The following is a 115,343-nucleotide window of genomic DNA, read 5'->3' as shown; positions in this document are numbered from 1 at the left end:
CTACTCTGGATGTTAGCAAGGCGCATTTGGAACCTGTGATAGCTAACAATTGCAAATACTTTATTAAACTGAACTAATATTTAGGTTGCAAATATTTCCAAACAATTATTGCTTTGGCAGCGTTAAGCCTGTATGACATTTAAAGCATTAATATTCGTTGGCGTTACCATTGGTGTAGTATCTTTTTTCGGAATCAGGAAACTGGTTAATGATAACCGAAGAATTGAGGCCTAACTTACTCTAATTCCCTTAGCAGCGCAGAAGCCATGGAAAAACTCATCAATATCTTAAAACAGCAATTGTTGGCGCATCATGTTACCGATATTATTCAGGTTGGGGAAAGAGAATTAAATCTTGTGGTTACTACTCGCGAGGATGTTAAATCCATTAAAAGAATGGCAGAGTTGATTCATGATGATAGTGAGGTGCAAATAAAAGGCATTAAAATCAACTTTGTTGACCAATACGGCGCAAATTTCGAGCAACTATAGCCAAAGACCTCTTTTTACTTAACAAAATGCAAGGCACAAAGAAAGCCAACTTACCGAGTAAAATTTGCCCCGTTTGTAACCGACCTTTTTTTTGGCGAAAAAAATGGGAACGAGATTGGGCAAATGTAATTTACTGCAGTAAAAAGTGTAGTGGTAACGCTCAAAAAATCAAAATCACATCATAAAATAAGTAACAATTACCACGATTTTTTGATTTTATGGCTCATTTGCCTAGTTTTGTGGCGTTGAAAAGATTGATTCACATATTGCTTCTTTGCTTTTACTTGTTTTCTACTACAGAATTACAAGAAATTGCCAGGCTTCCGGTATTGTTTCAACATTTCTTCGAACACAAGGGAATAGATAATAATATAACCTTTCTGTCTTATGTCGAAAGTCATTACAATGGTGTGCCACATACCGATAATGATGAAGAACGAGACAATCAATTACCTTTCAAAACGCATAGCCTTTGTGCAGCCAATGTGTTAAGTCCGGCTTTGCCACCATCTTTTGGCTTAACCCTTAAAAAAGAATATCAGCTTTTACGAGAGCAAAAAGTAATCTTAAATAACGATGCGGTTGTTTATTCGGCTTATGCCGGAAAAATCTGGCAACCGCCCAAAGCATTAATCCTTTCTTAAATTTCAGCGGAAACGCTACGAACTTTTTATTAGAAACGATTAAGTCTTAATTTTTCATGTTAAATCGAATTATTGAGTTTTCCATCAGGAATAAACTCATTATCGGGCTATTTACTTTTAGTCTGATTATTTATGGTTGTTTCGAATTATCGAAATTACCCATTGATGCTGTGCCAGACATCACAAACAATCAGGTACAAATTATTACAACGGCTCCCTCTTATGGGGCAACCGATATCGAACGATTGGTTACATTTCCTGTAGAACAAGCCAACAGCAATATTGCAGGGATAAAGGAAATCAGAAGTTACAGTCGTTTCGGTTTATCATTAGTAACCCTCGTTTTTAACGATGATGTTGATGTTTATTGGGCTCGTCAACAAGTGGCTGAAAGGCTATTGGTTGTGCAAGAGCAGATTCCACAAGGTATTGGTAAGCCAGAAATGGGGCCTATTTCAACGGGATTGGGTGAGGTTTATCAATATGCTGTAAAACCTAAAAAAGGTTACGAACATCGTTACAATATTACAGAACTCCGTACCATTCAAGATTGGATTGTAAGGCGACAGCTTTTAGGTGTTAAAGGTGTTGCGGAGGTAAGTAGTTTTGGCGGTAAGCTAAAGCAATATCAGGTAACGGTTAATCCGAATAAGCTTTTAGCGCACAAAGTAACCATTAGCGATATTTTTAATGCGCTGGAAAGCAACAATCAAAATACCGGAGGTGCTTATATTGAGAAGCAGGCAACAGTACAATACATCCGAACGGAGGGTTTGATTGGCAATAAAGAAGATATTGAAAATATTGTTGTTAAGAATAATCCTGAAGGTACACCTTTGCTTATCCGCGATGTTGCTAATGTAGAAATTGGTTTTGCAACCCGATATGGCGCATTAACTTTTAATAATGAAGGAGAAGTTTCCGGAGCAATTGTGATGATGCTAAAAGGCGCCAATAGTAATGTGGTAGTTAAAGATATCAAAACCAAGATCAAACAAATCAGCGAAACTTTGCCTGAAGGAGTAGAAATTATACCATTCTTAGATCGAACAAGCATGGTTAATAATGCCATTAGTACAGTTGAAACCAACCTTTTAGAAGGTGCTTTAATCGTAGTATTTGTATTGGTTGTTTTCCTTGGGAACTTAAGAGCAGGTTTAATTGTAGCTTCGGTTATTCCACTATCTATGCTTTTTGCCATCATTATGATGAATATTTTTGGCGTAAGTGGAAACCTGATGAGTTTAGGCGCATTGGATTTTGGCTTAATTGTAGATGGTGCGGTCATCATTGTCGAGGCAGTCATGCATCAGCTTGCGCACAGCAAAAAATTCGGTAGTATATCTGTTCTTAAGCAAAATGAGATGGATTCGGAGGTGAAAAGTGCCTCATCAAAAATGATGAATAGTGCAGTTTTCGGACAGATTATTATCCTCATTGTGTATTTGCCAATTTTCAGTTTACAAGGGATAGAGGGGAAAATGTTTAAGCCAATGGCGCAAACGGTGGCTTTTGCTTTATTGGGTGCTTTCATCTTATCGCTAACATATATCCCAATGATAAGCAGCGTTTTGTTGAGTAAAAAAATCAAAACCAAAGCTAATCTCGCCGATAAGGGAATGGAGAAAATCGAAAACAGGTACAGCATCTGGCTAAATAAGATTTTAGCTTTTCCTAAAACGGTGATTACTACTGTTGTGGTGCTGTTTACAATTGCCGTTTTTATCTTAACTAATTTGGGTGGCGAATTTATTCCATCTATCGAAGAGGGTGACTATGCCGTAGAAACGCGGGTTTTATCAGGCAGTAATCTAAATACATCAATAGAAAATATTCAGAAAGTTGCAGGGATTTTGAAATCGCGTTTCCCCGAAGTAAAAAATATCGTTACTAAAATTGGAAGCAGTGAAGTACCAACAGAACCTTTGCCGATGGATATGGGCGATATGATTATCAACCTAAAACCTAAAAAAGAATGGACAACAGCCGATAATTTTAAGGATTTAACGGAGAAAATGGGTAAAGCTGCCAGTGAAGTTCCTGGTGTTACCACCAGTTTTCAGTTCCCGGTACAAATGAGATTTAATGAATTAATGACAGGTGCGAGGCAAGATGTCGTTTGTAAAATCTACGGTGAAGATTTTGATACGCTTGCACATTATTCAAAACAAGTTGGTAATCTTTTGAGGGATGTTGATGGCACAGCCGATATTTATGTCGAGCAGATTTCGGGAACGCCGCAAATTGTAATTCAATATAATAGGGCAGTTATTGCACAATACGGTTTAAATATTTCTGATATCAACAGAAATGTTAATACGGCTTTCGCCGGACAAAGCACGGGGTTGGTTTTTGAAGGCGAGAAACGTTTTGATTTGGTTGTAAAACTTCAAAACGACCAGCGAAGAAGTATACAAGATGTGCAGCGTTTGCTAATTCCAACACCAAAAGGTAACCAAGTTCCATTGAGCCAGCTAGCGCAGGTATCTTTGGTTAACAGTCCTAGTCAAATTCAAAGGGAAGATACTAAACGCCGTATTTTGGTAGGTTTTAATGTTAACGGTCGCGATGTGGAGAGTATCGTAAACGAATTACAAGAGAAGGTTAAGCAGAAAATCAAACTGCCAACGGGTTACACGATAAGCTATGGCGGTTCTTTTCAAAACTTAAACGAAGCTAAATCGCGTTTATCTATCGCAGTTCCGGTATCACTTGTTCTAATTTTCCTATTGCTTTATTTCGCTTTCGGTTCAATAAAGTATGGCTTATTAATCTATACCGCCATTCCATTATCAGCAATCGGCGGAATTTTCTTATTGGCATTAAGAGGAATGCCTTTCAGTATCAGTGCAGGTGTTGGTTTTATCGCTTTATTCGGAATTGCCGTACTCAATGGGATTGTGCTGGTCGCTGAATTCAATAACATCAAAAAATCAGGAGAAAAGGATATGAAAAAAGTGGTTCTAAAAGGTACGAAAACACGTTTGCGACCAGTTTTAATGACGGCATTTGTGGCTTCATTGGGCTTTTTGCCAATGGCACTTAGTAATGGAGCAGGAGCAGCGGTGCAAAGACCTTTGGCAACAGTTGTTATCGGGGGCTTAATTATTGCCACGTTCCTTACCCTTTTTGTGTTGCCGATATTATATGTAGCTTTTGAAAAGGGCATTAGAATTAGCAAAAAGAGCATTCAGGTTTCATCGATAATTGCCATTTGTTTGGGCTCTTTATCAGCCCATTCGCAACAATCAATTACATTGCCACAGGCTCTGGATAGTCTTTATCAACATAATCTAAGCTTAAAGAGCAGCCGATTAAGGGCTACCCATAGTCAGGCGCTAAGTAAAACGGCAACCACAATTGCACCTTTAAGCCTTAATGGCGAGTACGGGAAATATAATAGTGATTTTACCGATAATAAAATTAGTGTTATCCAAGGATTTAATTTGCCAAGCGTTTATGCCAGACAAAAGGATAAATTATTGTCTGAATGGAAGAGCACTGTTTTACAACAAGATTTAAACAAGGTTGAATTAACCCGTTTATGTTCGCGAATTTTTTATGATTTACTGGTGCTTAAGGAAGTTCAAAAAACGTACAAACAAGCGGACAGTAATTACAGCAAATTGCAGCAATTGGCAACGTTGCGACTAAAAAGTGGTGAAAGCAATTTGTTAGAAAAAGCTAATGCAGATAATCAATTGATGCAAATTTCGACCAAACTTAAGCAGCTTAGTATCGAAGAAAATTTATTACAGCAGCAGTTTTCATTCTTGTTAAATTCAAACAATATTTTTTCGCCAAAGGCGGATGATTTGAAATCAGCTTTAAAATTTTCTGATACACTTACACTTAAAAATCACCCGGAAATTAAGCTTCGCTTGCAAGATGAGCAAACGGCTAGCGTGGCTACCAAGGTGGAGCAATCGAAACTTCTACCCGAAATAAATCTCGGTTACAACTCCACAACTTTACAGGATGGGATAAAATACGGGACAGATAATCGCTTCCAATCGGTGCAAGTTGGCTTAAGTATTCCATTGCTAGGAGGTGCACAACGCAATCGGGTAAAATCGGCAAAGGTTTACGAAGAATTTGCAAAGGCAGAAACCGATTTGAAAAGTAAACAGCTATCAAGCCATTTAAAAGCCACATATCAGCAATATCAGCAACAATTGCTTTTGATTGATGAATTGGAAAACAAAGGCTTAAAAACAGCGGCTGATATCAATAAAACTTTAGCCAGTCAGTTAAGAAATGGTGCAATTAACTATTTGGAATACACTTTACTGAATAATGAAACCATTAGCATCAAGGAGAAATATTTTGATGCAATTAAGCAACTGAACACAACAATTATTGAATTAAATTATCTCTTAGCACAATAAAATGAAATTCCAAAAATACATAGTAATGCTAGCCATTTGTGCTACATATGCCTGTACAAATAAGCCCGAAAACGAAGAAGTAAAGAAACCGATTTCTGAAGATGAAGTTAGTTTAACAGCCGCACAATTTGCAAATATTAAGCTTGAGGTGGCTGAGCCTAGATGGGGCGAAACCAGCGAGGTTTTAAAATTACAGGGTAAGATTGATGTACCGCCTCAAAACCTGATTTCGATTAGTGTGCCATTGGGTGGATATTTAAAACATACCAAGCTATTGCCCGGAATGCATGTTTCAAAAGGGCAGGTAATTGCCGTCATGGAAGACCCTCAGTACATTCAGTTGCAGCAAGATTTTTTAAGCATTACGAATAAACTTTATTATGCTGAAAAAGAATTAACGCGACAAAAAGACCTGAATGTAAATAAGGCAAATAGCGATAAAACCTTACAAGGTGCTGAAATTGAGTATAAAAACTTAAAGGTAGAGCACAATGCCTTGCTCGAAAAACTAAAGTTGATAAACCTCAGCGGCAGTGCTTTAAATAATGGGAAAATATCGAAATCTATCAATTTATATTCTCCAATTGATGGTTACGTAAGCAAAGTGAATGTAAATATTGGAAAATACGTTACGCCTTCCGACGTGCTTTTCGAACTCATTAACCCAACAGATATTCATTTAAACCTTACTGTTTTTGAAAAAGACCTAAATAAAATTAGCATGGGGCAGCGTGTTATCACGTATAATAATGTTAAACCAGATGTTAAGTATGAGGCGGAAGTGATTTTAATCGGTCATAATGTTGAAGATGGCGGAAGTAGTGAAGTTCATTGCCACTTTGAAAAATATGATAAAAGCCTTGTTCCGGGAATGTATATGAATGCAGAACTAAAGTTTAAGAATCAAAAAGTACAGTTATTGCCTGAAGAATCTGTTGTTAGCTTCGAAAATAAGGATTTTGTTTTTGAGCAATTGGCAAAAGATAAATATAAAATGATTTCAGTTACAACAGGCGAGGCGGCTGATGGTAAAATATCAGTTCATAATGATTTAACGGGTAAAAAAATAGTGTCGAAAGGCGCTTATTCTTTATTAATGAAGCTAAAAAATACTAGCGACGAAGAATAATTGTCTTAATTAAAAGAATGCTTTCTAATCTTATTTTAATGTTTGAGTTGAATAAGCTTAGAAAGCATTTAATTTTTTACATTTTCTGTATATTCAGGTGAAATATCTGATATTCAAATGATAAAAGCATTATTTTAATAACAATTATGTGATTTTTTGTCATAATGAGCCATTTCTGCACTATATTTGTAATCTCTAATGATGCAAAGGTTAAGGAATAGGTTCTTGAAGAGTACTTTTGGTTTTATGCTTTTAAGCATATTAGCCATCAAAGTTATAGCCTTTTCAATTTCTTGCTTTGCAACCAGCGGAAATTCTTTCGCCATCGAAAAATCAACCGAAGAAAATAAGGATAAAGAAGAAGAAGCTTGCGAAAAAAACAAGAAGAAATTGGTTTTATACGAGTTTTCGTCCATTGTTCCGCAATGCCTTCTGGTCACTAATTTTCTACCACTTAAAATTTATACCCATCGGGTAAAAATTGGTGTCGAACCGCTTAAAACCGTTCCTACACCGCCCCCTAACACGGTTAGCTAATCTAATCAATTAGATTTAGCATGATGCTTAAAAATATCTGCAATGATAGATTTTTAACATCACAGTACTCATTAAACTATTTAACCTTAATTATTAAGGTTGAAAATCAAAACATTGTTTAACAATTTTTTTAAATGAAAAATCATCAGATTGCCGGTGCGCCAACGCCTTGGCAAAGATTGGTACGTATGCTTCACCTGGAGCGTAAAACCATTAATTACATTTTAATATACGCCATGTTAATTGGTTTAATTGGCTTATCGCTGCCTTTGGGTACGAGTGCCGTTTTTAACCTTTTATCAAATGGGGCTATGTATAGCTCAACCTATATACTCATTGCTGTAATTTTAGCTGGTATTGTTATTGGCGGTATATTGCTTATCGGGCAGCTTACTTTAGTCGAATTTCTGGAACAAAAAATATTTACCAAAGCCGCTTTAGAGTTCGCCTTTCGCTTACCGCGTATAAAGAAGAAAGCACTGGAAGGTGAAAATCCATCCGAATTGATTAACCGCTTTTTTGATATTTTAACCATTCAAAAAGGCTTAACTAAACTATTGGTAGATATTGTTGCTGCTGCAGTTCAAATATTTTTTAGTGTGATTTTACTTTCGTTCTATCACCCAGTATTTATGGTTTTTGGAACTTTTGTACTGGCGGTTATTATCTTTATTTTGTTTTTGTACTATCGTCAAGGTGTGCAAACGAGCATCGAAGAATCTGGTTATAAATATGAAGTTGTTGGGTACTTGGAGGAAATCGCGGCCGATTTAGAAACCTACCGTCAAAGCAGTGCGAAAAGAAAGGAAATTATCAATCGTACCGATGAAATTACCGCAAATTATATCGAAGCCCGTAATCAGCACTTTGGTGTGCTAAAGAAATTTTTTGTTACAGCTGTAGCGATGAGAACTGTTTTAATGGGTTCTTTGTTGCTTCTAGGTTCTTATTTTGTTTTTGAACGTCAAATGACATTTGGACAATTTGTTGCTGCAGAGGTAATTATTGTGCAAATCAGTTATGCTATTGAGAAGTTAATGACCAATTTAAATACAGTGTTTGATATGGTAACTGGTAGCGAAAAACTTGCCGTTGTTACCGATCTTGAGTTAGAGGAAGGAGATACTAATCATGGGTAGAATTAGTAACAATCTGGCTCAGATTAAAAATTGGGAAGAACTTTCTGTTCATGCCAACAGCAAAATTATCGATGCTAAAGGGCCGATGAGGCTAGGCAGAATATTGCTTTTTATCTTCGGATTTTTTGTGATATTGCTTTTTGTACCATACCGCCAAACGATTCCAGGTAGGGGGTCGGTTACGGCTTTACGTCCGGAGGATAGGCCTCAAACGGTACAAAATCAAATTGGAGGAAGAATAGAGCATTGGGCAGTAAGAGAAGGTCAGGAAGTGAAAAAAGGTGACACCATACTTGTAATTTCTGAGACCAGTCAGTCTTATTTTGACCCAGAATTACCCGTACGTTTAAACGAGCAATTGGATGCAAAACGTGGAAGTGAAACCGCTGCAGTTCAAAAAATTGACGCTACAAAAGCACAAATGAGCGCCATGACAAATGGTCTTCATTTACAAATTAAAGCAGCCGAGAATAAAGTTCGCCAGGCAAAAAATTATGTAAGCATTGATAGTGCTGAATTACTTGCCGTTCAAAAATTCTATGAAACTACAAAAGTGCGTTTAGAACGTTATGAAACAGGTTATAAAAATGGCTTGTTCTCGTTAACAGATATTGAAACCCGCCGATTGAAATTGCAGGAAGATAATGCAAAGGTTATCAGTCAGCAAAATAAGCTGAGTAACTCGACACAAAACCTTTTAAATTCAACCATCGAATTGGATAACATCAGGGCAAAATATCAGGAATCCATATCTAAAGCACAATCAGATATGAGTTCGGCCGTTTCGAGTAGGGCAAGTGCACAAGGTGATATCGCAAAATTGCGGAATGATATTTCAAACATCAGCATTAGAAGAGGCTTATATATTGTAAGAGCACCACAAAGTGGATTTGTTGTTAAAACGCTTAAAGCGGGTATTGGAGAAAACATAAAAGAAGGCGAATCGGTAGCTACATTACAGCCAAAATCGCCTATGGTTGCCGCAGAATTATATGTTAGCGCGATGGATGTACCTTTAATTTTAGATACAAGTGATGTCCGTTTGCAGTTTGAAGGTTGGCCTTCGGTACAGTTTTCAGGTTGGCCATCAGTTGCCGTGGGTACTTTCGCTGGTAAAGTATTTTCTATAGATAAGGTGAGTAGTGCGAGCGGTAATTATCGACTACTGATAAGCCAAACCAACCCGGTGCCAACTAATGATGACCCTTGGCCGCCACAACTAAGACAAGGTTCTGGTGTTTATGGTCGAATTATTTTAAGATCGGTTCCGCTTTGGTACGAAATCTGGCGGCAGCTTAATGGTTTCCCACCAAATTTAGAAAGAGAACCAAGTGAGAGTAAGGAAAAGAAATAATGCGGGAGGTTATCAAATGAAAATGTATTTAAAAAAATTTTTATTAGCGACCACGCTATTGTTTTTTATCGCTGTAAATTCAAGTTTTTCACAAATTAAAACAATAGCCAATGTAGATACCGCTAAAGTTTTTGCTTTAGATGATTTGCAATTGTTGGTTTTCAGGTATCATCCAATAATAAAACAGGCTGCTCTGCTTAGCGATGCTGCAAGGGCAAATGTTTTGCAATCGTTGGGTTATTTCGATCCGGCACTTAAAGCAGGTTTCGGAAATAAACTTTTTGGCAATACCAATTACTACAATAAATGGAATGGCGAACTTAAAATTCCGCTCTGGTTGGCCGGAGCAGATTTAAAAGTTGGTTATGACCGCAATGTTGGTACATATGTAAATCCGGAAAGCAGAACCAATAACGATGGTTTGTCTGCAATTGGTTTAAGTATTCCGTTAGGGCAAGGTTTAATTATTGATGCCCGCCGTAGCACTTTAAGGCAGTCGAAAATAATGGTTCAATATGCAGAAGCAGAGCAATTAAAACAGATTAATAGCATTTGGTATGCAATTGTAAAAGATTATTGGAGCTGGTATTATGCGTACAAACAATATGAGTTGGTAAATGAGGGCGTAGATTTAGCCGAACGTAGATTCAAGGCTTTGAGTGCGCAAACTTTAATAGGGGATAAGCCGGCGATTGACTCTGTAGAGGCTTACATTACTGTACAAGAACGGATTATTCAAAAGGAGAAAACAGCGATAGAATTGCAAAATGCAAGGCTTGTTTTGTCGAATCATTTATGGAATGAAGATGGAAATCCGTTAGAACTTCCGACTGATGCCTTACCAGAAATTTTATCTGAGGCCATTCCCCGACCAAATCCGTTAATTTTAGATACCCTAATTGGTCAGGCTGCAAACCTACATCCTGAATTGGTTAAACTGAGGAGTAAAGGTGCACAACTTGCCATTGAGAAAAGTTATCGGCAAGAATTACTTAAGCCTAAGCTTAACATTATGGGTAATTTAATTTCTAGCCGAACAAATTTTAACCAAAATATACCAGGTTATTACGATTTCAACTGGAACAATTATAAGTTTGGTGTAGAATTTGCCTTTCCATTATTCTTACGTTCGGAAAGAGGAAAATTGCGTGAGGTTAAAATAAAACAGCAAGAACTGAATTACGATTTACAACAATCGGGTAGGGAGATTAGAAATAATATTCTGGCTTCTTACAATGATTTATCAGCCTATTCGGCACAGTTAAATGTTCAGGTGCAAAGCATTAAAAATCAGCAGACTTTGGTTAATGGCGAAAATCAAAAATTCAATCTTGGAGAAAGTACACTGTTTTTAATCAACAGCAGGGAAACCAAATTAATTGATATGAAAATTAAGCAAGAAAGTATGGTAGCCGGCTACCAAAAAACACTTGCAGAGTTATATTATAAAGCCGGAACAAGGCAGTTTGTGTTGGAAAACTAATCAAAAACATAAAATCCCCTCCAAAAAAAACCGAGGGGATTTTTATTTTACAATTGATTAATTTGAGGATATTGTTCGACTTGCAAATTATATCTATGGTTGAGGTATCTTCGTTATAGATTTTAGTTTGTTGAGCAGTCCCTTTTTAGCAGGTTGTGTTTCCTTTTTCGGTACTTCATTTTCTTTGGTCGTCGGATTTGCAATTTTTTCATTAGCAGGCATACTCATCGCATGTTGACCAATTTTAACACCCTCATTTAGCCAGTCTTTGCAAAAAGCAGTTGCAACACTATTCACCTCTTTGCCGGCTCTGTAAATCGCTTTCCATTTCAGGCTTTTCTTTTCAAAAGCTGCGTTGTCAAACTTTTTCCTTCTTCCGGATGCTGTTGTTGTGGCACTAAAATCTACCGAGCCAGCTAATGTTAAATATTCTTGTAGTCTCGCCTTAACTGCATCAGCAGGGTTTGCCGGATACAGCTTATTCCATTTGCTATTGTTTGGTGTTGGGTCATTTTGCTCGGCTATAGTCTTTTTTAAACTTGCAATTCCTTCCTCCATTTTTTGCAAATGAACGGCAGCCATTTTAGCACTTTTCATTTTAACTAAATTGGCTTCGGCTTCTTTTAAACTAGCTTTAAGCGATGCAATTGCCGAGGCATCCATTCGGTAAGGTTCGGTTGTAGGTTTAGCCGCCGCTCTTTTCTCAGCATAAGCAGTTACAAAGTCAGTACTTTCTACATATTCTTTAATATAAGCACAAACACCATTGGTAATAGCAACTTTATCGCCAGCTACTATATCTGGCAACATGCTTAAACGCGGCAACTTAAACGATTTTAGTTGCTGATCGAGGTTTGGTGCTGCGCCTCCATTATCTTCTTGTTCTGAATCCACAGGCTTGTTTGTAAAATCACCAACTACATTTTGTAAAATATAATTTTGCGCAGTTTTTTCTTGTAAACCTATCTGTTCCAGAATGTCATTTGCAACTTTCCAGGAAACAGTTAAGAACATTATACTAATGAATACGTAAATGAGATGCTTTTTCATGTTTAATGAGGTTAATTCGTTCATTTAAAATTAGTTAAAGTTAATACGTATACAAGTATTTTATATCCCCCAAAAGAATGATTTTTTGAAGCGCAATGCTTTCTGCTTTTCGGTTTCAGCAGTCCCGCCATCGCTGCAAGTCCTCATTACGCTGCGCTTCATTGTGGGCTTTTCGCTTTGTCGGGGCTAGCTTAATTAGGTTTGCCTAAGTAATTTAAACCCGATTGCAGCGGAAATAATTTTTATTGCAGCAAGCCAGAAAATGCACGACAGAAATTTAAAAATGATTGTAGCAAAAAGCGGGACTTTCGCGGCCGATGAAAAACCGAGCCTTGCTTTTCAAAAAAATACCTTACATAAAGCTTATTTATTATAATTATTAGCTTGTATTTTTATTTGTTAAATTTTTGCAAAATAAAAAAGGTGCTGTAGTAATACAGCACCTTCATTTTTTATTATAGATATTTCTGATTATTTCAAATCAAACCTATCTAAATTCATTACTTTATTCCAAACCTTTACAAAATCTGCAACAAATTTTCCTTTAGCATCAGTGCTTCCGTAAACTTCTGCAATTGCTCTAAGCTCAGAGTTTGAACCGAACACTAAATCAGCTCGGGTTGCGGTCCATTTTGGTTGGCCAGTCTTACGGTTTGTTCCAATATATAATTCTTTATCATCTGATGTCGATTTCCATTGCGTGTTCATATCAAGCAAATTAATAAAGAAATCGTTTGTAAGCTGACCAGGATTTTCAGTAAAAACACCGTTTTTAGAACCATCGGCATTGATATCTAACACTCTCAATCCACCCAAAAGTACTGTTAATTCTGGAGCAGTTAATGTTAATAGTTGGGCTTTATCAACCAATAATTCTTCTGTAGATACCTGATATTTTACATTTCTGTAGTTTCTGAAACCATCTGCAAGCGGTTCTAAATAACCAAATGATTCGATATCGGTCTGCTCTTGCGATGCATCCATTCGACCAGCACTAAAAGGGACATTCACCGAACTTCCTGTATTGTTTGCAGCTTGTTCCACACCAACCGTTCCGGCTAAAACAATTAAATCGGCAAGCGAAATCTTTTTACCATCAACAGCCGCATTATTAAATTCTTGTTGTATGCTTTCTAGTTTAGCTAATACAGTTTGTAGCTGTGCAGGATTATTAACTTTCCAATCTTTTTGAGGCAGTAAACGAACTCTTGCTCCATTAGCACCACCACGTTTATCAGAACCGCGGAATGTTGAGGCTGAAGCCCAGGCTGTGGAAACCAATTGACTTATGCTCAAGCCTGATTGTGCAATTTTTGCTTTTAAAGCGTAAATATCGTTTTCATCAACCAGTGGATGGTTTACAGCAGGGATAACATCTTGCCATAATAAATCCTCTTGTGGAACATCCGGCCCCTGGTAACGAGCTTTTGGTCCCATATCGCGATGCGTTAATTTGAACCAGGCTCTTGCGAAAGCATCAGCAAAGGCATCAGGGTTTTCTAAAAAGCGACGTGATATTTTTTCATATGCCGGGTCAAATCTTAGTGAAAGATCTGTGGTAAGCATGGTAGGTTTGTGTTTTTTATTACTATCGAATGCGTCAGGGATAATTGAATCTGCATCTTTTGCTACCCATTGGTGGGCACCAGCAGGGCTTTTGGTTAATTCCCAATCGAAAGCAAAAAGGTTTTCGAAAAAGTTGTTGCTCCACTGCGTTGGCGTGGTTGTCCAGATTACTTCTAATCCGCTGGTTATGGCATCAGCACCTACCCCAGAGCCATATTTATTGTTCCAGCCAAAACCTTGCGACGCAATATCAGCTGCTTCGGGTTCTTTGCCAACATTATCTGCCGAAGCAGCGCCATGTGTTTTGCCGAAAGTATGTCCGCCGGCAATTAAAGCAACGGTTTCTTCATCATCCATTGCCATTCTGCCAAAAGTATCGCGAATATCTTTAGCCGCTAAAATCGGGTCAGGATTGCCATCTGGTCCTTCAGGATTTACATAAATTAAGCCCATTTGTACGGCTGCAAGTGGTTTTTCTAAATTGCGGGAATGTACATCGCCATCGGCATCATCATCAGTAACTACAACACCGTGTTCTTTAGGCGCACCATCAGAGCCATGTGCGTAACGAATATCGCCACCTAACCAGGTTTTTTCCGAACCCCAGTAAACAGACTCATCTGCTTCCCAAACATCGGCTCTGCCACCTGCAAATCCAAAGGTTTTAAAACCCATTGATTCCAAAGCAATATTTCCAGCTAAAATCATTAAATCAGCCCAGGAAATTTTCTGACCATATTTCTGTTTGATTGGCCAAAGTAACCTGCGTGCTTTATCTAAACTAACGTTATCAGGCCAGCTATTTAATGGAGCAAAGCGTTGTAAACCTGCGCCTGCGCCACCGCGTCCATCACCAACTCGATATGTACCTGCGCTGTGCCAGGCCATGCGAATGAATAATCCTCCGTAATGACCAAAATCTGCAGGCCACCAATCTTGAGAATCGGTCATTAACACATGTAAATCACTCTTTACAGCTTCCAAATCCAAACTGTTAAAAGCTTCAGCATAATTGAAATCTTCATTCATCGGATTTGATAAAGAAGATTGCTGACGAAGGATATTTAGCTTTAACTGATTTGGCCACCAGTTATGATTTCTGGTGCCGCCACCGCCAACGTTTTGTTTCATTGAGCCATTGTGAAATGGGCATTTGCTGATGTCGTTAGAATCTTTTTCCATATTATATATTTATGTTTTGATAAGTTAGGTTGATTGAACATTTAATCAACTTTTATAAAATTAGGTTATTGGATGGATTAATCACAATCATTTAATTCTATACATTAATAGTTAAAAGCTATTAATTGTTCACAAATTTTAAAGATTATCGGATAAACTAAATTCCTTTGAGCCATTTGCTAATGCAATAATCCGCTCTATAAAAATCTTGGCTTTAACTTCCTTTAATGCTGCATATTTCTTTCTGTCGTTTTTTGCTTCATCAGCAATAATATATTTCAGCTGCTGATATTCCAAACTTTCAAATTTGTTGTTTCGCAGATAATCCCTAAACAAAAGATGTTTCTTCGATTCATCACTGTCTTGCGGGCATATATACAAATGATGCGCAATCACATCTAAAACTTCATGGTTTAGCGTATTTGTTCTTTTAAATACCTCTCTATTAATGATACCTTGATTGCCATTATGGTAATATCCGATTTTCTCCAACCGCCCTTTTATTTGTTCGAGTTTTACGGTTTTGTTAAAAACGATATCAATATCTATTATGGGTTTTGCTGCTAAATTGGGTACGGCTGTGCTTCCTATATGCTCTATTGTGATTTCTAAACCTGATAAAGCTTGTAGCAGTTCATTTTCAATTTTTGAAAAATCTAATGGCCAACTTTTTCGATACGCTACAATTAACATTTTTTATTACTCAGGATTTTCTTAGTTCAGTAAGGTTCATCAACTTCATTATAACTTCATAAATCTGTACTTATTTCGTACCAGTATTAAATCAATAGGGTACATTAATTTATAAGTCGATTTTAATTCTTCATAGAAATTGTCTTGCAAATTGAATGCTCTTGAATTTAATCATAAAAAATTAAATCAGATAAACTATTCGACAAAAAGATGAAAAGAAGTGTTATGTGTTTAGGCATTTGTGCCCTACTTTACGTTACCGGTTGCACATCAAAAAAAGAAGAAAAAGAGGAAGCTGTAAATTATACGGCAACATCTCCAGTTACAATGGATACATCCTTTACAAAGGAATATGTCTCTCAAATCAGGTCAGTTAGAAATATCGAAATTCGAGCCCAAGAAAAGGGTTATCTGCAAAATATTTATGTTGATGAAGGTCAGCATGTAAAAGCTGGGCAGATATTGTTTAAAATTATGCCTAGAATGGCTCAAGCTGAATTGCTGAAAGCACAGGCAGAAACCAAAGCTGCTGAAATTGAACTGGAAAATACTAAGTTACTTTCTGATAAAAACGTTGTATCTAAAAATGAACTGGCAATGGCAAAGGCTAAATTACAACAAGCCAATGCTCAAACTTCTGTTGCTAAATTTCACTTATCAAATACCGAAATACGAGCACCATTTGATGGTACAATCGATAGAATTCCTTTAAAGTTAGGAAGTTTGGTTGATGAAGGCGCTCTACTAACCAGTTTATCTGATAACAGTAATATTTATGCATATTTCAATGTATCTGAGCCTGAATATCTTAATTACCAAAGCACTGCTAAAGGCAAAGAACAACAAGAAGTGAGTTTGATGTTGGCAAATGGTCAGCTACTGAGTTCGAAAGGAAAAGTAGAAGTTATCGAAAGTGAGTTTGATTCTGAAACCGGAAACATTGCTTTTAGGGCTAAATTTCCAAATCCAAATCAATTGCTAAGAAACGGCGAAACGGGCAAAATTCAAATGGTTGTGCCATTAAAAAATGCTTTAATTATTCCACAAAAAGCAACTTACGAATTACAGGATAAAAAATTCGTATTTGTAATCGACAGCAAAAATGTTGTACGATCTAGAGAAATCGGCATCGGCGGCGAACTTCCGGATATTTATATTGTATCAAAAGGTCTTTCTGCGGGTGATAAAATCTTATTGGAAGGCGTTCAGAAAGTGAAAGATGATGATAAAATCAAATTCACTTTTGTTGCACCAAAAGAGGCTTTAAAACAATTGCAATTAAGTGCTGAATAAACGCTCAAAACAAGATCATCATGTTTAGTAAATTCATTAAAAGACCGGTATTATCAATTGTAATATCGTTAGTCATCATATTTATAGGGGTTTTAGCTCTAGTTGGCTTACCTGTAACACAACTTCCAAATATTTCGCCACCAATGGTAAACATTACGGCAGAATATCCTGGAGCAAACAACGAACTGTTAATTAAAGCTGTAGTTATTCCTTTGGAAAGAGCCTTAAATGGTATTCCGGGGATGAAATACATGACTTCTGACGCTGGTAATGATGGAGAAGCATCTGTACAATTGGTTTTTAATCTGGGAACCGACCCGGACCAGGCGACTATCAACGTACAAAATCGCGTGGCTGCGGTTACCAATAAATTACCGCCTTTAGTTATTCGAGAGGGAATTAAAATCAGCCGTCAGCAACCAAATATGTTAATGTACATTAACGTATTTAGTAAAGACCCGCACATGAACGAAAACTTCCTTTACAATTACTCGGATATTAATTTACTTCCGGAATTAAAAAGGGTAGATGGTGTAGGTTTTGCCGATATTTTGGGAAATAGGGAGTACGCCATGCGTATTTGGTTGAAACCAGATAAAATGCTGGCCTACAAAATTTCTTCTGAGGAAGTTTTAGAAGCTTTAAATAATCAAAGTTTAGAAGCATCGCCAGGTAAAACGGGTGAGAGTTCTGGTAAACGTTCTGAGTCTTTTGAGTACGTACTTAAATATTCTGGCCGTTTTACCACAGAAGATGGTTACAAGAACATCATTTTGAGGGCAAGTCCGAATGGTGAATTATTAAGGTTAAAAGATGTTGCCGATGTAGAATTTGGAAGTTCGATGTACGATTTATACTCGCACATTAACGGTAAACCTTCAGCAGCCATTGTTTTAAAGCAATCTTACGGCAGTAACGCACAAGAAGTAATCAAGAATGTAAAAGCCCGAATGGAAGAGATTAAAGCATCTTCTTTCCCTAAAGGTATGGATTACGAAATCAGTTACGATGTTTCTAAATTCTTAGATGCATCGATTGAAAAAGTTGTGCACACGCTTGTGGAGGCCTTTATATTAGTGGGTTTAGTGGTTTTCATTTTCTTAGGCGATTGGAGGTCGACATTAATCCCGGCGATAGCCGTTCCGGTTTCTTTAATCGGTTCGTTTATCTTCATGCAGTTTTTTGGCATCACCTTAAACTTAATAACACTATTTGCTTTGGTTTTAGCCATCGGTATTGTGGTGGATGATGCCATCGTGGTAATAGAAGCGGTCCATGCGAAAATGGAAGCCGACAGGCGACTCTCTGTTCTGAAGGCAACTCAATTAGCATTAGGCGAAATTGGTGGGGCAATTGTGGCAATTACATTCTTAATGGCATCGGTGTTCATTCCAGTAGCATTTATGTCTGGTCCGGTAGGTGTCTTTTATCGTCAGTTTTCAATAACAATGGCTACCGCAATTATTTTATCGGGTATTGTGGCTTTAACACTAACACCAGCATTATGTGCCATCATGCTTAAGAAACATAGTGGTCATCCGAAGAAAAAATTATTAATTGACAAAGGTTTAGATGCATTTAATGCTTGGTTCTTTAGATTAACTGGTCGTTATCAAAAGGTAATGGATAAGGTTGTAACCCGTAGATTACTTTTGTTTGGGATTTTAGGTGCATTCTGTGTGGGAACATATTTCTTGAGTAATAGCGTTCCATCGGGATTTATCCCCAACGAAGACCAGGGAATGATTTATGCGATAATTCAAACGCCTCCGGGTTCCACTTTAGAACGTACCAACCAGGTTTCAGAGAAACTGGAGAAAATTTGCGAAGAAATTGAAGGTGTTAAATCTGTATCAGCTTTAGCTGGATATGAAGTGTTAACAGAAGGTACGGGCTCAAACTCAGGTACCTGTTTAATTAACCTCAAAGATTGGAAAGACCGTAAAAATTCTGCGCAGGATGTAATTAGGGAATTGGAAGAAAAATCGAAAGATTTACCAGGTGCGACTGTAGAGTTTTTCCAACCGCCTGCAGTGCCAGGTTATGGAGCTGCCGGAGGTTTTGAACTTCGTTTGGTTGATAAAGCAGGTAACAACGATTATGTGCAGATGGAAAAAGTGAGCAAGGATTTTGTTAAAGAACTGAATAAACGTCCGGAGTTACAATCTGTATTTACCTTCTATAGTGCAAGTTTTCCGCAGTACATGGTCAATATCGATAATGATAAAGCACAGCAAAAAGGGGTTACACCTGAAAAAGCGTTGGAAACTTTATCAGATTTAATCGGTAGTAACTACGAAACCAACTTTATCAAATTCGGCAGACAGTATAAGGTAATTGTTCAAGCGTTGCCTCAATATCGTGCACTACCTCAGGATGTTATGAAGTTGTATGTGAAAAATGATAAAGACCAAATGGTTCCGTTTTCATCATTTATGACAATGGATAAAGTTTACGGGCTTTCGGAAATTACCCGCCATAATATGTATAATTCGGCAGAGATAAATGGTTCTCAGGCGGTTGGATATAGTTCAGGTGAAGCCTTAAAAGCTGTTGAAGAAGTAGCAAAGAAAACTTTGCCTAGAGGCTACGGTATAGATTGGGCTGGTATTTCAAAAGATCAGGCAACCAGAGGTAATGAGGCGATTTATATTTTCTTAATCTGTTTAGGCTTTGTTTATCTGGTATTATCTGCTCAATACGAAAGTTTCATTTTACCGTTAGCGGTTATCGTTTCGCTGCCTGCGGGTATTTTCGGTGCATTTTTATTCTTGCAGCTTTTTGGTTTGGAGAATAACATTTACGCCCAAGTATCAATGGTGATGTTGATTGGCTTACTTGGTAAAAATGCGGTACTGATTGTAGAATTTGCAGCATTGAAACATGCAGAAGGGAAAACAATTCTGGCATCAGCAATGGAAGGTGCAGTAGTAAGGTTCCGTCCAATTTTAATGACATCATTCGCGTTTATTGCAGGTTTAATTCCTTTGGTTTTTGCAACCGGACCTGGTGCCGTTGGAAACAGAACGATTGGTACTGCTGCTGCTGGTGGTATGTTGTTCGGAACTGTATTTGGGGTAATTGTAATCCCTGGATTGTACTACGTGTTTGGCACAATTGCCGATAAACGCAAGCTTATCAAAATTGAAGAAGAATATCCGTTAACCGAAGATTTAGAAAACAATGTTGAATAATAGATATAAAATGGTTGGGTTGGCTTTTATGTGCGCTATTTATAGCGCATGTAAGGTGCCAGAATTTGCTCAACGCGATGAAAATAAAAATGTTCCTTTAAGCTTTAGCACTTCGCAAGATACTTTAAGTAGCGGCAAGGTACAATGGCGCCAGTTTTTTACCGACCCAAATTTGGTGAGTTTAATTGATACGGCTTTAAAAAACAATCAGGAACTGAATATCACACTTCAGGAGATTGAAATTGCCAAAAACGAAATCAAAGCGAAAAAAGGCGAACTTTTACCGAGTGTAGGTTATCGGGTTGGAGCAGGGATTGATAAAGTTGGTCGCTACACTAGTTCTGGTGCCGGAGATGCATCAACAGATATTACACCGGGCAAAGGCGTTCCAGAAATACTGCCTGATTATGCATTTGGCTTACAGGCAAATTGGGAAGCTGATATTTGGCACAAACTTCGCAATTCTAAAAAGGCTGCTTTAACAAGGTATTTATCAACAGTTGAAGGGAAAAACTTTGTGGTAACAAACCTGGTTGCAGAAATTGCGAATACTTACTATGAGTTGCTGGCGCAAGATAATCAATTGGAAATTGTAAAACAGAATATTGCTTTGCAAAGTAATGCGCTTGAGCTGATGAAAATTCAAAAACAGGCTACAAGGGTTACAGAATTGGCGGTTCGTAAATTTGAAGCCGAGGTTTTAAGTTCAAAAAGTTTAGAATTTGAAATACAGCAGCAGATTACAGAATCAGAGAATAAAATTAATTTCTTGTTGGGTCGATTCCCACAGCCAATTATCCGTGATAAAAGTAGCTTCAATACACTTGTTCCAACAAATATTCAAGCTGGTCTTCCATCACAATTGTTGGCAAACCGTCCGGATATTAAACAGGCAGAATATGATTTGGCTGCGGCTAAATTAGATGTTAAAGTGGCTAAAGCACAATTTTATCCATCATTGGGTATTTCTGCAACTTTGGGTTACCAGGCTTTTAATCCTTCCTATCTGTTAAAAACTCCGGAATCGTTAATTTATTCTTTAGCTGGAGATTTAGCCGGACCGCTTATCAACAGAAATGCAATTAAGGCAGAATATTTAACAGCCAATGCAAAGCAATTACAAGCGGTTTTTAATTACGAAAAAACCATTTTGAATGGTTATATCGATGTTGCCAATCAGTTATCAAACATTGGTAATCTGCAAAAAAGCTACGATTTGAAATCAAAACAAGTGCTGGCACTTACGCAGTCAATCGATATTTCAAATGATTTGTTTAGAGCAGCCAGAGCTGATTATTTCGAGGTTTTAATGACTCAAAGAGATGCTTTGCAATCTAAATTAGAACTTATTGAAACTAAAAAACAGCAGCTTAATGCAGTGGTAAACGTCTATCACGCTTTAGGTGGCGGTTGGAATTAGAAAAACAATAACACACATAATAGTTTAAAGGCTTCCACATTTGGAAGCCTTTTGCTTTTTAAAACTTTGTAAGTTTTAAACTCAATATTCTTGATAGTTTTAATTATTTTAATTTCAGAAAATCCGTTTCATTACTTAAAAACTTTTATAAATTCGTGTACAATAGAAACTAATCATTTTCCCTGTAGCCCTTTTTAAATGGAAATTTTTCATTTAAAAAGTAATCCTTTACTATGCATAGAGCCAAATCTTTCCTATCCAATTTAGTGTATAACAAATTTTTCTGGCAGTTTTTTTTAGCCACTTTTATGTTGGGAATGGCTATTTACTTTGTAAGGGCGCAACATGTTGAGGTTGTACAAATAAAGGAACAGCTCAATACATCTATTCCATTATATGTTTTTATAGGCATTGTTTTAACCGTGGTTTACATAATAGCCCAAGGTAAAATGTATGTGCATAGTTTTAAGGCATTAAATGTTAACCTAAAACTTTGGGATGCGATTAAATTATTTCTTAAACGCAATTTAATCAGTATTTTTCTTCCTGCCGGAGGATTTTCATCCTTGATATTTTTCACTAAAGAAATAGAGGAGGAAGGTATTTCCAAATCGAAAATCCACCTTTCCTCAACGCTATTTGCCTTTTGTGGTATTTTATCTGTGGTTGTTGTAGCCATACCAGTTTTGGGTATTGCCCTGCTTTCTACAAAATTGGGCAATACAGAACTGATCAGTTTCGGTTTCTTGATTCTGCTCACTGTTTTATTGTTCGTTGCAATATTTTCCATCTCGAAAAAGGGTTGGGCTTATCGTTATTTATCCAAAATCAGACCATCACTTTCGGCCATTTTAGATGATATGATTGAGCAACAAATCAGTCGCAAACAATTCTGGATAACCTTGCTTATTTCTATCTTAATCGAATTTATTGGCATAGTACATTTGTATATCTGTATGTTGGCCTTAGGTTTTGAAGCGAGTATCCCTGCGGCTATTGTTGGTTACATTGTAATGGTTATTTTGCTTATTGCCTCCCCATTTTTACGCGGATTAGGAACAATCGAAGTATCATTGACATTTATATTAGGTCAATTCGGTTTTCCATTGGTTGCAGCTGCCACAATAACTTTAATGTTTCGCTTTTTCGAATTTTGGTTACCCTTAATTGGAGGGATAATCAGTTTTATACTTAAAAAGGATAGTATTATCCTGAGAGTTTTACCTGCATTTATTATCCTGATTCTCGGTGTCGTAAATATTATTTCATCCATCAGTCCGGCTATACCAACCAGGTTAAGACTTGTTAAAGATATTTTACCTGAAGATTTAATAGTAACCAGTAATGCCTTGGTATTAATCTTCGGTTTGATTTTGGTCATGATTAGCATTTTCCTTTTGCAAGGTTCTAAAAGGGCTTGGTACGTTGCGCTTGCTTTAACACTGTTTTCAATTTTAGGCCATTTGCTAAAAGCAGCAGATTATGAAGAGGCCATCTTAGCCCTAATTGCAGGCTCGTCTTTATTTTACACCCGTGATAATTACAAGTTGAAACCTCACCCAAAATTTGTAAAAATAAGCTACACGGTATTTATTTACGCCATTTCGGCCGTTTTTGCTTATGGTGTGCTTGGTTTTTATTTTATGGAGAAGAGGCACTTTGGCGTAAACTTCAAATTTATCGATTCTGTTAAAGCGGTACTAAAAGTTATCTTTTTTATTGATGATAAGGCTTTACGTCCTTTAACCAATTTTGGTGTGCATTTCGAACAATCCATTTATGCCGCAAGTGGAATCGTGATACTTTTCATCATCTTCAGTTTATTAAAACCATACTTTTCTACTCCTTATAATAAGCCGGAGGACTTTACCGAAGCTGATGAATTGATGAAAAAACACGGCAATTCTGCGCTAGATTACTTTAAAACTTATCCCGATAAATTTATTTATTTCAACGAAAACAGAACCGCATTCATCAGCTTTAAAATTACCCGTCATTTTGCTTTGGTTTTAGAAGATCCGGTTGCTGAAAATCAGGAAGATAAGGTTGCGATGATAAAGAAGTTTGAAGAACGTTGTCAGGAAAATGGTTTTATTGCTGCTTATTATCGTGTACCAGAAGAATCCTTGGGCTTTTATAAATCAATAGGGAAAAAATTTATCCCAATCGGAGAAGAAGCTGTGTTAAACTTGACCGCCTTTACCATTGAAGGTGGAAAAATGAAAACGACAAGAAGTGCCATAAATCGACTTTCAGGCGAGGGATTTACTTTTAAAGTATACGAAGGGCCTCAAAAGGAAGGGTTTTTACAAAAGTTACAAACCGTTTCTGATAATTGGTTGAGAGATTTAAATCAAAAAGAAGTGGCTTTTACACAAGGTATTTTTGATAAATCGATATTAAAAAACCAAACGATACTAACCATAGAAGATGAGGAAGAAAAAGTTTACGCTTTCCTAAATATTGTTCCTGATTATGCACCAGGAGAAGCTACATACGATTTAATCAGAAAAGAAACTGATGCACCAAATGGTGTTTTAGATATGCTTTTGGCTAAAACGTTTCTCTATTTGAAAGAGGAAGGCTACACCAGTGTTAATATGGGTTTAGCTCCACTTTCAGGCATTGATGGAATCGATTTAACGCAGAAAACCATTAAATACGCTTACGAGAATCTAAAGGCTTTTGCTCAGTTTAAAGGTCTAAGAAAATATAAGGAAAAGTTTTATCCGTCGTGGAACAAAAAGTATTTAATTTACAGTCACAACTATCACTTGTTGCAAGTTCCAAATGCGTTAAAGAGAATTTCTGAAGGAAGTTAATTCAAACCCAATAAAACCGTTGAAACTACTTTCTTAATATCGTTATTAAACTTATGCGAGCCGGGTATTAATGCTTTTGTAATGTTTTTTCTATCGGGAATGGATTTGAAAAAATCGCTTTCCTCATCTTTACCGAAGATAAAATATTGAGGAATTGACGTTTTGTTTAATTCTGGTAGCGTTTTGTATTTCGCTTCTTTGCTGCCAAAACCGATCATATCTGTAAGTTTAATTACAAAATCTGTTGAGGTAGATGGAGATAGAAAAACAGTCGATTTAACTTTTTGCTGAGGTTCCTTATTAAGTCTTGGCGTTAAAAATATGGCCGCGTCAGCACCGAATGAGTAACCAAGAATAGAAAATTCATCTATATCCCAAAGTTTTAAGTAATGCACAATTATCTGATTAAAATCTTGCGCCATTTTTTCTGGCGTTTTTTGTTCCCAGAAATATTTTCGGCTATCCAAGCTTACTATAGCATAATTCTTGTCCGCTAAGCCTTGCGTTAAACTTTGCGAAAAACTATTCATGCCACCATCGCCACTTATATAAAAAATTAGGTGTTGTGCACTTGGTTTAGCAATAGTTTGCAATGGGAACTTTGAAATATCCTGTGCTTTACAAAAAGCTATAGTAAATAAGAAGGAAATTATTAAGGATAATTTGTACATGTTTTATTTTTTAGCGGCAAAAACCGAAACAATTTTTTCGTATTCTGATTCTTCGTAATGGTGGTCGCCAGATAATGATATCAAATGGAAATTCTTTTGATTTATGGTTTGTAACGCTTTTTCATTCTCATCATTGCCATAAAAGCAATAAATAGGCACAACCAAAAGTTTCTTTACTTCCTCATTAACCTTATGCGGATAATTATCAGAAGAAGTGTTGGTTAAATCAGAAAAGTGAACCATAAAATCTGTTGTGGCAAAGGGAGATAACAAACCTAAAGCTTGAACATGTCTTTTCGCCCTAAACGGTAATCGTTTGTAAATAAATGGAAGTACATCCGCCCCGAAAGAATAACCACAAAGATAAATTTCATTAGTTTTATATTCAAGTGCATACTTTCTAATGAGCTGTGCTACATCATTTTCGGCTTCTTCAGGTGTTTTCTGTTTCCAAAAGTAACTTCTTGAATTAATGCCAATCGTATTGAAACCTTTGTCGGCAAATTGTAGCGATAAATCGTCTTCAAACTTTATCCAGCCACCATCGCCAGATAAAAAAATAAGCAGTTTTTTAGAGTTTGCTATTTTAGATTTATAAATAAAAATGGGCAGATTAAACTCAGTTCGCTCTATTCCATTATGTTGCGAAACCCTGTTTTTTTTGAATAAGGCACAGCCACTTAATGCAAATAGACCAAAGCATAAAATGATTACTGCTAATTTTTTCATCTAATAAAAACTAAAACCTAACATAAATGATAAGCCATGAGGGTTAATGTCTAAATCGTTTGTACTCATTTTATAACCTTTAAAGCCAATGCTCAGAAAAGTTTTAAGCTTAGGTGTTAAGCTATACTTTGCGCCAAAACCTGTGTAAACAAAAAAACCTTGCTCGCTTACTTTCGATTTATCGTTTGGTGTTGGGTCTTCCGCAATATCATAATTGTTAAAAGAAACACCTAGCGATGTTTCTGCATATGGTCTAATTTTGCCCTTGCCTTTAAAGTTGTATTTTAAGTTGCCATACACAGGCAAAAACCTCAATTTATATAATACAAAACCATTATCATGGTGTATCGGAGTTGTAGCGTATTCTATGCCCACTCCAGGTTCTAAACCATTTTCAAATTCATAATTTGCCTTGATGGATGGCGCATAAAAAAAATTACTGTGCGTTGAACGCAAAAGTTCGAAAGCTGGCGATACTGAAAATTTATTTTGACCGTTATTATTATTCTGAGCAAGCAAAGCAATCGGACATACTAACACCAACAGGAATAAATTTATTTTTTTGGGAATCATTTGGTTAAAATAATAAATAATTTTCGAAATAAGTTTTGTGTTTTAGTTAAAGATTGTTAACCAAACATTTAATTGCTGTTAATAAAACATTAATTGTAATTTATTGTTGCTTAGATAGATAAAGGAGAGGATTGTCATGATAAATATTTCGAAATATACGAAAGCATCTGTTCTGGATCGGGTCAAGAAAGGCGATATTATAAGCTTCGATAAAAAATTTGGCGAAGTAATCGCTATTCAGGTACTAAAACACAGTACACAAAACGAATATTACTACAAAATAAAAAATGATGGTGTAGTATTGGTTATCAAGTAAAACATTCCAAAAATCTGATATATAGAAAAACTACCTTACGTAATCTACGCAGGTATTCAATCGTTTCATTTTCAGCTGAAACGCATTCTACAATTTTTCGTAATCTCTTGGCATTGGTTCTGCAGAATAATAACTGTAAACCGTTGAAAAAAGTGAAACCACGTAGAAGGAACCAATAATTAGAAGAAATGTGCTCATAATTAAGATAATTATCTGGTTGAAATAACTATAACGTTAAGATAAGAACAATTATTTTATTATTTAGATTTATTTTTAATTGTATTGTTTTGTTTACACAAAATCGAGCTGTTTGATGATCTAGATCATCAAAATTACCTGACCTGAAATTTATCTCGATATTGCGTTGGTGTCATACCAACTGTCTTCCTAAATATTTTTCTGAATGCCTTGGGGTCGTTATAGCCAGAGTTGTAAATTACTTCTGTCATCTGCTGGGCAGTTTGTTCCAGTAATTTTTTTGCAGCCTCAATACGCGTCTGTTGCAAATATTCGATGGGTGTGATGCCAATAACCTGCTTAAATCTTCTAACAATATTTCTTCTGCTCGATGGAATATCTTTAATCATTTCTTCAATTGTAGCCACATCCTGGTAATTGCTTTCAATTTTATCTTGCGCCGATGCCACAATGTCATCATTATGGTGCCTTGAGGGTTGGAAAGAACTAAAATAAGATTGGTTCGATCTGTCCATATCTATAGCAAAAATTTTAGCCGTCTTTATGGCAAGCTCTTTTCCACAATTTATTTGAAGCAAGTATAGAAGCAAGTGAAAGGTAGAGGTAGCGCCACCGCTAGTATAAAGTTGCCCATCCTGAGTCACCGTTTTATCAGGCTTTAACCGAACCTCCGGAAAAGCGGCCGCAAAAGCCGGGCAAGCATCAACATGAGTAGTTGCCGCTTTACCATCTAGCAAACCTCTTGCAGCAAGTAAAAAAGCACCAGTACAAAATGTAGCTATCTCAGTTTTTTTATTGTATTGTTTTATAAGCCAGGGAATAAATGCGCTGTTTAAGGATATCGTATTCCTAATATTATCTGAAGTAAATGATGGGATTAAAACTAAATCATACTTTGAATTTGCAGAAATATTTTCGCTTTGATAAGTTTTGAAGAAGCCATCAACGCTGTTATCCAAGGTAATTAAAGTAATGTCAAAAGCTTTTTTCGAAGCCTTATCTACCTGAAATTTATTGGCAGTTTCCAAAACTTCTAAAATTGCAGCTATGCTTAACAATTTGTATTCCTCTGGAAGTAAAATAGCGATTTTATTCATTTTTGGATAGGGTTAGCTCAATAGTAAATATATGAAATTTGTCTTGAATGCACCCTAAAATTGACTTTTATAGGAATTGATTAACGCATTAGATAGCTGTAACTTTATTATTGTTAAATCAATAAATATATACCTATGAAAACGAAACCGAATAGCGAAAGAACCTATGGATTAATTGTGTTGTATGAAATGCATACCGATTTTTTAAAAAGAGCTTTAGAAGGCATCGCGGAAGAAGATGCACAAAAGCGACTGGATACTAAAGCTAATCATATTGCATGGATAACCGGAAGCATTGTTGACGGAAGGTACTACCTGGCGAAATCTTTAGGCCTAAATTTAGATTCATCAACATTAGAACTTTTTAAAGATAATCACAGTATTATTGATGATGCCAAATATCCAAGTTTAAAAGATTTTTTAAAAGATTGGGATTATGTTGCTGCCGAATTGCAAACTGCCTTAATCAATGCTGATGATGAAAAACTAAATGCGGAAATTGAAATGCCGGGCATGAAAATGACTTTGTACGATATGGTATCCTTTACAATTTATCGCGAAGCAAATTGTATCGGTCAGATTGCGCTTTGGCGTAGATTACTTGGTTATCCCGGGATGAATTATATGTAGTATTCAAAATTCTTAAAACAAAATATTGACTTGAAGTCTTTTGTTTTAAAGTGTTTATTATGAAAGAGTTAAATTCATTTATAGGTCGATGGATAACTACAGGCAAAACTGTCGACGGGAAGAAAGTTATTGGTTATGATACTTACGAATGGATGCAGGGTTCGAAATTTGTAATTCATACAGTTGATGTGACGATTGATGGGGAACCGGTAAAATCGATGGAGATAATAGGTCAGGGTGAGCATCAAAATGAATTTACGAGCCATTCTTTTGATAATAATGGCAGTATTAACATTTCAATTATGCACTTTAAAAACAATCAAATAACCATTGTTTCTGAACGAGAACGCTTTAAGGGCGAAATTACTGCGATGGGGAAAACTATTGAAGGCAAGTGGGAGCAACCAACCAGTAACGCCTGGACGGCTTTAATGGATATAAAGTTGGAGAAAGAAGATTGAATACTTCATCAACATCATTAATATTTTATTATTTTTAATAAACTAAAACTAAAAACTATATGAAAATTGCAGTAATTATTATTCGGGTACTTTTAGGTGCTATGTACCTATTCGCTTCGGTGAGTTATTTTTTTAAATTGATGCCAGAAGCTCCTCAAATGTCGGCCGACCAAACAACTTTTATGGCTGGTGTTATGGTTACAGGATATTTAATGCCATTAATAAAAGTTACAGAACTTGTTGGTGGTATCTTACTTATTTTCGGCAGAACTGCGCCATTGGCAGCAATTATTCTATTCCCGATTACTTTAAATATTTTTCTTTACCATGCTTATCTGGGTCCGAAAGAATTGCCTATGGTAGCCGTAATGCTTTTATTTAACCTATTCTTGTTTTTTGCTTATCGCCAGAAATATTTACCCATCGTTTCAAAGTAATTTATCTTAAATAAAACTTTCTCATTATTTTTTGCTTTATTATTTGTTTGGATCAAAAGGTCAAATTATTATCTTTAAAAACACTAAATAGAAATCGATTATGAGAAAGTTCCCTATTTTAATGCTGCTTTTGGTAGCATTGGCTTCAACTACGTTTGCACAAAACAAGGATGCAATTGTTGGTAAATGGTTAAATCCATCTGGCGAAGGACAAATTGAAATTTACAAAAAAGGCGATAAATATTTCGGAAAGTTAGCTTGGTTAAAAGAGCCAAACATAAACGGAAAACCAAAAGTGGATGGAAAAAATCCTAACGCAAGCTTGCAAAGTAGACCGCTCTTAAACTTAGAGATTTTAAAGGATTTCGTTTATAATGATGGCAAATGGACCGATGGTACCATCTATGACCCTAAAAGTGGAAAAACCTACAGTTGTAATATCTCTCTGAAAGGCAATGATGTTATGACGGTTAGAGGTTACATTGGAATATCTTTACTTGGCCGTTCGGAAAGTTTTAAACGTGTTAAATAAGTTGATAAATGAAAAAATTACTATGGTGCCTAATATTGGCACCTTTTTTTTGCGCTGCGCAGAACTACTCGATGAAGCCTTTAAATGAAAATACCAAAACCAGTATTCGTGGCTTAAGTGTTGTTAATGATAAAGTGATTTGGGTAAGCGGAAGTAATGGCACAGTTGGCAAAAGCTTAGATGGCGGGTTAAGCTGGAAATGGATTAAACCCAGTGGCTACGAGAACCTCGATTTTAGAGATATTGAAGCTTTTAATGAATTGGAAGCAATTATTGTTAATGCGGGTAGCCCGGCTTATGTCTTAAAAACTATCGATGGCGGTGAAACGTGGCTTGAAACTTATAAAAATACAGACACCGCAATTTTTTTAGATGGTTTGGGTTTTTGGGATAAAAAGAAAGCTATAATTTTCGGCGACCCAATTGATAACAGAATGCAGTTGTTAAAATCATCAAATGGAGGTAAATCCTGGAAAAACATATCTTCAAAAATGAATCCGTTGCTTGTTAAAGGCGAAGCAGGATTTGCAGCCAGTGGCACAACAATAAAAACACTTCCTGATGGAAAGGTATGGATTGCAACTGGTGGTTCGATTGCTCATATTTATCACTCCAAAAATTATGGCTCAGACTGGGAAGTTTTTAATTGCCCAATTTGGCAAGGGGAATCTACAACCGGACCATTTTCTATCGATTTTTATAATTCAAATAAAGGTATTGCCGTAGGAGGGAATTATGTGAAAGATAAAGATAACAGCAACAATGTTGTTTTAACTGATGATGGAGGAAAAAGCTGGAGGAAGCCAAAATCACCTGTCTTCGGTTATCGCTCGGCGGTTACTTACATAAATGCTGAAACGCTTATCGCTACCGGAACATCTGGAACAGATATATCTACAGATGGGGGCGAAACCTGGACGCATATTTCTGATGTAAGTTTTAATTCTGTACAAAAAGCTAAGACCGGAAATGTGGTTATTTTAGCAGGTAATAAAGGATTTATTTACCGTTTGCTCTACTAAGAAATTATTTTCGATTAACTCAGGTATTTTGCGCTGAGTTAATCGAAAAAATATTATTATAGTTTTTCTACAAAGATTGGCGTTTCTGTAACTTCTACAGATAACTTTCCGTTTGTAACACTCACAGTTCTGTGTGCCATTTCATTTTTGCCAACTTGCAAAGTATGTATAATTGCTTGTGTAGCAGTGCCCAAATCCAGCTGATAATTAGCAACCCTACCTTTCTGGTCTGGAATAGTTAAAACATAAATTTCTTTCTTATCCAATCTGTATAAATCCACAATTGGGTCGTTATTTAATGTTGCCGAATAAGCGTAATTACCAATCAGATTTTTAGTTTGTAACATATAATCGGCAGATGGCCTTGGTTTAAAGTCGTCATGGAACCCAGATGAACTATACTGAATTTTATTCTGTAGACCGCCGGCATCATCAAGCATGTAAAACATACATCTTGAAATTCCATGTCTGGCGTAAAGTAATGATGTTCTTAAATTCCAATCTGCCTGAGTAATGAAAGTCGATTTTGAACCAATTGCGATAGCACCTTGTGGCGTATTACCAACATCATAACCAGTTTCAGTAACCCAAATTTCTACTCCAGGAGCGCTAGTCTTAGCCATTTTAACAAAGCTATCTGCAACTGTGCCAAGTTCTGAGCGTTCTGGCGCAACACCTTTTGTAGCTGTTCCTCCATTTTGAAATGCATCATTAGCATATAAATGGTAATTAATTACATCGAAACATAAATCTACTGTTCCATCAGCCCTAACACCACGGTTTTTGCGGCACCACTCAACCATTTTTGCAACATACTCTGGATTTGCACCGCCCAAACCAGCCATTACTACAATCATATTCGGATCAGCATTTTTTACACCAACATTTTTACCCATTTTTCCCTTGTTTCCATCATAAAATGCAGATAAGTTGGCTGCATACTCTTCTGCACTTTGTTGTGCTTTCGTACCAGCCCACCATTTATCAGGTTCATTATTACATTCGATGTATTTGACTAAACCAAGTCCGGTTTTTAATGTATTAGGCTCATCGGCAGTCCACCTGGGTTTTGTATTAACGCTTACCAAACTGGCATCAATATTCTTGTTAGAGCCATACCTGGCAGCAAACTGAAAAGCCATCTTGGCTTGTTTAAGGTAAGAATCTGGGTTGCTCTTGCTTGCACCGTAGTTTACAGGCGTATTATCTGTGCCTCTTTGGTCGCTAGGATAAGTATTCATCAGCCATGCTGGAATATTTTTCATGCAAACGAGCAAGTCTATATTGTCGTTTTTTAACCTGGTATAAATTACGTCAAGATACGCACCCCCCGAATGTGCGGGGTTGTAGGTATATTGCCCCTCGGTTGATTCCATTTTTTCCCAATCCAAATAATGTCTGATTCCACCGAAAGATTTGATGAGAGACATTCTGGTCTCGCTTGTTACACTTGATTGATTAGGTTCTACAAAATCCCACTCAAATGCATTTACGCCAAGATAGTTTTTAAAAGGACTATTTGAGCTTGTAATTGGCCCACCAGGTGTTGGTGTGGTAATTTCGACTTCATCTATTTTAGCCGGGCCTTTTGAGCAGGCGAATAAAAATATTATTGCTGTAATGCAACCTAATATGAATTTCATTGGGCGGATTTTCATTTTAAATTTTTTATACCAATTTACTTTTAAACAATTCTATGGTTCTCTGCCAAGCTAATTGCGCAGCAGCTTCATTGTAGCGTGTTGGCGATGTGTTATTATTGAAAGCATGATTTACATTATCATAAATGTAAATTTTGTAATCTATGTTATGCTCTTTAAGTGCATTTTCGTATGCTGGAATTCCGGCATTAATGCGTTCATCTAAACCACCGTAATGCATCATAACGCTGGCTTTTATTTTAGAAACATCGGCCGTATTTGGTTGAGCTCCATAATAAGCAACAGCAGCCTGTAATTTTGGGTCATTTACGGCCAGTTTATTTGCCATTCCACCGCCCCAGCAAAAGCCTACGCAACCAACTTTGCCATTGCCGTCTTTACTCTTTCTGAGATAATCTAATCCGTTTAAATAGTTCTGTAGATTTTTAACGGGATCAAGTTTTCCGATAAGTTCGCGTCCTTTATCTTCATCCGTCGGCGTTCCGCCAAAGGGAGAGAGTGCATCTACACCTAATGCAATAAAGCCCTCAGCAGCAACACGTTTAGTTACATCAATTATATGCGGATTTAAACCTCTGTTTTCATGTATAACCAATACCGAACCTAATTTTTTCTTTCCTTTTGGCTTGGCTAAAATGGCTTTCATTTGACCATCAACACCCTGGAAATTTACTTCTTCTGAAGTGATGTCATCACTTTCAAAGCCAGCAGCCGAAACATAATTATTCTCCAACAGCGGTAAAACAGTTAGTGCCAAAGCTGTACTTCCTGTTAGGATAGCTAGCTTTTTCATAAATTCCTTACGGCTTAATTGGCTATGTGTAAATTTATCGTAAAGGGTGATGATTTTCTGATCCATAAGTAATTATTTAAGGGGTTTAGCTAAGTTAACATTCTGATATTGAATATTAAAGCTTTATTTTGTTTCTTTATAGGTTTAGAAATTACAATACATCACTACCCATTTCTTTATCAAATCTACACGGTGTTTAACGTATCTTGGTGTTAAAAATGTATTAGACCAATCATCATAATTATCATAAAAGAACTTTAAAAAGAAAATGTGGAAGGTGATGCCTAAATATGGAATGGCTTCGAGTTCATCATTTGTTAAGTTTTTTACGGTTTGATAGGCAGCTAAAAATAGATCAAAGTCTTTAGTTGCTTGTTCAGCAGTGATTAAATTATTTAACCTATGGAAGAAAAAATGGTTTAAAAAAGTCATTAAATCGTTTACCAGATAGCCCTCTCCAGCAAAGTCAAAATCAAAGAAAGTTATCTTTCCTGTTTGATTAATATGGAAGTTTTTAGGAAAGAAATCATAGTGGCAAATTCCAATACTGAAGTTTTCAGTATCAAAGTCGTTGAATTTGTTTATCACCTTAGCCGCTATTTCTTCAAGATATGAATATTCTTCAGGCATACTTGTCAGGTGAATTTTCAAAGTTGCTAATGGCTCTAAAAGTGTTGTATTAAAATTAAATTCCTGACGATTGTTTAAGCTGATATTGCTTGTAGTTTGGTGCATTTTCGCAATTGCAATCCCCAGGTTTTGTAACTCATCACTATCTAAATCCTGGACAACTTTTCCTTCTGCGTAACTTAATAAAATACCATTTCTTACACCTTCAATGGCATTAAATTGCTGAATATAATTTCCTGCATTGTCTTTAATTGGATAAGAAACAGAGTGCCCTTCATTCTTTAAAATATTGAGCAGTTTTACTTCTTCTTCAATTTCTTTAAGTTTTCTATGCGCATCTCGATAAACTTTAAAGATAAATTTCTGGGCACCGTTTTCTAAAATATAAGTATCACTCACATTTCTAATCAATAGTCTGCAACTAAAATCTTGCAAATTATAGAAGCTAGCAATGTGCTTATTCAGCGCTGCTGACGATAAAGTAGAATACTGTGCCGGAAAAAAATCTTTCATTTGAAATAGAGCGTTCTTTCAAAATTAAAATATATTTAATTTCAAAGCTAATTTGATTAAATTTTTACTGGCGAACCGTCGTGTATTTCTTCATTTGGTTCGGTTATCAATTTATCTCCCTCTTTTAAATCTCCAAAAATCTCAACTTTATCATCCGTTTCGCGACCTTTTTTCACAGCAACTCTTATGGCTTTGTTTTCCTCAACCTTTAAAACAAATAAGCCTTCACTTGTATCTAACAATGAGTTTTTCGGAATGATGAATGTACTTGAATTTGCAGGAAGCGGAATATTAATTTCTGCAACCATTCCAGGTAACAACGCTTTATCTTGGTTCGCAACATCCATTTCTATTCTTTCAGCCCGTAACCTTAAATCCAAAGCCCCTGATAATCTTTTAACTTTAGCCGTAAATGTTTTACTTGGGATAGATTTGACCGTAAAATTTACCTCATCGCCTTGCTTTAAGTAACCAGTGTAAACTTCAGGAATGGAAACAGCCAAACGTAAATTTTTCTGGTTTTGTAAGGTGAAAAGCGGCAATTCTGAACCTCTGCCAGAAGGACCAACGTATGCACCTAAATTCACATTTCTTGCAGATATAATTCCATTGAAGGGCGCTCTGATTTCCAGGTAGTTTTGAATTGTGCCCACCTCTTTGTACGCAGCTTTTGCAGCTTCAAGCTGTGCTAAATCGGCATTTCTTCTGGCTAAAGCCTGGTCCAAATCATTAGTGGAAATGGTTCCGGGTGTTTTGCTGGTTTCGTACAAACGATTATAATTTGCTTTACTGGCGGTATAAACAGCTTCCTGAGCCTTTAACCTGGATTGTGCCGCAGAAAGCTGGGCATTCATTTCAGGTGCTTCCAAAGTCATTAACAATTGCCCCTTTGTAACTTCCGATCCAATGTCGGCCTTTAAGGTTTTTACAAAACTGCTTACTTTCGCATACAAATCAACCTGTTGCAATGCGATTAATTCACCCGGTAAATTTATCTGGGTTGATAGTTTTTCTTTGGTTAAGTTAAATGTTGCAATTTTTACCTCTACTTGCTTTTTTTCTGCCTTTTTTTCATTGCTATTGCAGGCAGAAACTATGGTTGTTAAACCCATCGCCAAGCCAAAAAATACCTTTGAATATATATGTTTTTTCATTTTTTCTATGTTATGCGTTTTCTTTTAAACTTTTGATGTAATGCGTACTTTCTTCATCCTCAGGGTCTAAAGAAATGGAATCTGTGGTTTCTTTACCTTGAACCCAAGCAAAAACAAGCGGTAATACAATTAATACAGCAAAGGTAGAAGCCAATAAACCTCCAATTACCGCCCTGCCTAGTGGAGAAACTGCGCCGCCACCTTCTCCATGCCCGATAGCCATTGGCAGCATACCTGCAATCATGGCAATACTGGTCATAATAATTGGGCGTAACCTTAAAGCAGCAGCTTCTCTGGCCGAATGCATTGCGTTTCCATTCTGCTTTCGCAATTCTTCAGCATTGGTAATCAGCAATACCGCATTTGCAATGGAAACCCCAACCGACATAATTATACCCATGTAAGATTGTAGGTTCAATGTTGAACCGGTAATGGTTAGCAATAGGAGCGAACCCAAAATTACCGCAGGTACGGTTGCCAAAATAACCAAAGGAACTTTAAATGACTGAAAGTTGGCAGCAAGCATCAAAAAGATAACCACAATTGCAACCAACAAGCCCGATTGTAAACTATCTAAAGTTTCGGTTAATACTTTGCTTAAACCTATTGTTGCAACATTTAATCCCCGAGGCAAATCTCCTAAATCTTTAATGGCTAACTCTACATCTTTTGATGCTGTTCCTAAATCGGTTTGGTACAGATTTGCAGTAACCGATAAGAAAGGCATTGCACCAACATTGTCGTTCTCTCCATAAGTAGTATCAGGTGTGATTTTTGCAACATCGCTTAAAACAGGTCTGGCCGCATTTTTTAATAAAGGAATTTCACCGATATCATCCTTGTCATTCATTTGGTTTAAAGGCACTTGAACCTGAACACTGTAAGGAAGCGACGCCTTTTCATCAAGCCAAATGTTTTTATCCGTATAACGGGATGAAGAGGTTGATGCGATTAGCGACCTGGAAATATCGGCCATATCTACACCAATCTGTGCGGCTCTGGTTCTATCAATATCAATATTTAATGAAGGATACTTTATCGGTTGTGCAATTTGAACATCCCTCATGTAAGGAATTTCCTTTAATTCGGCTAGTATTTTATTTGCATACTTTTCATTTAGTTTTTTATTTTTTCCGGTGATGCGAACTTCTATTGGCGTTGGCGAACCCTGACTTAAAACTTTATCTGTTAGCTCAATTGGCTCAAAGGATAGCTTAACATCTGGTAAAACAGTTTTAATTTTTGCACGGAAATCATCTTTAAAATCATCCATGTCTTCTTCAAAATCTTTTAAGTTTACCTGAAAAACGGCCTCATGCGGACCAGTCATGAACAAATAAATTGGATTTACTGAGAATTGAGCCGGGTGTTGTCCAACATAAACCGATGAAATACCAACGTGTTCTTCTCCAACCATTTTTTTCAATTCAGCTAAAACGATATTGGCCTTTTCTTCTGTGCGTTCTAAGCGTGTACCATCGGCCGCTCGTAGCCTTAATTGAAATTGGCTCGAGTTTACACGAGGCAATACATCGCGACCAATATTGGCTAGTAATAATGCGGCAGAGCCGATAATCAATACCAAATAAACTAAAACAACCGATTTCCGATAAGGCAATATTCTATCTAAAAATCGCATAAATCGATTTCTGAATCTATCAAAAAAACTGATTTTGGTGGCTTTATCTTTATGAGTTATTTTCTGCTGATTTAACGTGTTCTTCTCAGATTCAACTGGTATTCCAGATTCTATAAAGTCAGCTTCATCCTGCGTAATTCCAGGATGATGTGTAGCACCTTTCGCCGGGTGTGCAACCATTAACCAGTTCGCCATTATCGGAACAAAGGTTTGCGACAGTAAAAACGACACAACCATTGAAAAACCAATGGCCAAAGCCAAAGGCAGAAACAGTGCTCCAGGTATTCCGGTCATGGTAAATGCCGGTGCAAAAACCGCTAAAATACAGAATAAAATAAGCAGTTTCGGGAAAGCGATTTCCTTACAGGCATCCCAAATGGCAAGTGCTTTCGGTTTACCCATATCAAAATGCTGGTGGATATTTTCTATTGTAACTGTAGATTCATCAACCAAAATACCTATTGCTAAAGCCAAACCGCTTAAAGTCATAATGTTTATGGTTTGACCAAACAATTTTAAGAATAAAACCCCCGCAATGATTGATGTTGGAATGGTTAAGATTACAATTAAAGCTGCTCTTTTATCTCCAAGGAAAAGTAAAACCATTAATCCGGTTAAAATTGCACCAATAGCACCCTCGCTGATTAAACTTTTTACTGCATTGATAACGTAAACAGATTGGTCAAATTCGTAAGAAAGCTGAACATCTTCGGGCAGTGAACTCTGTATATTGGGTAGGTTTTTCTTTAGGTTTTTCACCACATCCCAGGTTGATGCATCACCAGATTTAGCGATACTTAAATAAACAGAGCGTTTTCCATTAATTAAGGCGTAACCTGCAACTAAATCGGCACCATCTTTTATAGTAGCAACATCACGTAATTGCAAATTTTGAACACTGCCTTTAAATAATGGAATGCTTTCAAAATCTTTAACTTTTTTAATGGTATAATTTGTAGGGGTGATGTAGTTTTTGTCGCCAATTCTGATATTCCCAGATGGGGCCGTTTGATTGTTTAATCGAATGGCTTCTACAACCTGATCAACAGTTAAGTTATGCGAACGTAATAAGGATGGGTTCACATTTATTTCGATGGTTCTCGGACTACCACCAAACGGGGCAGGGGAAAGCAAACCCGGAATAGCAGAAAAACTCGGACGAACATACGTATTTGCCAAATCCTGCAACTCGTTATTTGAACGCTTTGGGCTGCTTAATACAAGTTGACCAACGGGAAGAGAAGATGCATCGAACCTGATTACAAACGGTGGTTGAGAGCCAGGTGGAAATATGGCCTGCGCCCGGGTAGAGAGCGCACTTAATTCGGCTGCGGCCTGTGCCATATTTGTGCCTTCGTAATAGGTTAATTTCATCAGCATTAAACCTTGGGTATTCTTAGTTTCGATGCTTTTTATACCATTTGCGAATAGTAAAATGTTAACATACTGCTTTCCAAAATAAGCTTCCATTTGGTTTGGCGTGTAACCACCAAAGGGATGCGCAATGTAAATTACGGGCAAGTTCATTTGGGGCAGAATATCTACCTTAATTTGATTAATTGCACCAATACCAAAAAAGAATAAACCAGCGACTAGAACGAGTATCGAAATGGGTTTTCTTAATGCGAAACGGATTAAATTCATTTATTTGTCTGGTTAAAATTCATTTAGGAATAACTCATAATTGCCAAGCGCAGCAGATTTTAAAAGTAAAGCCTGCCAAACATTCGTATAAGCAATGTCGCGGTCAGTTTCAGCTCTGTTTAAGGTAAATAGCGCTTGTGTTAAATCAACAATTGTGGTTAAGCCATTTTTGTACAATACGCTTCGCTGTAGATAAGCATCAGATGCAGCCTTGACTTGAACAGGCGCTTCGTTATAATTGTCTAATGCATTTTTTAGCTTCGCCTCAGCTAAAGTTAATTGTGCATGTAGTTGTTGGTCAATAAGTTCGTATTCATTTTGAAGCCCTTGAGTTGTGAATTGTTGCGCCTTAACTTGTGGTCGGTTTTTTAATAAGGTGCTTAAATTCCAGGTTACGCCAATACCGAATAAATAATTTGCTCTTGTTGGGTTAATGCCATCAACATAACTTCTGCTAAATGCAGTTTGGTCTAAAAGATAGTTTGAGCTAAAACCCGAACCTCTGCCTTGCATCACCCCAAAAAATGAAAATGTTGGATAATACAATCGTTTAAAATAATTTACTTGTTGTTGGCTAACCTCAATTCTATTTTGGTAAAATCTTAATATCGGGTGATTATCCTTTAACGTATCGGCTAACATATTTGCTGGAATTCGGGTTATTGCAGCGGTATCTAATGTAAAGTTAATAGCAGTTATACCCAATAAAACACCTAAACGATTGGCTTGTTCCTGCTCAACATCTTTAGCTTTGGTTAAGGCTATCTTAGCGTTAGATACTTCTGCCTTTGCAAATGACGAATCCACTCCGGCAATTAATCCATTTTTTGCCCGAATGGCAGCCGTATTTTTAAAGGTGACTGCCCTCGATAAATTTTTCTCTTGAGATTTTGTTAAGCGTTGTGCCGCCAACAGATTAAGATATGCAGCGGTTACCCTGATTTCGTGCTGAAATTTTTCCTGTTCCAAATCATTTTTGTCGCGTTGATAAGCTGCATCTGCAACAGCAATTCTCTGTTTAATTCTACCAAAGGTGAAAAAATCCCAATTTACATTTGCGAGGTAAAGAGAACCAAAGGCCGCATTCCAGTTTTGGCGCTCCAAAGCAGGTCCAGAAGACGCTGTACCTAAACCTAAACCGTATAATGGACCATTCTGTCCGTTTACAGTTCCGTAATCTTGCTGCGCAAGTAAAGTTAAATTTGGTAAGTATTCTCTTTTAGCTTGTTGGATGGTTGATTTCGAAGCATCAGCATAATTATTTTTAGCCTTGATGGTTCCATAATTCGTTAAGGCTGTATTTATCGCCTCTTTTAGCGTAAGGATTTGAGCATCTGCTTTAACAACTCCTAAAAAAAACGAAAATAATGATAGATATAAAAGAGATATACGAGGCATAGTGTATAATTTACACACAAATGTAAATTATGAAAGCAATTTTCAAGTATTTAAGAGTAGCCAAATCTCATTAAAATCGAATAATAATCGAATTGTTACTTAAACAGGCTTTAGATTTCGAGTTAAAAGATTCTTAATGCTTCAAAAAGAATCTTTTAACTCGATGTAGATTAAATTTCTTCGGTATATTTTTTAAAATTATCTAAAATAGATTGCCATCCACCGCGTTGCATTTCGATAGAATTTTGTGTTTCAGGATCGAATGTTTCAACGATTTTGGTTGTATCATCAATGGCTTCAAAAGTTATTTGAACTGTTCTTCCATCGCCCAGGGCATATTCAATTTTCTTATGCTTTTCAACATTTGTATAAATGCCTTCAAAATCAAAACTGAAGCTGCCGTCTTTCGCAGCCATTGTAGTTTTAAATTTTCCGTCAGTTTTTAAATCGTTTTCCGCGTAAGGTGCATGCCAATCGCTGGAAGCAAATGTCCATTCTTTAATGCGTTCAGGTTCGCTCCAATAAGTCCAAACTTTATCAACTGGTGCATTAACCAGGGTTTCTACAGTTATCTTTTCCATATAAGTAAATTATTTATGGTATAAAGTTATACTAAGATTTGAAATTTGAAAAAGGTTAAACCAGACAAATTTAGGGCAATCGAGAATTAACTAATTTGATTTAAGGGAATTTCAAAATAGAAGGTAGAGCCTTTTCCGATTTCACTTCTCACGCCAATTTTACCACTATGGCGCTCAATAATTTCCGAACTGAGGTATAAGCCGATTCCAAAACCCGAAATAGTATGGTGTGTTCCAACCCTGTAATATCGGTTAAAAAGTTTATCGATGTCTTCCTTTTCAATGCCAATGCCATCATCAGTAATACTAACCAAGGCATTATCATCCAAAATTTCACACCTCACATCAACATCAGTTCCCGATGGAGAATATTTCACTGCATTGCTCAAAAGGTTCGCAATTACACTACCAATTTTATCTCTATCTGCATTAACGGTTATAGGCTCCGAAACGGATAAGTTAATTTTATGTGAAAATTGAATTAGGTCGCTTTCTTCCACCAATTCTTTCAAAAGTTCATCCAGTTGGAATTCGCTTTTAACAATTAAAAGTTTACCCGATTCCAAACGAGAAACATTCAGGAAGCCGTTAATCATAACCGTCATCTTTTTAACCTGGTTGTAAGCCCTGGTTAACGCAGTTAAAGCATAAGCATCGTCATTTTTCTTTGCTCTCGATTCTAAAACCTGAACAAAACCACTAATTGCAGTCAAAGGCGTTTTAAGTTCGTGGCTAACCATACCGATAAAATCATTTTTCCTGATTTCATCTTTCTTCAATTCGGAAATATCTACGCTAGAACTTATATAGCCGGCAAATTCTCCGTTTTTATTAAATCGCGGACTGCCTTTCGCCAATAGCCAACTATAATTTCCATCCTTGTCTAAAATTCTAAACTCACCAGTAAAAGGCGCTGCGTTTTTGAATGCTTCAAGATAAATGGCAAGGTATCTATCTCTATCCTCCGGATGAACCAAATCTACCCATCCAAACTCAAGCAAATCTTCCATGCTTCGCCCAGTCAGTCTGCTCCACGAAGAATTAAAATAGGTTGCATTACTGGTATCATCGCCTACGGCAATAAAAACATCAGTTGCTTCAGCCATGTTTCTAAACCTGGATTCGCTCTCCTCTAAGGTATGGCGATATTCAATTTCAGGTGTGATATCTAAAATTACGCCTAAAAAACGGGCTGGTTTATTATTAGTTTGAGGGATGCTCTTACCTACAACCCGAACCCATTTTATAGTATTTGTTATACTTTGTAGAATAGGGTATTGAACATCAAAGGGTTGTTTATTTGCTATAGCATTCTCACGGGCTTTTTCTATTACCGATAAATATTCCGGAACAACTGTATTAGTTACATCTGCCCAGGTAATTCTTCCTTTTTCGGGTAATCCGTAAAATTCTCTGGCTTTTGCAGAAATATCAAATTTTCCGGTCTCCGGTTCGATACTGTAAATGCCTAAATTGCCCGAAGCTAAGGCTAAACGTAAACTTTCTTCAGTTTCTGATAGTTCTTCATTCTTTAAAAATAAAGTTTCTTGTGCTTCTTGAAGTTCCTCATTGGTAGCGGCTAATTCTTCATTTGTTGCCGTCAGTTCTTCGTTAGATGCTGCAAGTTCTTCGGTTGTTGATTGCAGTTCAGCTTCACTTTCCTCTAAGTTTTTTCTGCTTTGAACAATATCGGTAATGTCGTTAACCGTAGCCAAAATATATTCTACATTACCATCTTTATCAAAAATCGGATCGTAAGAGAAATTAACGTAAATTAATTCTAGCCTTCCATCTTCATAAGATATATCAACCGGAACCTCAGGCATGGCAATCCTTTTTCCCGTATCAAACACTTCTGCCAGTAGTTTAGGAAAACGCTGTTGCTCCAGTTCAGGGAAAACATCCGTTATCTTTTTGCCGATAACATTTTCAGGTTTTCGCTGCCAAATGTTAATCATCGGCGGATTCGGTTGCTCGATAATTAAATCCCTACCTTTTAGCAAGGTCATGGCAATATTTGTAGTTTGAATAATGTTTTGTAATAGCAAACGGCTCGATTGAAGGTCGGCTGTTCGCCTTCCAATTCGCTCTTCCAACTCATCATTTAAGGTTTGTAGTTCTTTTCTTGATGAAGTTAGCTCTTCGTTTGTGCTGAGTAAATCCTCCAGATTAGCCTGAAGTTCTTCGTTCGATGCGGCTAGTTCTTCATGGGTATCTGCAAGTGCTCTGCTTAACTTACTTTCGCGTTCTTTCGATTCTTCCAGCGCATTTACGCCTAAAATTTTATCGGTAACATTATGTGTTGAAACGATTAAGTATTTCACTTCATCATCTTCAAAAACAGGTACAATTTCCGATTGCCACCAACTCAATTCTGTCGAGTTTAAATCTGCCGAAGGTATATCATATTGAAATGAAGGAAGATTAACGGTTTGCTTGGTTTCGATAGCCGAAATTAATCCATTTAATAAAGTTCTGCTGTCTTGGTTATCCTCATCAAGGGGAAATGCCTCAATAAGTGTGAGGCCTTTTATATCTCTGGTTGCCGTGTAAGTAGCTTTTTTAAATTCTTCGTTATAATCTAGAATAGAAAAATCAGGAGCATCAGCTGCAAGTATTATTCTAGGGATAGCATTATTAAAAATTGCTTTAAAAAGTGGAGAATTTAATTGATTCATTAAGGGATGATTCAGCTTCTTGTTTGCACGAATATAACAGGTTGCAGGAATATTTGTTTGTATCTGCTAATTTTTAATTTTTTTGAGGTCAGATGAAATCAGTAATGTAAATAGCGGCTAACAAAAAAAGCTCTGGAAATTTACATCCAGAGCTTTTCAAATAGGATTACTTTTTAAATCGCAGTATAACCACCATCTGCAATGATATAGCTTCCAGTAGTAAATGATGACTTGTCTGAACTTAGAAAGGCTACTAAATCTCCAATTTCCTGTGGTGTACCTAATCTATTGGCCGGACTTTTAGCGGCGATTGCATTCTGTGTTGCTTTATCTAGATTGGCAGAAAGGAGAGGGGTATCAATATAACCTGGTCCAACAGCATTACAGCGTATATTTTTTGTAGCGTACTCTGCGGCAATGTTTTTTGTTAAACCAACTACACCATGTTTGGAAGCAGTATAAGCAGGGCTATTTGGTGCTGCAACTTGCCCGTGAATGGAAGCAATATTAATTATGGAGCCACCACCGTTCTTTTCCATCTGGTTTAATTGATATTTACAAGCATAAAAAACGCCATTTAAATTTAATGCAATAACGCGATCCCATTCTTCTGGCTCGTAATCACCTGTTGATTTTGCCGGTCCGCCCATACCCGCATTGTTGCAAGCAATATCCAAACGACCGTATTTTTCAACCACTGCTTCTACCAAATTTTTGTTATCTTCTGCTTTCGATGAATCTGCTTTAACAAAGAAAGCTGTTCCACCTTCTTCTGTAATTAATTTAACTGTTTCTTCAGCATGTTTTTCATTAATATCGGCAACTACAACTTTAGCGCCTTCTTTTGCATAGGTTAATGCAATTGCACGACCAATACCTGAACCTGCGCCAGAAACAACGGCTACTTTATCTTTTAATATCATAATGGAATAATTTTAATAATTGATGAAATAACGGTAAATAAAAAGGATTGTTTGTCAGCGAAAAGTGTTTTAACAAAGATTTAATCTGCGTAATAATAACGTTATATAAAGAGTGAACTTAATAAAAAAAGCCATCATTGCTGATGGCTTAGATTTCTGTTAAAATTTATATTGCTTAGCAACCACCTTTACTAGCAACACGCTTATAGATTAGCATATTGTTTTTCTCAACAAAGTCACCCGATAGGATTGGATATGAATACTTTGGCGCATATGATACGCCACGGCTTTTAATGGTAATTTTATCGTTAACTTTTAGACTACGCAATTTTTGAAATTCATCAGGTTTATTTGCTCCAAAACTCAGGATATAATCCTCATCATTAATCTTAACCATAACTCCGAAACCCAATAATGAGCCGGTTGGGAGAGAAAGAGAGGTTATAGTAGCCTCCATATTAGAGTAATCTTTTATATTCTTCCTTATTTTTGCGGCACTTACATATACCTTTTTTCCTTTAGGAGATGCCTCCCAGATTTTGAACCTGATGCCGTCAGGGCTGGTTTCCCAAATTTTTAATGCCGCCTTTCTTTCAGCGTCTGAGATGGGTTTTGACGATGATTTTTCTGGACTTTCATCTTTAATTCTACGATTAGCAAATACTAATCCGCTTACCACAATCAGCGATAAGATAAGCGCATAAACAAGTTTTCTCATATTTTTTGTAGGTTTAATAAATGGTTTATACCCTTTTAAGTTTACTCAACAAAATTGCCTCTAAATATTTAAACTAGAGCAACTTAAATTGTAAATAATATTGTAAACTTTGTAAATAAAAACTTGACATAATGCGTGACCGTCAAAATTTCTACCTAACCAAAGCTAAATACCTTTACGGAGTAATGCTGCTGCTGTTTATTTCGGTAATCTGCGTAGCTTTCAATATTAATGCTGGAGATGATTTTACGCTCGCAAGAAGAGAAATAATACTTCGCAGAATTGGGCATGAATTACTTTTACAAGCTGGCGATAGTACATCAAGGGTACTTCCGGTAAAAAAGATTGCTGAAAATGAATATCAAATCAGTTTCGAAAGTGCCTTTACTTTTCAGGCAGATTCTTTAGTAAAGATTTCGCAACGCCTTTTGGCTAAAGATCCACTTGCGGCTGATTACGTAGTGACAGTGCTGAATAGCGGAAAACCCGGCGTAGTCTACGGATTTGCAATCTCCAAAAATGAAAAAAATGATATTGTAGCCTGCAGGGGAAGAAAGCAACCCGAAGCACTTTATTTGGTCATCATCAAATTTAAACCAACCACCGTAAACAAAGTAAAGATTGAATTGCTCTTGGGCGGCTTGCCTTTCTTAGCACTTGTTGGTTTTTTCTTCTTGAAGTCTGTAAAGACACAACCTGTGGTAAACGATAGTCTGGAAAGGGATTTCTTATCCTTGGGTTCAGCACTATTTGATGTAAAGAACCGGAAAATTATTATTAATGAAGAAACAATGGAATTGACCGGAACGGAAACCCGGATATTGCACATTTTCGCATCTTACCCTAACGATATAATAGAACGAAGCAGGTTGCAAAAAGAAATATGGGAAGATGAAGGCGTTATTGTAGGGCGAAGCCTGGATATGTTTATCTCAAAACTTAGAAAAAAATTACAGCCCATTCCTAATATCAACATAGTTGTCGTAAGGGGAAAAGGATATAAGCTGGAGATAAATAGTTAATAGTAAAACTTAATTACCAGTCGAAGTCAACTCACACTAAAAGTATAGAACCTCTTTAAACAATAAAACCTTCCGTATTGGAAGGTTTCTGTTCGATTTTTTTTGAAGTACTCGGGGCGGGAATCGAACCCGCACGCCTTTGAAAGCACAGGATTTTAAGTCCTGCGTGTCTACCAGTTCCACCACCCGAGCATTAGTCAATCCCGATAATTCGGAATGATTAATGTTTTAAATAAATACTTTCTGGTAAGGAAAATATTTAGAGCGAAAGACGAGATTCGAACTCGCGACCCCGACCTTGGCAAGGTCGTGCTCTACCAACTGAGCTACTTTCGCATAATTAATACAATCGCTGTATTCCCTTTGGGGTTGCAAATATAGAAATATAATTTTTGTATTAAAATAAATATTTAAAATATTTTGAAATTCTTTTTTGGAGCATCAATCTAAAACATAAATTTGCTAATAAATAGTTAGTAGGAAACTAAAGATTAGTTAAAAAAATGGCAGGCTCAAATAAACACACATCAGCAGATTGTACACAAAGGTTAAGTTCAATTGGTGATGCACTATATGTAATAGGAGGTAAGTGGAAGCTGAGGTTAATTGTAGCGCTTCGAGATGGTGACAAGCGTTTTAATGAAATACAGCGAACGGTTGAAGGTATCTCTGCCCGTGTTTTATCTGGCGAATTGAAAGATTTGGAATTAAACGGTTTTGTAAGCAGAGTGATTCATAATCAAAAACCAGTTGTAATAGAATACCAATTAACGGCCTATGCCGACACACTAGGCAATGTACTTCAGTCATTATCCGAATGGGGTACAATGCATCGCGATAAATTACGAAACGAAAGTAAACAGTAACATCATCGTTTCTCTGAGTTTTAAAGTATGTGAATTAAATTGATTAGAAATATAATACTCCTAATGAATTTATATAAATAAAGTATTTAGAACGTGTATCATGAATTTCAAGGCAAAAAAAAACCTTCCGATTTGGAAGGTTTTTAATTTCGATTTTTTTGAAGTACTCGGGGCGGGAATCGAACCCGCACGCCTTTGAAAGCACAGGATTTTAAGTCCTGCGTGTCTACCAGTTCCACCACCCGAGCATTAGTCAATTCCGACAAGTCGGAACGATTAATCTTTTAAAATAAATGCCCTCTGGTAGGAAGGCATTTGGAGCGAAAGACGAGATTCGAACTCGCGACCCCGACCTTGGCAAGGTCGTGCTCTACCAACTGAGCTACTTTCGCATGAACAAAACCGATATGCTGTTTCGTTTTGGTGATGCAAATATAGAGAGATTTATATTTCTGTCAAGAGATTTTTTATTAAAAATTTAATATTTAGTTTAAATTGCTGGCTTTCAGTGCTAGTAAAATTAAATCATTTTCAAATCCTCTTCCTTGAAGATAGGTCATAAGCTTAATTTTTCTTTTTAATGGGTTAGATTCATGGATAGTTTCTGCTTTTTTTATGGCTAAATTTTCCAGCGTTTGCATATAATCATCATCATCCAAACTGTACAAAGCCTTTTGCAAAATTTTATCAGGCACACCTTTTAACTTCAGACCTTGCTTTATTTTAATGCGCCCCCACTTTTTTATATTAAATTTTCCCGATGCGTAATGTTTCGCAAAGCGCTCTTCGTTCAAAAAATTATTAACGATTAGTTCTGATAAGATTTCTTCAAGTTCATCGCCTCTAATTCCCCATTCTACCAATTTATAGCGAACTTCCTTTTGCGAACGTTCCTGATAAACGCAAAAATTTTCGGCTTTAGCCAAAGCTTGCTTTTTATCTAATATTCTTGGTTCCTGGTTACTACTTTTCATAATTAATTACTGAAATTCGTAAAAATAAAAACCATTACCGTATTTTTCTGAAACTAAAAAGAATGTTAAGTCCGATATATACCATTTCAAAAATTGCCGAAATTATAGATGCTGATGCTAAATTAGTTGATGACCAGAACTTTATTCATTACCTAATTATAGATAGTCGTTCGGTTTTAGTACCAGAAAATTCTGTGTTTTTTGCTTTGGCATCACATCGTGATGGACATGAATTTATTGAAGATGCCTACTCGAAGGAAATCAGAAATTTTGTTATATCTGATGAAAAGTATGTTTCTAAATATCCCGATTGTAATTTTCTCATTGTTGATAATACTTTAATTGCTTTGCAGAAACTCGCACAGTTTCATCGCCAACAATTTAATTTAAAAACAATTGGTATTACCGGAAGCAATGGGAAAACAATTGTCAAAGAATGGCTTTATCAGCTTCTTGCTATTGATTTTAACATTGTCCGAAGTCCTAAAAGTTACAATTCGCAAATTGGTGTGCCGCTTTCTGTTTGGCAAATCGATAACGAAAATACTTTAGGCATTTTTGAAGCTGGTATTTCAGCGGAACACGAAATGGAAAGCATTGCCGAAATTATCCAACCTCAAATCGGTATTTTAACCAACATTGGTGAGGCACATGCTGAAGGATTTGCCTCAAAGAGAGATAAATTAACCGAAAAGTTAAAGCTGTTTGCCGCTGCTGAATTGCTTATTTATTCTCCAGATTATGTAAATGAAGTTAATTTTAAAGATTTGCCAGGCAAAATCAAATTTAGCTGGAGCACCAATCAAGCAGCAGATTTGAGGATTATCGCAGTTGAACCTATTGAAAATAACTGCTATTTACGGGCAATTTTCCAAGATAGAGAAATTGAATGTCTGCTTCCTTTTAAAGATAAGGCTTCAATAGAAAATGGTATGATTTGTTGGGCAACGATGCTTGCAATGGGTTATACTCCTGCCGAAGCTGATTCACGACTGGAAAAACTCAGTCATGTAAGCATGCGTTTGGAGCTTAAGAATGGAATTAATCAATGCTCTATAATTGATGATTCTTACAGTGCAGATATTTCTTCTCTGGCCATAGCACTCGATTTTCTAAACCAACAAAATCAGCACGAGAAAAAAACGGTAATTCTTTCTGATTTATTTGAAACCGGGAAAGATGAGCTGGATTTATACACCGAAATTGCTGATCTATTAACGCAAAAAAAGGTTACTAGAGTAATAGGTATTGGTACCCAAATTGTAAAATATAAATCACTATATAAGTTCGAAACCCAGTTTTTTGAAGACACTAATGCTTTTTTTGATGCTTTTCCGGGCTTGCTTTTTAGCCATGAAACCATCTTGGTAAAGGGTGCAAGGCGTTTTGAATTTGGACGGATTAGTAAATTGCTTACGCAGAAAATTCACGATACGGTTTTGGAAATTGATTTAAACGCGATGGTTGGAAATCTTCAGTTTTATCGTTCTAAAATTAAGCCAGGCATAAAAATCATGGCAATGGTTAAGGCGTTTTCTTATGGTAGTGGAAGTTTTGAGATAGCCAATTTACTTCAGTTTCATAAAGTTGATTATTTGGCTGTTGCTTACGCGGATGAAGGCATCGCCTTGCGCAAGGCCGGAATAACTTTGCCAATAATGGTTATGAGCCCTGAAGTTTCCGCTTTTGAAGCCATTATAAAGCATAAGCTCGAGCCCGAAATTTATAGTCTCGAAATCTTTAAAAGCTTTTTAAATGCGCTTTCCGATTACGATTTCAATTATCCAATCCACATTAAAATTGATAGTGGAATGCATCGCTTGGGATTTGATACCACAGAAATTGAAGCGATATCAACTTTGTTAAAGGATAATCAACGGGTTAAAGTGGAGAGTATATTTTCTCATTTAGTGGCTAGCGGCGAAGCAGAACACGATGGTTTTACCCAGCAGCAGATAGATAAATTTAAAATTACCTCTGCAGAATTAGTGAATATTTTGGGCTACAAACCATTGCTGCATATTGCAAATACTTCGGGAATTAGCAGATGGCCCGATGCGCAAATGGATATGGTACGCTTAGGTATTGGTTTGTATGGTTTTGATGGAGGACTGCAAAATAATAAAGGTTTACAAACGGTAATGGTACTTCGAACTACCGTAACGCAGATAAAAACATTAGCGGCAGGCGAAACAGTTGGTTACAGTAGGCGAGGCGTAATGCCAAACGGAGGTAAAATTGCCACCGTAAAAATTGGTTATGCCGATGGATACAACCGTGCTTTTGGTAACGGTGTAGGTAAAATGCTTATCAACGGAAAAATCGTGCCCACAATTGGCTCAATTTGTATGGATATGACAATGCTTGATGTTACAAGCTTGGACGTAAAGGCTGGCGATGAAGCGATAGTTTTTAATAAGGAGCACACCATTATGCAGCTCGCAGAAGACATAAATACCATCCCTTATGAAATTTTAACCAATATCTCACAGCGCGTGAAAAGAGTTTATTTTTATGAATAGATATGATTGTTTAATTGCTTAATTGATAAATTGTATAATTGATCATTGAGTAATTATTTGTTGTTTAATCAAACAATTTAACAATTCAATCAATTAATCCTTTTTTTCATAAGTTTGCAGCATGAATAAAGTCGGGAAAGCTATTTTAAACTATTTAATTAAAGGTTTATTAATTGTTGTGCCCATTGCTGTGAGTATTTTTATTGTCGTTTGGGCGGTAACAACGGTAGATAGCTGGTTGAATGTCAATAATATACTTGGTGTAAATCCTCGTACTGGCGAGAGTAGGAATATTCCTGGTTTAGGTTTGTTAACGGTTTTAACCATTATTTTACTAGCCGGTATTTTCGTAACCAATTTGGTAACCGAACCAATGTATAATTGGTTCCACAGAATGATGCATCGATTGCCGTTGCTCAATTTCATATATTCTTCTATTAAAGATTTAACCGAAGCATTTGTTGGTGATGAAAAGAAATTTAATCATCCGGTATTAGTTGAGGTAGAAGGCAATTTGAAAAAGATAGGCTTTTTAACACAAAACGATTTAAAGAAACTTGATTTGGCCGACGAAGTTGCGGTATATTTTCCACTTTCTTATTCTTTTGCAGGTCAGCTTTGTATTGTTAAAAGAGATAAGGTAAAAGATTTAAATATGACTGCCGCTGATGCAATGAAATTGGTGGTGAGTGGTGGAGTAAGTGGTTTATAGACTATAATATGATTCAGATTTATCACAATAACAGATGTACTAAAAGCCGTCAGGCTTTGCAAGAGTTGGAAAATAGTGGTAAGCCATTTGAAGTGATTTACTATTTGGAAACGCCTCCAACTAAAGGCCTACTTGAAGAATTGCTCGCAAAACTTAACATCAAACCTTTGGAATTGATTCGCAAGGGAGAGAAGATTTTTATTGAAAATTACAAAGGAAAATCGCTTAGCGATGATGAGTGGATTCTTGCCATGGTTGAAAACCCAATTCTTATCGAAAGACCAATTATAGTTTCAGGAGATAAGGCAATTATAGCAAGACCAACAGATAAGATTAATGAGATTTTGGGATAGATTACAATTTTTTTAAGCGTTCGTCATTGCGAGAAACGAAGCAATCTATTTTATATTTACTAAACTATTACCTTTTTTGTAGGATATTTCGATAGGATTTATCGCTAATCTTGAATTACTGGGCGTAAATAAATTAGAAACAAAGTTTTACGCTGTTAAACTTAAAAAAAACTCCTCACAGTCGACATAAAAATCACAAAGAGAATCAAACCATAAAGAATTCTTGAATAATATTCGCGTATAAACAATCCCGTAAATAGTAATAAATCCTCATCTACATTGCTATGGATTAAGCCACTATTTGTAGTAGAGTTGAAGATTACCTGTTTATCCTGGTGGTTATTAATGCTCCAACGGCTTAACCAACTATTTTGAAAACTCCAATCAAATTGCTCACCTGTTGAAACCGCAACCTTTGCTTTAAATGCAAACCAATCATAACGTATTACCGCTAAAACCTCATTTTTATTATTCAGGATTTTAGTTTCAGGAACCGAATATCCTTCACTTTTCAATAAATAAATGCCACCCTGTGTAGTGGCTACAGCCGTATTCTTTAAGGAACTAAAATTTAACGAAAATTTTAAAAGCCCATGCTCAAATACTTGATAATTGCTATCAAATAATCCTTTTCTCCAATTTAACATTTTCTCCATCTATAACAGATTTTTCTTTTGACTCCCGAATAAACCAATCGTTACAAATATTGTTTCATTAATAAAAAAAGTGCTTGCGGTAACAAGCACTTTTTCTTAATTATTGAATTTTGATGGATTGAATTTCTTTCAAAATCCTTTTCATCTGGAAAATCCTATCAATCCTGATCTAGAAGTTAGGTTTAAGCACATACTTATCATAGAATCTGAAAATATGTTCAGCTGCTTCTTCAGCAGTATCAACCAATCTAAAAAGATTCAAATCTTCTTCGTGGATGTTGTGCTCTTTTTCAAGCATGGTGCCTTTAATCCAGTCAATTAAACCACCCCAATAATCTTTACCAACCAACACAATCGGGAAGCGGGCAATTTTACCAGTTTGAATTAATGTCAAAGCCTCAAAAAGCTCATCCATTGTGCCAAAACCGCCAGGTAAAACCACAAAACCTTGACTGTATTTCATAAACATTACCTTGCGAACGAAGAAATAATCGAACTGTAAAAGTTTATTATGGTCAATATATTTATTATGAAATTGCTCAAAAGGTAATTCGATATTTAAACCAACTGATTTACCGCCATTTGTGTAGGCGCCTTTATTACCAGCCTCCATAATACCCGGACCGCCGCCTGTAATTACACCATAACCACGGTCGGTTAGTAATTTACCGCATTGTTCAGCTAGTTGATAATAGCGGTTGCTTTCTGCTGTACGTGCAGAGCCGTAAATGGTAACGCAAGGACCGATTTTTGCCAGTTTCTCAAAACCATCAACAAACTCGGCCATTATTTTAAAAATCTGCCAGGAGTCGGTTACTTTGATTTCCTGCCAATCTTTATTTTCAAAAGCACTTCTAATTTTTTCTTCACTCGTCATATATTCTGTATTGTATATTAAAATCTGGTTTGTGCATCAGTTTTTTTGCTGATGAAAAGCAAACCTATAAATGTGATTAAACCGTTAATTAAAATCAGTTCTACACTAAAAACATAACCGCCCAACAATTGGGTTGAATAGGTTGAAAGCAAGTAACATAAAAAAGGTGATATAATGCAAACTATCGGAACTAATTTATCGTGTAAACCGCGTTTTTTGACAAATAAACCAAAGCTGTAAAGCCCTAGAAGTGGTCCATAAGTATATGAAGCGATTAAGAAAATTAAACTCACAACCGATGAACTGTTTAAAGCGTTGATTACAATAATCACTAAAAACATCAAAATTGAGAAAACAATATGAACGGTATGGCGCTTTTTTACAGCATTTGCCGCATTAATATTTTCTTTCTTTGCCATGCCTAAAAAATCTACGCAAAACGATGTGGTTAAAGCAGTAAGTGCCGAATCTGTAGTTGCAAATGTTGCAGCAGTTAAGCCTAACATGAAAATAATTGCTGGTACTGCACCTAAATTATTTAAGGCAATTTCAGGGAATAATAAATCTGTTCTTGGTTTACCTGTAACGTGGTCTAAAGGAATATCGATGCCATTTTTCGCTGCATAGATGTATAATAATGCACCAACACTCAAGAAAAATACGTTTAGAATTACAAATACTCCTGTAAAGGTGAACATATTTTTCTGCGCTTCCTTTATAGTGCCCATGCTCAGGTTTTTCTGCATTAAATCCTGGTCTAAACCAGTCATGGCGATGGTTACGAAAATACCACCGATAAACTGCTTACTAAAGTAAAACTTGTTGGTTAAGAAATCATCCAGGAAGAAGATTTTAGAATAGCTGCTGCTTTTTATGGTTTCAAAAGCTTGTGGAATACTATAATTTAAGCTGTTACAAATGAAATAAATGGTTAAGAAAACTGATAGTACCAGGAAAAACGTTTGTAAAGTATCGGTAATGATAATTGTTTTTAAGCCGCCTTTAAAAGTATACGACCAAATTAAAGCCAATGAAATCAACACAGTCAACCAAAAAGGAATACCGTAATTATCAAATATAAAACGTTGTAAAACAATCACAACCAAATACAACCTTGTAGCAGAACCAAGCGTACGGCTAAGTAAAAATATAGATGCTGCGGTTTTATAACTGTAGTAGCCTAAACGTTGTTCAATGTAACTATAAATCGATGTGAGTTTCATCCGATAATAGAGTGGAAGCAAAACGGTACATATAATAATAAAGCCAACTGCATTGCCTAAAACGAACTGAAAATACTGAAACTGATTACCAGCTGGAGCGCCAACTTCTCCGGGTACGGAGATAAATGTTACACCCGAAAGAGCCGTTCCAATCATTCCAAAGGCTACTAAATACCATTTCGAATTTCTGTTAGCTACGAAAAATGAGTTGTTATCGGACGAATCTTTTGAGGTGACGAATGAAATAATAATCAGCAATAAAAAGTAGCCGATTAGGAAACATAGTAGAATGGTTGGTGACATAATTTGGTTTTAAGCTGATAAATGTAAGAAATTAATATTAGTTGTTTGGTTGGTTAGATTGTTAGTTTTTTCGTCCTAGCACAAAATAACTAAAAAACCAAAGCACTAAAAAACCAAACAACTATTTCATATTTTTGTACCATGAATTTTTCATCCAAACTGCTGGAAGATGCGGTAAACGAATTCTCTAAATTACCTGGTGTGGGACAAAAAACGGCTCTTCGTTTAGTGCTTCATCTTTTAAATAAGGAGCAGGAAGAAGTTAATCAGTTTGGCAATACCTTTATTAAGTTAAAGCAACAAATAAAGCATTGTTCTACTTGCCACAATATTTCCGATTATGTGGTTTGTGAAATCTGTACATCTAATAAAAGGGATAAGGAAACCATTTGTGTGGTAGAAGACACTCGAGATGTGATGGCAATCGAAAATACCGGGCAATATTTTGGTGTTTATCATGTTTTAGGTGGATTAATTTCTCCAATGGATGGAATTGGTCCGGCAGACTTATATATCGACGGCTTGGTTCAACGCGTTGCATCTGGTGGTATTAAAGAAATTATCCTGGCCTTAAGCCCAAATATGGAAGGTGATACAACCCTATTTTATCTTTATAAACGACTGAAAGAATTTAATGTTCCGGTAACAACCATTGCCAGAGGAATTGCTTTTGGCGGCGAATTGGAATATACAGATGAAATTACCCTAGGCCGTTCTATTGTGACACGTGTTCCCTATGAAACGGCGATGATGAAGTAGTTGCTTCGGTGGTTGGTTGTTTTGTTGATTAGAATGCAACTACAAAACCAGAAAGCTAACATACCAGAAAATCAAAAATCCAATGCACAAGTAACCAAAAAACTAACAAACCAAACAACAAACAAACTAATGAAAGATAAAGTCGTAATCATTACTGGAGCATCTAGCGGAATTGGAAAAGCTTGCGCAGAAGAATTTGCAAAACGTGGCGCAAATTTGGTTTTGGCTGCTCGTCAATATGTTACCCTTTGCGAAATAACTGCCGATTTAGAAAAGAAATATGGAATAAGAGCAGTTGCTGTTCAAGCCGATGTGAGCAAGGAAGCCGACTGTGAGTTGATTATCAAACAAACCTTAGTTTCTTTTCAAAGAATTGATATTCTGGTGAATAACGCTGGTTTATCTATGCGTGCTTTATTTAACGATTTAGATCTATCAGTACTCAAAAACCTGATGGATGTAAATTTCTGGGGAACGGTTTATTGTACAAAATATGCTCTACCAGAGATTTTAAAAACAAAAGGTACTGTTGTTGGGGTTTCATCAATTGCTGGTTTCAGAGGTTTACCCGGTAGAACGGGTTATTCTGCATCGAAGTTTGCAATGAATGGTTTTATCGAATCTTTGCGCACAGAACTTTTAAAAACAGGTGTAAATGTTCTGCTTGCCTGTCCTGGCTTTACGGCTTCAAATATTCGGGTAACCGCATTATCAAAAGATGGTGCGGCACATGGCGAAACCAGTATGGATGAAGGTAAAATGATGACTTCGGAAGAAGTGGCAAGCATTATTGCTGATGGAATTGAAAAACGTAAACGTACATTGATTATGACTGGTCAGGGGAAATTAGCGGTTTGGATGAATAAATTATTCCCTGCGTTTGTAGATAAAAAGGTTTTCGATTTGTTTGCGAAGGAAAAGAATCCACTAATAAAAGCGTAGATATATTCTTTACGTCATTACTGTAAAGGTTTAGTAATATGGTAACAGAGTATGGACATTGTATCTGTTTGAGCATTGTTTAAATTTCTAGCACAAGCTTAAATTAAATAGCCCCGACATAGCGTAAAGCCCGGAATGGTAGCGCAGCGAAATGAGGACTTGGAGCGGTGGCGGGACTGTTGTAACCGATGAGCACAGGTTTCGCGCTTCAAAAAAAAGTTTTTACAATTTGTTTAGTTTAGCGACACGAAGCAATCTCTACAATCAGGTTGCTTTCCCGAATGGTCAGGATAAACTATGCCTCGCAATGATGACTTTTTAAAACAGTTCTGTTGTTCCTAAATAACCGTTAACTAATCTCAAAATATCTTTACCAATCTCTACGGCGTTACCCACTCCAACGCCTTTAATGGCAGCAAGCTGCTCCGTTGTTTTTGGCAATTTCGCAGCAATTACTTGTAAAGTTTGGTCAGAAAGCACGTTATGTTCTTGTACATTTCTTTTTTCGCTAATCTTTTTCCTTAAAGAAATAAGTTCGTTGTAGAGTTGCTGATTAACGATTTCTTTTGGCAGTTCTACAGCTTTTTTAACTCTTCCGGTTTGAATATGTTCGTATTTGCTGCCTGCCTTATGGTAAACTTTTGCAAATTCATCCGCAGAAAAATTAGTCCAGGAGATTTTAAAAAGTTCTGTTTTTATGGTTAAGTCGTTTACAAAATCACTTATGCGACTTAATATTTTTTCGGCCCGTTCATCCCGATAAACATTCATGTCGTTAAATTTATCTGCAACATCAAGCATTGATTTTAGCTTAGGTTTAAAATATTGCGCAGCTTTTGTTAACCTTTCTACGATGGTTTGATTTTCTTTTACAATTGTAGATTTTGGCTGTTCAGATAATTCTTTTTTGATAAACCTCTCTCCAATTGCGATAATTTCATTTTCAAGCGGTTTAGATATTTCCCCAATAATGGTATGAAAAGCCTGATTTTCGTGATGATTGGGAAAGTTAGATTTTTTTAGCAATTGCCAGTTTTTCGACAAAGCGCTAAAATCAAGCAAATCGTGAATGAGATTCCATTCGTAATCAATTGATGATTTTGCCAAAGTTTCTGCACTAGGCGTAGTTAGAATAGCATCGTTCGTGAAACGGATTACTTTATCATCAGTTATTATATTTTCCGGTTTTACCGGAGATTTTAAAATTAGTCCATCCAAACTTCTGCAACGACTTAACGCCACGTAAGCTTGCCCGTGCGTAAAAGATGAACTTACATCAATATTCGCTTTATCAAAGGTTAATCCCTGGCTTTTGTGAACGGTAATTGCCCAAGCCAGCTTAAATGGAAATTGCGTAAACGAACCTGTATTTACTTCACTAATTTTATTTTCTCCATCAAGATTATACTTTACATTTTGCCATTCCTCGCGATTAATTTCTAGCGCTGCAGTATCATTATCAAACGAAACTTTTATTACATCACCATCAACAGCTATAACAATAGCAGCTTTTCCATTGTAGTAAAGTTTTTTGCCTGATGAATCATTTTTGATAAACATTACCCTTGCACCAATTTTTAACTCTAAAACCTCATCAATCGGATAGGCATCTTTCGGGAAATCGCCAGTTACTTTTGCCGTAAATTGGAAAGTTTCACCATCTAATTTTTCCAGATATTCTTGGTTGATTTGCGTAACCTGGTTGTTGTGCGTGGTAAGCGTAATGTATTCTTCCTTGCGGATATCGCTTAAGCTTTCATCATAACGCTCATTAAGTTTTGCCAGCAATTCGCTGCTTAATGTATTTTCCCTTATTCCGTTTAAAATATTTAGAAAAGTTGGGTCCGATTGGCGGTAAACTTTATCAAGCTGAAAAGTAATGAGCTGGTTTGAAATTATCGCTTTGCTATCAAAAAAATAAGGGCTTGCATAATAATTCCTCAAAATGTGCCAGGCATCGTGTGCAATTGGCGAAAGCTGGTAAAGGTCGCCAATCAATAAAACCTGCACGCCACCAAAAGGTCGGTTTATGGCTTTTGTTTTACGCAAAGCGATGTCAATATAATCGAGCACATCTGCCCGAACCATACTTATTTCATCAATAATTAATAATTCGAGGCACTTCAATAACTTTATTTTCTCGACAGAATATTTTACATCATCACTAACTTCTTTGTCTGGAATAATCGGTCCGAAAGGGATTTGAAAAAAGGAGTGAAGCGTAACACCACCAGCATTTATGGCGGCAACTGCAGTTGGCGCAACAATCGCATAGTTTTTTTCGGTGGTTTCCTTAATGTGCTTTAGCAAAGTGGTTTTCCCTGTTCCGGCTTTTCCGGTTAAAAAAACTGGTTGGTTTGTACTTTTAAGAAAATCGAGAATAAGCTGATGTTGGTGCGCCAAAGTATTGAAGTTAAATCTGTATCAAAGAAAAAAGTGCTTTACAATGCCAAAAATACGTTTTTAAGCTTGTTTGTACTAATAATGTTAGTATTTAATCAGTAATTCTCAAACTTCAATATCTATTATGGTAAGCCTAATAATTTATTGAAACAACGATGTGGTTTTTTGTTTTTATTAGAATTTATCAAACTAATTGTCTGAATTTAAGTTTGATAATTATCAGCTTTATCGAAAACTAAAGCTCAATTGATTAAAAATCATCCTCAAAATAAAATCCAGTTATGAGAAAGTTATTAAGTATTTCCTATTTAGCAGCTACGCTGATTATAGTGCAAGCTTGCGGTAATGGTTCAAAACCCGAAAGCACCAAAATTGCCGATAGCGCAAACAATGCAAAAATAGATACAACCAAAAATAATCCGGATACGATAGCCATTGATGTAGATAAAAATGACGCAGAATTTGTGGTTAAAGCTGCAAACGGTGGTATTGCCGAAGTTGATCTAGCCATAATTGCGCAGCAAAAAACTAAAGATGGTGATGTTAATGAATTTGCTGCTATGATGATTGCAGACCATACGCTTGCAAATGAAGAACTGAAAGCTTTAGCCACGAAGAAGAACATTACTTTGCCATCATCAGTTGGTAAAGATGAGCTTAAACTTAAGGAGGAATTAACCAGACAAGAAGCTAAAGATTTCGATAAAGCATATGTTGATGCAATGGTTAAAGACCATAAAAATGATGTTAAGCTTTTTGAAGATGGAAGTAAAAAACTTAAAGATAATGAGCTAAAAGCTTTTGTGGATAAAACATTACCTACCTTAAAAAGGCATCTCGCTGAGATTGAAAATCTTCAGAAAAAAATACAATAATTTAGCGCTATTTGCAAGCCGCACCGCTATTATAGTGGGTGTGGCTATTTGGCGATAGAAAAGGAATGCCAAATTCTGATGCTCTTAAAATTAGGAGTGTCCCTACCAAAAGCATAAACCAAGGCACCAGTTTTTTGGTGTTAAAACGAATGTATTTCTTCAAATAAATTCCGCCCAATGAAATCATCATTAGTAGAGGAACTGTACCCAAGCCAAAGAGGAGCATAAATTGTGCACCTTCACTCGGGCTTGAGGAGTTAATAGCTGTAGCGATAGCCAAATAAACCATTCCGCATGGAATAATGCCGTTTAAAACTCCTGCAAAAAACTCCCAAAAAGGTAACCTAAAAACCTTTGATGTTAATTTACTAATCGGTTTTACCAAGCTAAATTGTAAGTTATTTAGTAATGAACTGTATTTGCTGCTGAATTGAATAGTTGTGATGCAAACCAGCAAGATACCGATGCTTATACTCAGTGTTTTTTGGTTTGCAATTAAACTGAAAGTTTCGCCAAACCAACCGGCCAAAAGACCCAATAAAGTGTATGTTAAAACCCTTCCGGTTTGATATAAAAGCAAGCTAAAACCATCTTTCAAAAAGCTTCTTTTTTTTAAAGGCAAGGAAAGCATAATTGGTCCGCACATTACAGCACAATGCAGGGAGCCAAACAAACCCATTAAAAATGCCAGTGGAAGAAAATTTATCAAAGCGTAATGTTTTGTTTAAAACGGTAATTTTTATTGTTGATTTTCCATTCTAAATCTAAAAACCACAAACCTTTATCTTGAGCAGTTCTTGGTATCAAAATCAAGTGGTTTTCGCCAATAGTTTTACCTTTCATTTTTTTGTCTGATTTAGCATCAGAAGGACGAATTAAGCGCAGTTCATAGTTGCAACAGTCTTTCATTTGTATTACGATTTGGCTTTCGTTAACCTTAATTATTGGCGTTAAGCCATCATCAACTGTGTTTTTTTTCGATTGATATTCATCATCATAATTCAAGCCCTTTTCATAATAATTACTTTCAACTAGAGCATCATTTCCTTGTTTGCTAAGCATATAAGCACCCATTGCTAAAATAAAAGCCATGAAAATTAACATGGTTAAAATCAGTTTTCCTCCCCAGTTCATATTAATTTGGATTTGCAAAAAAGCTTGTCTTTGCTGTGCTTACAATTGAATTATTGGTGATTACCTTAAACTCAACTTCGTTTTTATAACCTTTAATGGTTGTCGCTTTTTTAACAAGAAAAAACGTTAAGCGAACTGTTCCTTCTTTAGGTAAAATCTTTTCACTTTGGATAAAAATTATGCTGTCAGTTTTTTCTAAAGATTTAAAAGTAAAGGGAATATCCTTGTTGGTTTTGTTTATCAATTCGGCATTGTATAAATTACTTATCGTTCCATCTGGTCGCTCTTGAAAAAGTGTTCCACTTGCCCGTAAAACAGTAGTTTGTACATTTTCTCTTTTATAAATTAGTGATGAAAAAAGTAAAACTGTTATGGCAAGAACTGCTGCGTAACCATAAGCTTTTAAACCCGCTTTAAATGTTCTTCTGAGTTTGATGTAATCGTTGTTGTAAAAACCAATTAAGCGCTTAGGCTTATTAATTTTTAGCATCACTTCATCGCAGGCATCTATACAAGCGGTACAGTTAATACACTCTAATTGGGTTCCTTTTCTAATATCAATTCCGGTAGGGCAAACCTGCACACATAAACCACAATCAACACAATCGCCTTTAACATCTAACAGGCTTTTTGAGAGTTTTCCTCTTGGCTCGCCACGTTGTTCATCATAAGCAACAATTAAACTTTGGTTGTCTAATAAAACGCCTTGTAATCTACCGTATGGACAAATAACAGTACAAACAACTTCTCGAACATAAGCGAAAACACTATAAAATATTGCTGTAAAAACCCATATCGAAATAAAACCTGAAATATGTAATTCTACTTGTTCAGTAATTATTTTATACAATACTTCAGAACCAATTAAGTAGGCTAAAAAAGTATTCGCAATGGCGAAAGACAAAGCGATATAAATGAAATGTTTGCTGCCTTTCTTTAAAATTTTCTCGCTGTTCCAAGGCTGTTTATCTAATTTTTTCTGGCGGATGGAATCACCTTCAATCCAATATTCTATCCTGCGGAAAACCATTTCCATAAAAATGGTTTGAGGACAAGCCCAACCGCACCAAAGCCTACCCAAAATAACCGTAAAGCAGATTACAAAAAGTATAGAAATGAGCATTGCAAATGCAAAGAGGTAAAAATCCTGCGGTGTAAAAATCAATCCGAAGAACACAAATTTTCGTTCCAGAAAATTTAACAAAATCAATTGCTCACCGCTAAATTTCAAAAAAGGAAAACTGAACAAACAAAGCAGTAAAACGTAACTTACCCATTTACGATAATTGTAAAGTTTGCCCGAAGGTTTTTTTGGGTAAAGAAAGTTTCTGCCTTTCTTTTGCTCGGCTTTATTTCTCTGAAGCATCTTCTTTCATTTCATTATCTGCCGAATTTTTCTCGTCATATTTCTCGCCTTGCGGTGCTTTTGCACCTGCCGGATTTGTACCATGTAACGATAAAATGTAATTGGTTACATCGCTGATTTGCTTTGGCGAAAGTTGTTTCTCCCAGCTCACCATTCCTTTTTCAGGTACGCCATATTTAATGGTTTTAAATACGTTGTTCACACCGCCTCCATGTAGCCAAAAATCGTCGGTAAGGTTTGGGCCTATGATGCCACCACCAGTTGGTGCATGGCAAACTGCACAGTTGCCACTAAAAATAGTTTTACCTGATTCTAGAACAGCTGTTGAATTATCAAACTTTACAGAATTTTCATCAACCGTATTTGCCGATTTTTCTAAATAAATAGCTTTTTCTTCAATCGATTTCGCCATTTCAGCTTCATATAATTCGTCTTGATTTAAGCCATAACCGCCAATGTAATAATAGAATAAATATCCTATTCCGAATAATATTGTTCCGTAAAATAGAAAGTTAAACCAGCCAGGAACAGGATTGTTCAATTCATGAATTCCATCATAAGCATGTTCAATTACCAGGTTTTTTTCTTCTTCAATCGGTTTTAAGCCTAAAACTTTATTCCAAACAGATGGCTTTGATTTTTTGGTTTTTAGCCAGCTATCGTAGTCCAAAGCCTCATCTTTAACAGGCGATTGATATGGTGTTGGATTTAATTGCTCGCGATACATAACCTTAAATGCATTTAGCAAGGTTATCGATACGAAAAGAAGTACGGCGGCGAAAATCAGTAAGATTAAAATCAATAAATCGGGTTGGTTTAAACCTAATAATTTCGGATCTGATTTTGGCAATTCTGCAACCGGATTTTCATCAGCAGCAAATACCACAGCAGATATTAAGCTTAAAAATAATGTTAGTTTAATCTTCTTCATGTTTGGTATCGTTATCGGTTAATGGTAACTCACTCATTATCTGTATATGGTTTTTATTCAATTTGATTAGGTAAATACTTACTAGAATAAAAAACACAAGAAATAGTATTAATGAACTGATTAAATAATATTCTCTACCAGCCAGGTTTTTTAATTGTTCGAACATGAGGTTTATTGATTAGATGGAATACTTTCTTTATTGGTTTTGATATCGGTCCCTAAGCGTTGCAGATAAGCTATCATGGCAATAATTTCCCTATCGCTGTTCACTTTAATGTTATTCTGTTTCAGCTCAGTAGATATTTTTTCTGATTGTTGTTTTAAATCATCATTAGCGATACGGTCAAACCCATCTGGATAAGGTACACCAAGCGTTTGCATCGCCCTGATTTTTGATGGAGTTGTAGAGATATCCAATGTTTGATTTACCAACCAAGGGTAAGGCGGCATAATACTTCCCGGCGACATGGATGTTGGGTCAACCAAATGGTTGAAATGCCACGCATCAGAGTATTTGCCACCTAAACGATGTAAATCAGGCCCGGTACGTTTACTTCCCCATAAAAACGGGTGGTCGTAAACAAATTCTCCGGCTTTGCTGTATTCGCCATAACGTTCGGTTTCAGAACGGAATGGCCTAACCATTTGCGAGTGGCAGTTTACGCATCCCTCACGGATGTATAAATCTCTTCCTTGCAGTTCTAAAGCGGTGTAAGGTTTTACACTTTTAATGGTTGGTACATTCGATTGAATGGTAAATGTTGGCATCATTTCTACCATACCACCGATTAAAATGATGATTAGAGAAAGCACCATAAATTTCATTGGTTTGCGCTCTAAAACACGATGCCAGGTTTTATCCATCGGGTTAGTTTCTACAATAACTTTTTCCAAAGCCATTGCTTCTGCGTTTTCGTTTGCAACCAATTTGCCTTTTAACATTGTTTTGGCAAGATTGTAGGCCATCACAATTGCTCCTGTTAAGTAAAATGCACCTCCAACAGCTCTGAAAACATGCATTGGGATAATTTGTAAGGTTACAGCTAAAAAGTTTGGGTACTTTAGTAAACCTTCAGCTGTAAACTCTTTCCACATTAAACCTTGTGTAAAACCTGCCCAGTACATCGGCACAGCATAAAATAAGATACCCAAAGTGCCAATCCAGAAATGGAAGCCAGCCATTTTTTTAGAATACAATTCGGTTTTATAAATACGAGGAATTAACCAATATAAAACCCCAAATGTTAAAAATCCATTCCAGCCTAATGCACCTACGTGTACGTGTGCAACTATCCAATCGGTAAAGTGTGCAACTCCATTAATTTGTTTTATAGATAGTAAAGGTCCTTCGAAGGTTGCCATGCCATAACAGGTAAGTGCAACCACCATAAATTTAAGAGTAACATCCTCTCTTACTTTATCCCACGCACCTCTAAGTGTGAGCAAACCATTAATCATACCGCCCCAACTTGGTGCAATCAGCATAATTGAAAATACTACACCTAAAGACTGTGCCCATCCCGGTAAGGAAGAATATAACAAATGGTGCGGGCCGGCCCAGATGTAAATAAATATTAACGACCAAAAGTGCAGAATACTCAATTTATATGAATAAACAGGTCGATTTGCCATTTTTGGAAGAAAGTAATACATCATTCCTAAATATGGAGTAGTTAAGAAAAATGCTACGGCGTTGTGCCCATACCACCATTGCACAAGTGCATCCTGAACGCCAGCATACACGTAGTAACTTTTCATAAAAGAGATTGGTAACTCGAAAGAGTTTACAATATGCAATACCGCAATGGTTACAAATGTTGCAATGTAAAACCAAATGGCTACGTATAAATGGCGCTCTCGTCTTTTAAAAATTGTACCAAACATATTAATGCCAAACACCACCCAAATTAGGGTAATGGCAATGTCAATTGGCCATTCGAGTTCGGCATATTCATGCGATGTTGTAAAACCTAAAGGAAGTGTAATTACTGCAGAAAGAATTACAAGCTGCCATCCCCAGAAATGAATTTTGCTTAATGCATCGCTAAACATACGGGCTTTTAGTAAACGTTGAAGCGAATAATAAACGCCCATGAATATTGCATTTCCAACGAAGGCAAAAATTACGGCATTTGTATGTAGGGGTCTGATTCTACCGAAAGTGGTGTACTGATTGCCCAAATTCATGCTTGGCATAAACAGCTGAATGGCAACGATAAGACCAACTGTCATACCGATAACGCCCCAAGCAATGGTTGCAATGCCAAAATCGCGGACAATCTTATTGTCGTAAGTAAATTTCTCTAACTGCATAATGGATTAAGAAAGGTTTGTTAGTATTTGTATAGCAAATGTATTGGAGTTGTTTACCACGAATTATGATGATGATTGCTTAGAAATATGATGCTCGTCACTTTTATCTTCATCATCAAAAAGGATTCTTACACCTGGTGTGTAAACATCATCGTGTTGACCAGTTTTTGATGCCCAGAAAAATGCAGCCAGAAAGATTAACGCCATAAGCACGCTACAGCCAACCAAAAAGTATAAAATGTTCATAGTTTGTTTTTACGGGCGAAAAAATGCGTGGCTATTGAGGTAAAAGAAATAATAGTGATGGTACTAATTGGCATCAAAACCGCAGCGATTAAAGGATATAGAGTTCCTTGCACAGCATAATAAATACCAATGCAGTTGTACAGAACGGCGATTGCAAAACTGATTTTAACCACCTTTAAGCCATCTTTACTTAGTGCTGCGAAGTTTGGCAACATTCCGATACTTTTTCCTGTTAAAATGGCATCACAGCCGGGGGTAAAGTTGTTAACATTATCCGTAATCGCGATGCCGAAATCGCTTTGTTTCAAAGCGCCGGAGTCATTTAATCCATCACCAAGCATTATAACCTTATTGTTTTTTTGTTGTTCTAATAAAACATATTCAAGCTTTTGATGCGGACTCTGTTTAAAATTGATTTTTGTTTCTTTAGGGAATATATTTTTTAATGCAGCATATTCCTGATTGGTATCGCCAGACAAAACATGAAAGCTGAATTTCTTAGAAAGCCTATTTATAAGTTGAGGCAAATCTGGTCTCCATTGCTGAACGCTTTGAAAGCAGCCTTTGTATTGATTATCTATAACTACATGAACACCATTAATTTCTGTAATGTTGATATTTTTGGGTAGGATGGAAGCGTTCCCTAAATATATTTTACGATTGTGAATGATCCCTGAAATTCCCTTTCCAGCAATTTCAGAATAATTGGAAACTGGCATATAATTATTGCAGTGTAAATTCCTTAAAATTTGCCTGCTTAATGGATGTGATGAATTTCTAACCAAAGAGGCTACTAACATTTGCTCATGAAAATCGAGCATACCAATGAAATTTATATCATTATTTTCTGAGCTGGTGAGCGTTCCAGTTTTATCGAAAATTATAGTGTTACATGCTGCAAAGGCCTCAATTGCATCCGTATTTTTAACATAAAAGCCTTTCTTGTCAAAAATTGATAAAATTGCAGACAGTGTAAAAGGTGTACTTAAAGATAAAACGCAAGGGCAGGCCACTATGATTACGGCTGTAAATGCTGCCCATGCTTTTTGTGTATCACTTTGTAAAAGCCAATAACCTGTTGCAATAAATGCAATTATAAAAACACCAAGACTGAAATATTTGGCAACACTATCGTTAAAATTTTGCTTTTTTCGATTCGCCTGATAGTTTTCGTTGTTCCATAAACCTGTTAAATAACTTTGAGAAACAGGTTTAATCACTTCAAGTTCGATTGCTTCGGCCGTTTGACGGCCGCCTGCGTAAATAATTTCGCCTAAAACTTTGTGTATAGGGTCAGATTCTCCGGTTACGAAACTCATGTCCATCCAGGCATCGCCCTTCATTAAAATTGCATCAGCAGGAACAATTTCTCCGTTTCTTATCCATAATCTATCGCCAATAGCCACATCTTCAATTGCTACCGGAATTTCCTTGCCGTTTTTTATTTTAGTTACCGCAATTGGGAAATAAGAACGGTAATCTCTATCGAATGAAATGTGATGATAAGTGCGTTGCTTAACCCATTTTCCCATTAATAATAGAAATACCAATCCGGTAAGGGTATCTGCAAAACCTGGGCCTGCATCGAAAATAATATCAAAAGCTGTGCGGAGAAACAATACTGCAATAATTAATGCAAGCGATGTATCGAGGTTAATTTGCCTGTGCTTTAAACTTGTAATGGCCGATACGAAATAATCTTTGCCGCAATAAAATGCTGCAGGAATACAAAATGTTAAATTTAGCCAGCCAAAAAGTTTTTGAAATTGTGCTTCAAATCCATTTAAACCAAAATACTCCGGGAAGCTGAAAAGCATCACATTTCCCATTAAAAAACCGGCAACAGCAATTTTTTGAATCAGCGTTTTATTTATCGATTTGCTGTTTTCTTTAACAACATCTTGCAAACTGATTAAAGGTTCGTAACCAATATCGGCCAGTGTTTCAACCAGTTTTCTTAATGATATTTCTTCATGTTTGAAACTAATGGTGACCTGACGCTTTAGAAAGTCGATTCTCGATGAAAAAATAGCTTCATTTATTTTGTAGAGATGTTCTAAAAGCCAAATACAAGAACTACAATGAATTGCAGGAATGTAAAAGGTTACAATGCTTGCCTTTTCATGCTGATAATCCAATAGTTGTGTAATTATTGAAGGTTCTTCGAGGTATTCGAAATGGCTGTTGTTTTGAATACGTTTGCCAGGACTATCATTGTAATTATAGTAATTGCAAAGATTATTATCCGATAAAATTTTATAAACACTTTTACATCCGGCGCAGCAAAAATCATGGCTATCCAAGCTGTGTTTAACGTTATCAAGTGTATCTCCACAATGGTAACATAGTGTTTCGGCGGTAATTTTATTTGAATTTTCCATAACCGATTAATTAGATGATGGTTTTAAAAACTACTAAATGGAATAACTGAACATCTGAAATGATGGCTTCTTCTCCCATAAACGTTCATCAAAAGCCATACAGATATTCCTCAAAAACGGCTTGCCAATATTTTTTACCACCAATTTATTTTCATTTAAATCAATCAACCCATCATCAATTAGCGGCACAAGTTTATGGTGTGCGGATTTCGGAATTCCGCTAGTAAAATCACTTTTGCCACTACACATAATTTCGGTAATCTGTTCCCGTATTTTTGAATCTCTGGGCGTTAAAATGTGTCCTTTCTCTATTGCGAAATGGCCATTATTTATGCTTTGCAGATAAGATTCGACTGTTTTAGCGTTTTGTGCAAAAGCATTTAAACTATCGCTGATGGATGAAACGCCCAACCCAATAAGCAAGCTAGTATGTTGATGTGTGTAACCCATAAAATTTCGGTGCAAGCGATTTTGCTGTTGGGCGATAAATAAGTTATCGCTTTCTTTTGCAAAATGATCCATTCCAATTTCTCTAAAACCAGTTTGCAGCAGCATACTTTTACCCAAATTGTACAACTCAAATTTCATTTCGCTGTTAGGCAAATCTTGCTCGGTGTAATGTCGTTGACCAGGTTTTAACCAAGGCACATGCGCATAACTGTAAAAGGCAATCCTATCGGGATTTATTTTCATTACCTGATTTAGCGTGTTTTCCAATCCCGCTAAAGTTTGAAACGGAAGCCCATAAATTAAATCGAAGTTTACAGATTGATAACCGATTTTGCGGGCAAGGTTAGTGATGTGTTCTACTTGCAGAGGTGTTTGATAACGATTAATCATCAGCTGCACTTGCTCGTCAAAATCCTGAATGCCTAAACTCAAACGGCGAAAACCCAAATTGTATAAAGCTTGCAAATGTGCTTCGCTCGTATTATCCGGATGTGCTTCGAAAGAAAATTCAGCATCGGCAGTTGCTTCGCCATTCTGCAAAATGCTTTCGATTAGGCGTGTTAAATTTTCTGCACTAAAGAATGTAGGTGTTCCGCCACCTAAATGAATTTCTTTAATTTTAGGTTTTGTGCCCAAAATATTAAGATACAGTTGCCATTCTTTTATCAAAGCATCAATGTATGGCATTTCTACCTTGTGGTTTTTCGTTATACGCGTGTTGCAACCACAATAAGTACACAAACTTTCGCAAAAAGGCAGGTGAATGTAAAGGCTAATACCTTCTTCCTTATTATTATCAAAGTTATGTTTAACCGAAAAAAGCCATTGGTTTAGGTCGAAATTATCTACATCCCAAAACGGAACCGTAGGATAACTGGTATAACGAGGTGCGGCAACATTATACTTTTTTAGCAGGTGTAAAGTATCCGTCATTTTTGGTTTAATGATTTGACCACACCGCAATTATTCTGGCAACAACATGCGCTTCCAACACATTTTCCTGCCGCCCAATTATCAAGGTTTTTGATAACACGGTTCATCCTGTCTAAAGGATTTTGCCCATCCTTTAAAGGAACATTTGCAATTTTTAAACCTGCTTTTGCTGCTGATTTTAAATCAAGATGGCTGGTTTCAAAAGAAGAAGTTGCGATGTATTTTACACCGAGTTCTTTCAGTTTATTTACGATTTGATCATCAACAATATCATTGTTAAAAACAAGCAGCGTTTCTTTTCCTGCCGCGAAAGCAATCGTTTCAAAAGACAGACTATTGGCAATAATGGTTATATCATGTTTTTTATGGTTGGCGAGTACCAAACATTCTTTTTCATGGGGCTTAATGTTGTACGCAATGGCTTTCATAAACAAATTTTTAGTCCTCAAAACTATAATTTGTCAATGCTAGGAGGGGTGAGGTCAGTCAGCTTAAAAAATGATATTCATCAGAAAATGAGCATTTCTTGAAATCTAAATTATATCATTAAGTTATAGAATAACGTAAATATTCATCATATTTCCACTTTTCCATCTGCTTTTATGTTTTTGTAAAGCAAGACTGTAAGCATTTATTTACGTTCGCCCCGTTTTTCGCTTAATCTTTTTTGCCAAAGTTGGTGTTTGTTTATCGTGTGGTAAACAAAAAAGGATATCGCTGCAACCGGGTTTATAAAACTTCTGTCGTGCTAATATTTCAACATTTATGCTGCGTCAAGATTACTTCCCAGAAGTATCTGAATAGGCTGTGCTTCAAAACGATGCTCCAATTTTTGTCATTGTGAGTAGGAAGAAAGAAGCAATCTTATTCTTTTTGTTTGAAAGAGAACGAGATTTTAAAGGAAATTTATTGCTTAATACTTCTCAATTTGCTTAAAGAGAGAATTTTTATCGCATTACCACTTTTTTCAATCAGTTTTTCTTCCTTAAAATCTGCAAGCATTCTGCTTACGGTTTCGCTTGCTGTGCCAACAATTGCCGCCAAATCATCTCTCGAAATTTTAATGGTTGCTTTATCATCCACAATCGAATCGAATTTTTCTGCAACCTGAACCAAGGCATCGGCAACACGTTTTCGAACCGAAAAATAGGCGAGTTGCAGCATTTGATTTTCCTTATCGCGAATGTTACCCGAAAGTAAGCGTATAAATGCCGCCGACATGGGCTGATGCTGGTATAAATAATCAGTAAACTCGGTTTTCGGAATCAAAATGATTTCACTATCGGCAAGTGTTGCAGCATTATCTTCGTAAGCAGTTTCGGTAAATAAACTTTCGTAACCAAAAAAATCACCAGGCTGGTAAAGTGCCGAAGAAAGTTCACGGCCATCTTTAAATCTTTTATAAGTTTTAACCTGACCTTTCTTTACATAGTAAACGTGTGTAGGCTGGTCTTCCTCAATATAAATTATCTGTTTATTGGCTAACGTTCGGTTTTTCCCCTTTTTAATTAAATCGGCAAAAAGCGTTTGGGTATCGCTATTTTGCTGATTGAAATTAACACTCGTTGTCGATTTTTTTAATCGACCTTCAATGGCATTTAGTAATTCAATATCATCAAATGGTTTGGTTAAATAATCATCAGCGCCCATTTCCATTCCTTTTCGCATATCGGCTCTTTCGCTTTTTGCGGTAATAAAAATAAATGGGATAGAGGCTGTCCGTGGATTTTTATGCAAAAGATATAGTACGCCATAACCATCCAATTCGGGCATCATAATATCACATAAAATAATATCTGGATGGTTCTTAGTGGCCAATTCTACACCAATTTTCCCGTTAATTGCCGTAAAAGTATTATAACCAGCTAACGCTAAAATTTCGGCAGTGCTTTCACGGATATCATCGTTATCTTCAATTATTAGAACTTTTTTACTCATGGTTAACTGCAAAAATTAATGGTTTTTAAAAGGAATTTTTAAGCGGATTGTAGTGCCGATATTTTGTGCGCTTTCTAAAGAAACTTCGCCTTGCATTAATGAAACATAACGTTTTACAATGTTTAAGCCTAATCCAGTTCCTGGTATACTTCCAGTATTGTGGGCCCTGAAAAAAGGTTCGAACAGGTTTTGCTGGTCAACTTCTGGAATGCCAATGCCGTTATCTTTTATTTCGATTAGCAGTTCATTATCCAATAAAATACTGTTAAACTGAATCATGGTGTTTTCTCCAGAATATTTTACAGCATTTGAGATTAGATTGATAATGCAGTTTTTTAACAAGTTATTATCTAGGTTTACCTCGGCCGAAGTTCCTTTGTGCTCATAAATAATGTGTTGATCTTGCTTACTAATTAACTGCATTTCTTCAACAATTTCTTCCGCAAAACCAACAATATTAAACCGAATAGGATTTACCTCAACTCTTCCGGCTTCGAGTTTTTCCAGCGATAGGAAATCGTTTAAAATGGTAGTAAGATTGCCAACTGCATTTTTAATTTTTCCGGTATGTTTCTCTATATTTTCAGTATCGAGTTTCGGAATGTATTTATCAATTAACGTTGCCGATAATTGAATTGAACTCAATGGTGTACGAAACTCGTGAGAAGCCATTGAAACAAACCTGGTTTTTAACTGATTTAGTTCTTTTTCCTTCTCGAAAAGTGCATTAACATGTTCTTTCGCAGATTGAAGTTCGGAAACCAGTTTCACCAAATCTTGCGTTCGATCCCTGATTTTATCCTCCAATTCTTCAGTATAACTTAAAATACGAGCTTCGTTTTCTTTAAGTTTGCTCAAATCGTGAATAAATCCGGTGTAGATTTTTCTATCGCTAAATTTAACCTCGCTAACGCCTAAACGAAAGGGAAATGTAGAGCCATCTTTGCGCTGTCCGGTTACTTCTCTGCCAATACCAATAATTCGTTTCTGTCCGGTATCGTTATAGTGTTTTATGTAAGAATCGTGTTTTTCCTTATCGGGAGCTGGCATTAAAGCCGAAACATTTTTACCAATTAATTCAGCATTGCTGAAACCAAAAAGCTTAAGTGCTGCGGGATTAACATGTTCAATAATTCCTTTATCATCAATTGTTATAATGCCATCGATGGCGTTTTCTATTATCGCACTTAGTAACCTGGCTCTATCCATATCAATTTTTTGTGGCTTATTTTTAATCTTCAGCTTTGCACAAATTTAATAATTGAGGTGTTAAATTACTCATTTGCATTACAGCTTTTTCGAAAAGCAGCACTTGTTCTTTGCTCCATAATTTTAAATCTGCGTCTGCTTTTTGTATGCTGCCGCGATAATAATCAATCCCTTGCATAAGCTGATTGTGGAATTTTTTTAGATAATCTACTTTTTTGTTGGTTTGTATAGCCGTTGAAATATTGCTGGCGAAATTTTCAAACTCTTTGTTTAAATAATCGATGTATAATTTTAATTCCTTCGTAAATAAATTCGGTCGGTTAATACCATCGAGCAAATTTACCCTTCCATAAATATTATCAACCATTTCCTTTAATGTATATTTTTTTGAGAAATAGGCGAGGTTTGGCCCCGGGCAAATACTTACAGCTTTACTTTCTTTAGGCTTTAATAAATCGTATTTTATGTAGGTTGAGCTACATAATCCTTCACACAAGCAAATTTTTTCTGTTACTTCATTTCTTTTTTTTGATAATTCCACAGCAGATAAATTAGCCGATTTTAGCGATTTAATTTTAAGGTTTTGATATTTTCTAGATGCTGTACAAATCGGTTCGATAGTAAATTCTGTATTACTGCATAAATACTTTTTGGTACAAGGGCTACCTGGTCGGTTTTTAGCAATTCTATCTAGCCTTTCGGTTTCGGCTGTACTTTTTCTAAAATTATTAAATGGTACACCAAGAGGTGAAGAATTGCTAAGGTAAAAATCATTTTCTGTAGCATTAATTAGTTGATTTAAAGTTTCATCGTCAACCGTTGTCGCTTCATCAACCAATAAAAATGGACTTCCCCAACCGGTAGCATCTAGATTGTAGTTCGTTATTAAATGCTTTTGTTCATCGCTAGTTCCAATTCCACCTTGTGCAGTTATTCTTTGCTCAAGAATGTTATCTATGTTATAGCCTTTTAAATTTAATGCCGTTTGATAAATGATTTGAAGCTCGTTATAAATTGTTTTTCTTGAGTTCTTGAATTCTTGTAAAATTGGTCCCAGTAACAATCCTTCTGTAGCAAAAGCATGTCCGCCGCAGTTTAAACCCGATTCTATTCTAAATTCGGTAACCCATAAGCCTTTTTTGGCCAGCATTTTTGCTTGCACATTTGCCGACCTAAAATCGCTAACCTTTAAGATAATTTCCTTGTTAAACTTTCCGTTTTCATCTGGATAAAAATCATTAAATGTTTCAATATAGCTGTACAATTTTGGGTTTAACCCTGCAGAAATAACAACCGAAGATTGTAAGTTACTATTTGCATAACCTCTTAACGCAGCCAAAGCATCACTGTTTTCAGTCCCTAAACTAATGCCGTTTATAAAATTGATTTTATCAACCTTCGCCATAATGTTTACATCAATTCTACCAGCTTTAATTTCGTTACGAAGCTGTTTTTGCATTGCTGTTTTTTTCTCCAAATGATTTTCTAAAAGCATCGCAACGTAAAATAATTTAATTGCAGCCTTGGGCGGTTGCAGTTCGAAGTATTTTGTAATTTCTGTGCCTGGTTCGAAGTTTTGCTGCTTGATACTTTCTATTTGATTGTCAACCAGTTTGCTGATTAAATTTAAATAAGCCGTAATTCGTTTTGCCCGGTAATCATCTTCTGATTTTGAAATCGCAACATAATTTTCATTATTCTGCTTAGCATGATGCTGCCTCATTCTTTCGCAAAGTTCATCATCAACAATCGATAAAACCGAAGAAATACCAAATTTTGCAACCTTAAGTGGTGTATCGATAGAGTAGGCTAGTCCGAGTACTGGTATATGAAAAGTATGTGCCATTATTGTTTTGATTGCAAAGAAAATTGATTTTGCTTTTCAATATTATGACAGAAGTCATTTTTTGAATTGATGTAGATTATATTCTATGTAAAATCTATTAGCTCCTATAAAATGAACGTTTACAACTTATAATTGTAGTATTTGTAATACTTTTTAAGAACTTTTAGAAAAGTTTATTGTTTGAATATTCAATGAAAAACTCTGAATTATATCATTGCGTTCTTGTAGACGATGATAATACGTTTTTAGACCTTATGAAAGGTTACATTAGCCAAATACCTAAACTTAATTTGATAAAAAGTTACGATTCGGCATTATTGGCAATTCAAGAAATTAAAAGCCAGCAAGAAATCGATTTTCTATTTTTAGATATAAGAATGGATGTTTCGGGTATCGATGTTGCTCGGATTTTAAGAGATAAGGTTAAATTTATCGTTTTTATGACTTCTTACGATGAATTTGCATTAAATGCATTTCAAGTAGGTGGCGACCAATATTTAACAAAACCAATTCACTTTCCGAAGTTTTTAGAAACTGTAAATCAAGTTTTAAGGAGAAATAATGCCGAAGTGGTTTAGTGGATATTAATCGGATATTGAATAACGTAATTAATACTGATTTCAATAAATATCTCATTCTAATTGATATCCGGTCAGCTTTCTAAGCTGGTAAAAGAATCGTTCGATTAATCTTAAATCCTGCGTTACAATTTCTGCATTGCCTTTCAGTTCTTTATCAAATGGCAAAATTTTTTGATACGATGTTTTCAATCCCTTTGGAAGTATTATATCCACATAATAATTACCTTTTTCATCTGGATTAAAAGATATATTTTGAACCTTTCCTTCAATTATTCCATATTCTTGAAAACGAAAATTATCTAATTTTACCAAAACTTTTTCTCCCTTAGATATCTTTCCGGAATTGGTTGCAGCAACCAACATTTTCCCAAAAAGTGTTTTGGTATCGTTTGGCAAAACAGATAGGATGGGCTCTCCTCGTTTTACGAATTGATTTTCTGACCAAAACTGCTGAAAACTTGCAATACCATTAGTTGATGAAATAACCAAGTAGCTCTGTTCCCAAGCCCTTAACGAACGTCTTAATTGTTCAAAAAGTTGCATAGTTTGAGAAGCTAAATTCATTTTATCTTTTTCTGCACTTATGCTTGTACCACTTTTAGCTTTATTAAGATTGGAAATGGCTTCTTCTGATTGAGATAGGGATATATCAATATCTTCTAAACTCTGCTGCGCTTGTAGAAACTTAATTTTCTCTGTTTCAAATTCAAAAGTAGAAATCACCTTTTGATTGAGGAGTTGTTGTGCTCTTTGATAATTTTTTTTAACCAAATCAAACTTAGATTGTTCGAGAAATTTTTGCCTTTTCAACGTTGCAATTCGTTTTTTATTTACCTGTATGTTTTGTTCGGTAGCAATGTTTTCCGGATGGTAAGGTTTAAGTTTAGCAAATAACTTTTCATCTTGAAAAGCCTTTGCGAAGGCATTATAGTCATTTTGAAGTTCACCTAATTTATACCTCGAAATCTGTTCAATCGGAAATGAATTTAAATGATTTGTTGAAATAGAATCGATAACGTTTTTAAGCATTAATACGTCCTGGTAATTCGCCGTTGACTGCAGCACCATCAGTAGCTCATCTTTTTTTACTATTTGATGGTCGGTTATAAATATTTTTTCAATTTTGGAATCTGTTCTAAATTGTAATTTTTCAGGTGGGTTTTGTGAAGTGATAACAATTGTTGCGGGTACAAACTCAGGGTATTTGATGAAATAGCTCATCAAAAAAATCATTATTAAAATGGCAAGTATAACCATATTTCCCCAGCGAAACATCCAATGTGGTGGTTCTGATAGAACATCTTGCACAGCTTCCGAACGAAGTTGCACTTCATCCAATTTATCACGTTTAGTTTCCAAGTTCCAGCTGATTTTTAATTAAATTATAATATTCTCCTTTTATAGCAACCAGTTCATCATGGCTTCCTTCTTCTATAACTTTTCCCTTAGCCAGCACAATAATTTTATCAGCATGTTTAACAGTTGATAATCTGTGCGCAATCACTACAGCATTTTTACCTCTAAAAAAATGCTCCAGGTTTTGGACAATTACGCTTTCATTATTTGCATCTAAAGCACTTGTTGCTTCATCAAAAAAAATATAATCTGGAGATTTATATACTGCTCTGGCAATAAATAACCTTTGCTTTTGTCCGCCACTTATGCCTAAACCTTCGTTACCAATTTTGGTATTATAGTTTAGTGGCAATTCCTCAATAAAATTTTGAATGTTTGCAATTTCAATTGCTTTTCTCAGCTTCGTTTTATCTACAACATCTTCGCCAATGGCAATATTATTGGCAATCGTATCATTAAATAAATAGCTTTCCTGCATCACGACACCACAAAGATTTCTCCAGTGTCGTGGAGCGATATTTTTCATATCCGTATTACCGATTTTAATGTCGCCGCTATTTGGTTCGTAGAATTTGGTTAACAATTTTAGTAATGTGGTTTTGCCACTACCACTTGCACCAACAATGGCTGTTGTTTTTTGATGAGGAATGTTCAGGTTTAAGTTCTGAAACACAAAATAATCTGAGCCGGTATATCTGAAAGAAACATCATTCAACTCAATATCTTTCTGAGCTATTTCCGTAACATATTGATTTTGGGCATTTTCTTCATCCTCTTTATTATGAATTTCACCTAATCTTTCGAGCGAAATTTTAGCATCCTGCGTTTGCCTGATGAAATCAATTAATTGATATAAAGGATTATTAAGCTGCCCGATGATGTATTGAACAGAAAGCATCATCCCCAAGGTAAGATTACCGCTTAATACTAATTTTGCAGCCAGAAAACTGACTAAAATATCTTTTATCTGATTAATAAAGCCACCACCAACAGATTGCCATTGCTCTAGCGAAAGCGACCTGATTTTTATTTTAAATAACTTTACCTGCAAAAATTCCCAATTCCAACGTTTTTGCTTTTCGGCGTTATGCATTTTAATTTCCTGCATGCCATTTATCAATTCTATCACGGTGCTTTGCTCTTGCGCCACCTGAGAAAACATTTTATAATCTAGGGCTTTTCTTTTCTTAAGAAAAAAGCTAATCCATCCAATGTAAAGTATTGCGCCAAATAGATAAACGAGAAATAACCTGTAATCGTAAAGTAGTAGTACAATGCTGAAAATTAACAGATTAACCATCGAAAATAATGTATTTAATGATGAATTGGTTAATAGCTGTTCTATTCTGTGATGGTCGTTAATTCTTTGCATAATATCTCCAGTCATTCTCGTATCGAAGAAACTAATGGGTAAACGCATTAACTTGATGAAGAAATCAGATATTATGGAGATGTTTATACGAGTGGAGAGGTGTAGTAAAATCCAGCTTCTGATGATTTCGATGCCCATCTTTCCGACAAAAAGCATTACCTGGGCTAGTAAAACCAAATAAATGAAGTTAATGTCTTGATTCTGTATACCAACATCAACAATACTTTGCGTTAGAAAAGGGAATATGAGCGATAATAAACTGCCAGCTAATAACCCAACTGCTAATTGTATTACAAGCGATTTATACTTTAACAGATACCTTGATAGAAAGGAAAAACTTGTTTTACTTTCCGTTTCATCAAACTCATTTTTGTAAAAGGCCGGACTTGTTTCCAAAATAAGGGCAACACCTTCTTCCGTATTGTCGCCAGCATTTTCACCAATCCAATGTTTTATAAATTCAGCCTTTTGGTACTTAATCAAGCCATAACCCGGGTCGGATAGATATACATTTTCCGCACTATCAATTTTATAAACAACTACAAAATGATTTTTATTCCAATGTACAATACAAGGCAACGGCGCATCTGCAACTAATGTGTTAAAATCGATTTTTACCCCTAGACTTCTGAAACCCAAGCTTTCTGCTGCATTACTTAACCCAAGCATACCACTACCTTCCCTTGTCGTTTCAGAAAGTGCCCTTACATGCTGTAGAGAAACAGTTTTATTGTAATGCTTAGCTATTATACGTAAGCAAGTTGGGCCACAATCTTTGGCGTCGGGCTGTTTGTAAAAAGGAAATTTTTTAAGCGCCATTAACTAATCGATTGTAAAATTCCATAATGGTTAATCATTGTTCTTTTTAAAGGATTTTTACTCCAATCTTGCCATTCATTTGTGTATGGATTGTAACCACATTTTAAAGGTTTTGAAATATCCAAACCATTTAAATTCAGATGACTTTGCTCCGTGTAAGCTCTACAATCGGTGCATACATTTCTAAATTCACAGTCTCTACAAACTTCAATATCATTTTTAGTTAAGTTCCAATATTGTTTAAAGCCATTTTGCTCTAATGCTTCTTCTAAAGTTATGTCGTTTATATTTCCAAAACTTTGCATCATCGCCGGACAGTTTTTAATGTTACCGTTTATGTCGATGCCGATTTTTTTATGCAAACATGAATTGTGGTTTATGGCTTCTAAAATTTTCGATTGATTAGTATTGAAATATTTTAAATCAACTTTTCCACAGAAATTTAACTTTATCTGCTCTTCGCAAAAATTGATATTTATCCTTAAAGATTCCGTTGAAGGATACGTTTTGGATAAGCAATTGTAGAATATCACATTCGTAATTCGGGCTGTAATATTGTCGAGTTCGATTAAAAAATTATTATTTAAAAATTCTGGAACTGGGGTGTAAATCTCAATAGTTTGTAAAAGAGAATCAGCATAACAATTTTCAATTTCTTTATAATCATTGATTGATAAAGGCTGATTACATAACAGAACCATATGTTTTATACCTAAATTATCTACAGAAAAAACGAGCTTTTGAAGCATATCAATATTTTCCATTTCGATAAAAATGTTCGATATTTCTGTATAATCATTATAATTTAGGGAAAGTGGAATGAAATTTTTATCCCACGTATCAGCAGTTATGAAGGCGTATTCTTTTTGAAGGAGAAACTCAATATATTCGTTTATAAATTTGATGGATTCAGCATCATAATTTGAGATGAGTTCATCTATAGATTGAGTTTTAAATGTTTCAATCAAATCAAATAACTCTAAAGGCAAAATTTCTGATGTATTTTTCTGTAAATCAGAAATTAAAATTCTTTTTGCGCCTTTAGTTATGAATACATTACTGTATAGATTTAAATACCTCATAAAATTCTAACAAGTTGCTTAAAGGGTGGTAATTGATTTAAGAAGTTTGATTGAATTTTGCCGCATTTGACGTAATTTATGTTTTTAACAAACTTGTCTTGAATATGCCTATCTCTATAAACTTCCATATACTTATAGGTTAAGGGTAGTTTTTTTACCTCATCAAATGCTATTTTCATAAAAACTCAGCTATCTCTTTTTCTAATGAATAATTACAAATAGCAGAAAGTCCTAAAAATTGGCCCAATGGGTTAATTTCAAGAAAATAGAATTTGCCATCTTTCCCCTTAATGAAATCGGCAGAACCACAATTCACATCCAAAGTCATAAAAAGATTATTTAATTTGTTTTCAGTTTCTACAGGTAGTTTGTAGGGTATATTTCGGTTTGGGTTATGCTCATTGTATTTTCTATGATCTATAGTGGTTTGCATATCATTTTGCGATATAATAGCCGTAGACCATATTATACCGTTTAAATAAAAGCTCCTGATTTCGTATTCTTTTTCAATTTTTTGCTGAAAAAAGGTAGGAAAAAATGAATCCTTTTCAGGTTTAGAAATTACAGCAGTGTATAAAATGCCATCGTATCTTTCATCAACGGCATCCAAAATTATATTCTCGGTAAAAGACTTTGTTATCATTTTATTTATGATAACATCATCAGTATTTTCTGCTAAAAAATATTCTGGTACATTAAGGCCTGCATTTTTAGCTTCCTCTAATACCAATAATTTATTTAAGTTGCTGTTGCTTTGCTTGTTAATGTGTTTTTTCGATTCTAGTTTTTTAATTACGTAGTCTTCCAACCAATAGAATGCTTCATTCATATTTCTATCAATAGCTTCGTTATTATATCTTTCACGATTAAACTTTAATCCTCCACCACGTCGATACCAAATACTGGAGATATCATCTAAATAAAAGCTATTGATGTTACTTTCTAAAAAGAACTTCTTTTTAATAATCTTTATTTCAAAAATCTCCTCTTCATTCACTCTGATGTAGCTCTTTTTCATTTTATTCAGCCACATGACAACTTCATTCGTTGTTGGCTCCAAATGTGATGATAGGATTAATATCATTCTTGATTTTTTTTAAATTGAATCAATATCCTTTTTTAAAAGCGATGGGTTAAATAAGTTTAAACGGTTACTTCAAATAACCTGAAATAACCGTTTAAACTTTTAGCTAGCACGGTTCTAGTTTCCTATATCCGAACTTGGACCTGCAACGGCTAATTGGCAACTTCTACCAATGTATTTGCCACCATTACTTTCGTAAGCGTCATATTCTACAGAGCCGCTTGGGTATTGACTTGGACAAGCAAAATTTGATCTAATTAAATATAAACCACCTTGAACTGCTTGCAAGTTTTCAAGCTTTTTGTTTTCAAAAGAAGAAAGGCTCTTCAATCCGTTTAATTTTTTCATTTCGTTTAATTTTTAAATTTGGAAATTGTTAGATTAACACACAGAATTGCATGGTGCACATGGTCCGGTACCTTGGCCAGCAACGCGGTGGTAAGTTCTACCTTGGTACGTACCCTGACCATTTGTTCCGCTGTAGTGGTCATATTCTACACAACCTTCACCAACATTAACGTTCGATCTAATTTCTGTGTAACCACCAGCTAAACCACCTTTAAGTGAATTTAGGTCTGTAAGCTTTTTGTTTTCTAATGCAGAAAGGCTTTTTTGCATTCCTTCTAAATTTTTCATTTTTGAAATTTTATAGATATTAATTAGCGCCAACTTTACCCTGGCGTTTGGGTTCTGTAAATCTAAAATCGCCATGTCGATTTTGGCTTACAACAGGTAGTTGATATGCGTGAGCTTCCAGTATTTTTTCGTAAATCTTTTAGGAATATTCGCGAAATTGCATTGCGAAGAAATATTTAGATTCCAGTCTGTTATGATTTAATAGACGCCGTGATTTGACAAGAGCATTCTTTTTAAATTTCCAGATAATCATCAAAAAGATGCAGATATAGATTGAAAGCCAGCAGATATTTGCTTAGTATTTTTTTTAGTCTTTACTATTTATATTTTAGGAAATAAACGAAAATGACATCTATCTATATTGGAAGATAAATGGCAGAATATTTTGAAAAATGAGTTTCAATAAAATAAAAATTTTAACCTTTCTGATTTTAATCTGTCTTTTGATTGTTGTTTCATGCAAGGATAAAAAGCATAATAAAAGTGCAGTAACTTCTCCCAGTCATCCTGCTGAAAGGAAAAAAGACTATGTGGGTTTAGTCATATCTTTCGATTCTGTACCATCAACATCAATAAAAAAAATAGTGCTTAAAGAAGATAGTCTTTTGAGCCAAATGGCTAATCATAAAGCAAATCCATATTATTACTATTTTAAGGCCAGACGATTTGTTTATGAGAAGAAAATCGATAGTGCAATTGCGACCTATCAATTAATCAAGCCTCGACATAACAATGAAGACCTTAATTTTTTAAAGCTAGTTAGCCTTCTAAACTTAAAAATGAGCAGTGGCGGGATGGTCGAGCCGAACATGATGGACACAATTTTTACGGCCTTAAAAGCATCTGAACAAGCCAAAAGTAGATTATCCTATCATTTTTATGATTTGCTGGCCCGAGCATATTTCCAGAATGGGGAAGACAAAAAATCATTGGAATACGCAGCCATTTACTTTAAAAACCATCCATTCAATCATCACTTGGCAATTAAACAACGTTATTACGATATCTCATTTTTATTGGCTTCGAGATTAGAGGACTTTAAAAAAATGTCGTTTTATAATAATAAAGCAAGGCAATTGGCATTGATAATTCACGACAGCCTTGCAATAGCCAGAACGTATGATAACGAATCTCAAATTTACAGCAAACAATTGCTTACAGCCAAGGCGGTAATCAGCAGTAAAATCTATTTTAGCTATCTTAAAAAAAGCAACAATCTTAATGATGTTGCCTATAATAATCTCGGAACTGCCTTTAGCCGGAATCAACAACCAGATTCTGCAATTAAGTATTATAAAGAAGGTATCGCTTTAGAGAAACAGGATGTATCGGGCAAAAGAAAAAATTACCACTTCAATGGATTAGTTGAAGCATATAAAATGAAAGGAGATTTTGCAAATGCACTTGATGCTGCAGACTCTGCTTACACAATTGAAATACGGAACCTTAAAGCAATTGAAGCGGGTAAAGTGGCAGAGATGCACGAAAAATATGCATCAGAAAAAAAGGATGTCAATATTGCTGAATTAAATGCCAGAAATAAGCTTAACGAAACTATTATTAAACAACAGCGTTGGACGATTTTTTTAACGTTGATTATTTTTATAGGCGTGCTCTCTTTTTTTTACATTATATATAGACAACAGCGACTAAGAGAAAAAAATAAGCTGCTTAAGTCCGAAAATCAGCGTTTAAACGTTGAACAAAAAATGCTTCAGGCGCAGCTAAATCCACATTTCATTTTTAACTCGATTGCTAATTTGCAGAGCCTTATTGCTTCTGGCGCAAACGGAGAATCGGTATTATACCTTAAGGCTTTTTCGGGCTTACTAAGAGGGATTTTAGAACAAAACCGGAAAGATTTTATCGAAGTTGACGAAGAAATCGGCTCATTAAATAATTACCTACAATTACAAAAAATGCGTTATTTTGACGTATTTGATTATAGAATTACAGTAAGCGATGATTTGGACACATGTGAAACATTAATACCGCCAATGCTTCTGCAGCCTTTCGTAGAAAACGCAATTGAGCATGGTTTCAGAAATATTTCTTACAAGGGTTTATTGGTGATATCCTTTAGTGTAAAGGGAGCATTTTTGATGATTGAAATTGATGATAATGGGATAGGCTTACATAAAAATAATAATGAAAATAGAAGTAAACAGTCTCTGGCTCAAATTATATTAAGGGAAAGAATCGAATTAATATATACGGCTAATGGCCAAAAAGCTCAGTTCGAAGTAAAAAATAAAGTTGGCGCAGCCCAAAGCGGTGTGCTCGTTGCGATACAAATACCATTAACGAAAGATTAACCACTATGAAACTATATATTTTAGAAGATGAAGTTCGGATTTTACAACACATTCTTCAAATCGTTAAAAAGATAGATTATCTTGAAGTTGTGGGTTCGGCAGGTGAAATCGCAATTGCCCAACAGGAAATCCCGGCATTAAAACCCGATATGGTTTTGGCTGATATAAGACTCAAAGACGGTGATAGTTTTCATTTATTTGATATAATCGGCACAGCCGATTTTCAGGTTGTTTTTCTAACTGCATATGACCAATACGCGATTCAAGCCCTTAATTTGGGCGCATTTGGTTATCTGCTTAAACCGATTGATGAAGTTTCATTAGTTACACATTTAAACAAATGTTACCATCATCGCAACCAGGAAGCAATAGGGCAGCAACAACTTTCTATTGCAAAAGAGCACTACCTTGCTCAAGGTTTGGCAGCAACAAAACGTATTGCTTTAAAAAGCCTGGAATATATAGAAGTTGTGGCAATTGAAAATATTTTATTCTGTAAAAGTGATAAAGGATACACCACATTTTATTTAAATAATGGAAATGAGATTTTGGTTTCGAAAGGATTAAAGGAATATGAAAGTTTACTAACACCATTTGGGTTTTTAAGATGCCATCAATCCTATCTGGTTAATTTTAAATATGTTAAGAAATATTATCGTGAGGGCTATTTACAAATGGAGAATAAAGAAAATATTCTTGTTTCAAGTAGAAAGAAAGAGGAAGTTCTAAGGTATCTGGAAAATATCGCTTAATATTTATCAGCTTAAAAACTCAAAACACCTTAGCGTTGTACCTTTTTTTAAACCATACCGAAAATCATACGTTTAATTAGTGTGTTACCTACACTAAGCCTATGAAAAACTTGATAAGAACAGAAACAAGAATTATTAATTTTAATGGAACAATTATTGTTTTAACTGGTGAAAAATTAAACTCAAAGCGTTATGCGGTAAGGATTGACGGCGTTTTTAGCGGTCATCTTGAACAAAAGGAAGATGCTTTTATCCCGTCTTTAGGAAGCCAAATAAAGCCAGTTTTAATTAAAAAGATATGCGAAGTATTAGAGGTTGGTAAGAGCGTTAATGTAAATTAAGCTTAAGCGCTTTGAGCAGTTCCTATCTTTTCGGTTATTCTAAATAACAATTCATCGTTTATAGAATGATCTTCCGATAACTGCCAATCGCCAGATATATGTTCTACATATCCTCTAAAAGCACTATCGATTAATATTCGAAACCTCATCGGATTTTCTTTTTCTCTGTTGATGACGATGGTCTGATCTCCTAAAATCAAAATTCTGGTTTCTGTACTTTTACTACTGAACATAATTGTTAGTTGTTTAATTCGCTGTGTAAGGTGAACAACAAGCATGTTAAATTAATGTTTCTAATATTTTTGTTACAAAATATTGCATTTAATACTTTTAAATAAACTTTTTAAACCCGGTAGGTACAAAACGTACAAATTAATTATTGATTCTTTGAAGAAGGAAATTATTAAATGCAATTTTTATTGCGATTTGAAACCAAAGGAAATTTCATTGACCATCTTTACTGCAAAAGTTCTTTCACCATTATTTTTGTTGGTATTGTGTTGTATGAAGGGCTGTTCAGCGTTTTAATCATCTCACTCAGTGAAACATAAGCATGTTTTACCTTGCCTTTTACAACATTCCAGAAGGAAAATTATGAATTGATATTAAGCCATAGTGAATGTCAGAAGTTAATTAAAATAGTATCTGTAAAGAACTTCTTTTAGTTGAAATGTCGATTTAACTGAAAAAGTAATAATAGCATTTTTAAAACTTTTTTGATTGATTCTGGTTGTGTGATATATAATTCCTCTAGAAATGTCAAAACGTAACTCACAATTGTCAAAACTTACTTTTGATACACCAAAAGATAAGCTATCTTTCATTTGGCCAGTAAGTTTAGTTATTTTACTAATTACTTTAACTTATATTTTCGGACCAGATAATTATTCGTTTTGGTTAGCGCAGTAAGTTGATTGAATCAATATTTAAATGGTTTTGATTAGTTTGCAATTCAATCGCCGGTTTTTTCTTCATAAATCCTAAATCCTTGCCATACTAATTATGGTTTCTTTACATTATTGTAAAGATTAGTGATGTTTATATTCGTATTTTTGCAGCCATAAAATCACTATTTTTGAATTCTAACCAATCCCGTTCATTCGGTCTTAACATCATTTATTTCTTTTTGGGCGAATATTTTTCTGATGCACTCAGAAATACAATTACCATTGTTTTACCCATAATTTTATTCTTTTGGCTAAAACAACCGGAACTTGCTTCAGGAATAGGAGTGGGCGCTTTGCTGGTTAGTTTAACAGACTTTCCAGATAACAAATTCAACAAGTTTAGAACTGCGCTTTATGGAATTATTGTCTTCTTTCTAACTACAATAATTATCTCACTGTCGCTATCTTCTTTTTTATTACTCGCCGTAGTGATGACATTTGCCGCCTTCGGTTTTTCCATGTTTGCGGTTTATGGCAATCGCATGAGCATTATTGGTACAATGGCGCTAATTGTTTGCTGTTTCGTGATGGGGCTTCACCCGAAAAACCCATTCCATTTTAGCTTTTACATGCTTATTGGCGGTGTTTGGTATTATTTGATAAGCTTATTGCAGATTTTTATTTTTCCGTATCGCTCCTTAAACCATGCTATTTTTGAGTGCATAATGAGTAGTGCGGTTTTTCTAAAAGCAAAGGCAAATAATTATGATGTTCATAAGCCATTTGATTCAGCTCAGCGGGAAATTATTAAGCTTCACATTAAGGTAAATCAAAAACATGAGCTTATTCGCAATTTGTTACTAACGGATAAACAAGCCATGAATCCGGATAATAAAAACGGACAGATTTTATTAGGTAGAGCCTTATTACTGATTGATTTGTACGAGCAACTAAATGCGGTTCATTACGATTATGCAAAGGTTAGAACGGTTTTAAAAGAATCATCGCTCGGATTAATGACCCAGCTTTTAAATTTATTAGCCTTTGAATTGGAAGATTTAGCTAGAAACGTAGAGGTTAAAAAAACAGTGGCTGAAAATTCTACCAATCAGCATTATAATAATTTAATAAAACTGCTAAATGCCGAAAAGGAAAATGCAACACCAAGCCAAACGGATTTTCTTACGCAGTTTATGGTGAACACAGATGCCGTTGTTAGAATTTTGAAGCTAATCAGAACACACGCAACAGCTCAGAATTTACAATCAGAAATTGTTGGAAATGTACCAGATTATCCGGCATTCGTTACCGCTGATAAATCCACACTAAGGCATCATTTATCCTTTAAATCGCCATTTTTTAGGTTTTCTATTCGGTTAGCACTTTGTTTTCTTTTTGGCTTTTTATTGATAAGTCAACTCTCTTTGAGTAAATACAGCTATTGGTTATTTTTAACTTTGGTTATCGTTGCACGACCAAAATTTACGGTTACCTGGCGTAGAAATTTACAGCGTTTGGCCGGGAGTTTAGGTGGCATTATTATTGGGCTTGTACTCATTTATTTAATTAAAAGTCCGGCGGTGTTATTATCGTTTTCGGTATTTTTCCTATTAGGCTTTTTCTCCTTCAACCGAATAAATTATACCGTTAGCGTTTTGTTCATTACGCCTGCGGTAATTTTAACTCTGGGCAGTTACCATGGCCATTTCGATCACATTATTCAAGAGCGTATTTTGTTTACAATTTTGGGTTGTTTAATAGCGGTTGTGGCCTCTATTTTATTCCCGATTTGGGATAGTAAGCAACTTCGAGAAAAGATAAATCAAGCGATTAATTATACAAAGGTTTATTTATTAAGCACAGCTGATGCAGGAAGAAATCGCGATAGCGAAACCTTGTTGAGGATGTCGAGGAAGGACGCAAATATTAGTCTTTCGGCACTATCTGAAGGGATTGATTCGGCTAGTCAGGAGCCATTTAGAAAGCGTGGCGATTTAAATCCTTTTTACAACGCACAGTTAATGATTTACCAGATGAATGCCCTGATCACTTCTTTGAACATTTTCGATAGTGGCGTTACGGTGCTAGAACAAGAAATTATCGAGCAGATTTTGAAAAATCTAAATTCTGAAATTGTTGATAATGAAATTTTTACTGTTGATGAGCCAAATTTTGAAAAGCATTTACCACACAAAAAACTGGAGCAAATTCTTTTCTTATCAGATAATTTTAAATCAAACTTCCGGGCAATGAATAACGCTTAGCTGGATTAGATTAATCGGCTACACCAATTTTCTGTAACAATAAAAATCTTGCTCTGGTTGTATCTTGCTCGGTTTCCGCTTTGCTGTTTACACCAATTTTCATAAACCTGGCCGTATTTCCACTTTGTACTATTGGCCAGTTGGCTAAAGTTGTTCCGCTTTGTAAAACTCCGTTAGGGTTAGAATTTTTAATGAAATTTACAAAGTAACCTTGCATCTGGTTTGATACGAGATGGTCTTCGGGTTTCCAATCGTAATTATCCTGAACTTCCAGATTTCCTAAAGCATATTCAATTTCTGCAGCATGGAAAGCCGAACCTGTAATGGCTTTATTAATCAGTCTTTTTAAGATTTTTTCTAAGAAACTGCCCTCATTTATTTCTCTCGATGTTAAACCTGGATGCGGTTGGGCAAATAGATACCGATAAACGGGAGCGGTTTTATTGTTTGCATGTAAATCGGCCAAGCGCCAAGAACCATAATTGATTAGCCAATCGCTACCCAGTTTTGCACCAGCAATCTTTGCTTCTGCTTTTGTGCTTACCGGGTAATATGCGAGAATCTGGTCGGCATTTTCTCCATAAATTCTTTTTACTCTTCTTTTAAAGTTTTCTGGCGTTGCCCGTTTCAATCTATAAAAGGCTAGCGATGGCACTTCATCTGCATTCCACCCAACTAAAAGCGGTACATTGGCTTGTCTGCCATCTTCAAATGTTTTTAACGGAAATTCGGTAAGGAAATAACCGTCAACAGTAGGTTTAAAACGCCGAGGGTCATCTTTAGAAGCAATTTTTAGTAACTTTTTGGCGCTGATTTTACGCATCTCATTAACTGATGATGCTTTTGTGAGCGTTGTAAATTCGGTACCTAATTTTTCTGCTGATTGTTTTGATTTTATCAATCCTCTGGAATCTAAAAGCGAACTGCTTTGCGCAATCGCTGCATTAAAGAGTCCTTTGGAAAGGGGCGAAGTCATGTGTGCGCTAATGGATTGTGCGCCGACAGATTCACCGCCAATGGTAATTTTATTTGGATCGCCACCAAAGGCTGCAATATTATTTTTAACCCATTTAAAGGCTGCAACCTGGTCTAATAAACCGTAATTTCCTGATGCGCCATGTTCAGATTCTTTACATAATTCCGGGTGTGCCATAAATCCGAAAATACCTAATCTGTAATTGATGGAAACGTAAACAATGCCTTGTTTGGCCATGCTCTCGCCATCATAGGCAGGCTGCGAACCATCTCCATGAATAAAAGAACCTCCGTGAATGAAAATGTAAACCGGTCTGCCCTCTGCTGATGAATTTGCCGCCGTCCAAATATTCAGGTACAAACAATCTTCGTTCATCTCCTCAGACCTAAATTCGTATAAGATACCTGATTTTTGTACCGGACGTGGACCAAAGTTTATAGCTTTTTTTACGCCCGTCCACTTTTCCTGAACTTGTGGTGCTTTCCATCTTAAATCCCCAACCGGAGGTTTAGCATATGGAACACCTTTGAATACATGAACACCACTCTTTAGCGTTCTTCCCTCCAATTTCCCATCCAATGTAGTTGCAATAACGCCATTTATTTTGGCCTTTGAGGTTTGGGCAGCAGCAGTAAAGGAAATGAAATAGGACAGGAGGATGGTGGTGAGTGCGTTGCGGAGCATATTTTTTAGGGATAAGTAGTCAGTTATCAGTCAGTGTATTTTTATTGTAAAATACTTTTTATATAGATGATGAAGATGGGGTTTTGTATGTTTCACCCATCTTAAATAATAACTCCAAATTTTTAAGTTTAGTACGATTACGGTACGCTATTTATACTTAATGTTGTCAGTAGATAGTGGTCAGTTGTCAGTATTAAGTATTTGATTTGGTAACTGAATTTTTAAAGCCTAGTTGCAAACGCGTTTTGTATTTTTAGTAATCACATCGTAAATCTCCTTTGCAATGTCGCTTTCGGCTAATTTGGTAATAATCGCATAAACCGGATTGATGATTATCGAAACCAAATTTTCATTTTCCGTTTCGATATTTAAAGTTTTTCTATCGGCACTAAAAACAGTTCTAACGTGAAATAAACCGGTGGAAATTACTTCCATTTCGTGTAAATAATTGTTAACGGACTTGTTGAACGGGATGTAAATGTATTCTTTGCTTATCATAATTATTTGAGGTAAATAGGAGAAACATTTATATACCGAAAAGGTTAGCGATTATTCTTCAATAGTTTATTTATATAAATTTTATTACGATTATATGATTTTTCATATCTATCGCCCTTGCTGAACATTACCCATTTGGTGCTTTGTTAAAATTTTCATTTCTTTAGTTAATTAAACCACTTATTCCTAGCCGAATATTTTTGATTTATTGAAATACTATTCGAAACGATTCAGCATTCAAGCCCTATTTAAAATGTCAGTACAGAACGAAACCTTAACGCATAACAAAGCCATAACAGATTCAGAAAACAAACAAAAAACCTTTTTTGAAAAAATTACTGAAGATTGGTGGGCCTTAATTTTAGGGGCTATAATTATTGGTGCAGTCTTGTTACTGAATAATTCGGGCATTAATATTAACTTACCAGTTTACAAATGGCAAACATCAGCAGACCTATTTGATAAAATTCTTTCGCCGGGTAATTTATTGTTGATTGTAAAAACCGGGGTTATTTTTTTAATTCTTGCGGGAACAGCTATTTACCTGTCTGGCGGGCATGTTGGGCGTTTTGCAACTGGTTTTCTATTCATTTACCTTTTGGCAACGATTTCTTTTATCATAGGAGGAAATAAAGGTGTAGGTTATTACGGGCTAGAATATGTTGTTTTTGCGTTAATCATCGGCATTTTAATCGGTAATCTTTTTAAGCTGCCACAATGGTTAAAGGAGGCCGTTCGGTCGGAGTTTTACATTAAAACCGGACTGGTTATTTTAGGTACGACTATACTTTCTGCTGATTTGGTTAAGGCTGGTTTACCGGGAATTATTCAAGCTATTATAGTAGTAAGCGCTGTATGGTTTTTTTCGCTATGGCTAAGCCGAAAGTTAAAAGTTGATGATGAATTTGGTATTATTTTAGCTTCTGCAGTATCAATTTGCGGCGTTTCGGCTGCAATAGTTGCCGCCGGAGCGATAAACGGAGATAAGCGAAAACTATCTTATGTGACTACTCTGGTGCTGATAATGGCCATACCCATGATGATTATACTGCCGTGGATGGTTAAATATTTTAATATCCCTGAGGTTGTTGGTGGTGCGTGGTTGGGTGGTACGTTAGATACAACGGCAACTGTAACGGCAGCCGGAGATTTGGTTGGCCCAATCGCTGTAAAGGCTGGTGTTATTGCTAAATTCTCTCAAAATGTTTTTATCGGCGTTGCCGCATTTTTTATAGCGATTTGGTGGGCTTATAAAAAACCTAAAACAGGTGCAAATGAAACTACTGTTGTAAAAGTTGAGCGTCCGGGTTTAAAAATTGTTTGGGAACGTTTTCCAAAGTTTGTTTTAGGCTTTATTGCTGCATCGCTTGTTTTTTCATTTTTGCTGTCCGCAGAAACTTCAAAAAGTGTTGCGCCTGCATTAAATGGAATCAGAACTACCTGGTTTGCACTGGCCTTTGTTGCGATTGGTATGGAGGCGAAGTTCTCTTCATTGGTTAAACTTCAGGGCGGAAAACCTGCGCTTACCTTTGTTACCGCTCAAATTTTTAACATCATCTGGACACTTTTATGGGCTTATATTCTATTTGGCGGCTATTTATTTCCAGTTCCAGATTTTAAATAAACTTCAAAGCGGTGAAAATTATGGCGCAACACATTCAGCAAGAATTTGGTAATATAGATATTTACCTTTTCGACCAGCTTTTAAAGGGGACTTATGCTGATTGCACAGCCATACTTGATGCAGGTTGCGGCGCCGGGCGCAACATCGAATTCTTTTTAAAGAATGGCTATGAGGTATATGGAGTTGATAGTAAGCCCGAATCCATTGAAGCTGTAAAGCAGTTGGCATCAAGCTTATCGCTAAAATCCGTAGCGGATAATTTTTTTGTAGGTGATGTGGAAAATCTGCCATTTGAAGATGAATATTTTGATTTGGTAATTAGCAGTGCAGTTTTGCATTTTGCAAATGATTTAGCACATTTCGAAGCAATGCTCAATTCTATGTGGCGGGTATTAAAACCAGGTGGATATTTGTTTGCCCGTCTTGCTTCTGATATTGGCATTGAATCGGCTGTTAAATTTATTGGAAACGGCAGATACATTTTACCAGATAAATCTGAACGCTTCCTGATAAATGAACAAATGTTATTAGATTTTACGCAGCGTTTGGGCGGTCTACTTCACGAACCGATAAAAACAACTAATGTGCAAGGTTTAAGGTGCATGACTACCTGGTGTGTCAGGAAGTAGGCGTTCATCTCATTCATTAGTTTTACTAGGTAGTTTTAATTATTATCTATGTGTATATTTGTACCGTAGGAGTTGAGATACCTACATCATTTAATTCATAAATGAGAGCGTTAATTTAGATGAAGCACTTACATTAATTTGTAGGTGCTTTTTTATTTAGTGGTAGTAGTTGTTTGAAACGGCTGTAAATCAATAAAATACCAAGTTTTAAGTATGGTTAAGTCATTTTAATCACGTAAATTGCCTTGTCTACTTGCAGTGTTGCTGATGTACTGTTGTCGGGATGTTGGTAGTATTAAACCAAACCTTTAAATTAAAATTATTCATTATGCACGCCCTCCGCACCAGCTTCAGACAAAAGCTATCGATTTTTGGCTTACTCCTGATTTTGTTTTGCGCCTCTTGCAGTTCTGTAAAACTTATTGCAGATTATGATGAGGTTAGCTACACCACCATCAACACCATACAGCAAGACATCACTACATTTTTTGTAGATATGGATGCAAATATTGGCACCCCTAAGGCAAAGTATGCTGCTCATACTAATTTCTACCGCGACCTTAAGATTAAAACAGAGGTTTTAAAGCTTAGGGCAAATGCAATTGATAAGAATGAGATTGTGATTAAACAGGTTGAATTATTGCAAACCATAATCTCCACGCTCGAAAATCTGGATAAATCGGGCATTAATTCTAAAGCGGAGCTTATTCCAATTAGAAATGGCTTTAATTCAGCCATGACGGCGATGCTCAAACTGCAAATTGCGCTCAAAAGAGGCAAGGGTTAATATTTTACCTTAACACAATTCTTATGGAAAAACTAGATTTTGCCACGCTTGGCAAACAAATGCTCGATGCTCTAAAGGGAAGTTTTAAAAAAGACTGGGCTGAGGTAAAGCCTTACGCAGAAAAGGAAACCAGGGCCTTTGCCGAAAACCTAAAGCTTATTGCATTGCTCAAGCTGGAAGGGAAGATAGACGAGGAAAGGGCGAGGCTGCACATTGATATTCAGAAAAACTCCATGCGTATCGTTTTCCTCACCATTGAGGGGCTTGGTATTTTAGCGGTTGAAAATGCAATAAATGCTGCAATTGATGTTGTTCGTAACACAGTGAATACTGCACTTGGTTGGGCTATTCTTTAGTAGATGTACAGCCAATTAATCTATATTTAGCGAGAGCGGATTTCCTAGTTCCGAATTAAAATCAATGGGTTTAACTCCATAGGTTTCTGTTCTCTTTTTAATCTCCTTTGTGCTATCACCCTCATCAACTAAATTACAAGCACAATTTCCCCAATACTCAAAAAAATCATTTATTGTTGGGTAATCGAAATCATCATCAGGTATTTCCATTTGCAATAACGTAAACCATAAATTATCTGAAAGGCATAATGCCTTATCTATTTCGACGTCATGGACGGAATCGAACCGCCGTTATAGGTTTTGCAGACCTTTACCTAACCCCTCGGCCACATGACTATAATATATAGATGCTCAAGATTTTCAGTAAATCATGAACATTAATATGGTACAAATATAATAATATTATATAAAGTCTATAGGTTTTGTAGATTTTATTTTTTATGTTTGTGGCATGAGGAAATTTCCTCACATACTTATCCAGAAAGACTGAGGGAATTGGCCCGATGATGTCTTAGCAACCTGTTGCCAAATAAGGTGCTAAATCCTTCCCGAAAGGGAGAGATAAGAAAAGATTTCCTTCGGGATTCTGAATAAGCATGACCATTTAAAAATTCTGAAATGTGTATTTATTTAGCCAATGCTACAATTAGCCGATTATCGAAAGAAACCATTATCCACAAGGAAATTTTCTTGTCTCGATTTTAAAATTAATTAATGAACCATCAAACCAAACCATTAACATGAAGAAAACAATTACCCTATTTTGTATCAACCTTCTCTATTCACTTTCGCTTTTGGCGCAGCATAAATCCCTGCCGGGATTTAATGTTGCGCATGGAAATGAACAACAAAGTATAGAGCAGCAATTTGATAAAAACATAAGTGCTGCAAACATTGGGGCAAATATTAAGGAGTTATCAGCAAACCCACATCATTTGGGTTCGGCGGGCAGTAAAGCAGTTGCCGCATCCGTTTTACAAAAATTTAAATCTTACGGATGGGATGCAAAAATTGAAACCTATTATGTTCTGTTTCCAACACCTAAAAGTCGTTCGCTAAGCTTAGAAAATGGTTCAGGTTTTAAGGCTTCTCTTTCAGAGCAAGCATTAAACGGCGATTTATCTTCTGCTCAGCAGGGGCAATTGCCGCCATATAATGCCTGGAGTGCCGATGGGAATGTTACTGCCGGACTAATTTTTGTTAACTATGGACTTCCGGCAGATTATGAAAAACTTGAACGCATGGGCATAAGTGTAAAAGGGAAGATAGTAATTGCAAAGTATGGTAAATCGTGGCGTGGAACCAAACCTAAAATTGCTTGGGAACATGGGGCCGTTGGCTGCATCATTTATTCGGACCCTAAGGATGATGGTTTTGCCAAGGGCGATGTTTACCCGACAGGTGCATTTAAACCAGAATATGCGGTGCAAAGAGGTTCGGTTATGGATATGGTTATTTATCCAGGTGACCCGTTAACGCCTGATATCGGGGCAACAAAAAATGCCAAACGATTAGCACAATCCGAAGCGAAAACAATTCTTAAGATACCTGTACAGCCCATTAGTTACCATGATGCCTTGCCATTGCTTTCGGCCTTAAAAGGCAATGTTGCACCTGCAGATTGGAATGGGGGATTGCCAATAACTTACCACATTGGCGATGGTACTACCCAGGTTAAACTCAGTTTGGCCTTTAATTGGGATATTGTACCTGCCTACAATGTAATTGCGAAGTTAAAAGGGAGTTTGTATAAAGACGAGTGGATAGTTCGTGGCAACCATCACGATGCCTGGGTAAATGGTGCCGCTGACCCAATTAGTGGTTTGGCATCCTTACTTGAAGAAGCAAAGGCTATTGGCATTTTAGCGAAAAATGGTATCAAATCAAAAAGAACTTTGGTTTACGCTGCATGGGATGGAGAAGAACAATCTTTGCTTGGCTCGACTGAATGGGTAGAAGACCATAAGGAAGAACTGAAAAGCAAGGTTGTGGCTTACATCAATTCGGATGGAAATGGTCGTGGTTTTTTGGAAGCAGGGGGTTCACATGCACTTGAAAGCTTCGTAACTGAAATCGCAAAAGATGTAACTGACCCACAGGTAGGGAAAAGCATTTTCGAAAGATGGAAAGCAAATAAAATCCTTTCGGCAAATGCATTAAGTGATAAAAATAAGTTCTTGGAACAACAAAGCTTCGACCTGGCTGCACTTGGTACGGGCTCGGATTATTCTGCCTTCTTGCAGCATTTAGGTATTCCAACGCTTAATTTTGGTTTTGGTGGAGAAGATGATGGCGGTGAATACCATACCAATTTTGACAGTTATGAAAACTTCATCAAATTCAAAGATCCGGATTTTAAATATGGTGTTGCCCTATCCCAAACCGCCGGAAGAGCTGTTCTTCGCTTGGCAAATGCCGATATATTACCCTTTGATTTCTCGAGCTTACAAACTAAAATCTCAACCTATGTTAAGGAAGTTACGGCACTCTCTAAAAACCTAAAAGAAACGGTAAGCTTAGATAATAAACTGATTTCTAATGGCTATTATCAAATCGCTGCCGACCCAACAGATAATCTTGCTGCTCCTGTGGCTAAAAAGGAATTATCTGAATTAAATTTCGGCGATATTAACCTGGTACTTGATAGTTTAAAGGCCGCTACCGCCAAACTTAACGAGTCGCTTAAGCAGCAGCTTGATAAAGGTGAAAGTTTCTATGAATTGAACAAAGCCCTTTATCAGGCTGAAAAACAATTGCTTACCGACACCGGACTGCCGGGAAGACCCTGGTACAAGCATACCATTTATGCGCCCGGGCTTTACACAGGTTATGGTGTTAAAACCTTGCCAGGCGTAAGAGAAGCCATCGAACAATATAATGGCGACGAAGCGAAAGCACAAGTTGCGGTATTGCTCCAAACCCTCAAAAACCTCACCCAAAACCTCAATCAAATTCACTTATCCCTAAAAACCATCAGATAACATGAAACTTCTTCTTAATGGGTTGCTCTTCTGCCTTGTTTTTCTTGGCAGCATAGACAGTTATGCCCAAACTATTCGCGGTAAAGTAACCGACAGTAAAGATAAATTACCCGTTGCCGGGGCAACCATACGCTCAAAAAAGACTAATAAAGCCACCATTACCAATACCCGCGGCGAATTTGGTTTGCCATCCGTAGCCACACAAGATACTGTGATAATTTCCTATCAAGGCTATCTACAACAGGTTATTCCAGCTTCAACTGCTACAGAAATTAATGTAGAACTTAAAGAGGATGTTCACCAACTCACGGATGTGGTGGTTACAGGTGTTGCCGAGGGTACAAGCCGTAAAAAGTTGACCTTTGCCCTGACTAAAGTTAGCACCGAGCAAATTAATACTGTTCCGGCTACCGATGCTTCACAAACCCTTAGGGGTAAGGTGGCGGGTATTCAAATTAGTCAATCTTCCGGTAATAGTCCTGCCACAGTTTATTTGCGTGGAGCAAAATCGGTTTCGGGAAATATTGCGCCATTGCTGGTTGTTGATGGATTTGTGACTGCCCTGAATTTAGCTGATTTGAATCCACAAGATATCGAATCGATTGAGGTGGTTAAAGGTGCTGCGGCCTCAGCGCTATATGGTACAAGGGGAGAGGGCGGTATTATTCAGGTGCTCACCAAAAAAGGAAAAGGTTCTGGTAAGGTAAATATTGTAATTGATAATGAATTCGGTTTCAGCAATGTTCAGAATACGCCGCCAACCTCACAATATCACCATTTTAAAGTTAATGCTGATGGTTCATTTGTTTTAAACGGCAATGCTCGAACCATAGATGTTCAGCAGAATGGCTATTCCTTAAATCTGCATCCTTATCAAAATACCTTTGATAATGTGGCAAACATGCTGAATAATAATCCTTACTTCACCAATTTTGTTTCTGCATCCACCGCCGGCGATAAATATAATTTATATGTTTCTTTTCAAAACCAGTATAAAGGCGGCGTAGCCGAGCCTGTTGGCGCAGATAAAAGGCAGTCGGCCGTATTTAATTTTGGTTATAAGCCCATTAAGAATTTAAGCTTTGATTTCACGTTTCAATATTTCAATAATAAAACGCCTTCTTCTTCTATATCTTCGAGCGGAAGCGGCTCTTTATTGTATGCCACGTCGCTTTACGAGCCCTTTATCAATCTTCAGGAGCGCGATGCATCTGGCAAATATGCTTTTAAACCTTACGGATTTGACATTCAGAACTTTAATGTGAATAATCCATTTTATCAGTTAAGTTATCGCGAATACGAAAACAATAGTGATAATTTATTGGCGGGATTAAAGGTGAAGTACAATTTCAGTCCGAAACTAAATGCAGAATTATACAGTTCCATCCAGGATAATAACTATAATGAGAACGATTATTACCCTATTGGTTTTCAAACCATCTCTGCTGATATTACCCGAAATAACGGATATTACGGAGAGTCGACCAGTAAAACAACTTCCAAAAATGGTCAGCTTCAGTTAAACTACAACGACCGCTCTGGCGATTTTGAATACGGTGCAACCTTAAAAGCCGTTTATGAAGAGAACAAAATTACCTCACTTTCTGCATCAGGTTACAACCTTAGTGCGCCTGTAAAAAGCTTGGCTGCTGCTTCGGCAGATACGCGAAGTATTGGCTCGAGTTGGCAGCAAACCGTTAATTATGGTTATTTCTTGAACCTTAAAACGGCCTGGAAAGAAAAAGTATTTGTTGATGTTTTGGGGCGTTTGGATAACAGTTCGAGATTCGGGGCTGATGTTGGGACAGCATTTTTCCCAAGGGCATCAGTTGCCTATCGCTTAACTGAGGATGTAAAATTAGGAGCCTTGAATGAATTAAAGCTGAGGGTGGCTTATGGTAAGGCAGGTAGCTTACCTCCGTTTGGTGCAAAAGAAAGTCTGGTTTCCCTATCCAGTTCGGGTGGTGTAAGTTATAACCAACGCGAAAATACCGATTTAAAACGTGCCATAACCTCTGAACTTGAATTGGGATTTGATGCTCAAATATTAGGTCGGATAAATGTTCAGGCCAATTATGCATTTTCAAATAGCGTGAATGATTTCATACTTGCACCTGCTTTTCCGCCAACTACAGGTTCGGCAAGGATATACGGCAACCTTGGTGCGGTAAAATCAAACTCATTGGAACTGGAAGTTAATGGAAACGTTATCGTTAAAAATTCATTTACCTGGAATGCAGGCGTTACTTTTAGCCGTATCAGAAGTAAAATTACTTCTTTAGGCGATGTACCTGAGTTTACGGACGGCGATTTCAGAAAGGCGACCGGTGTGAGTCCGTTTGCTTTTTACGGTTACAGTGTTTTGACCAGTTTAGACCAGCTTGAAACCAATGCCCAGGGTATTGTGACCAATGCTGCGGGAGGTGTGTTGCCTTTAAGCGATTTTACCCAGAATGGATTGGGTTTTGTGGTGCTTAAAAGCCAGATTGGTACTGCTGCGGAAACGCCACTTTTATACCAGAATGCCGCAACAGGCAACTCAAAAATTATTGGTGATGCACAACCCGATTTTGTAGTTGGCTTTTCTAATACCTTTAACCTTGGTCCATTATCACTTTACGCCGTTTTAGATTGGAAGCAAGGCGGGCAAAAATATAATGAAACACAACAGTATCTAACTTATCAATACCGCTCGCCCTTCTCGGATGAAGCTGCGCAAGCCGGGTTACCCTTAGCTTTCACCACCGCAGTATTTAATGCGCAACAAACCACAGATTACTGGCTTCAAAATAGCAGCTACGTTTCCTTGAGAGAACTTTCGCTCAGCTATAGGTTACCACTGAAATCAATTGGGATTAACCGGGTGCTCAGTAATGCCCGACTTGCACTTGTTGCCCGCAATTTATACACATGGACCTCATTTACAGGAGTTACCCCGGAAGGCAATCAGGATTTTTACGATTATCCAACCTATCGGATCTACAGTGCAAAGCTCACCCTAAATTTTTAAAACTACCACGATGAAAAAGATATTATACTTTCTGATAACTGCCCTTATTTTGGGTGCCTGCAAGAAAACAGATTTTGATAACCCGACCACTCTTACAAACCAGGAAGCGATTGAGCTGATCAAAGATTTAGGTCTTAAGTTGACCACTAGCAGCGTTCAAACTGTTTTTACAGCTTCAACAAGTTCGGCCGGTACGCATTTTAGTCTTTTTGCCGACCAAACCACCAATACAAATGGTAATTCTTCCTGGTGGGATTTTGCAAATGAGCCACGCTTGCGTCTGAATAATAACACTTCCTACAGGGGAGCCGTAACCTGGAATACCTTTTACAACAGTTTTTACCAGGCCAATCTTGATGCTACGCTTGCGCTTGATATTATTGAGAAACAAGGCAAGAAAATCTACGATACGCAAGGCAATGACCGAACCCAGGATTGTTTAGTGGCGGCCTACTATGCCAAAGGTATTGCCCAAGGTTATTTAGGGGTAATTTTTGACAGAGGTATTATTGTAGATGATGTTAACCTGACGACCAAAGACTTTCCTGATTCATATAAAGCACTTATAACCAATGGAATTAAACATCTTGACAAAGCCATTGCTTTAGCTGAATCCAATACTCAATTTAAATTTGATTTCTTAAGCGGGAAATCCTTTAGCAAGGCTGAATTTATAAAGCTGGCAAATTCTATGGCGGCGAGAATATTATCTTCGGAAGCAAGAGATAGAACAGAAGCCGAGAAACTTGGCGATGCCCAATGGCAAAGGGTTTTGGCCTATGCTGAAAAAGGATTTACCACAGATTTTGTGATTACCACGGTAACGGGCGGTTATTATAATCAATTGTTGACCAATTTGCTGCAAAGGAATGCAGATGGTTCGGGTTGGTTGCCGCCCGACCAAAAGATTGCTTATCTGGCTGATAAAACAGGTGCATCACCTAAATTTTATCCGCTTAGCGGGATTCTAGCCCCAATCAGCAGTAATGACAAACGTTTTGATACCTATTTCGGCTATTCAGCCAGCTTCGGCATATTCATTGAATCCCGTGGGAGAGGTTTATTTACCAATTATTTTAGAAAAAGGTGGTACAATGCGGCAAATACACTCAATTTCCCCGGCGCAGTAAACCCATATTTCCTTGCAGAAGAGTTAAGGTTGCTTAAAGCAGAATCGAAATTCTGGTTAAAGGATTATAGCGGTGCGGCTGCCTTATTAAATGAAGCTACAGCGACCAGAAAGTTGGTGGGTGCCTTACCAGATGTAGCAGCCACGCAAAGTGACATCAGAAATCAACTTCATTATGAATATTCTATAGAAATAGACGGGGCAGCAGGCGCATTTTTGCCTTTTACCTTCATGCGTAGAAATAACCTGCTGGTAGGCGGAACACCTACTGAATATCCTTTGCCACAACTACAATTAGATTTAGTAAAACAGCCTGTATATACCTTCGGTGGAAACGCCTTTTTTGGTGAAAAGGGTAAATACGGAGAGGTTGTAACGGCCACAAATGAAGGCTGGAAACCCGCAGAAAAATAAACAGAAAATATAAACAATTCACTCAAAATTTAAATCCAATGAAAATTAGAAATTTGACCATTGCAGCGCTATTTTGTACCGCAGGTGCATTTGCGCAAGAAAAGAAATTTGAAAACCCGAATGCCGATGCAAGGGGTTATATTGTAAAAGTTGGCGATAAGGCACCAGATAATTTTGAGCTGGTGTTGAGCGACGGAACGAAGACAAACCTCAAAAAGTTAAAGGGTAAAACCGTTATACTGCAATTTACGGCTTCATGGTGTAAGGTGTGCAGGGAAGAAATGCCTTATCTGGAAAAAGATGTTTGGCAGGCTTATAAGGATAAAAATGTAGTGCTCATCGGTGTAGACCGCGACGAACCAATAGAAGTGGTTCAAAAGTTTCAAAAAGACTTAAACATCAGCTACCCATTGGCTTTGGACCCTGGTGCGAAAATATTTCAGCAGTTTGCAGACAAAAAAGCCGGTGTTACCCGAAATGTGGTGATTGATAAGGATGGCTATATCCGGTTTTTAACCCGGTTATACGATAAAGATGAATTTAAAACCTTTGTTGCTAAAGTGGGCGAGTTAAGTGTAAATAATAGCAAATAATCTTTTAAAATTCAGTAGGTTAAGTTATTTATATTAATAATTTATTTATACTAAAAAAGGCAGTTAAACTAAATGGTTGCTGCCTTTTTTTATTTGCTATCTATATTAAACTCCAGTTGGTTAATTAAATGATTTCCTGAATGCTACTGGAGAAAGGTTTGTTTTACTTTTAAAGAGCTTACTGAAAGATTGTGGATGTTCAAAACCAAGGTCATAAGCGATTTCGCTAATCGTTAAATTGCTGGTTAAAAGTTTCTCTTTGGCTTTATCAATTAATTTAAGGTGGATATACTGTTGTGCATTTTGACCAATTAAGGAACGTAAGAGGTCACTCAGATAACCAGGAGAAATATTTAATTTATCTGCAAGGAATTTTACTGAAGGTATTCCAATCTGTAGCGATTTAGTGTCCTTAAAATACTCATCTAATATAGATTCAGACTTTTGAAGGATATCGTTGTTGACTACTTTACGCGTAATGAATTGGCGTTTATAGAATCGGTTTACATAACTCAGCATCAGTTCTACCTGAGCAATCAGCACTTCCTGGCTAAATTCATCTACCCGGCTATTTAGTTCGTTTGAAATAATCTGAAAGATAGATATAATGACTTCCCTTTCTGTTTCTGATAAATGCAAAGCTTCATTAGATTGATAAGAGAAATAACCATACTGTTTAATCTTTGTAGCGAGGGGATATCCCAGGAAAAAGTCTGGATGAATGAGTAATAGATAACAATAGGTTTTACTGTTGTAATCTGTGCTTCCCACTAATTGATTGGGGGCTAAAAAAAGCATACTTCCTTCATTGTAGTCATAATAGCTTTGCCCATATTTAAGCCGCCCATTGTTTTGGGTAATCAGAGTTATTTTGTAAAAGTCAAGTACATCATAAATAGGGGCCATGTCTGGATTGAATGGATTGTCTTCATTAAAATGTACCAGGCTTATCAGTGGGTGTTGTGGTTTTGGTAAACCAAAGGCCTGATGACTTTCAGAAATAGAAATAAATCTTATCAGTTTTTGCTCCTTACTATTCATAATATAAAAATATGGAAAACCCTGTGATATCAGGTACGTCACAGGGTTATATTTATAAGTTTACCAAGGTATTATGTTGTCATTACCGCTGTAATTTTCTGGACCTGTAAAGCTACCAGTTGGAAGATTTTCTGCCAGCGATACCCTTATTGGTTCAATAGAACCTTCTTCAACTGTATCCGTTCCCTGAAAATTATTGAGCGCAGTGGCTGTAAAGCCCGGGCTTACCAGGTGTACTTTGATGTTGGTGTTTTCCAGTTCAATTGCAAGCGATAGAAAAACACCATTAAGTGCCGTTTTAGATGCGCCATAAACGGCATCGAATCCATAACGAAAGGTGTTTTCAGGATTGGACATGATACCCAGAGAACCAAAAGCACTGGAAACGGTTACGATGCGGGCTGAAGGAGCATTTCTCAATAGCGGTATAAAAGCTTGAGTAATGGCAAGTGTGCCAAATACGTTGGTTTCCCAAACTGTCTTCATTTCATTTATTGAGGTTACGCTTGGCAGCTGAGCCGCTAATACCTCTTCCATTGTTCTATCAGGTTTGCCGGCATTAGAGATGGCCGCGTTATTTACCAACAATGTCAGGAATCCAGATTCATCCTCGATCTGCTTAACGGCCTTATTAATTAATTCAGTATTTGTGATATCCAGTTGAATGGCTATTGCGTTGCCGCCTATTTCTGATGCCGCTGCCTCACCTTTTTCAAGGTTACGTGAACCTAAGTACACTGTATAATCATTTTCTGCAAGCGCTTTTGCAATTTGAAAACCAACGCCTGTATTCCCGCCCGTTACCAGGGCAACTTTCTTTTTAATTTCCATTATATTTCTATTTAAATTGATAACCAAAATTCCGAATAGCGCTTAGGATTGGCGTAGCCAAAATGGGCGAAGCCGTAGCCAAATTGAGGAAGTTTAGTCTGATTATGGTTTAACCATTCTTCGGTTTAATTAATTTCGATAGCCGGTTTTCTGATTTTACCTTGGGATTTTCCGGGCCTATTAAGAACTCATAAGGTTTAAGTTCAGGAACTTTATCACAAATAATCTTTATAATACCGAGTAAAGGAATTGCTAAAATCATGCCTGCTACGCCCCAGACAAATTCGCCAAGAATGATTGATAAAATGGTAAATAAGGGATTTATATTAACCTGTTCACCAACAATGAGTGGTTCCAGAATGTAAGTTTGTAAAAATTGCACCAAACCATAAACAATTAGAACACCTATCAACATCTTCGAATCACCACCCTGAGCAAGTACGGCAAGCAGGGTTAAGCATGTGCCAGTTAAATTGCCAACGAATGGGATGATTTCCAGCAAGCCGCAAAGTACAGCGAAAAAGATAGCACTCTCTACGCCTACAACACTAAAGCCAATACCATACAATACCCACAATAAGCCAATCATTGCCGCAAGACCACTTAAATAATGCTAAGCAACTTTCCCAGACTCATGAACAATGACAGAAGCCTAGTGTTCAGCACTGTCGGGCACTAGCTTGAGGATAAATTTTTTGATGTGTGAGCGGTAGCTGCCAAACGTATTATTCACCCAAATCTTCTGCTGTAAACGGTAGTCGACCTAATTCTTTTTTCAGTTATTTGAAGAAAGATATCCGGGCTACAAATCTTTAACCAGTTTGGGCCGAAATGGATAGCACACTTTCAGCGCAATATGCACCTAGTGTAAGCCATGAATATTTCTTTCAATACCTGATGAAAAAACTAGCTATTCGATTTAAAATCAATGCCTAAAAAGTGAATAAAAAATGTATTTTCGCTTACCAAACAAAAATGAAAAAAACGCTCCTCTTATTTTTTATGGCATTGCTTTGCAATGTGGTCAAAGCCCAATTTCCTTACAACGAGAATGAGCGACTGAGATTCGGTATTCAGATTGGCGCTGATTATGATGTGCCTTTAGGAAAACTCCGTTTCCTATATCAGCCGGCAATCGTGCCAAATATCAATCCATTACGGTTTTCAAAAACAAGCTTCCATGAATCGTAGCAGCAGAGGCCTACACCTCCGATAATGATCGACTACATCCCAATGTGAACTAATTTTCCCTTAATATAAACTTAAATTCAATGACATTTAAATTAAAACTCTGCACTTTATTAGCACTGCTCATCACCTCATTTAATCTTTATGCTCAGGTTAGAATACTTGATCCAAAAAAACTAAGCAAAATCAAAGAAGGCAAAACATATATTATGGTGCAAAGCACTAAATTTCCGGGTGCCGAACAATTTCTTGAACAAGCCAAACAAAACTGGACTTTATCAAAAGGGATAGATTATATCGCTGCAGATCATCAGAGCACCTTAAACCCTAACGATAGTTTTTTAAGCCTACAGGCGCTAACTGAGACAAGAGGTGGTATGATTAGTGTTTACTATGCACTATCGCTTTGGACATGCAAGGAAAAGTACTTTAGCAGTAACAGGTCACTCCGGAATTCTGATCACGAACCTGTAGCTGAAATTGCAATATCAGTAGATCCAAAGGCGATGGATGCCCATGTTTTTTTCAAAAGGTATGATTTTGATGGCGGTGGTTTATTGTATAACTGGAGCCCTGGGATGCTTAAAAACTATCTTGGTCAAATGACCAGGTTACTGAATACCGGAAAAAAGGTGCAAATACAAGACGATATTGTAAACAAAGCTGAATTGGCTAAACTTAGTGCGCAAACACTTTATGTTCCGGATTTCAATTTAATCAGGTTTCACCCCTTTGTGCTTGGAACAAAGAAAGTTGCTGATGAAGAGAATTTGTTTGAGGATTACAAATATCCTTACAAAGTAGTAAGCAAGGCTGATTTAGATAAAATCATAATTGAAGGCGATCAGCCTGCATATTATTTAGTTTTCATTAAAGATAGTTCTAGTAAGATTGTTTGTGTAATTAACTCCAAAACTGGAGAAACCATTTATTCAACGGCTAAAGCGATAGCTTACAACCTTAAATCCGGTGATTTGAAAGATCTATACAAGGAAATCATAAAAAGCAGTAAGTAGTCTGTAAGAAATTTTACAATTTCAGGTTTTAATACTGTTTTCCCCCTCTAGTTTAAGTCTTCCGCAGGGCGAATAAATCAGAAAGGGGCAGCAGATTGCAAATCTGCATTTATTAATCCTTGAGATGCGCTACGCTCAACATCTCGAGGAGCAGCGTTGGACCGAAACGGATGGTACAGTTTGTTCGTAATATGCACCGTCTATCCCCAACCATTTAATTGTTCGTTATTTCAGCGGTCGATAAAATCTAAAATGGGAGAAGACATAGCCTGGAAATGTATCTTATGCAAAGCGATAACGAGATAAAATTGCTAAACCAGAGGGAGCGGTTTCCAGTTCAAAAATGATACAGTTTTTTTGCGGTAAAAAAGATATTTGTGAAATAAGTTAATAATTTAGGATCTGAAAAAATAAATCTTCCACAACATTTGCAGACATTATGAGATATCAAACTTTAATCATCCTGCTATTATGCTCATTTGTAAGTTCCGCTCAAAACAATTTAAAACTTTGGTATCAGCAGCCAGCAAAAGAATGGACCCAGGCCATTCCAATTGGTAATGGACAAATTGGCGCAATGGTATTTGGCGGCATCGAAGCGGAAGTTTTTCAACTAAATGAAAGTACTTTATACAGCGGCGGACCGGTTAAAAAAGTTATCAATCCAACGGCTAAATCTTATCTTTCGGAAATTAGAAAAGCACTTATCGATGAGGAAGATTTTACCAGGGCAAATTTGCTGGCAAAGAAAATGCAGGGTTTCTATACCGAATCATATATGCCGCTGGGTAATCTTTTAATTAATCAATCTTTTAAGGGCAAATCGTCCAGTAATTATATCAGGGAGTTGGATATATCCCATGCCATATCAATAACAAGTTTTGCTGTAGATGGCGTAGTATTTACCCGGGAAGCTTTTACTTCTTTAAATAAAAATGTGCTCGTCATTCGGCTTACCTCATCAAAGGCAGGAGCATTAACATTTGATGTAATGGCAAATAGTTTATTAAAAAACGCATTGATGGTTGAAGAAAACAGTTTGGTTTTGTCTGGCAAAGCACCGGCGCATGTAGATCCCAATTATTATAATGTTAAAAGCCGCCAACCGATAATTCAGGATGATACTTCTGGTTGTAATGGCATGCGATTTCAATATCGCATAAGCCCACGTTTGAAAGATGGAACATTGAAGATTGATAGTTTGGGTATTCATGTTTCGGATGCGACTGAGGTTATGCTCCTGGTTGCTGCGGCAACAAGTTTTAACGGTTTTGATAAATGTCCTGATGCGGATGGTAAAGATGAAAATGCTATCGCTTCAAAGCTGATATCCAACAGTATTAATCAAACATTTACATCTTTAAAAGAGGAGCATATAAAAGATTATCAGAAATTTTTTAACAGGGTAGATTTTAATTTAAATAACAAAGTTGATAATCCAAATGCAAAACTGCCTTCGGATGAACGTTTAAGGGCTTACAGTAAAGGTGCAAAAGACAGCGGACTGGAATCGCTGTATTTTCAATTCGGCCGATACCTTTTGATATCCTCTTCCAAGCCTGGAAGTCCGCCGGCAAATCTCCAGGGTATCTGGAATAAAGATTTACGTGCGCCTTGGAGCGCTAACTACACCATAAATATCAACACCCAAATGAATTATTGGCCTTCGGAGCTTACGAATTTATCTGAGTTAACCATTCCATTACTCGATTTCATTAAAGATTTATCGGTTACAGGAAAGCAGACGGCAAAAGAATTTTACGGCACCAGGGGCTGGGTAGCCCATCATAATTCAGAAATATGGGCAACTGCTAATCCGGTTGGCGACCGTGGTAATGGCGAACCGGTTTGGGCCAACTGGTATATGGGCGGCAATTGGTTAACCCGGCATTTGTGGGAGCATTATTTATTTACTGGCGACAAAAATTTCTTAAAGCAACAAGCTTATCCCTTAATGAAAGGTGCTGCCGAATTTTCTATCGATTGGCTTGTTGAGCATAAACAAGGTCTTTTAATTACCGCACCATCAACCTCTCCGGAAAATAAATTTTACGATAAAAACGGTGAAGAACAAGGCTTATCAATGGCAACCACTATGGATATGTCTATCATTAGAGATTTGTTTTCAAACACAATAGCCGCTGCCAATATATTAGGCATTGACAAGTCTTTTCGCGATACTTTAATTGCAAAGCAAGCTAAGCTTTATCCATTAAAAATTGGTCAGAATGGAGGGATACAAGAATGGTTCAAAGATTTTAAAGAAACCGAACCGCTTCACAGGCATGCCTCACATCTGTACGGGCTTTATCCCGGTTATGAAATATCTGAGAAAACGCCGGAATTTTTCAATGCTGCTAAAAAGTCGCTCGAACTCAGGACTGATCTTGGTACCGGTTGGAGTAAAGGATGGAAAATTAACTGGTGGGCAAGGTTAAAAGATGGCAATCATGCGTATAAACTGATACGTGGTTTACTTAACTATGTTGATGATACAAAAGGCAATGGAGGGCAGGGTGGAACCTATCCTAACTTTTTTGATGCGCATCCGCCTTTTCAAATCGATGGTAATTTTGCCGGAACCGCAGGCATGGCAGAAATGCTTTTGCAAAGTCATTTGAATTATATCCAATTGCTGCCGGCATTGCCGAATGAATGGAATGATGGCGCTATACGCGGGCTGCGGGCTAGAGGAGGCTTTGAAGTAAACATGGCTTGGGAAAATGGTGTATTGTTTAACGCTGAAATTATTTCTCTATTAGGTAATAGTTGCGAAATTCATTCATCTGTACCATTTGCAATTAAGGGCGTAAATGCCAAACTCGAAAAAATAGTTGATGGCTACCTTATGAAATTTAACACCAGCAAAGGGAAAAAATATATCTTAACTAGAGGGGAAGTTAAGGCGCTATAGCCTGGATGCGATCAAAATCTTATCATACATCAATTCACCTAAATCAATATTCCCCTACATTTGGCTCAATTATTGAAACTGAGCGTTCAGAAATATAAACTAAAGATTATGAAAACAAGATTTTTATTAGCGTTGCCAGCGCTGTTTCTAATGGCTTCCTGCGGTGGTTCTGGTTCCGACAATGCAAAAACTACGGCAGAACAGACTGCAGCTGAACAGAAAGGCGATCAGTTGAACATTGACACCACTGCAACTTTGGTAAGCTGGAAGGCAACTCACAAGGGTGGCTTTGCACCAAGATGGGGTAAAATCAAAATCACTTCTGGAACGGTATCGGTGCAAAGTGACTCGCTAACCGGTGGTGAATTCATTGTGGATATGAACAGTTTGCTTACTGATCCCGCATCTGTGACCGAGAAAGATAAAAAGTCAACAGACCTTGACGGACACCTTAAAAGTGCCGATTTTTTTGACACCGCAAAAGCACCAACTGCAAAGTTTGTGATAAATAAGGTTGAAGCTTTTCATGGTGATGCAAAAACCAGTTTGGTCGCAGATCCAAATTATTTAATCAGTGGTAACCTGACACTAAAAGACAGTACGCTGAATGTGACATTCCCGGCGAAGGTGTCAGTTAGCACAGGCAACGTTTCCGCGGACGCCAAATTCATCATTGACCGGACTGCCTGGGGAATAAATTACAAGGCAGAAGGAAGCCCTGAAAACTGGATGATCTCAAAAGACGTAGAAATTGGCCTGACCCTTGTAGCTAAAAAGTAATGACATCCTTATCTGAAATGATACTATTTTCAGTATTTTAATGTAAAAATCAAAGGCTCAGAATGGCGCAAAATTTTAATTTTGCGCCATTCTTGTTTCAATCCCGCTGAACCACAGTTTCTTGTACCTCGATGGATTAATTGATATTAGCCATCTATGATTGGTGTTGAGAATTTAAGTTTACATGCAACACGCATGCGCCAGCGAGGGGGGAACAAGATATCGCCATAAAATTGCTCGTTCTATGACAAATTTTTAATCTAGAAAGCGATTTATGTCTGGAGACCCGTGTTGTCAAATAGGGTTTATTAATACGTTGGAACGATAATCAGAGGGGTTTTCAAAAAGGTTTTATTGACCATTCGGAACAATAAACGAGAGTGGGTAGCAGATTGCAAATCTGCATTTATTAATCCTCGAAATGCGCTATGCTTAACATCTCGAGGAGCGGAGTTCTTTGCATTATCAAAGTTCCTGCAAAATTTCCAACTGCTTCTCCTTCCAACAGCTCCTATGCCAGATAGCAAAGCGCCGAACCCGTTCCCCAATTCCGTCATTGCGAAGCTGGAGATGAGCGAGCTGAAGCAATCTTAATTTATTGAAAGCCACTCATCTAGTTTAAGTCTTCCGTAGGGTGACTTAAATTTTTTATATAAGAATAAGGACTTAGTCCGTAATATTATCAGAAAATGGTCTGGAGACCTATGTTTTCAAAAAAGGTTATTGAACCGTTGTAATGATAAACCAGAAAGGGTAGCAGATTTCAAATCTGCATTTATTTGTCCTCGAGATGCGCTATGCTTAACATCTCGAGGAGCGGAGATTAGAACCCAACGCTAAGATTTCAATATTATCTGAATTTAACAAAACAATCCCGTCAAAGGCCATGTTTAAAAGGTAATCTATCTAATAATAAAAAACATGGAAAATCAACAAAAGACAGTAGAGGTTTTAAACGACCTGATTGAAATTAATAACGATCGTGCAGATGGTTTTGATAAAGCCGTAAAAGACATTAGCCCGGAAAACATCGACCTGAAAGCAACATTTGAGCAGTTATCTGAACAGAGCCGTAAAAATGTAACTGCTCTTGCCGGACTGGTTGGCAAGCATGGTGAAAATCCGGATACCGGCAATACCATTTTGGGCAGCATACACAGGGCCTGGATTGATTTAAAATCTAGTTTTGGTGGCGATGATCGTAAAAGCATTTTAGAAGAATGCGAAAGAGGAGAAGATGCAATTAAAAAAGCCTACAAAGAAGCGTTGCAGGAAAATGAGTTGGGTGAGGAAGTGCGTAATGTTCTGCTTGAACAACAACAAGGCATTAATGCTAGCCATGATACAATTAAGGCGTTAAGAGATGCCCACAAAGCACTGTAATCGTTATTGTTAAAAACATTAAGGGATGCGAGCTGTATCCCTTTTTTGTTTCTAAATTTTTCAACTTGGCAGATAAGTGCTAAGCTAACATCGTCTTAAAGCTAATCCTCAAGTAATTCATTACTGATAAAATCAACATCGCTGAATCACCCACTGTTCGAGCGGTTAGCTTCTCAGCGCATCGAACCAGGAATAAAAGGATTTGCAATCCTAGAATCTTTTGTTATTTGGTGCTATTTTTTTAGTGGTTAGAAAGCGGTTTGATGAAAACTAAGCTAGTTTTACAGCATAAAAAAGCCCTCCAGTAATACTGAAGGGTTTGTGGGCCCAGCTGGGCTCGAACCAGCGACCAAAAGATTGTGAGTGTGATTTTTTTAGTTTAATTAATTATATGTCAGCATTTTATATTTTATGTTTGGTTTCTTATTAAGTATTTATTAAGCGTGATTGTAATATGAAATTTACATTTTAATAAGAAAATCTCAAATGAGGAAAGAGTTGAAGACTAAAACTATTTACAATTTCGGCGACCTCAATAATACTAAAATAAAGAAGAAACTTAGCTTTCTTAGATACAATGAGTTTGAGGCCGCTTCTGGCCTAATATCCCTGGGCTTTTCTCATATGGTAAGACCATTGTTGGTTTATATAGCCCTTACTCTCTTTTAATTTGCCACTTTTACTAGTTTTGGGCATCTGGGGAAAATGGATATCGTATGTATGGTCATCAAGTTGGTTAACATTTGCCTCGGATATCAATGCGGAATAGTTATTGAGTAGTTTGTCACTTGATATCAGCGTTGCCCCTAAATTTTTAGATTTGGCAATTATCAGCAGGTCATTCCAACAATTCCGGAAGTCCTTTTTTAAGCTATGTTTTTGACAAATGCATCCAGCAGGTTGTACCCAAGTTCAATATCCTGCTGATCTACAGGTAGACAAGTCATACGATGTTTAAGAAGAAATGAAAATTTAGCCCTGACTTCTTTATTTTTCTTTTTGTTCAATACCTGTGTGCAGGCATCGAAAACCATTGTGTTGCCGGTATTGATAAGTCCAGCGATTGAAAGGTTATTATATAGTATATAACTTTCGTAACTGTTGCCAAAATCAAATTGAACGGCATCTGACAACGACGCGAAATCCCTTTTTGCGGATGCTGGTTTAATAAAGGTATCAAACCCCGGCCATATTGGTCAGATTTCGATAATAGCGGAAGATAATAATTGGCCCTATTTGGATGTCTTTTTTCAATATTTCGCAGAAACTTCAAGGCATTGATGGAGGTAATATAGGCATCGTTTAATTCAGTCGGGTATCTATTATTGGCAAATTTATAATACAGGATATTAGTATCTACAATTCTCATAAAAAAAAATATTAAATCTGTTAGAATGTAAAAATAAACTCTCATAATGAGAGAAATTTATTTAACTTTGTTTTTTAAACTTATCATTTTTACGATGGTTCGGATAGTAACTATAAACGTAATTCATGAATACATCGCTGCGAACCCATCTTCTGGGGTGGCTTTATCCAGTTTTGTTGCGATTTTGAAACAAGCGAATTGGACTAAACCTCAGGATATCGTGGATACATTTGGTTCTAAGGCTGTGGATATTCTAGGGAAAAAGTCAGATCGGCAAGCTTCACCAGAGCGTGCGGTTATTGATGTGAAAGGAAATCATATCCGAGTCATCATCAAATACCAGTTTCACGAAAAACTTAAGGTTCCGGTCGCTTATATTGTCTGGATTGGGACCCATTCCGAATATGATAAGATCAATAAGAAACGACAACAGTTTGACATTAATCTCTTTAAATAGCATGGACATTAGAATAAAATTAATCAAAACACCTGAAGATCATAATGCCGCAGTTGCTTTGCTTCAGGCCATGGGTGAGGATGAAAATTTTGGAACAAGCGAAGCACAGATTGATGACTTTGAATTACTGGCTCAGCTTATAGAAGACTATGAAAGTAAAAACTTTCACATTCCTACACCTGACCCCATAGCGGTCATAAAACTAAAAATGGACTACATGGGGCTTAAACGTAAAGATCTCTCACATATCGCCAGTAGCGGGGTGCTCTCTGATTTGTTCTCAGGAAAGCGGTCATTGAGTAAAACAATGATTAGGAAGTTCTCCGAATTACTCAATGTATCCCAAGACCTGCTTAACCCCTTGGATAGTATACCCGCGGGCCTGGATAAAAAAGTTGAAACTATACCGCCAGCAAAGGTGAAAATAAAGTCTATATTTAAATTTCTTGAGGAGACTACTCAGCAAATCAAACCCTTTAAGGAACGCACTTTTAGGGAAGGTTTGTTTAGTATCGGTCAATACGCATGATCATGAAAACGATAACATTTTACTCTTATAAGGGCGGTGTAGGGCGTTCGCTCGCTTTGGCTAATGTTGCCAACAGATTATCTGAATTCGGAAAGAAAGTCTGTATTATTGATTTTGATCTGGAAGCCCCCGGACTTCACCTTAAATTCGCTCAGCACATAAAAAAAAGAAAAGTGAACAAAGGTATTGTGGATTACATCTCTGAATTTACAGAACATAAGAAGGTACCCTCTAAGATAAAGGATTTTGTTACCCAAGTACAGTTTGATGACATAGGGCGTCAGGATATTTCCTTAATTGGTGCCGGGGACACCACATCAAGGGCTTACTGGAGGAAACTTTCTTGTCTGGATTGGAAGCAGCTTTTTTACGAGCAGGATAGTGTTGGTGTTGAATTTTTCTCAAATCTCAAGCAGCAGATACGCAAACAGCTTGCCCCGGATGTCTTATTAATTGATTCAAGGACAGGTATTACAGATATTGCTGGACTGACTATGTCTATATTTGCTGACGAGGTTGTATTGCTTGCTGCCAACAACCGTGAGAACCTGGAAGGAATCGCAGAGGTTATCAAAACTCTTTCCGACCCCAGAAACTCCTTGAGTCAGAGGACACCTAAAATGCATTTCGTTTTATCCAGGATTCCTTACTTTTCAAATGCCAAAGATAAGCCTAAAGAGGTAAATGCTAAGCATATGGCTCTTAGGACAGTGAATCAGCAACTGGAGAAGGAAATGCAGCTAGACAAGGTAATGGTCATCCACTCTGATCCCGATCTTGAATACGAAGAGAAGTTCAAGATAAGCTATAAAGGAGAATTTTCAACTGAACAGAGTAGCTCTCCCATTGGACTGGATTATCTGGAGTTATTTGAATCCCTTACCCAAGACATTATCAGCGAAAAGGATAAAAGAAATTTTTACGATTTCATCCATATTGAGTCTTTAATTGAAAAAGCGTTCAATCAGACCGATTTGCCCAACAGAATACGGATACTTAAAACAGCGCTTCAACTCAATCCTTTATCTGCAAATGCCATTTATTATTTAGGGATGGCTTATTTGGAGCTTAATGATTTGCACCAGGGGATTGATTATCTCAATAAGGTACTCGAATTACGTCCGGCTCCGGATGATAATACTAAAATTGCACTTGCCCATGCCTACATCAGGCTTCAACAGGTACCCCAGGCTTTAAAGATGTTGGAAGAGTACCTAAAGCAGTTTCCGACTTCAATGGAGGCAGTAGGGCTTTTATCGCACACAAAATATTTGATGAAGGACTTTGATGCTTCTATACGGGGTTGGAGACAGGCCACCGTGCTTGCGCCAGAGTCCTCGGAGGCATTCAATGGACTTGGAAATGTACTACGCGCAAGCGGGGATTATGAGGCTGCATATGAGGCGTTATTCAGAGCCCTTGAAATTGACCCTCAGGATCCTATTGCCAACGGTAGCCTCGCTGAGCTCTACGCGGCTATGGGCAATGATAGGGAGTTTTTCAAAAACCTTGAATTGTCATTTTCGCTTGGAATGGATAAAGAAAACTTTCAAAGAATACTCGAAGAAGAACGCATTTATAAAAAGTACTACTTGGAGCCCAAATTTCTCGGCCTACTGGATAAATACCAGATAGAAATCGATTGGCCAGCAGTACACCGTTCGATATACTTGGAGGAAAATTAAGCCTTCGGGAGGTAGCATTTGTTGAGTCGTAATTGATCAGCGCTTTGAGGGATTCTGCAGTAGGTGTAAGACAAGACAGCATCTGGCGCCACAGCACCGGTATATCTCAGAATGGACCCCTAAGAACTTTATACGGCAGGCAGAAGAAATCCATAGTGATGTTGCCAGTTATATATCAAAGGTACTTGAGTATAAGGGACATCCGGAGCAAGCCCATAAATCCTGCTCGGGCATATTGAACTTTGCACGTCGTGTTGGAACGGTCCAGCTAAGAAATGCCTGCCGTTGGGCAGATAATCTTGGACAGTACAACTACCGCATAATTGAGGAAATCCTGCGAAGACAGCTTGATCAGCTATCTGC

The 115,343-nt window shown here is 36.6% G+C and carries 98 protein-coding genes, 5 tRNA genes, 1 pseudogene and 1 riboswitch; of the genes and pseudogenes, 49 read left to right on the top strand and 55 right to left on the bottom strand.

Going from position 1 to position 115,343, the window contains the following annotated elements:
* Nucleotides 1-266 precede the first annotated feature (266 nt).
* The 9 genes from R2Q16_RS17230 to R2Q16_RS17190 all read left to right on the top strand — a co-directional run bounded on the left by R2Q16_RS17230 (nt 267) and on the right by R2Q16_RS17190 (nt 11,165).
* Complete coding sequence (locus R2Q16_RS17230; protein ID WP_316738916.1) at nt 267-491, top strand: hypothetical protein; 225 nt, start codon at nt 267-269, stop codon at nt 489-491.
* Between the two features lie 26 nt (nt 492-517).
* Nucleotides 518-676: a DUF2256 domain-containing protein gene (locus R2Q16_RS17225; RefSeq protein WP_316738915.1), complete on the top strand. Its 159-nt coding sequence runs from the start codon at nt 518-520 to the stop codon at nt 674-676.
* Nucleotides 677-775: 99 nt separating this feature from the next.
* The gene (locus R2Q16_RS17220; RefSeq protein WP_316738914.1) at nt 776-1,135 is read left to right on the top strand and encodes a hypothetical protein; all 360 of its coding nucleotides are present in this window, start codon (nt 776-778) and stop codon (nt 1,133-1,135) included.
* A gap of 56 nt (nt 1,136-1,191) precedes the next feature.
* A complete protein-coding gene (locus tag R2Q16_RS17215) occupies nt 1,192-5,523 on the top strand; it encodes a CusA/CzcA family heavy metal efflux RND transporter (protein ID WP_316738913.1) in 4,332 nt (1,443 codons plus the stop codon).
* Between the two features lies 1 nt (nt 5,524).
* Entirely contained in the window at nt 5,525-6,652 is a 1,128-nt protein-coding gene (locus tag R2Q16_RS17210) for an efflux RND transporter periplasmic adaptor subunit (RefSeq protein WP_316738912.1), read from the top strand.
* A gap of 225 nt (nt 6,653-6,877) precedes the next feature.
* Nucleotides 6,878-7,189 carry a hypothetical protein gene (locus R2Q16_RS17205; RefSeq protein WP_316738911.1) on the top strand — a complete coding sequence of 104 codons (312 nt, stop codon included), beginning with the start codon at nt 6,878-6,880 and terminating at the stop codon, nt 7,187-7,189.
* Between the two features lie 134 nt (nt 7,190-7,323).
* A complete protein-coding gene (locus tag R2Q16_RS17200; RefSeq protein WP_316738910.1) occupies nt 7,324-8,328 on the top strand; it encodes an ABC transporter transmembrane domain-containing protein in 1,005 nt (334 codons plus the stop codon).
* Nucleotides 8,321-9,682, top strand: coding sequence for an HlyD family secretion protein (locus tag R2Q16_RS17195; RefSeq protein WP_316738909.1), 1,362 nt, complete (start codon nt 8,321-8,323; stop codon nt 9,680-9,682). Before R2Q16_RS17200 ends, R2Q16_RS17195 begins: the two co-directional genes overlap by 8 nt.
* A gap of 22 nt (nt 9,683-9,704) precedes the next feature.
* Nucleotides 9,705-11,165: a TolC family protein gene (locus tag R2Q16_RS17190; RefSeq protein WP_316738908.1), complete on the top strand. Its 1,461-nt coding sequence runs from the start codon at nt 9,705-9,707 to the stop codon at nt 11,163-11,165.
* Between the two features lie 93 nt (nt 11,166-11,258).
* On the opposite strand, the gene R2Q16_RS17185 is transcribed toward R2Q16_RS17190, so the two are convergent.
* From R2Q16_RS17185 to R2Q16_RS17175, 3 genes are all read right to left on the bottom strand, one after another.
* Nucleotides 11,259-12,215 (bottom strand): hypothetical protein, encoded by a 957-nt coding sequence (locus tag R2Q16_RS17185; protein ID WP_316738907.1) that lies wholly within the window; start codon nt 12,213-12,215, stop codon nt 11,259-11,261.
* Between the two features lie 471 nt (nt 12,216-12,686).
* Nucleotides 12,687-14,963, bottom strand: a complete 2,277-nt coding sequence (katG, locus tag R2Q16_RS17180) for a catalase/peroxidase HPI (protein ID WP_316738906.1) — start codon at nt 14,961-14,963, stop codon at nt 12,687-12,689.
* 138 nt (nt 14,964-15,101) lie between these two features.
* Nucleotides 15,102-15,656 (bottom strand): GrpB family protein, encoded by a 555-nt coding sequence (locus R2Q16_RS17175; RefSeq protein WP_316738905.1) that lies wholly within the window; start codon nt 15,654-15,656, stop codon nt 15,102-15,104.
* Nucleotides 15,657-15,866: 210 nt separating this feature from the next.
* Here R2Q16_RS17175 and R2Q16_RS17170 point away from each other — a divergent pair, with 210 nt between their 5' ends.
* From R2Q16_RS17170 to R2Q16_RS17155, 4 genes are all read left to right on the top strand, one after another.
* The gene (locus R2Q16_RS17170) at nt 15,867-16,949 is read left to right on the top strand and encodes an efflux RND transporter periplasmic adaptor subunit (RefSeq protein ID WP_316738904.1); all 1,083 of its coding nucleotides are present in this window, start codon (nt 15,867-15,869) and stop codon (nt 16,947-16,949) included.
* Between the two features lie 20 nt (nt 16,950-16,969).
* Nucleotides 16,970-20,143: an efflux RND transporter permease subunit gene (locus R2Q16_RS17165; RefSeq protein WP_316738903.1), complete on the top strand. Its 3,174-nt coding sequence runs from the start codon at nt 16,970-16,972 to the stop codon at nt 20,141-20,143.
* Nucleotides 20,133-21,563: a TolC family protein gene (locus R2Q16_RS17160; RefSeq protein ID WP_316738902.1), complete on the top strand. Its 1,431-nt coding sequence runs from the start codon at nt 20,133-20,135 to the stop codon at nt 21,561-21,563. Before R2Q16_RS17165 ends, R2Q16_RS17160 begins: the two co-directional genes overlap by 11 nt.
* A 233-nt stretch (nt 21,564-21,796) precedes the next feature.
* A complete protein-coding gene (locus R2Q16_RS17155; RefSeq protein WP_316738901.1) occupies nt 21,797-24,385 on the top strand; it encodes a phosphatidylglycerol lysyltransferase domain-containing protein in 2,589 nt (862 codons plus the stop codon).
* On the opposite strand, the gene R2Q16_RS17150 is transcribed toward R2Q16_RS17155, so the two are convergent.
* The 3 genes from R2Q16_RS17150 to R2Q16_RS17140 are packed head-to-tail and all read right to left on the bottom strand — an operon-like array spanning nt 24,382 to nt 26,358.
* Nucleotides 24,382-25,056 (bottom strand): AcvB/VirJ family lysyl-phosphatidylglycerol hydrolase, encoded by a 675-nt coding sequence (locus R2Q16_RS17150; RefSeq protein WP_316738900.1) that lies wholly within the window; start codon nt 25,054-25,056, stop codon nt 24,382-24,384. The genes R2Q16_RS17155 and R2Q16_RS17150 overlap by 4 nt on opposite strands.
* Before the next feature lie 3 nt (nt 25,057-25,059).
* Entirely contained in the window at nt 25,060-25,785 is a 726-nt protein-coding gene (locus R2Q16_RS17145) for an AcvB/VirJ family lysyl-phosphatidylglycerol hydrolase (RefSeq protein WP_316738899.1), read from the bottom strand.
* A complete protein-coding gene (locus R2Q16_RS17140; RefSeq protein WP_316738898.1) occupies nt 25,786-26,358 on the bottom strand; it encodes an outer membrane beta-barrel protein in 573 nt (190 codons plus the stop codon).
* Between the two features lie 136 nt (nt 26,359-26,494).
* Between R2Q16_RS17140 and R2Q16_RS17135 the strand changes: the two genes are divergently transcribed.
* Entirely contained in the window at nt 26,495-26,674 is a 180-nt protein-coding gene (locus R2Q16_RS17135; RefSeq protein ID WP_316738897.1) for a hypothetical protein, read from the top strand.
* Between the two features lie 332 nt (nt 26,675-27,006).
* Here the strand turns inward: R2Q16_RS17135 and R2Q16_RS17130 are convergent, their stop codons facing one another.
* Nucleotides 27,007-27,969, bottom strand: coding sequence for a GlxA family transcriptional regulator (locus tag R2Q16_RS17130; protein ID WP_316738896.1), 963 nt, complete (start codon nt 27,967-27,969; stop codon nt 27,007-27,009).
* Between the two features lie 135 nt (nt 27,970-28,104).
* Here R2Q16_RS17130 and R2Q16_RS17125 point away from each other — a divergent pair, with 135 nt between their 5' ends.
* The 5 genes from R2Q16_RS17125 to R2Q16_RS17105 all read left to right on the top strand — a co-directional run bounded on the left by R2Q16_RS17125 (nt 28,105) and on the right by R2Q16_RS17105 (nt 31,051).
* On the top strand, nt 28,105-28,599 hold the full coding sequence (locus tag R2Q16_RS17125) for a DinB family protein (protein ID WP_316738895.1): 495 nt from the start codon (nt 28,105-28,107) through the stop codon (nt 28,597-28,599).
* A 59-nt stretch (nt 28,600-28,658) separates the two neighbouring features.
* Nucleotides 28,659-29,060 carry a hypothetical protein gene (locus tag R2Q16_RS17120; protein WP_316738894.1) on the top strand — a complete coding sequence of 134 codons (402 nt, stop codon included), beginning with the start codon at nt 28,659-28,661 and terminating at the stop codon, nt 29,058-29,060.
* Between the two features lie 59 nt (nt 29,061-29,119).
* Nucleotides 29,120-29,497 carry a DoxX family protein gene (locus R2Q16_RS17115; RefSeq protein ID WP_316738893.1) on the top strand — a complete coding sequence of 126 codons (378 nt, stop codon included), beginning with the start codon at nt 29,120-29,122 and terminating at the stop codon, nt 29,495-29,497.
* A gap of 100 nt (nt 29,498-29,597) precedes the next feature.
* Nucleotides 29,598-30,029 (top strand): DUF2147 domain-containing protein, encoded by a 432-nt coding sequence (locus tag R2Q16_RS17110; RefSeq protein WP_316738892.1) that lies wholly within the window; start codon nt 29,598-29,600, stop codon nt 30,027-30,029.
* 8 nt (nt 30,030-30,037) lie between these two features.
* Entirely contained in the window at nt 30,038-31,051 is a 1,014-nt protein-coding gene (locus R2Q16_RS17105) for an oxidoreductase (protein ID WP_316738891.1), read from the top strand.
* A 56-nt stretch (nt 31,052-31,107) separates the two neighbouring features.
* Here R2Q16_RS17105 and R2Q16_RS17100 read toward each other — a convergent pair whose 3' ends face one another.
* From R2Q16_RS17100 to R2Q16_RS17055, 10 genes are all read right to left on the bottom strand, one after another.
* Nucleotides 31,108-32,694, bottom strand: coding sequence for a hypothetical protein (locus R2Q16_RS17100; RefSeq protein WP_316738890.1), 1,587 nt, complete (start codon nt 32,692-32,694; stop codon nt 31,108-31,110).
* A gap of 25 nt (nt 32,695-32,719) precedes the next feature.
* Complete coding sequence (locus R2Q16_RS17095) at nt 32,720-33,571, bottom strand: dienelactone hydrolase family protein (RefSeq protein ID WP_316738889.1); 852 nt, start codon at nt 33,569-33,571, stop codon at nt 32,720-32,722.
* A gap of 78 nt (nt 33,572-33,649) precedes the next feature.
* Nucleotides 33,650-34,648, bottom strand: coding sequence for a phosphotransferase (locus R2Q16_RS17090; RefSeq protein WP_316738888.1), 999 nt, complete (start codon nt 34,646-34,648; stop codon nt 33,650-33,652).
* Between the two features lie 56 nt (nt 34,649-34,704).
* The gene (locus R2Q16_RS17085; RefSeq protein WP_316738887.1) at nt 34,705-35,802 is read right to left on the bottom strand and encodes an efflux RND transporter periplasmic adaptor subunit; all 1,098 of its coding nucleotides are present in this window, start codon (nt 35,800-35,802) and stop codon (nt 34,705-34,707) included.
* Between the two features lie 10 nt (nt 35,803-35,812).
* Nucleotides 35,813-39,085, bottom strand: a complete 3,273-nt coding sequence (locus R2Q16_RS17080; RefSeq protein ID WP_316738886.1) for an efflux RND transporter permease subunit — start codon at nt 39,083-39,085, stop codon at nt 35,813-35,815.
* Between the two features lie 12 nt (nt 39,086-39,097).
* Nucleotides 39,098-40,483 carry a TolC family protein gene (locus R2Q16_RS17075; protein ID WP_316738885.1) on the bottom strand — a complete coding sequence of 462 codons (1,386 nt, stop codon included), beginning with the start codon at nt 40,481-40,483 and terminating at the stop codon, nt 39,098-39,100.
* Between the two features lie 170 nt (nt 40,484-40,653).
* Complete coding sequence (locus R2Q16_RS17070; RefSeq protein ID WP_316738884.1) at nt 40,654-41,064, bottom strand: SRPBCC family protein; 411 nt, start codon at nt 41,062-41,064, stop codon at nt 40,654-40,656.
* A gap of 86 nt (nt 41,065-41,150) precedes the next feature.
* Nucleotides 41,151-43,742, bottom strand: coding sequence for a PAS domain S-box protein (locus tag R2Q16_RS17065; RefSeq protein ID WP_316738883.1), 2,592 nt, complete (start codon nt 43,740-43,742; stop codon nt 41,151-41,153).
* 173 nt (nt 43,743-43,915) lie between these two features.
* Nucleotides 43,916-44,668 carry an SDR family NAD(P)-dependent oxidoreductase gene (locus tag R2Q16_RS17060; protein WP_410478172.1) on the bottom strand — a complete coding sequence of 251 codons (753 nt, stop codon included), beginning with the start codon at nt 44,666-44,668 and terminating at the stop codon, nt 43,916-43,918.
* A gap of 172 nt (nt 44,669-44,840) precedes the next feature.
* The gene (locus R2Q16_RS17055) at nt 44,841-45,383 is read right to left on the bottom strand and encodes a hypothetical protein (protein WP_316738881.1); all 543 of its coding nucleotides are present in this window, start codon (nt 45,381-45,383) and stop codon (nt 44,841-44,843) included.
* 131 nt (nt 45,384-45,514) lie between these two features.
* On the opposite strand from R2Q16_RS17055, the gene R2Q16_RS17050 reads away from it, so the two are divergent.
* Nucleotides 45,515-46,405 (top strand): winged helix family transcriptional regulator, encoded by an 891-nt coding sequence (locus tag R2Q16_RS17050; RefSeq protein WP_316738880.1) that lies wholly within the window; start codon nt 45,515-45,517, stop codon nt 46,403-46,405.
* Between the two features lie 108 nt (nt 46,406-46,513).
* Here R2Q16_RS17050 and R2Q16_RS17045 read toward each other — a convergent pair.
* Together R2Q16_RS17045 and R2Q16_RS17040 are read right to left on the bottom strand one after the other, a co-directional pair.
* Nucleotides 46,514-46,597, bottom strand: a tRNA-Leu gene (locus tag R2Q16_RS17045).
* A gap of 71 nt (nt 46,598-46,668) precedes the next feature.
* Nucleotides 46,669-46,741, bottom strand: a tRNA-Gly gene (locus R2Q16_RS17040).
* 167 nt (nt 46,742-46,908) lie between these two features.
* Here R2Q16_RS17040 and R2Q16_RS17035 point away from each other — a divergent pair.
* Nucleotides 46,909-47,271 (top strand): helix-turn-helix domain-containing protein, encoded by a 363-nt coding sequence (locus tag R2Q16_RS17035; RefSeq protein ID WP_316738879.1) that lies wholly within the window; start codon nt 46,909-46,911, stop codon nt 47,269-47,271.
* A gap of 164 nt (nt 47,272-47,435) precedes the next feature.
* Here the strand turns inward: R2Q16_RS17035 and R2Q16_RS17030 are convergent.
* From R2Q16_RS17030 to R2Q16_RS17020, 3 genes are all read right to left on the bottom strand, one after another.
* A tRNA-Leu gene (locus R2Q16_RS17030) sits at nt 47,436-47,519 on the bottom strand.
* A gap of 68 nt (nt 47,520-47,587) precedes the next feature.
* A tRNA-Gly gene (locus tag R2Q16_RS17025) sits at nt 47,588-47,663 on the bottom strand.
* A 93-nt stretch (nt 47,664-47,756) separates the two neighbouring features.
* Nucleotides 47,757-48,245, bottom strand: coding sequence for a regulatory protein RecX (locus R2Q16_RS17020; RefSeq protein WP_316738878.1), 489 nt, complete (start codon nt 48,243-48,245; stop codon nt 47,757-47,759).
* 62 nt (nt 48,246-48,307) lie between these two features.
* On the opposite strand from R2Q16_RS17020, the gene R2Q16_RS17015 reads away from it, so the two are divergent.
* The 3 genes from R2Q16_RS17015 (at nt 48,308) to arsC (ending at nt 51,832) form a co-directional block, all read left to right on the top strand.
* Nucleotides 48,308-50,767 (top strand): bifunctional UDP-N-acetylmuramoyl-tripeptide:D-alanyl-D-alanine ligase/alanine racemase, encoded by a 2,460-nt coding sequence (locus tag R2Q16_RS17015; protein ID WP_316738877.1) that lies wholly within the window; start codon nt 48,308-48,310, stop codon nt 50,765-50,767.
* Nucleotides 50,768-50,888: 121 nt separating this feature from the next.
* Entirely contained in the window at nt 50,889-51,479 is a 591-nt protein-coding gene (locus tag R2Q16_RS17010; RefSeq protein WP_316738876.1) for a DUF502 domain-containing protein, read from the top strand.
* A gap of 8 nt (nt 51,480-51,487) precedes the next feature.
* Nucleotides 51,488-51,832 (top strand): arsenate reductase (glutaredoxin), encoded by a 345-nt coding sequence (arsC, locus tag R2Q16_RS17005; RefSeq protein ID WP_316738875.1) that lies wholly within the window; start codon nt 51,488-51,490, stop codon nt 51,830-51,832.
* A gap of 161 nt (nt 51,833-51,993) precedes the next feature.
* Here the strand turns inward: arsC and R2Q16_RS17000 are convergent, their stop codons facing one another.
* The 3 genes from R2Q16_RS17000 to R2Q16_RS16990 form a co-directional block, all read right to left on the bottom strand.
* Nucleotides 51,994-52,488 (bottom strand): hypothetical protein, encoded by a 495-nt coding sequence (locus R2Q16_RS17000; protein ID WP_316738874.1) that lies wholly within the window; start codon nt 52,486-52,488, stop codon nt 51,994-51,996.
* 169 nt (nt 52,489-52,657) lie between these two features.
* Nucleotides 52,658-53,365 carry a TIGR00730 family Rossman fold protein gene (locus R2Q16_RS16995; protein ID WP_316738873.1) on the bottom strand — a complete coding sequence of 236 codons (708 nt, stop codon included), beginning with the start codon at nt 53,363-53,365 and terminating at the stop codon, nt 52,658-52,660.
* A gap of 17 nt (nt 53,366-53,382) precedes the next feature.
* On the bottom strand, nt 53,383-54,891 hold the full coding sequence (locus R2Q16_RS16990) for a sodium:solute symporter (protein ID WP_316738872.1): 1,509 nt from the start codon (nt 54,889-54,891) through the stop codon (nt 53,383-53,385).
* Between the two features lie 141 nt (nt 54,892-55,032).
* On the opposite strand from R2Q16_RS16990, the gene recR reads away from it, so the two are divergent.
* Together recR and R2Q16_RS16980 are read left to right on the top strand one after the other, a co-directional pair.
* On the top strand, nt 55,033-55,650 hold the full coding sequence (gene recR, locus R2Q16_RS16985; protein WP_316738871.1) for a recombination mediator RecR: 618 nt from the start codon (nt 55,033-55,035) through the stop codon (nt 55,648-55,650).
* 129 nt (nt 55,651-55,779) lie between these two features.
* Nucleotides 55,780-56,592 carry an SDR family oxidoreductase gene (locus R2Q16_RS16980; protein WP_316738870.1) on the top strand — a complete coding sequence of 271 codons (813 nt, stop codon included), beginning with the start codon at nt 55,780-55,782 and terminating at the stop codon, nt 56,590-56,592.
* A 318-nt stretch (nt 56,593-56,910) separates the two neighbouring features.
* Here R2Q16_RS16980 and R2Q16_RS16975 read toward each other — a convergent pair whose 3' ends face one another.
* Nucleotides 56,911-58,995: an HRDC domain-containing protein gene (locus R2Q16_RS16975; protein WP_316738869.1), complete on the bottom strand. Its 2,085-nt coding sequence runs from the start codon at nt 58,993-58,995 to the stop codon at nt 56,911-56,913.
* A gap of 281 nt (nt 58,996-59,276) precedes the next feature.
* Here R2Q16_RS16975 and R2Q16_RS16970 point away from each other — a divergent pair, with 281 nt between their 5' ends.
* A complete protein-coding gene (locus R2Q16_RS16970; protein WP_316738868.1) occupies nt 59,277-59,870 on the top strand; it encodes a DUF4142 domain-containing protein in 594 nt (197 codons plus the stop codon).
* 7 nt (nt 59,871-59,877) lie between these two features.
* Here R2Q16_RS16970 and R2Q16_RS16965 read toward each other — a convergent pair whose 3' ends face one another.
* The 13 genes from R2Q16_RS16965 to R2Q16_RS16905 all read right to left on the bottom strand — a co-directional run bounded on the left by R2Q16_RS16965 (nt 59,878) and on the right by R2Q16_RS16905 (nt 74,617).
* Nucleotides 59,878-60,579 carry a sulfite exporter TauE/SafE family protein gene (locus R2Q16_RS16965; protein ID WP_316738867.1) on the bottom strand — a complete coding sequence of 234 codons (702 nt, stop codon included), beginning with the start codon at nt 60,577-60,579 and terminating at the stop codon, nt 59,878-59,880.
* A complete protein-coding gene (locus R2Q16_RS16960) occupies nt 60,576-61,004 on the bottom strand; it encodes a FixH family protein (RefSeq protein WP_316738866.1) in 429 nt (142 codons plus the stop codon). The genes R2Q16_RS16965 and R2Q16_RS16960 overlap by 4 nt, the downstream gene beginning before the upstream one ends.
* A gap of 1 nt (nt 61,005) precedes the next feature.
* Nucleotides 61,006-62,370 carry a cytochrome c oxidase accessory protein CcoG gene (ccoG, locus tag R2Q16_RS16955; protein ID WP_316738865.1) on the bottom strand — a complete coding sequence of 455 codons (1,365 nt, stop codon included), beginning with the start codon at nt 62,368-62,370 and terminating at the stop codon, nt 61,006-61,008.
* Nucleotides 62,354-63,301, bottom strand: coding sequence for a cbb3-type cytochrome c oxidase N-terminal domain-containing protein (locus tag R2Q16_RS16950; protein ID WP_316738864.1), 948 nt, complete (start codon nt 63,299-63,301; stop codon nt 62,354-62,356). The genes ccoG and R2Q16_RS16950 overlap by 17 nt, the downstream gene beginning before the upstream one ends.
* Entirely contained in the window at nt 63,288-63,467 is a 180-nt protein-coding gene (locus R2Q16_RS16945; protein ID WP_316738863.1) for a hypothetical protein, read from the bottom strand. Before R2Q16_RS16945 ends, R2Q16_RS16950 begins: the two co-directional genes overlap by 14 nt.
* A 5-nt stretch (nt 63,468-63,472) precedes the next feature.
* A complete protein-coding gene (gene ccoN, locus R2Q16_RS16940) occupies nt 63,473-65,614 on the bottom strand; it encodes a cytochrome-c oxidase, cbb3-type subunit I (protein ID WP_316738862.1) in 2,142 nt (713 codons plus the stop codon).
* A 63-nt stretch (nt 65,615-65,677) separates the two neighbouring features.
* The gene (gene ccoS / locus R2Q16_RS16935; protein ID WP_316738861.1) at nt 65,678-65,860 is read right to left on the bottom strand and encodes a cbb3-type cytochrome oxidase assembly protein CcoS; all 183 of its coding nucleotides are present in this window, start codon (nt 65,858-65,860) and stop codon (nt 65,678-65,680) included.
* Nucleotides 65,857-68,241 carry a heavy metal translocating P-type ATPase gene (locus R2Q16_RS16930; RefSeq protein ID WP_316738841.1) on the bottom strand — a complete coding sequence of 795 codons (2,385 nt, stop codon included), beginning with the start codon at nt 68,239-68,241 and terminating at the stop codon, nt 65,857-65,859. The genes ccoS and R2Q16_RS16930 overlap by 4 nt, the downstream gene beginning before the upstream one ends.
* Nucleotides 68,242-68,274: 33 nt before the next feature.
* A complete protein-coding gene (gene hemN / locus R2Q16_RS16925; RefSeq protein WP_316738811.1) occupies nt 68,275-69,624 on the bottom strand; it encodes an oxygen-independent coproporphyrinogen III oxidase in 1,350 nt (449 codons plus the stop codon).
* Entirely contained in the window at nt 69,621-70,052 is a 432-nt protein-coding gene (locus R2Q16_RS16920; RefSeq protein ID WP_316738810.1) for a lactate dehydrogenase, read from the bottom strand. The genes hemN and R2Q16_RS16920 overlap by 4 nt, the downstream gene beginning before the upstream one ends.
* A 478-nt stretch (nt 70,053-70,530) precedes the next feature.
* Nucleotides 70,531-71,562: a response regulator gene (locus tag R2Q16_RS16915; protein WP_316738808.1), complete on the bottom strand. Its 1,032-nt coding sequence runs from the start codon at nt 71,560-71,562 to the stop codon at nt 70,531-70,533.
* A 15-nt stretch (nt 71,563-71,577) separates the two neighbouring features.
* Nucleotides 71,578-72,771 carry a PAS domain-containing sensor histidine kinase gene (locus R2Q16_RS16910; RefSeq protein ID WP_316738806.1) on the bottom strand — a complete coding sequence of 398 codons (1,194 nt, stop codon included), beginning with the start codon at nt 72,769-72,771 and terminating at the stop codon, nt 71,578-71,580.
* 22 nt (nt 72,772-72,793) lie between these two features.
* Nucleotides 72,794-74,617: a hypothetical protein gene (locus R2Q16_RS16905; RefSeq protein WP_316738804.1), complete on the bottom strand. Its 1,824-nt coding sequence runs from the start codon at nt 74,615-74,617 to the stop codon at nt 72,794-72,796.
* Nucleotides 74,618-74,808: 191 nt separating this feature from the next.
* On the opposite strand from R2Q16_RS16905, the gene R2Q16_RS16900 reads away from it, so the two are divergent.
* A complete protein-coding gene (locus R2Q16_RS16900; protein WP_316738803.1) occupies nt 74,809-75,195 on the top strand; it encodes a LytR/AlgR family response regulator transcription factor in 387 nt (128 codons plus the stop codon).
* A 54-nt stretch (nt 75,196-75,249) separates the two neighbouring features.
* On the opposite strand, the gene R2Q16_RS16895 is transcribed toward R2Q16_RS16900, so the two are convergent.
* The 6 genes from R2Q16_RS16895 to R2Q16_RS16870 form a co-directional block, all read right to left on the bottom strand.
* Nucleotides 75,250-76,557 (bottom strand): HlyD family secretion protein, encoded by a 1,308-nt coding sequence (locus R2Q16_RS16895; protein WP_316738802.1) that lies wholly within the window; start codon nt 76,555-76,557, stop codon nt 75,250-75,252.
* Nucleotides 76,547-78,745: a peptidase domain-containing ABC transporter gene (locus R2Q16_RS16890; RefSeq protein ID WP_316738801.1), complete on the bottom strand. Its 2,199-nt coding sequence runs from the start codon at nt 78,743-78,745 to the stop codon at nt 76,547-76,549. The genes R2Q16_RS16895 and R2Q16_RS16890 overlap by 11 nt, the downstream gene beginning before the upstream one ends.
* Nucleotides 78,745-79,827 (bottom strand): grasp-with-spasm system SPASM domain peptide maturase, encoded by a 1,083-nt coding sequence (gwsS, locus tag R2Q16_RS16885; RefSeq protein ID WP_316738800.1) that lies wholly within the window; start codon nt 79,825-79,827, stop codon nt 78,745-78,747. Before gwsS ends, R2Q16_RS16890 begins: the two co-directional genes overlap by 1 nt.
* A gap of 175 nt (nt 79,828-80,002) precedes the next feature.
* A complete protein-coding gene (gene gwsG / locus R2Q16_RS16880) occupies nt 80,003-80,911 on the bottom strand; it encodes a grasp-with-spasm system ATP-grasp peptide maturase (RefSeq protein ID WP_316738799.1) in 909 nt (302 codons plus the stop codon).
* Nucleotides 80,912-81,028: 117 nt separating this feature from the next.
* Nucleotides 81,029-81,259, bottom strand: coding sequence for a TIGR04139 family peptide modification target (locus R2Q16_RS16875; RefSeq protein WP_316738798.1), 231 nt, complete (start codon nt 81,257-81,259; stop codon nt 81,029-81,031).
* Nucleotides 81,260-81,292: 33 nt separating this feature from the next.
* A complete protein-coding gene (locus R2Q16_RS16870) occupies nt 81,293-81,547 on the bottom strand; it encodes a TIGR04139 family peptide modification target (protein ID WP_316738795.1) in 255 nt (84 codons plus the stop codon).
* 392 nt (nt 81,548-81,939) lie between these two features.
* Here R2Q16_RS16870 and R2Q16_RS16865 point away from each other — a divergent pair, with 392 nt between their 5' ends.
* The 3 genes from R2Q16_RS16865 (at nt 81,940) to R2Q16_RS16855 (ending at nt 84,955) form a co-directional block, all read left to right on the top strand.
* Nucleotides 81,940-83,862, top strand: coding sequence for a histidine kinase (locus R2Q16_RS16865; RefSeq protein ID WP_316738794.1), 1,923 nt, complete (start codon nt 81,940-81,942; stop codon nt 83,860-83,862).
* 5 nt (nt 83,863-83,867) lie between these two features.
* Nucleotides 83,868-84,614, top strand: a complete 747-nt coding sequence (locus R2Q16_RS16860) for a LytTR family DNA-binding domain-containing protein (RefSeq protein WP_316738793.1) — start codon at nt 83,868-83,870, stop codon at nt 84,612-84,614.
* Between the two features lie 101 nt (nt 84,615-84,715).
* Nucleotides 84,716-84,955, top strand: coding sequence for a hypothetical protein (locus R2Q16_RS16855; RefSeq protein ID WP_316738791.1), 240 nt, complete (start codon nt 84,716-84,718; stop codon nt 84,953-84,955).
* A gap of 2 nt (nt 84,956-84,957) precedes the next feature.
* On the opposite strand, the gene R2Q16_RS16850 is transcribed toward R2Q16_RS16855, so the two are convergent.
* The gene (locus R2Q16_RS16850) at nt 84,958-85,188 is read right to left on the bottom strand and encodes a hypothetical protein (protein ID WP_316738790.1); all 231 of its coding nucleotides are present in this window, start codon (nt 85,186-85,188) and stop codon (nt 84,958-84,960) included.
* A 523-nt stretch (nt 85,189-85,711) separates the two neighbouring features.
* On the opposite strand from R2Q16_RS16850, the gene R2Q16_RS16845 reads away from it, so the two are divergent.
* Both R2Q16_RS16845 and R2Q16_RS16840 read left to right on the top strand, forming a co-directional pair.
* Nucleotides 85,712-85,864: a hypothetical protein gene (locus R2Q16_RS16845; RefSeq protein WP_316738789.1), complete on the top strand. Its 153-nt coding sequence runs from the start codon at nt 85,712-85,714 to the stop codon at nt 85,862-85,864.
* 166 nt (nt 85,865-86,030) lie between these two features.
* Entirely contained in the window at nt 86,031-88,106 is a 2,076-nt protein-coding gene (locus R2Q16_RS16840) for an FUSC family protein (RefSeq protein WP_316738787.1), read from the top strand.
* A gap of 10 nt (nt 88,107-88,116) precedes the next feature.
* On the opposite strand, the gene R2Q16_RS16835 is transcribed toward R2Q16_RS16840, so the two are convergent.
* Complete coding sequence (locus tag R2Q16_RS16835) at nt 88,117-89,766, bottom strand: carboxylesterase/lipase family protein (RefSeq protein WP_316738785.1); 1,650 nt, start codon at nt 89,764-89,766, stop codon at nt 88,117-88,119.
* A gap of 228 nt (nt 89,767-89,994) precedes the next feature.
* On the bottom strand, nt 89,995-90,264 hold the full coding sequence (locus R2Q16_RS16830; RefSeq protein ID WP_316738783.1) for a hypothetical protein: 270 nt from the start codon (nt 90,262-90,264) through the stop codon (nt 89,995-89,997).
* A gap of 253 nt (nt 90,265-90,517) precedes the next feature.
* Here R2Q16_RS16830 and R2Q16_RS16825 point away from each other — a divergent pair, with 253 nt between their 5' ends.
* From R2Q16_RS16825 to R2Q16_RS16810, 4 genes are all read left to right on the top strand, one after another.
* Nucleotides 90,518-91,888, top strand: coding sequence for a YeiH family protein (locus tag R2Q16_RS16825; RefSeq protein ID WP_316738782.1), 1,371 nt, complete (start codon nt 90,518-90,520; stop codon nt 91,886-91,888).
* Nucleotides 91,889-91,908: 20 nt separating this feature from the next.
* Complete coding sequence (locus R2Q16_RS16820; RefSeq protein WP_316738780.1) at nt 91,909-92,517, top strand: class I SAM-dependent methyltransferase; 609 nt, start codon at nt 91,909-91,911, stop codon at nt 92,515-92,517.
* 328 nt (nt 92,518-92,845) lie between these two features.
* Nucleotides 92,846-93,304, top strand: coding sequence for a hypothetical protein (locus R2Q16_RS16815; RefSeq protein ID WP_316738779.1), 459 nt, complete (start codon nt 92,846-92,848; stop codon nt 93,302-93,304).
* A 23-nt stretch (nt 93,305-93,327) separates the two neighbouring features.
* Entirely contained in the window at nt 93,328-93,660 is a 333-nt protein-coding gene (locus tag R2Q16_RS16810; protein ID WP_316738778.1) for a hypothetical protein, read from the top strand.
* Between the two features lie 15 nt (nt 93,661-93,675).
* Here the strand turns inward: R2Q16_RS16810 and R2Q16_RS16805 are convergent, their stop codons facing one another.
* Together R2Q16_RS16805 and R2Q16_RS16800 are read right to left on the bottom strand one after the other, a co-directional pair.
* Nucleotides 93,676-93,870: a hypothetical protein gene (locus R2Q16_RS16805; RefSeq protein ID WP_316738776.1), complete on the bottom strand. Its 195-nt coding sequence runs from the start codon at nt 93,868-93,870 to the stop codon at nt 93,676-93,678.
* A 55-nt stretch (nt 93,871-93,925) separates the two neighbouring features.
* Nucleotides 93,926-93,996: transfer RNA gene (locus R2Q16_RS16800), tRNA-Cys, on the bottom strand.
* A 134-nt stretch (nt 93,997-94,130) separates the two neighbouring features.
* Nucleotides 94,131-94,228, top strand: a riboswitch (SAM riboswitch).
* A gap of 172 nt (nt 94,229-94,400) precedes the next feature.
* Here R2Q16_RS16800 and R2Q16_RS16795 point away from each other — a divergent pair.
* Genes R2Q16_RS16795 through R2Q16_RS16780 form a run of 4 tightly spaced genes read left to right on the top strand, consistent with a single transcriptional unit; the run spans nt 94,401 to nt 101,787 of the window.
* Nucleotides 94,401-96,641 (top strand): transferrin receptor-like dimerization domain-containing protein, encoded by a 2,241-nt coding sequence (locus tag R2Q16_RS16795; protein ID WP_316738773.1) that lies wholly within the window; start codon nt 94,401-94,403, stop codon nt 96,639-96,641.
* A gap of 1 nt (nt 96,642) precedes the next feature.
* Nucleotides 96,643-99,651, top strand: coding sequence for a SusC/RagA family TonB-linked outer membrane protein (locus tag R2Q16_RS16790; protein WP_316738771.1), 3,009 nt, complete (start codon nt 96,643-96,645; stop codon nt 99,649-99,651).
* Between the two features lie 10 nt (nt 99,652-99,661).
* A complete protein-coding gene (locus R2Q16_RS16785; protein WP_316738768.1) occupies nt 99,662-101,194 on the top strand; it encodes a hypothetical protein in 1,533 nt (510 codons plus the stop codon).
* Between the two features lie 38 nt (nt 101,195-101,232).
* Entirely contained in the window at nt 101,233-101,787 is a 555-nt protein-coding gene (locus R2Q16_RS16780) for a TlpA disulfide reductase family protein (protein ID WP_316738765.1), read from the top strand.
* 120 nt (nt 101,788-101,907) lie between these two features.
* Here R2Q16_RS16780 and R2Q16_RS16775 read toward each other — a convergent pair whose 3' ends face one another.
* The 3 genes and pseudogenes from R2Q16_RS16775 to R2Q16_RS16765 form a co-directional block, all read right to left on the bottom strand.
* The gene (locus R2Q16_RS16775; protein WP_316738762.1) at nt 101,908-102,828 is read right to left on the bottom strand and encodes a helix-turn-helix transcriptional regulator; all 921 of its coding nucleotides are present in this window, start codon (nt 102,826-102,828) and stop codon (nt 101,908-101,910) included.
* Between the two features lie 60 nt (nt 102,829-102,888).
* Entirely contained in the window at nt 102,889-103,659 is a 771-nt protein-coding gene (locus R2Q16_RS16770) for an SDR family NAD(P)-dependent oxidoreductase (RefSeq protein ID WP_316738758.1), read from the bottom strand.
* 109 nt (nt 103,660-103,768) lie between these two features.
* Nucleotides 103,769-104,260, bottom strand: a pseudogene (locus R2Q16_RS16765) (AI-2E family transporter); the annotation flags it as partial.
* A gap of 374 nt (nt 104,261-104,634) precedes the next feature.
* Here R2Q16_RS16765 and R2Q16_RS16760 point away from each other — a divergent pair.
* The 5 genes from R2Q16_RS16760 (at nt 104,635) to R2Q16_RS16740 (ending at nt 110,940) form a co-directional block, all read left to right on the top strand.
* Nucleotides 104,635-104,850: a hypothetical protein gene (locus R2Q16_RS16760; RefSeq protein ID WP_316738755.1), complete on the top strand. Its 216-nt coding sequence runs from the start codon at nt 104,635-104,637 to the stop codon at nt 104,848-104,850.
* A gap of 80 nt (nt 104,851-104,930) precedes the next feature.
* Complete coding sequence (locus R2Q16_RS16755) at nt 104,931-105,863, top strand: hypothetical protein (protein WP_316738753.1); 933 nt, start codon at nt 104,931-104,933, stop codon at nt 105,861-105,863.
* Nucleotides 105,864-106,302: 439 nt separating this feature from the next.
* Nucleotides 106,303-108,777, top strand: a complete 2,475-nt coding sequence (locus R2Q16_RS16750; RefSeq protein WP_316738750.1) for a glycoside hydrolase family 95 protein — start codon at nt 106,303-106,305, stop codon at nt 108,775-108,777.
* Nucleotides 108,778-108,837: 60 nt separating this feature from the next.
* Nucleotides 108,838-109,557 (top strand): YceI family protein, encoded by a 720-nt coding sequence (locus R2Q16_RS16745; protein WP_316738748.1) that lies wholly within the window; start codon nt 108,838-108,840, stop codon nt 109,555-109,557.
* 921 nt (nt 109,558-110,478) lie between these two features.
* Nucleotides 110,479-110,940 (top strand): PA2169 family four-helix-bundle protein, encoded by a 462-nt coding sequence (locus tag R2Q16_RS16740; RefSeq protein ID WP_316738744.1) that lies wholly within the window; start codon nt 110,479-110,481, stop codon nt 110,938-110,940.
* Nucleotides 110,941-111,806: 866 nt separating this feature from the next.
* On the opposite strand, the gene R2Q16_RS16735 is transcribed toward R2Q16_RS16740, so the two are convergent.
* Nucleotides 111,807-112,073, bottom strand: coding sequence for a hypothetical protein (locus tag R2Q16_RS16735; protein ID WP_316738741.1), 267 nt, complete (start codon nt 112,071-112,073; stop codon nt 111,807-111,809).
* 282 nt (nt 112,074-112,355) lie between these two features.
* Between R2Q16_RS16735 and R2Q16_RS16730 the strand changes: the two genes are divergently transcribed.
* From R2Q16_RS16730 to R2Q16_RS16720, 3 genes are read left to right on the top strand one after another with little or no spacing between them, the layout of a single operon-like run.
* Complete coding sequence (locus R2Q16_RS16730; RefSeq protein WP_316738738.1) at nt 112,356-112,766, top strand: type II toxin-antitoxin system HigB family toxin; 411 nt, start codon at nt 112,356-112,358, stop codon at nt 112,764-112,766.
* 1 nt (nt 112,767) lies between these two features.
* Complete coding sequence (locus tag R2Q16_RS16725; protein ID WP_316738736.1) at nt 112,768-113,295, top strand: hypothetical protein; 528 nt, start codon at nt 112,768-112,770, stop codon at nt 113,293-113,295.
* Between the two features lie 2 nt (nt 113,296-113,297).
* Complete coding sequence (locus tag R2Q16_RS16720) at nt 113,298-114,980, top strand: KGGVGR-motif variant AAA ATPase (protein WP_316738733.1); 1,683 nt, start codon at nt 113,298-113,300, stop codon at nt 114,978-114,980.
* 128 nt (nt 114,981-115,108) lie between these two features.
* Here the strand turns inward: R2Q16_RS16720 and R2Q16_RS16715 are convergent.
* Nucleotides 115,109-115,343, bottom strand: a 235-nt coding sequence (locus R2Q16_RS16715; RefSeq protein WP_316738732.1) for a hypothetical protein, incomplete at its 5' end; no start/stop codon positions are given.

Origin of the sequence: Pedobacter aquatilis, assembly GCF_032678425.1 — a bacterium.
GTDB classification, from domain to species: domain Bacteria; phylum Bacteroidota; class Bacteroidia; order Sphingobacteriales; family Sphingobacteriaceae; genus Pedobacter; species Pedobacter aquatilis_B.
The sequence above is the reverse complement of the archived record's forward strand: the minus strand, read 5'-3'. Positions and strand labels throughout refer to the sequence as shown.

Bases quoted from the DNA above. Each gene is read 5' to 3' on its own strand.
- R2Q16_RS17230 (WP_316738916.1), top strand. From the start codon at position 267: ATGGAAAAACTCATCAATATCTTAAAACAGCAATTGTTGGCGCATCAT.
- R2Q16_RS17225 (WP_316738915.1), top strand. From the start codon at position 518: ATGCAAGGCACAAAGAAAGCCAACTTACCGAGTAAAATTTGCCCCGTT.
- R2Q16_RS17215 (WP_316738913.1), top strand. From the start codon at position 1,192: ATGTTAAATCGAATTATTGAGTTTTCCATCAGGAATAAACTCATTATC.
- R2Q16_RS17210 (WP_316738912.1), top strand. From the start codon at position 5,525: ATGAAATTCCAAAAATACATAGTAATGCTAGCCATTTGTGCTACATAT.
- R2Q16_RS17200 (WP_316738910.1), top strand. From the start codon at position 7,324: ATGAAAAATCATCAGATTGCCGGTGCGCCAACGCCTTGGCAAAGATTG.
- R2Q16_RS17195 (WP_316738909.1), top strand. From the start codon at position 8,321: ATGGGTAGAATTAGTAACAATCTGGCTCAGATTAAAAATTGGGAAGAA.
- R2Q16_RS17190 (WP_316738908.1), top strand. From the start codon at position 9,705: ATGTATTTAAAAAAATTTTTATTAGCGACCACGCTATTGTTTTTTATC.
- R2Q16_RS17185 (WP_316738907.1), bottom strand. From the start codon at position 12,215: ATGAAAAAGCATCTCATTTACGTATTCATTAGTATAATGTTCTTAACT.
- katG (WP_316738906.1), bottom strand. From the start codon at position 14,963: ATGGAAAAAGATTCTAACGACATCAGCAAATGCCCATTTCACAATGGC.
- R2Q16_RS17175 (WP_316738905.1), bottom strand. From the start codon at position 15,656: ATGTTAATTGTAGCGTATCGAAAAAGTTGGCCATTAGATTTTTCAAAA.
- R2Q16_RS17170 (WP_316738904.1), top strand. From the start codon at position 15,867: ATGAAAAGAAGTGTTATGTGTTTAGGCATTTGTGCCCTACTTTACGTT.
- R2Q16_RS17165 (WP_316738903.1), top strand. From the start codon at position 16,970: ATGTTTAGTAAATTCATTAAAAGACCGGTATTATCAATTGTAATATCG.
- R2Q16_RS17160 (WP_316738902.1), top strand. From the start codon at position 20,133: ATGTTGAATAATAGATATAAAATGGTTGGGTTGGCTTTTATGTGCGCT.
- R2Q16_RS17155 (WP_316738901.1), top strand. From the start codon at position 21,797: ATGCATAGAGCCAAATCTTTCCTATCCAATTTAGTGTATAACAAATTT.
- R2Q16_RS17150 (WP_316738900.1), bottom strand. From the start codon at position 25,056: ATGTACAAATTATCCTTAATAATTTCCTTCTTATTTACTATAGCTTTT.
- R2Q16_RS17145 (WP_316738899.1), bottom strand. From the start codon at position 25,785: ATGAAAAAATTAGCAGTAATCATTTTATGCTTTGGTCTATTTGCATTA.
- R2Q16_RS17140 (WP_316738898.1), bottom strand. From the start codon at position 26,358: ATGATTCCCAAAAAAATAAATTTATTCCTGTTGGTGTTAGTATGTCCG.
- R2Q16_RS17135 (WP_316738897.1), top strand. From the start codon at position 26,495: ATGATAAATATTTCGAAATATACGAAAGCATCTGTTCTGGATCGGGTC.
- R2Q16_RS17130 (WP_316738896.1), bottom strand. From the start codon at position 27,969: ATGAATAAAATCGCTATTTTACTTCCAGAGGAATACAAATTGTTAAGC.
- R2Q16_RS17125 (WP_316738895.1), top strand. From the start codon at position 28,105: ATGAAAACGAAACCGAATAGCGAAAGAACCTATGGATTAATTGTGTTG.
- R2Q16_RS17120 (WP_316738894.1), top strand. From the start codon at position 28,659: ATGAAAGAGTTAAATTCATTTATAGGTCGATGGATAACTACAGGCAAA.
- R2Q16_RS17115 (WP_316738893.1), top strand. From the start codon at position 29,120: ATGAAAATTGCAGTAATTATTATTCGGGTACTTTTAGGTGCTATGTAC.
- R2Q16_RS17110 (WP_316738892.1), top strand. From the start codon at position 29,598: ATGAGAAAGTTCCCTATTTTAATGCTGCTTTTGGTAGCATTGGCTTCA.
- R2Q16_RS17105 (WP_316738891.1), top strand. From the start codon at position 30,038: ATGAAAAAATTACTATGGTGCCTAATATTGGCACCTTTTTTTTGCGCT.
- R2Q16_RS17100 (WP_316738890.1), bottom strand. From the start codon at position 32,694: ATGAAATTCATATTAGGTTGCATTACAGCAATAATATTTTTATTCGCC.
- R2Q16_RS17095 (WP_316738889.1), bottom strand. From the start codon at position 33,571: ATGGATCAGAAAATCATCACCCTTTACGATAAATTTACACATAGCCAA.
- R2Q16_RS17090 (WP_316738888.1), bottom strand. From the start codon at position 34,648: ATGAAAGATTTTTTTCCGGCACAGTATTCTACTTTATCGTCAGCAGCG.
- R2Q16_RS17085 (WP_316738887.1), bottom strand. From the start codon at position 35,802: ATGAAAAAACATATATATTCAAAGGTATTTTTTGGCTTGGCGATGGGT.
- R2Q16_RS17080 (WP_316738886.1), bottom strand. From the start codon at position 39,085: ATGAATTTAATCCGTTTCGCATTAAGAAAACCCATTTCGATACTCGTT.
- R2Q16_RS17075 (WP_316738885.1), bottom strand. From the start codon at position 40,483: ATGCCTCGTATATCTCTTTTATATCTATCATTATTTTCGTTTTTTTTA.
- R2Q16_RS17070 (WP_316738884.1), bottom strand. From the start codon at position 41,064: ATGGAAAAGATAACTGTAGAAACCCTGGTTAATGCACCAGTTGATAAA.
- R2Q16_RS17065 (WP_316738883.1), bottom strand. From the start codon at position 43,742: ATGAATCAATTAAATTCTCCACTTTTTAAAGCAATTTTTAATAATGCT.
- R2Q16_RS17055 (WP_316738881.1), bottom strand. From the start codon at position 45,383: ATGAGAAAACTTGTTTATGCGCTTATCTTATCGCTGATTGTGGTAAGC.
- R2Q16_RS17050 (WP_316738880.1), top strand. From the start codon at position 45,515: ATGCGTGACCGTCAAAATTTCTACCTAACCAAAGCTAAATACCTTTAC.
- R2Q16_RS17035 (WP_316738879.1), top strand. From the start codon at position 46,909: ATGGCAGGCTCAAATAAACACACATCAGCAGATTGTACACAAAGGTTA.
- R2Q16_RS17020 (WP_316738878.1), bottom strand. From the start codon at position 48,245: ATGAAAAGTAGTAACCAGGAACCAAGAATATTAGATAAAAAGCAAGCT.
- R2Q16_RS17015 (WP_316738877.1), top strand. From the start codon at position 48,308: ATGTTAAGTCCGATATATACCATTTCAAAAATTGCCGAAATTATAGAT.
- R2Q16_RS17010 (WP_316738876.1), top strand. From the start codon at position 50,889: ATGAATAAAGTCGGGAAAGCTATTTTAAACTATTTAATTAAAGGTTTA.
- arsC (WP_316738875.1), top strand. From the start codon at position 51,488: ATGATTCAGATTTATCACAATAACAGATGTACTAAAAGCCGTCAGGCT.
- R2Q16_RS17000 (WP_316738874.1), bottom strand. From the start codon at position 52,488: ATGGAGAAAATGTTAAATTGGAGAAAAGGATTATTTGATAGCAATTAT.
- R2Q16_RS16995 (WP_316738873.1), bottom strand. From the start codon at position 53,365: ATGACGAGTGAAGAAAAAATTAGAAGTGCTTTTGAAAATAAAGATTGG.
- R2Q16_RS16990 (WP_316738872.1), bottom strand. From the start codon at position 54,891: ATGTCACCAACCATTCTACTATGTTTCCTAATCGGCTACTTTTTATTG.
- recR (WP_316738871.1), top strand. From the start codon at position 55,033: ATGAATTTTTCATCCAAACTGCTGGAAGATGCGGTAAACGAATTCTCT.
- R2Q16_RS16980 (WP_316738870.1), top strand. From the start codon at position 55,780: ATGAAAGATAAAGTCGTAATCATTACTGGAGCATCTAGCGGAATTGGA.
- R2Q16_RS16970 (WP_316738868.1), top strand. From the start codon at position 59,277: ATGAGAAAGTTATTAAGTATTTCCTATTTAGCAGCTACGCTGATTATA.
- R2Q16_RS16960 (WP_316738866.1), bottom strand. From the start codon at position 61,004: ATGAACTGGGGAGGAAAACTGATTTTAACCATGTTAATTTTCATGGCT.
- ccoG (WP_316738865.1), bottom strand. From the start codon at position 62,370: ATGCTTCAGAGAAATAAAGCCGAGCAAAAGAAAGGCAGAAACTTTCTT.
- R2Q16_RS16950 (WP_316738864.1), bottom strand. From the start codon at position 63,301: ATGAAGAAGATTAAACTAACATTATTTTTAAGCTTAATATCTGCTGTG.
- R2Q16_RS16945 (WP_316738863.1), bottom strand. From the start codon at position 63,467: ATGTTCGAACAATTAAAAAACCTGGCTGGTAGAGAATATTATTTAATC.
- ccoN (WP_316738862.1), bottom strand. From the start codon at position 65,614: ATGCAGTTAGAGAAATTTACTTACGACAATAAGATTGTCCGCGATTTT.
- ccoS (WP_316738861.1), bottom strand. From the start codon at position 65,860: ATGAACATTTTATACTTTTTGGTTGGCTGTAGCGTGCTTATGGCGTTA.
- R2Q16_RS16930 (WP_316738841.1), bottom strand. From the start codon at position 68,241: ATGGAAAATTCAAATAAAATTACCGCCGAAACACTATGTTACCATTGT.
- hemN (WP_316738811.1), bottom strand. From the start codon at position 69,624: ATGACGGATACTTTACACCTGCTAAAAAAGTATAATGTTGCCGCACCT.
- R2Q16_RS16920 (WP_316738810.1), bottom strand. From the start codon at position 70,052: ATGAAAGCCATTGCGTACAACATTAAGCCCCATGAAAAAGAATGTTTG.
- R2Q16_RS16915 (WP_316738808.1), bottom strand. From the start codon at position 71,562: ATGAGTAAAAAAGTTCTAATAATTGAAGATAACGATGATATCCGTGAA.
- R2Q16_RS16910 (WP_316738806.1), bottom strand. From the start codon at position 72,771: ATGGATAGAGCCAGGTTACTAAGTGCGATAATAGAAAACGCCATCGAT.
- R2Q16_RS16905 (WP_316738804.1), bottom strand. From the start codon at position 74,617: ATGGCACATACTTTTCATATACCAGTACTCGGACTAGCCTACTCTATC.
- R2Q16_RS16900 (WP_316738803.1), top strand. From the start codon at position 74,809: ATGAAAAACTCTGAATTATATCATTGCGTTCTTGTAGACGATGATAAT.
- R2Q16_RS16890 (WP_316738801.1), bottom strand. From the start codon at position 78,745: ATGGCGCTTAAAAAATTTCCTTTTTACAAACAGCCCGACGCCAAAGAT.
- gwsS (WP_316738800.1), bottom strand. From the start codon at position 79,827: ATGAGGTATTTAAATCTATACAGTAATGTATTCATAACTAAAGGCGCA.
- gwsG (WP_316738799.1), bottom strand. From the start codon at position 80,911: ATGATATTAATCCTATCATCACATTTGGAGCCAACAACGAATGAAGTT.
- R2Q16_RS16875 (WP_316738798.1), bottom strand. From the start codon at position 81,259: ATGAAAAAATTAAACGGATTGAAGAGCCTTTCTTCTTTTGAAAACAAA.
- R2Q16_RS16870 (WP_316738795.1), bottom strand. From the start codon at position 81,547: ATGAAAAATTTAGAAGGAATGCAAAAAAGCCTTTCTGCATTAGAAAAC.
- R2Q16_RS16865 (WP_316738794.1), top strand. From the start codon at position 81,940: ATGAGTTTCAATAAAATAAAAATTTTAACCTTTCTGATTTTAATCTGT.
- R2Q16_RS16860 (WP_316738793.1), top strand. From the start codon at position 83,868: ATGAAACTATATATTTTAGAAGATGAAGTTCGGATTTTACAACACATT.
- R2Q16_RS16855 (WP_316738791.1), top strand. From the start codon at position 84,716: ATGAAAAACTTGATAAGAACAGAAACAAGAATTATTAATTTTAATGGA.
- R2Q16_RS16850 (WP_316738790.1), bottom strand. From the start codon at position 85,188: ATGTTCAGTAGTAAAAGTACAGAAACCAGAATTTTGATTTTAGGAGAT.
- R2Q16_RS16845 (WP_316738789.1), top strand. From the start codon at position 85,712: ATGTCAAAACGTAACTCACAATTGTCAAAACTTACTTTTGATACACCA.
- R2Q16_RS16835 (WP_316738785.1), bottom strand. From the start codon at position 89,766: ATGCTCCGCAACGCACTCACCACCATCCTCCTGTCCTATTTCATTTCC.
- R2Q16_RS16830 (WP_316738783.1), bottom strand. From the start codon at position 90,264: ATGATAAGCAAAGAATACATTTACATCCCGTTCAACAAGTCCGTTAAC.
- R2Q16_RS16825 (WP_316738782.1), top strand. From the start codon at position 90,518: ATGTCAGTACAGAACGAAACCTTAACGCATAACAAAGCCATAACAGAT.
- R2Q16_RS16820 (WP_316738780.1), top strand. From the start codon at position 91,909: ATGGCGCAACACATTCAGCAAGAATTTGGTAATATAGATATTTACCTT.
- R2Q16_RS16815 (WP_316738779.1), top strand. From the start codon at position 92,846: ATGCACGCCCTCCGCACCAGCTTCAGACAAAAGCTATCGATTTTTGGC.
- R2Q16_RS16810 (WP_316738778.1), top strand. From the start codon at position 93,328: ATGGAAAAACTAGATTTTGCCACGCTTGGCAAACAAATGCTCGATGCT.
- R2Q16_RS16805 (WP_316738776.1), bottom strand. From the start codon at position 93,870: ATGGAAATACCTGATGATGATTTCGATTACCCAACAATAAATGATTTT.
- R2Q16_RS16795 (WP_316738773.1), top strand. From the start codon at position 94,401: ATGAAGAAAACAATTACCCTATTTTGTATCAACCTTCTCTATTCACTT.
- R2Q16_RS16790 (WP_316738771.1), top strand. From the start codon at position 96,643: ATGAAACTTCTTCTTAATGGGTTGCTCTTCTGCCTTGTTTTTCTTGGC.
- R2Q16_RS16785 (WP_316738768.1), top strand. From the start codon at position 99,662: ATGAAAAAGATATTATACTTTCTGATAACTGCCCTTATTTTGGGTGCC.
- R2Q16_RS16780 (WP_316738765.1), top strand. From the start codon at position 101,233: ATGAAAATTAGAAATTTGACCATTGCAGCGCTATTTTGTACCGCAGGT.
- R2Q16_RS16775 (WP_316738762.1), bottom strand. From the start codon at position 102,828: ATGAATAGTAAGGAGCAAAAACTGATAAGATTTATTTCTATTTCTGAA.
- R2Q16_RS16770 (WP_316738758.1), bottom strand. From the start codon at position 103,659: ATGGAAATTAAAAAGAAAGTTGCCCTGGTAACGGGCGGGAATACAGGC.
- R2Q16_RS16760 (WP_316738755.1), top strand. From the start codon at position 104,635: ATGAAAAAAACGCTCCTCTTATTTTTTATGGCATTGCTTTGCAATGTG.
- R2Q16_RS16755 (WP_316738753.1), top strand. From the start codon at position 104,931: ATGACATTTAAATTAAAACTCTGCACTTTATTAGCACTGCTCATCACC.
- R2Q16_RS16750 (WP_316738750.1), top strand. From the start codon at position 106,303: ATGAGATATCAAACTTTAATCATCCTGCTATTATGCTCATTTGTAAGT.
- R2Q16_RS16740 (WP_316738744.1), top strand. From the start codon at position 110,479: ATGGAAAATCAACAAAAGACAGTAGAGGTTTTAAACGACCTGATTGAA.
- R2Q16_RS16730 (WP_316738738.1), top strand. From the start codon at position 112,356: ATGAGAGAAATTTATTTAACTTTGTTTTTTAAACTTATCATTTTTACG.
- R2Q16_RS16725 (WP_316738736.1), top strand. From the start codon at position 112,768: ATGGACATTAGAATAAAATTAATCAAAACACCTGAAGATCATAATGCC.
- R2Q16_RS16720 (WP_316738733.1), top strand. From the start codon at position 113,298: ATGAAAACGATAACATTTTACTCTTATAAGGGCGGTGTAGGGCGTTCG.